Source organism: Vulcanisaeta distributa JCM 11217, from assembly GCF_001316005.1.
Taxonomy (GTDB): Archaea; Thermoproteota; Thermoprotei; order Thermoproteales; family Thermocladiaceae; genus Vulcanisaeta; species Vulcanisaeta distributa_B.
Window position 1 is genome coordinate 53,403 of sequence record NZ_BBBJ01000008.1, and the last position, 81,497, is coordinate 134,899.

Sequence of the window (81,497 nt, forward strand, 5' to 3'; positions counted from 1 at the left end):
GTAGTTCCTGGGCTATTGCTGGTAGGTAGAGTACGAGGGTTCTTATGCATTGTTGTGATGCCTTGGTTCCGTACTTTGTTTGGTGCCATGCGTGGAAGCATGCCATTGTTATCTTGTACTCATTGTCCCTCGTTATGTTCCTCCTACAGTTAATCAGTGCGTAGCTTATTAGGAATTCCCTGATATCACTTATTCCGCACCTATGCCTCTGCTCCTGGCTTTGCAGTAGTGCTTGTTTCACATTATTATTTTATCCACTTGATTTATAAGTTACTTTCAGTGTTGGGGGTTGAAATATTTCGTGAAATTGAAAATTAATCACGAGGCGGTTCCCTCAGGAGTAGTACTTCCACGTAGTCGCCCTCTCGAACGATTTGCCCCCCCTTCCTCGTGAACACGAGTCCATTAACCATCAGGAGTGTGTGCGTTAATGAACTACCCTGTCTCGGTAACTCTTCAATCACGTAATCATTACCGACCCTCCTAACCCTAACCCTATACTGCCTGGCGAACTCCTTATCACCCAGCGTACCCCCTACCTAGCCTAGCCATTACCCTGGGCTCTGCAATATCCACCTTAACACCCGCGAGCCTCTTAATGACCTCCTTAACGACCACAGTCATGGCATTCAAGGCCGATATTGGATGCCCCGACAGGTTAATAATGACCTTATTACCACCCAATACCGCAAGTCCCGTTGGCCTGCCAGGCCTCATCCTTAACCCCCTAATGTATATCCTTGGGTTTAGTGATTTCGTTACCTCATAAACGTAGTCAATACCACTCGGTCCTGTGCCGCCTGTGGTTATCACGATGTCAGCCATGTCCAGGGCCTTCATTACCGCATTTCTAATGGCTTCCTGGTCATCAGGTACTATGGACTTACCCACGACCTCGGCGTACGGTATGTACATCCTCACGTAATTCCCTATGAAGGATGCCGTGCTCTCAACGACCTTACCATTAATTATTGCATCTAATACCTCATTTGGTGCCTTGGCCTCGATTAATTCGGAGCCAGTAGCTACTATGAATATTCTGACCCTCCTCCTAACCCAAACCTCGCCAATACCAAGCTCCAACAGTGCTGGTATGTCCCAGGGCATTATAACCGTACCCTCCCTAAGAGCCACCTCACCCCCCCCTCCTGGCAAAGTCGCCCGCTGGGTCTACATTCTCCCAGGGCTTAACTGGCTTGTTAATGACAACCTCATTATCACTAACGACATCAACGAACTCCTCAGGAACAACTGCATCAGCGCCACTCGGCAAGTAGGCGCCGGTGGTTACGTATGCCGTCTCCATGGGGCCTACCTCAATACTTGACACCTCACCAATACGTACATAACCCACAAGCCTTAGCCTAATTGGTGCCTTGGAAACGTCCTGGCTTCTAACAGCATAACCATCATAGGCGGCCTTTGGGCGTGGTGGTACGTCTATGGGTACCACGACGTCCCTAGAAAGAACCCTACCCATTGACTCCCATACGGGCACCCTCTCCTCATCGATTAGCGATAACGTGCTTATCGCATTGGTTAATTCCTCAAGTTCATGGGGGGGTTCCACGAACTTATACTCGTGAGGTTTCACGTACTTTTAAGGGCAATGCGCTATTTAAAACCTATAGCCTTAATGATTAGTGTGGGTGAACCATTAAGTGTTGATGTGTTGGAGGGGGGGGTGTACCAACTGATTAATTATGATGATGAGGATGAGGAGGCGTTAATACAGGACTTCAGGCTTAGGTATGGGGGGGATAGGTACATGGAGATCCTCAAGAGATCTAGGGAGTTACTGGCTTCGCTTGGGGGGGAGGATGCTGGTGATAGGGTTAGGAGGTTTTACGAGTTATTGGCTGATCACTCAATGGGCAAGGTTAGGGGGGGTTTTGGCGATGCGGCTTACGCATTGGTTAAGTACATGGGGGGGGCTTGGGGGGGGTGATGAGGGTGTCCTTAAGGTTCAATTCAGGCTTATGGGCTTCAACGAGGATGTGCTTACCGAGTTGGTGAGGGCCGGCGTTTTAATGCATAGGAGGAGGGGGGTATACTCTTCGTGCCTGAGTACTTAATACCCAGGCTCCTCGAGATGTCAGGCGACGTACCAATACCCAGCATTAGGGAAATACTAAGCGGCTTAGATGCCCTTGGGCTAGTTGCTGTGGAATCGGCGGCCTTCGGTTCAAAACCCATTAATTGGTTGTTTAGGGCTATTTATGGGGTTGACTTTAAGGACTTCGTGCTTAGGGTGAGGATTGATAACGTGCTTGACGGTTCAATCGGCGAATTAATACTTAACCCATCCATTGACCTGAGGGAGCTTAGGTCCGTGATCCACGATATGAAGGACTCCAGTGCCAGGGCTATGAGGAGGGTATTAAGCCCTCACGGCCAATACACATATAGTAAAGTTGCTAGGTGTGGTATTGTTTATACGGTGTTTGGTGAGGGTGGTAGGGAATTGATAATGCTCTATCCATGGATTGTACCGAGTAGGAGAGTCCTGGATTACCACCCACGTGAGGATAGGGTCATAGTAATAATGCATAGGCCCAGCGAGGAATTTACGGATATAATGAGCGAGCACACTAATGATTTACCACCGCGCACCGGGTTCGTGTTCATAAGCGGTAATGAGGCCGTGGTTTACAAGCCGCAGTCCATGAATAGGTCCTTTGACTCATTCCTCGACTTCCTATACGGGTCAAACCTGAGAGTTACCTACCTTAACTAGCCCTTTATCAGGCCTATGACGAGGCCTATTATGAATGCCAGTGATGAGTATGGAATGGCGCCAATGAATTGCTGAGCCTTCACGTAGGCTACGCTCATTGCATAGCCTGCGTAATGCAGTAACGTGACTAGTGTTGATGGGCTTAGGTAGCCCAGGGCTATCGCGAGTATTACTATGGCTAGCAGTATTAGGCGACGCCTATCAACCTCCTTATTAGGATACCCACGAGTAGCCCAAGTATGAACAAGCCTATTATACTGACTATCTGCGTTAGTGTTAAACCAAATATCTCCATTTAGGAATAAATTATAGGAGCGGTAATATAAAAGTTAACCCATGCTACTAAGTACCTCCTTAACGGCCTTAGACAACAGCTCAGATACCTCACGACCCTCCTCCTCAGTCAGGTAATGCCTACCAACCACGTGACCAGCCATTGGTATTACGTGGAAGTGCAGGTGAAAAATTACCTGGCCGGCCTCGGCACCATTGTTTTGGACTATCCTAACGCCAGGCGCATTTAATGCTTTGATAACAGCCATGGCCACGGCTTTAGTAACCCTTATCACGCGGCATAGCTCGTCACTCGGGATCTCAGTTATATCCCTATAATGCCTCTTTGGCATTACGAGTGTGTGACCCCCTATTTATTGGGTACTTATCGAGTATTGCGATTACATGGTCATCCTCATAAACCACGTAGGCAGGTTCCTCACCCCCCCTGATTATTCTGCAGAATACGCAGTCCATAGTGATAAGACGCCAATAATAACCTGCTTTAAAGATTTAATTGCTCAGCACATGCCTCCGTACGATGAGATAGATAGTAGGTAAAAGCTGACGGTAAATATCACGAGAATAGCCACAAAGACCATAAGCAATAGGTCACTGGCACTACCCCCCCTACCGAGATAATTCATTAACAGGTAAATGCCCGCGACCGCCAGTATTAGGCTAGTATCTCCATCATCGTAAATGGGCCTGAGCATGTTGATGCAACGCCAGGCGTGTAAACCGCGTACCAGAACCCCCCCATTACGAATAGCACGAGTAGCAATGCAGCCACAATACCAAGGGCTGCAAGCCACTTACTCGGCGTTACTGAGCTCATCAATGTACGCCTGAAACAACCCCCCCTTTTAAAGATGACTTACCCACCGTAATTAATGAACACCGCGTATACCCGGTAAATTAGGAACTAAGCAATAGGGATATTATATTCATTATTAGGTTGATAAGGCCTGAGGGATTAATAATAGACCCTATATACCCAAGCCAATTGATTCAATTTATGAATAACGTCATGAGACTCACCGCATTTAGTGCGTTTAATGTGGATCCATGCTACGTGGGTTATTGGGAATACTCATTGGGGGCAAATCCTAGAACCATCAATTAGGAAGTACCTACTTACCAATCTTTACGTCTTTGTATGGACAGCACCCACATTCGTATCCCTACCAATCCTTGGAATTCCGGCTTATGCTGATGGCAATGGGACCTTTTACTGGGACACGTGCCTGGCGGTGGGCAATGTGGTTAATGTGGAGTGGTTAATGGGTCATAACCTGGTTTATTGGGTCCCCCCCGTGGGTGTGATTGGCTATGAGAATTACCTTGAGGACTCCACCATGTATTATAATAATGGTTTTGTGGTCTCCCAATTAGGGGCCATTGATTATTACTACGGATACGAACAGTACAGTGCCGGCATTACCAACACCTTAATTGGCAATCAGGGCGGTGCCGGTGTTTGGGGCCCAGCACCAATGAGTGGCGTTAATCAATATGGCGTGTTCCTACTCGGCGTTGTATCAGTAATCCCATTTATAGGCGTTAACATGACACTACCTCCAGGCGCCACTGAGGATATTGGCAACCTGCTTAGCCCCACCGAGACAATAAGCTTTAATGGCTGGACTGTGGAGGTGGCTAACATCACGTGGACCTTCAACATAGATTATGGGAGTAATCAAAAGATGTTTGCGAATGCCTTCGAGAATCTCTTAGCTAATTTATTCATACCAAGCCTAACCTCAGTAAGTGACGCCGAATTTAATGTGCATTTCGATAATTACGTAATCACATTGTATAGGCCATACGAGTACTTCACGACCGAGACCATTTGGGTCAATACGACGTGGATGACAATCTTCATACCTCAATCAAGCACCGTAGTGAGTATACCAATGTATCATCAACAATCATCGACCCCCCCATCAAACTCCTACGTGAGTGGCGTATCATCAAGTAGGTACTACTTATTATATGGTTTGTATGGTTATGGATAGGTCAATGGCATTAAGCACCTCTAGGCGATGAATCCTCTGGAATATGTTTTAAATACCGGGGTTAAGCCATGACCTATTAATGGATAATAATGACCTGAGCTTTCATGGTAAGGTGCTTTATACGGGGATTGAGAAGTGCCCCCCCGTATGTGGTAGGGATTCTCTTCATGTGATTGAGATACTATACAATGACCCTGCCTTTGGTGACTTAATACTATATAGCAATCAATGTGACTACTGCGGTTATAGGAGGGTTGATATTCATTACCTAAACTCCAGGGGGGGCCTGTCAGGATAATATACGAGATTAAGGATGATGTGGATGTCTATAGGACCTACATATTTAGGTCAAGGACCGCCAGGATAAGCAGTCCTGAGCTTGGCTTTGACATCGATCCAGGACCTGATGCGGAGGCCATGATAACCACGGTGGAGGGCCTATTGCTAAGGATGATTGATGTTGCGGAAAGGATGGAGGTTCTTAATGAGGATAATGAGGAGAGTATGCGTAGGCTGAGGGAGTTTAAGGATAAAGTACAGAGGGCTCTTCAGGGAGGTCTTAGGTTTAGGATAATCATTGAGGATCCATACGGTAATTCAGTAATCAAACCGCCACCAGGTCGTGATTCCGAGGTCCGTATAGAGCCACTCAACCCGATGGCGTGATAACCCCCCCCTTGAGTTAAGTTTTTAACTTCCTGATAATGCCGATAATCAATGCCTAGGCGTAGGCGTACATCGGGGGGGATGTCACCATTCATAGCCGCTGGGTTAGTTAAGTTTAATGAGGCTAAGGAAATTGAGAGGATTAAGATAAGCCCGCAGGCCGTTATATTCCTCGGTATTGCAATCTCGGTAATAATAATAATCCTGAAGTTCCTAGTTCCCCCCCTCTAAGCTCCTCCTCTTCGCGATTCCACCCTCATGAACAGCCCTTATAATGTCCTTAATTAACTCCGGTTTTTCCTCAACAATCGTACCCGTAACTATCGCGTCAGCGCCAGCCCGGGCTAATTCCGCCGCCTTCTCGGGATCTCTGATGCCACCACCAACGATTAATGGCTTACTCACCAACTGCTTTACCCTGGAGACCATTCTTGGCCTCACGGGTTCGCGAGCACCACTGCCGGCCTCGAGATATATCATGTCAAAACCCATTAACTGGGCTGCGTATGCGTAGGCTAGGGCGATGTCATCCCTATCGTAGGGTATTGGCCTTGCATTACTTACGTAGCCGACGGCGCCGCCATCGCCGATTATTATGTAAGCCAGTGATATTGGCTCCAGGTTCCTAAACCTCTTTATTAGTAGTACCGAGGCCTGTATTTGGGCGCCTACTATGAAGTACGGATCAGTGCTGTTAAGTACGCTGAGGAAGAACACGGCATCGGCATACCTACTCAGGTTTGCCACGCTGCCTGGGAATAGAATAACGGGTATCTTCATCGAACCCTTAACCGCGCTTAGGTACTCATCGAGCTGCCCCTCGGATATGCCTAGTGAACCACCAACCATAAGCGCATCACTGCCGTATTCCTGAACCATCAATGCCAATTCCTTGAATTCCTTAGCGGTTACCTTATCTGGGTCAAGCAATGTCATGTGTATTGTGCCGACCTCGGCAATACGCTTAAGTAGGTAATCCTTAACACCCATTAGGAATGAGGGAGTAATTATTGAATTTTAAGTATCACTCCTCGGTATAGCCTGTATCCTCAGAGTACTCGCTCTCCTCGCCGTAAACCTCCTCAGCGCTGCCCTCGCTGAATTCCTCACCACCCTCGGTGAAGGGCTCGGTTGATTCCTGCGTCTCCTGTTCCTGCTCCTCGCTTAGTAATGGATTTGTCTTGGTTGTTAATTGGGATAATGACACGGTTACCTCCTTCTTAGGCTTTATCTGACCCTGGTAATAAAGGTCAACGAATTTGTTGAAGTAATCCACGGGGGGGAGTAAACCTGGTATGTAATTGAACTCAGCCTCAAGGCCGCAATTACCGCAGTTAACCAGTACCTTCCCCCCCTCCTTCTTATCAATCTTCACATTAACCAATGGTGCGCCGCAGTGTGGGCATGTGAATATCTTTGGCAGTGTCTTCTTGGGCTTTAGTAGTAACTTCTTACGACTTTTCCTCCTACGACCCATCGAAGCCCCAACTAAACTTTAATATAAATATCTTTTTCTTCCTATTCCCACTAATTGCCTGTAAACCCAGTAATTCAGGTCAGCCGGGTATGTTATCGTCATTGATCCGCGTAACTCTGAATCATCATGAGCACCATATCGAGCATAATCAAGCACTCAATAGGTATTGAAATAATACTTAAAAAACCTTATCGAGCATTTAATTGATGCATGGATTAATCACGAGCATTGGCGATGCTGTAATTACGTATTTGGTAATCGTGGTTGTGGCATTAATAATATCATTAGTATTGACCTATGCCGCGTTAAGGATTAGGGTGATTACGAGGGATGCCGTCATACCATCGGTTCTCATAGGCTCTATGATACTCCTTGGTGGGCCATCATCAATACTGCCATTCGTGGTATTCCTAGGAAGCTCAAGCGCACTTACCAAGGTGGGTGTTGAGAGGAAGGAGGAGCTTGGCACTGCCGAGGATGTTAAGGGGGAGGAATTGGAAGCAGGTACTGGCTGTTGGCTTGGTACCAAGCACCCTTGCGTTGCTGGCTGGCGTGGCTTACTTCGCGCACGATATCGCCATGTATCAATTACTCTCCACGGCGGCCGTAACTAGCATCGCCTACTCAAACGCGGATACCTGGGCCTCTGAATTGGGTGTTCTCAGTAGGTCAAGGCCTAGGTTGATAACGAGGCCCTGGACCGCAGTCGACCCTGGTGTGTCGGGTGGCGTTACATTACTTGGTGAGCTCAGCTCATTCACTGGGTCAACCGTAATAGCACTAACTTACTTAGGCATTCAATACCTGCTCAGGTTCCTGGGGGGGTATATAAGCTCAGTGAATATTTGGCTTGTCATTGTTGTTTTAATCCTTGGTTACCTGGGTGAGGTCCTTGATAGTGTTTTTGGGGGGGCTTTGTTCCAACCTAAGTATGTATGCCCTAGGTGTGGCGTTATGACTGATAGGGAGATTCACGTGTGTGGTGAGAGGGCCGTGAGAGTCATGGGTAGTTATGACCTTGAGAATGAGGATGTAAACCTGCTCGTATCAGCCATAATAGCTGCGGCTTCAATAATTACCTTATTACTGTTAATAAGTCCTCGCGTGATTATACCCAATTTATAAGGCTAGCGGGTAGGTAATTATTCCTCATGGGCATTCATAAGTACAGGCATATTTATTGCATATTTATGCCTGGATATACAGGGCTATTACGTATACGTACCTAATCATGAACCCTTTAAATCTGGCTGTCTACGTCTACTTAATGACCCAGATAACGAATATTTACGCCGATTTCAAGAAAATCGAGGAATTAGTTGCGAGGGGGGGCTTGTGGGTGGCTGTTAAGTATGCGAGGGGGGGTACCTGCGTGAGTTTCACGCCAAAGAAGGTTCTTGAGTATGCGGAGTTCAATGACGCAATACCTGTGGTACTCACGCTGGTTAAGCATGTGCTTAAGCAGCTTAGTGATTCCGGTTATTTGCAGGTTGATAGTAGTAGGAGTGTCGTTAGGTACAGGCTGTGTAAGGACTCCAGGCTTTGGGGTTGATAAAGCAGAGTAGTGGTCCTGAGGATGTATTAAAATTCCTCGAGGAAGTGACCCAGTGAGTCGTTACTCTAAATCCAACACCTTATATATGAGGCATGCACATTCTCATTGAAATGAGTGGGGGGGAAGGCAGTACCAGGATGGGCGGTGTGTTAAGGGGGGTTTTGGAGAGACGAATTTAATAGGCATTATTAGGAACATCACTGGTTCGGCCGAGGATAATGACTTGGAATTTATCGAGGTTGATGGCACCGCATTGGCCATTAAGATTGATGGTATATCACTATCGACATCGAGAATGCCCTTCATGACCTACTTCGACATGGGTTGGAAGGTCATGATGGCAGTGGGTAGCGACTTCCTCGTAAAGCTAAGTAGGCCTCTTTATGCCGTGGTCTCAATAACCATGAGAGGCAGCTCGGGTATTGATGAGTTTAGGGAGTTGATTAGTGGGTTGAATGAGGGAGCAAACTACCTTAGCATGAGGTATTTAGGTGGTGATTTAAATGAGGGGGGGTTTGATGACATTATTGATGTTGCCGCAGTGGGTAAGCCATTGGCTGGTGTTATAGGTAGGAGGCCTAGGATTGGTGATGTTCTCGTGACCAAGCCTTACTTTGGTTATACGGGTCTCGTGTTTAAACTATACTATAGTAATGAGTTGGATAGGTGGGTTGATTTGAGGATTGTTAAGGAGGGGGGGATAGACATGATTAAACGACCCAAACTTGAGATGAATTTACTAAATGAATTATTGAAACGTAGAGACTGCATTTCGGCTAGTATGGACTCAAGTGATGGGCTTGGTAAGGTGCTTTGGACAATGGCCATGGACGGCAACGTTAAGATAGTGATTAATGATTTACCAGTTAATGAGGAGTTTCTTAACATGGTGAGTGAAATCAGCGGTATTAATATTGAGGAGGTCGTGTTTAATGGCGGTGAGGAGTTCCTGCCCGTGTTCTCAGTAAGGAGGGATTGCATACCCGAGTTTGAGGAGCTTGGTTTTAAGGCGTTTGCAACGGTTGAGGAGGGTAGCGGCGTTTACTTTAGGGACTCAATACTTAGGTATAGGGGGGGTTGGGACTACTTCATTGGCTGGGCCAGTACCTAAGCCTCAATAGCCCTTATTTCGCCCTTCACGAATATCTCACGCGTCAATGTTACGATAACTACTATAGCCATTACGTAAAGCGCCGTGGTTATTATAAACATTAATTGATAGGAGAACTTCGCAGGCAGCGTTATCCAGAACAGGGGGGCCTTAATGAAATGAGCACTGAGCTTGGTACATACTCATTAATGAACCAGCCACCGCGGGCCCCCCCACGCACCCCCTATGTTCCTAAAGACCGAGTTAAGACCTGTGGCAAGGCCCATGTTTCTCCTGCCCACGGAGAAGACTAGGATGTTTATCACCGCGACATTAACCATACTTATGCCGGCGGCTAGTACGGACATCGACCCTATCACATATGATAAGCCGAGGAATGACGTGTACGTGAGCATTAATAGGCCGATTATGGCTATTGAGGAGCCAATGACAGCCAACTTCCTGGCGCCGATGCTCGTGATTACCCTACCGGCTATTGGCGCAACTATCATCTGAACAACGGCCATGGGTATCATCATGATGCCTGCATCAAGTATTGATAGGTCATAACCAAGAGGCTTGGGCGACTCAAGTAGGTATGTTAAGGCTTGAGCCATTAGGAATAGGGCGAAGCCGGCCAGGGCAACGCCTATGTTGGCGGCCATGACATTCCTATTACCTAATAGGTTTATTGGAACCAGGGGGGGTAATCAACCGTTGTTTCGTAAAGCACAAATACTCCAAAGCCTAGCACAAAGAGTGTAAGTAGGGACATTATTAGTGGGTCAGTCCAGCCGTAGGTTGGTGCGTCTGTGACCGCTATTAAGCCGCTGGCCAGTGATGCTGAGAGTAGGAATAGGCCGACCCAATCAATTGGTTGTGGGTTCTTAATCCTACTCTCCCTGATGTATAGGTAAACCATTAAATCCTCGATTATGATGAAGGGATATACCGTGTGGTACGTGGCTTGCCAACCGAGGGTTTGGGATACGTAGGCACCTAGCGGTAGTGATACTGCCATTCCAACCCCGAACATGGCGCTTATTAGTCCCTGGACCTGCGGTATCATGCGCGGTGGAAACTCCTCCCTAACTAAGGCGAAGGCGAGGGGGGGCATCATTGCCATGCCAACGCCCTGCAATGCCCTACCCACCAGGAGCATTCCATAGCTCGTTGAGAACCCTGTGATGAGGGCGCCAATAGTGTACGTAATCATCGTTATCATGAGCATTCTCTTCTTACCATACATGTCGCCGAGCTTACCCATTATGGCTGAGGATAGTGTACCCATGAGGATGTATATCGATAATATCCAGGAGGCATCGGCAGTAGATATATTGAGGTCTCTCTGAATCGTTGGTAGTGATGGTACGAGCATCCCTCGGTATACATAACAACGAGTGTTAAAGTGACCAGTATCGCAGTTGCACGCCATGCATAGGCAACATCATACTCCCCCCCTCTAGACCAACTCCACCTCCACGCACCTATCATCACCGCCACAAAGCACTTCATAACTCACCAACCTACTTTGGTAATTACCCGGCCCCCCCTGGCCGGTATTGGAGATTTGTAATCCGCGGTTATTATTACCACCCAACCTACGTCTTCTAATTGCGGCGATTACCCCTATCACAATCACTATTATTATTAGTATTAGGACAATCCAGAGTAGTACGTTTGGCGCTGGCTTCACGGTTACGTAGGTTGTTACTGACTCGGTCAATGGGTATAGCGAACCCGTCTGATTCCATATAAACGTAAGCACCAGTGGGTAACTACCTGGCCTTGCGTTTGAGTCCACGTCAACTAGGAATGTGACGTTTATTTCCTGCCCAGGCTTTAGATCACCTATGAATGCTTGAGATGCCGTTAATGCCGAGAGTGGATTGCTCGATGATACGTGGGGCTGTATTACCTGGCCCGTGGATATAGTCACCATTATGTTCTTAGCCTCCACGGGCCCCTCATTCATTATCGTAATCGTTACTGGAACCTTGGATGCGCCAGGCGATAGCGTTGGTGAGGTGATTGTGCTGAGAAGCGCGCCTAGGTTTGATAGGCTTGGGTTCGGTGGTTGTGGATAACTAACACTCACGATTATTAGGTTTGCCCTAGGCCTCACATTTAATACGTAATACCTGGTTGTTAACCCGCCATCGTAGGTTACGGTTATGCTCATCGTGTAATTACCTGGATTGCTCGGTAGACTCACAGGTATTGTAAGCTGAATTGGCTGGCCAGGCGGTATTGCACCAAGTATTAACGGCATACTCACCAATGGCGAGGCGCCCGTTCCATTTATGAGGAGCTCAGCGTCGTAGGCGATCCCAGACCCTATGTTAACAATGCTTAGTATTAACTGGGCCATTGGGTAGCCCTGGAATACCTCAGGTGGGTTTGTGGCTATGGACTGAATATAGACAATGGGCTCCTGAGGAACCACCAGCGTTGCGTTGATCACATCGTCAACGCCCGTGAAGTAATCAACCCTAAGTTCCAGTGTATAATTACCCTGCGGTATGTAGTTGGGTACGTATGCGTAAAACGTCAATGGCACGGGTTGACCAGGTGGTAAAGCTGGAAGGTGTTGCGTTGTGTTTACTATATCGAGCTGCGGTGGTGCTGATAATAGGGTAACCGTGACATTGTAGACAGGAGTATTTCCGTAGTTGGTTAGGTATATCGTTATGGGTACGTAGGACTTAGGCAATGCCTGAACAACATTATCCGGCGTGCCTATCATGGCCGTCGCCTCAAAACCAACATAACCAAGTATGGGTATTGAAACATTGGTACTCACGCTCTCCGAGGATTGGGAGGTGGATATTGAGGGTATCGAACCCATCACAGTCGGTATCTGTATCGTAACCGGGACAGTCTTAACACCGGTTATGACAGGCTCGCCATTATATAATGTCGTGGTTACCAACGTGGTAACGGGTATTGATATGGTCTGATAGACAATCAGTGGTTTAACGCTAGTCGTTATATTAACCTCCGTGTAATTAACGGTTACCGGCACCTGGTAAATACCCATCGATACGCCTGGATCAACCTGCACATAAACAATGCATGAGCTATTACCCTCAGGCGGTACAACCGGTATTTGGCAGTAATTAGATGTGGAATTGACATAATAAATGGGCTTTATCAATGATGAGTTTATGGTTATGGTCATGTTAAACAGGTAAGCCTGCGTCGGATTAAACACAGTAAACACTAGGTATGAATCCTCGCCAGGCGCCACGGGCTGATTTAACAGCCAGTGCGCCAGCACTATTATAGATAGTGATATCGGATCCATCGAAACACACAAAACAAGCACCCTCTTTAAAAACCATTCTCAGTTATCGAATAGATATCGATGAAGTGTACGTACAAAAAATTAATAAACCAAGGACAATGAATAATGAGCTTGCGGGGGGGGTGCCCGAGCCAGGTCAAAGGGGGGGACGGGTTTAGGTCCCGTTGGCGAAGGCCTGCGTGGGTTCGAATCCCACCCCCCCCGCACCAGAAGTTGAATTATCTATGAATCAATTCGTTTTCATCTCAATCGGTGACTGTTTTTCATAGGACCTAAAACGCGCCCAGGTGATTAAACACTCAGTAAAGCATGGTTATTGCTCGTTAATGGCCATTGATGAATTAAGCAATGACCACGCCTACTAATCCTTAATTACTTAAAGTGGGGGCCGAAATCCAAAGTTTATTATTCTGTGAGTAGGGATTTTTAGCCCATGCATCTCGCGGTCTTCGTATGCTCATAAAGCATACGTATGAGGGTAATGATGATGTTAACCTGGCGATTGTAGCAGTCGTGGGTTTAGTATTTTCAATAGCGCTTTTACTCTTTGTTAGGCTTATTAGGCCCATAAGTCTGTCTGTGCATAGGGAATTGGCTGGTGTTGGTATATTTGTTGCATCAATACTCTTCTTCCTGTGGCTGTTAATATCGTCAGTGAAGGATAAACGCAAGGGTTAAACGGCTTATTAAGCCCCCCCTAATAATCCTCATTACGATAGCCTTATTACCATTAAATCGCTGTATATTGGTCCCTTTGGCGTTAGCACACTTCTCTTTAGCTTTATTGAGTCCACGGTTTGTGTTCCGAAGTCCATGTTCTCGTACTTCCTAACAACCTCCATGTACTTATCCCTATTCCTAACGTACTTAACCCTGGCAATGGTTAGGTGTGGTACGAAACCCCTCTCATCCCTCTCGCCGATGTCTCCCGTGAGCTTCATTATTAATTCATGCAGGTTCATCAAGTCCCTCGCGCCCTCCTCAATGCCGACCCAGATAACCCTTGGCCTCTCTATGTTTGGGAATGCCCCCAATCCCCCTAATGTGCATTGTGAATTGATTATACCTAACATTGCCGAGTCTCTTCTTCAACTCCTCAACAAGATCCTTGCTTACTTCGCCAATGAACCTTAGGGTTATGTGTAGGTTCTCGGGCTCCACGGGCTTCATGTCAACGCCAGCGCCCATGAACTCCCTCTGCATTTTAATTATTGGGTCCTTCAGCTGATCCGTCAGGTCCACGGCTATGAATACCTATATAACTCCCTGGACATTACCTATGCTAATGCAGCAATTAATTTAATTTTAACTATTGGGCTGTTCCCTTCCTAATCATCTCATAAATCCACTTATTAAGGTACTCACACCTCTCGGGTGTTATTTCATCGGTAGTCCCGCAGATGTCGATGTAGGGGCAGTAGAAGCAGGGTATCCTGGTTAGCAGGTCGTATGTGAGGACCTTCATTAATGACCCAGCTTCCGTCAACTCCCTGGCCACGGCCATGCCCAGCTCCGTCAACCTTACCTTATACATGACCCTCTTACCACTACCAACATTCTCCTTGGTGAGCAAGCCCCCCCTCTTCTCAAGCTTATTAATGAATGGCATACCAGCCTTACTCTTAATGCCCATGACCCTCCAAATATCCCTAAGCATGATCTCGCCACCAGCCTTGTAAATCTCCTCAAGAATCCTCGTCTCCTTATCACTCAACTCCTTAATTAATGAGGATACGTCACCACTCACGAACAAAGGCAGCAAAGTACATCCCTTTAAAAATTTCTAGCCACACCACAGCGACTTAAGCCGCGCCGTGCCAAGCCAGGGCCTAAAGAAATTAAAAAGAAATTAATTACTTTTAATAAATAGATTAATACATGGAGGGCTAGACCTCAATAATTATGTTTATCTTAGACACAACCTCCTTATAGCGATTCCTAATCGTTACATCAGTCACGCCGGATGCCTCAGCAACATCACGCTGTCTCTTCCTAACGCCCATTAGGGTTACGGCTATGTAGACCGCCGATGCAACTAACGCGTAGAATGTCCTACCGTTAGTTAGTCGTTTACGTTGACCCTCATTAATTATCTCCATGGCCAGCTTTGTCACGTGATACCTAATGTCCTCACTAAGCTTAAGCGCATTAATCACCCTTTGGAGGAATCTACCAAGCTCCTCCTGGCTCTTTACAATCACGTCGCCATTACCAATGACCCCCCCCTAACAAGGCCAAGCAACCTACTAATTCTCTTACTCCTCTCGACATTCAATGCGTTCCTCAGTTCGCGGAGTGGGCAGACGACTTTAGACCTCTTGCAGGCCACGTAGAGTAGGACCAGGGCTAGGTCCTTAGTCCTGACGCCCCCCCTGAGGTCATGCCTACTGGCTAACTGCCTGAAGAGGACCATGGCCTCGTCGATCACGTTATCGGGCAAATTCAACTCATACTTAACGGGCTTAATCACATCGAGAAGTTCGGCAATCCTCCTCTCAGTATATTGATACTGATTATACCTATTAAGCCTAATCAATGCCCTCAACTTATTGTGGAGCAGTAGGTTGTGCTTCACGCTAATAACGGAATTACCAAGGCCCTGACCAGGTAGTGCGGGGGGGCTTATTGGCTTGGCCCTCTCATGGACTAAGGCCTCATCACCACTAAACGCCCTCCACTCGGGTCCTAAATCCATCACGTGCTCCTCAATCACAAGGCCGCAATGCCTACAGACTAACTCACCCCTCTCTGGGTCGAAGACTATGTCCGTTGAGCCGCAATTAGGGCATACAAGCCTCTCCGTCTTAATTAACTTATTTGCCGTGACCATGGCCACCACCCCCCCTCCTTCTTCTCAGGTCTATATCCCTAACGTATGCGGACTTACCCACGAAATCCTCAGGTCTCGATAATTGAGGATCTAACTTAACTAGGCCGTAGGGTGAATTCACGGGACCAATAATGTCGTATAAAACCCCCCCAGCCTCTTCATTGCGTAGTCGTATATCGTAATACCAAGCGGGGGGGGCGTTAGTGATAGTTTAATTACGAACCTCCTGTCATGGGATAAATGCATGATATCGCCTATCTTCTTGAGCATCTAACGTATACGTCGTATACAATATTTAAAAGTAATACTTTTCGTCATGGAGAATACGGTTGTAATACAACAATATCAGGCGAGGAATAATAAGATATGTATATACTTAAGTATAGACATAATGTGTAGTATGTATAATAATACGAAATAAATTTAAATATGTATAATGGCTTTAGTGCGTGCTCGTTGTTATTGCGTTGGGTGGGAATGCCTTCGCGAGGGAGGGTGCTAGGTTGGTTCACCTGAGGAGCAGTGGGAGAGTGTTAGGTTGGCGGCGAGTGATGTGGCGACATGATTGAGGAGGGCTTTGACGTGGTTGTTACCCATGGTAATGGGCCACAGGCTGGTTTACTCGCCGAGAGGGTTGGTGATTACCTGAGCCTTGACATGATCGACGCTGCTACCGAGGGTTGGATGGGCTACTTAATAGCCAATGCCCTGACCAATGAGTTCCTGCGGCGGGGGGGTATTCGGCGGAGCCCCCGTCATTGTTGTTTCACGGTCAATCGTTAATAAAAACGATCCAGCCTTTCAAAATCCCACGAAGTACATAGGCCCAATATATGATAAGGAGACCGCGGATAGATTATCGAGGGAGAGGGGGGGTTGGGTTTTCAAGTGGGATGCTCGTGGTGGGTTTAGGAGGGTTGTACCATCACCGGAGCCCATGGGCATCATGGAGCTCGACCTAATTAGGCTATTGCTGAGGGAGGGCTACGTACCCATAGCCGTGGGTGGTGGTGGGATCCCCCCCGTTATCGTTAATGGCGAAGTTCAGGGTGTTGAGGCTGTCATTGATAAGGACCTAGCCAGCCAGGTGCTTGCCAACGCCATTAATGCCGATTACTTATTGATACTGACTGACGTGGATTACGTATACATTAATTACAAGAAGCCCAATCAGAAGAGGTTGACTGAGGTCACGGTTAGTGAACTCGAGAGGTACTATAATGAGGGTCAATTCCCACCGGGCAGTATGGGGCCGAAGGTCCTGGCATCCATCAGGTTCATAAGGAACGGCGGAAAAACAGCATACATAGGGCCACTAGGTAGGGCTAGGGACATCATTAGGGGGGGTAAGATTGGGACTAAGATAGTGAGATAGAAGGTAAATTTTAATTTTAATTTTGTAGGACTTAATCAGTCTATGATTCTTTGTTGAAAACCGTCATTACCTCATCGCTTACGTAACCTCCCCTGAATATTGAACCCTTCAGTTCAGGCTGATACTTAGGTATAACCCACTGTGTCATTAATGGTACGTATATCAGGCCCGAGAGTAGGAAGGATATTAGCCATGAGTTGCTGAATATTATGTTGTGGTATGGTATGAAGGGTGCGTAGATTATGAACTCCACAATTGCGAAGGTTATGAAGGCTGCGGGGGGGTTAATGCCCCTCCAGTACCTAAACCTACCCCTGCTCCAGAATACGTCGGTTAATTCAAACTTAAAGCGCCTTATTAATGCGTAGTCAAATATTATAATGCCCTCAACAGACCCCCAGCAATCCGCCATACGTCAGTAACCAATTATATAGGTAGCCGTATGCCGAGCCGTAGTAAGTCCATGCACCAAGTATTACCGAGACCGCGATCACTATTAATGCACCCCTGAACCAGGTTAGTTTTCTCGGGAATGTGTTTGCAAAGTCATATGCTGGACCAACGGTGTTTGCGAATACGTTGACGGAGAACGTGGCCAGTAGGAAAAGAGTGTTTAGTAGTATTGCGAGTGTTGGGCTTAGGTATAGTGTTGACGCCAGGATTGGGTCCCAAATAGCTACGTGGTACACCTGCTCTATGGCTCCCGTAGTCATGACACCGAGCAACGCGATAATGAGCATCATGAATGGCATTGGTACCTGACCAACTGCCTGCGCGAATTGGCTTTTAGCGAACCTTGTGTAGTCCGGCATTGATAATGCCATTGTGGCCCAATAGGCTATGTTTGCGTTCAGGAATGCAAACCACATAACCCAGTAATTAATTCCGGTCACCGTGGGCTTAATCGAGAATATCTGCCCAAAGTTCCAGTGGGATAGCTCATGAAGTTGTACCAAAGTATTACGAAGCCGAGTAGCACCAACGGTGCCGCGAGCCTTGCGAACCACTTAAGGGCCGGCTGCGCCTCAGGCACCGGCGAGAAGTAGAGCAATGCTATTTGCAGTAGTATTATTGCCGCAAAGGTTATCCAGAAGACCTGCGGGAAGGCTAGACTTAATGTGTATGGACTGGCGATGCCCTTGCTACGTAGCCCTCTATCACGCTTAACTTATGCGTCAATACTGCGTATATGCCACGCAGCCTCAGTCATTATGTAGGTCTCTATCCCCCCCCACCAACCAGCCCCCCCAATGACTGCCCTAATCCAGCTCGGGAATATGGCGCCGTAGACTCCCCCCCACCTAGTCCTCGTTAAGACGGGCTCTGGTATTCCGTACCTCGCACCACCGTGGCTCTGTATTATCATTGGTATCAGAACTATTGCGTTGCCCAGGAACACCAGGATTATCGAGTCCAGAGTTCCTAAGCCAAAGGACAAGCCAACACTTGCCAATGACCAGCTGGGCACTATGAACGCCATGCCGAACCAAATAGCTGCATAGGTATACCAGTCCCAGCTTCTCTTCCTTATTGGCGTTGGGTGGAAGTCAACATTCCATAGGAACTTCTCCTCTGGGTATCCCCCCCTGGTTAATTCAACTTGGCCTCTTTTCACGTCGTATTTAACGGCTTCTAACCTGTCCGTTGGGTAGACCAAGATGCCCTCACCACGTCTCAGGAAGTCCTTATAAGGGTTACTCATAATTTAAGAATTGGATAGGTTAAATTATTATTGAGCCAGTTCTGTAGTGAGTAGGGTCTTCTTTATGGGCGTTGTGGTTGCAAAACCAATGGATGGCTCATTGATTATTAAATTGAACAGGCCGGAGAAGAGGAATGCGTTCAGTCTAGAGTTGACCCTAAGTGTTAAAGATGCAGTAGCCCTGGGTTGTAGGGATTACAAAGGCGTCATAATTACTGGCGAGGGTAGGGTATTCTCCGCAGGTCTTGATCTAGCCGAGATCTATGGCTTTAAGACGATTGAGGATGCCAGGAAATACTTCTCCGCGATTAGGGATTTAGCCGTTACTATCGCAAATTGTGATAAGCCGGTGATAGCCCTCGTTAATGGATCGGCCTATGGATTTGCAACAGAGCTTCTGTACTTTGTTGATCAGGTGGTTGCCGTTAGGGGTTCCGAGTTCTCACTACCCGGTATTAGGTATGGGCTTGTGCCGGTAACACCGGCCTTCGCGCCATACCTCTTCGGCATGCTTAGGTCCAGGTTCTTCCTGGATAGGGACTTTAAATTAAGCACTGATGAGGCCGTTAGCTGGGGGGGTCTAGTCCATAGAATTGTCAATAACGTTGATGAGGGATTGAGTGCAGCCCTAGAACTCATTAATAAGATGAGTGCCGTGCCCCACGGCGTCTACAAAACAATTAAGAGGTTAATGATCTCCTCATTAATCAACGAGGTCAGTGATAGGTGGGATGAGCTTTTGAATACCCTGGCTGAGGAATCACTGAAACCCGAGGTTAAGGCGAGGCTTGAGGAATTCCTCAAGAAGTAATGTTATTAAGTATTGTATCCGTATTTCCCTTAATGATCGAGATATTCAATAGCGACGAATATCGAGTTTACGTTAATGATTACGCAATGATTTTCAAGCCAAAAAACATTAATGGCAATGTGCTACTACTACCACCGCCGGGTGTTAAGCCTCAATTCTACTCAGTACTGGCGATACTACTTGTTAAGTTCGGTATTGAGGTGGTAATGCCGAGGCGTCACCTACCGTGTAATAAGCCAGGGCTTGGGCGAATCATTAGTAAATTACTCGAGAGGGATAATTATGACTTAATCGTAATGATTGGCTTCGACTTAGACGTAGTTAGTAATCCTAAGTTGGTCATTGGGCTTGGCGGTGATAATTTCATTAAGCAATTGATTAGGTCAAACGTACCTGGGTCCGTCCATGAACTGCCAATTAATGAGTGTGAATGGGTTAAGGATAGTGTTAGGAACGCTAATTTAAGCATTAATGAGGAGTTGCCCTCACTTAACACGATCATTAGGATTAGGGACTTAATCCTCAACACCCTACACTTGGGAGGTGTAAGTAAAAATAATTAATTAACTAGCGATTAAGTCCTCTGTGAGGGTACCACTCTTCATAGAGTTTAGTGGTAGGAATGTGCTTGTGGTTGGAGGTGGCGGTGTTGGTACGAGGAGGGCTATTAAGTTCCTCCTGGCAGGGGGGGCCAATGTGAGGGTGTTAAGTCTCGAATTTAGTAGTGAGTTGCTTCGTTATGCTGAGCAGGGTAGGGTAGAGTTAATTAAGGGTGATGCTCATGATGAGGAATTACTTAGGAGGAACATTGAGTGGGCTGACTTGGTGGTCATTGCGACTAATGACCCTGCAATTAATGAGAGGGTTAGGGAGTTGGCCAGAAGTATGCGGAAGTTCTTCAATGACGCCACGAGCGCGGATGAGACTGAGGTCGTGGTTCCCTTTGAGGGTGAGATTAATGGCATTAGGATTGCTGTAACGACTGAGGGGGGGCTCAGCGGTATTATAGCTAGGAGAACCCTTGATAGGATAATGAATATGCTTAGGGAGGATGAGGAGTTAATGAATATGGCGAGGGTTTGGTATGCAGTTAAGAGTAGGCTTAAGGAGGTCGTGAGCGACGTAAGGGCCAGGCTAAGTCTATACATGGAGTTGGACAATGATGAGAAATTCAACGAGTTGGCTAGGAAGGGGTTGGTTAATGAGGCTTTGAATTATGTAATGAGCAAGATTTCAACTCGTAATTAGGAGACTTGCTTTAAGGACCACCAAAGGCCCTATCCCCCCCCGCATCACCCAGCCAGGCACTATGTAGCCCTTCTCATTAATCTCAGGGTCTATCGAAACCGTGTATATCTCGGCAAATGGGTATTCCCTAAGAACCCTCTCTATTCCGTACTTAGTGGCTATGACGCTGGCTATGATCGTCCTCTTCGGGCTCCCATACTTAAAGACATGCCTTAACACTGAGGTTATTGTAGAGCCAGTCGCGAGCATAGGATCAGCGACTATGAGTATGTCATCCTCAAATATCCTAGGAACCTTCACATACGTGATCTCAATGTCAAAGTCTAGCGAGCCAGGTTTATGGGATTCCTCAACCCTCCTTGCACTGACAACGCCCATCCTGGCATTCGCGAAAATCTTGACTAAACCCTCAACCAACGGCATGGCAGCCCTAAGAACCTGGATAATGACCACGTGATCGAGATCCCTAATCCTAACGCCCTTAGCCTTAACGCCCAGTGGAGTCTCCACCTCAATGGTCTCTATGTCCATGGACTTCACAATTTCATAACCCATTAACCTACCAAGCCTAACAAGGCCCTTCCTGAACTCGATTTGCTTGGTATTTCTATCCCTGAGAGTCGTTAAGATAGCCTGCGCCAGTGGGTGATCAATAACGACAACCCTACCCAAGGAAACCCGCCATAACCGTGAAAGCGCACATTTAAAGAACTTTCGCTGTTCAGTAACTAAGTACTACAGGTGATGACAATGGTAGCCACTGATGAGTGACGATGGTCCAAAGCGCTGACTGCTCAGTAAGTAACTGTCCTTATGGAATCCCTAGCCAACTCAAGGACCTCAAGCCTATCAACATTTAGGTAGGCCTTCAACGTATTTATAAAAGTCTCAACACCCTTACCTGGATTGAAGAACGGCGACTTATACTGAGCGCCTGAGGCGTACTTGTGACCACCACCACCGAGTTTCGTAGCCACCTGGGTACAGTCATAGGGGGGGCTATCCCTATCAGCCCCCCCGCAGTAATACCTAAAGGTCCTCCTACTTAGCCTAAGTAATATGTTTACCATCTTGGCACCCCCCCTATGCTGCAGCTCAATTGTTAATTGCCTATAGGATATCCCCCCCAGGTCAATGGGGGGGCTATATATATTGATCACATCCTTAATTGGTATTTTATCGGCAATCTTGAGCATAATCCTCTTAGCCCTGTAACCCCCCCTCTCAATCAACCTACCAATCCTGGAGTTACTCAACGACTGAAGACCATTAATTGCGAGATTCTTAACAATAAAGATCTTCTCAGGGTATGATGCAAACCTAACGGCTAGGTCAAGCTTCTCAGCCTCATCACTCGTTATGTTGGCGGTATCTGTCTCAATAGCCACCTTAACAAGGCTATTGGCTATTGGGTCATTCTCGAGATCTAGAGCCTTCATTGCCATGAGGGCTGAGCAGGGCGCCTCCGGGTCATAAAACTCAACCTTGGCGCAGGGCTTGTTGGTTCTGTGGTGGTCAGCCCTTATAAGGACCTTACCTGGCATGGTAGATCCGCCACGAAGGTCCAGAAGAAGTGCTTGATCCACCAGGATCTATTAACCTCGCTTGGCGCCGCAAGTACTACGACACCATTCGGGTACTTCCTTAGGAATAAGGCGGCGCTCGTTATACCATCAACATCACCACTATCACAAAGCGCCAATGGCCTATTACTCAGCTTAGCCCATAGCGCCGATAAAAACCTCCTCATGAGCATAAACCTGCTAATTAATTCCTTAAAATTATTTTTCCTTAAGATATCTTGAGCAGACAGGGCAATTCTCAACCCTACTAAGCTTTATCTCATCAATGACCCAATTCTTACCATCAATTATCAACAACTTATTAATGAGGGGCTCACCAATGCCCGTTATTAACTTAATTACCTCCGTAGCCTCTATCGACGCCACAACACCAACCACAGGACCAACGACAGGGCAGTAACCAACGCACTGGGGGGGTAATGACCTAACCTGGACCAACTCATAGAGGCAGGGAGTCTTACCTGGTATTATTGTCGATACTTGGCCGTACCAACCATTCACCGCGCCGTGGACCAGGGGGGGCTTCCTCAACTTAACAATGGCCTCATTCAACACCTGCCTACTCATCCAATTATCGAGTGCGTCAACCACGACATCGGCATCCTTAATGATCTCCTCAGCGTTCTCACTGGTTAACGCCTCATTCACCGGCCTTAACTTAACCGTTGAGTTAATGTCGTGAAGCCTCCTCGCCGCAACCTCAACCTTTGGCTTACCAACATCCTCCTCCCTATATAGTAACTGCCTGTGGAGGTCCGTGAGGTTTACCGTGTCATAATCAATTATTGTTAACTCACCAACACCGGCACCAACCAGGTACATCGAGACCAGGGTCCCAAGGCCACCTAGCCAACAACGGCCACGCGAGCCCTCGAAAGCTTTTCCTGGCCCTCCCTGCCAATGACAGCGACCTGCCTTGAGTACCTATCAATCAATTGTATTGTGCCCATACCAGGAACCATTACTTAAAATTAATATTAATAAGAATTAAGCACCACGTTAGCACTAATGAGGAGTGGTAGGGCATACATGCCGTACTTACCAATACTAATGATTAGGATTGGGTCGGGGGGGCGAACACGTTCCTAATATCCTACCTATCACCAGGTAGTAACATAATGATTGGTTTAATACTGGCCTCATACCCATTTGTTGAGGCCCTGAGCTCCTTCGTGGCTGGCTATATGGCCGATAAATTGGGGGGGAGAAGGCTAACACTGATACTTGGGTATACCTGGATATTAATATTCATGGCATTGATATACCTAGCAATAGCCCTACTGAGAAATCCCCTAGCCACCGCCGCATTTAATGGCGCAATGGGCTTTGGAGCCGCCCTGGTCCTCGTATCCACCCTGGCCATGATAACGGACCTAACGGAGAAGGGATATAGGGGGTTAGGCATGGGGGTCTTCGACTTCACGAACATATTCGGCTATGCACTTGGCTATATGATGGGCTCAGTACTATACCAAGTGATTAGGGGGCCGATGGCATTCATAATACTGCTAATGTTACTGGTCATACTCTATGCGATAGTCCTTAATTACATTATGGAGACTAGACCGACCATCGGCGCGGTTTACCTAAATCCATTAAGGGGGGGTGTTTCGAGAAGGGTTATACCGACGCTACCCATTTGGTTCTCAATAACCATGATACTGGGCGCCGCGATATACTCAGGCAGGGCCATAGGGAGTATTAAGGGTGTGATGCCTATACACGTCGGCGCTCTATTCCTAGGTGCAACGCTCGTTGTCGGCCTTGGCTCGGTATTCTTTGGCTACGTATCAGACAGGCTTGGCAGGTTAAGGACGATGAGTATTGGAGTTCTGGGCGTGAGCATTGGCCTCATAATACTAACCGTATTGCTCCTATTGGGTGTTAACCCGATAATCGCCGTCGCCGCCTCAGCCCCCTTCATATTTATGGCGTCTGCCGTGGTACCATCAATACTAGCATTGACGGGTGATGAGGCATTGATAAGTATGAGGGGGGGTTCGGCAATGGGCCTATACAGCCTAGTGCTCGGGTTCGGCATGGGGGGGTTAGGAAGCATCCTGGGTAGTTACTCATATGTGAAGCTGGGGCTCGGCGGAATAGCGCTATTGGCCCTTGTAATATTCATAGTCGCATTCATACTATACGCGGTGCTCAGGGTAATCCTCCTCAGGAAATAAGTTGATAGCGAATGATCAATTGGGCATTGCCGTTTTTACCCCCCCTGAACTCAATAATTGAGGCATTAACCTCCTCACGCAGTGTAATCACCAGTGGGAAACCAAGGGCCTTAAGCCTAGCCCTCACAGAACCAAGAACAGACCTAGGGAGCTTAAGCTCATCACCAAGTCTCTTAACGACGTCCTCAATAACGCAATCAGTATAATCATCACCGCATCCCTCAAGCTCAGCCTCAATAACATCACCGCCTATATGCTCAACATACCTAATAGTACTGTTGTCTAGTATCCACTCACCGTGATAATCACCAAGCCTAACATCAACAATCGAAGACACAGCATAATAAAAATACCGCAATTAAAAAGCTAAGGCAACATAAAACCTTAAAAGTACAAATAATTTAATGAAATACGGGCCCGTAGCTCAGCCAGGTAGAGCGGTGGGCTTTTAACCCATAGGTCGTGGGTTCGAATCCCACCGGGCCCGCCAGTTTCTCGCAATCAACTTTACTACCTTATTCTTATCCATCCGTCCTTCGTCTTTACGAAATCCCTGGTCACGTTAAGGACTTTATTTCTCAATTTATTGAACATCACTGCATCACCGCATAATAGCTTACCTTCGTAGAATGCGTCGAGGAATATTGTGTTGAAGTTCTCAATTTCCCTTTCAGCCGTTAGAACGTTGACGTAATGTACCTGGGCTAGGTCATTTGATGGTTCAGTGGGTGGTTCATTACCTATGATGAGCAAGTCCCAGTCGCTATCTATCCTAGCCTCACCACGTGCTCTCGAACCAAATAATATGACCGTGTAGCCTCATTACATAGTTCTCTTATCCACTCCTCAATTTCACGATGCATTCTTAGGAGGATTTCCCTAAACATAGTTCATCACCATCTCCATGCACCTGAGGCAATCCTCAGCATCATCCTTATCATAATCAATCATACGGGCATCAGGGTATCTAGACCCTATGTACTGCTTAGTAAGAAGTTTAGCGCACCTAATGAGGTCATTGTTAATGGGCTTACTAAGTATTGAGGCTACCTGATTTAACAATGTAACTATTGAATACGTATATAATCTCGAGCCCGTTAACTCTATAAGCTTACCCTTAAGGTAAAATTCGGCAGCTTGCTGCGCAAAAAGCATGCTTCTGGGGGGGTAGAACCCCCCTATTAAGCATGTCCCTACTCAATGTCCTGTACCGCTCAGCCCTTGCGTACCACCGAGATGCCATTTACTAGGCAAGGAATTCCATTGTTATTTTTAACCCTTAATATTATGAACCTTACTCGAACTTCTGAGGTGGTATTACGTCACCATACTTACTCCTGGCATCCAACAACCTTTGTCTCTGCTCCTCCAGTACCTCGAAGAACCTCCTCGGTGTCGTAGGTATTTCTGAGTATATCTTCCAAATCCTGTCTATCTTCTCGAGGAGCTTCGTAGCCCTTATCGCGAATTGCTTCGTGTAATCCTCAAGCCTATACTCCCTATTTAGAACCTCCCTGAATAGGCCCTCAAGTCCTCATACCTCGGTATATAGCCTATGGGCGTCTTTATTGCATCAAGCTCATTATGTACCTCCTCTCCATCCACTGAAGCCAAACCCTCTTATCCTCCTTACTATTCAGGAACCTGCCCTGCTCATCCCTAAGGAAGTAATTAACGCCAAATATCTTTGGAGGTTTCGTGAGGCCCTCGCCAAACTTCAGGTAATTCGCTATGTATATGCCCAGGTCCACGGATAGGAAGTCTAGGTTAGCCATTGGGTTGAACTCCCTCTCGCCGGGCTTACCGATTACGGCAGCCGTCCTCTCCGACTCGAGGGATGCAGCTATCGTGACCACACCATGCTCCCAATTAAAGGACTCAACAACGGGGGGGACCAGCGTGTCTGGGTCCCTACCACCAAATATTACTCCGCCAACGACAACGCCATTTGGATCGTCGTAGGCAGGGTCCAGGTTCTTAAATGCTTTCAATGACACTGTGAACCTGGCGTTAGGGTGGGACGGCGGTATTGGATTGCCTTTCTCATCGGTCTTCCCCCTTCCACCACCTACCCGTGTAATTAGTGCCCCTCTCAGGCTCTGGCTTACCCATTCCATTCCAGTACACCTCTCCATCCTCGGTAATTAACACGTTCGAGAATATTATCTCGTTGGGCTTCGTCAGCACCTCGTATATTAATGGATCATCGGTTGGGTTTATACCCTCAATTATCCCGAAGACGCCTACTTCTGGATTAACCGCCCTAACCTCACCATTGACATTCCTTAGGAATGCGAGGTCATCCCCGATCAACCTACCGAGCATTGCCGTTGATGTCTTGCCCGAGTATGATGGGAATGCGCCAGTGAAGTACGTGACCCTGCCATTAGGACCCTCAACGCCTATTAGGAACATGTGCTCACTTAACCATCCTTCCTCCATAGCCCTCTTAATCGTGAGCCTAAGAGCCAGCTTCTTCAGTCCAATGCTATTACCACCGTACTGCGTGTTTACCGAGTACACAGTCTCGCCAAGTAGGTCTATGTATATCCTCCTCTGCTTGATGTTCTTGCTCTGCTTCATCTCGTTCAACTCACCCTGAGAATGAATGAACTTGAGGAACCTAGCCCTCTCACCCTGCCTGACGAATTCGTCATAGGCAGTCCTATATAGTATGTTCTCATTATGCATTACGTAGTAGGAGTCCGTTATTTGAACAGCCAATATACTGAAGGGCGAGCCTTGGGCCCAAGCGAGTAAAAGCCAACGAGCATTTCCCTACCCTTCATTACACCGTTAAGCAACGAATACATTTCCTTCAATCCCTCATCGCGATCCTTAGTCCTTATGAAGGGTAATTTCTGACCTCCAGGTAATAATATGGCTGTGTCCTCACGGGCCCTGGCCTGGTCGTAGGGACTGTCAAAGTGAACGGTATGACCAGGTGTTTTAAGAGGAATCTCCTCGCCAGTCTCTATTGCCCTCCTCCTAATGTAATCAAGATCCTCGGAACTACCCGTGTTTATAAAGACGGAATCAGGCTTGCATAAATCCACGGCCCAGGCAATGAATCGGTGAAGCTCGGGGGGGTTATTAATGTTCATTAGTCTTCGGTACATCTCATCACTCATCTTACCTCGGAGAAGCCGTTCAACCTCATCTGAAGTACTCGGTACCATTAGACCTATTACTACTTATGTCCTTATAACTATTTCTCTATAAGTCACAATACCATAACTACTGGGTAAACCCATTTAACCCTCAGTAACTCATATAAGTTCGAAATCAATAACTAATTCAATATGGCGTGGAACACGAGGTACACCCTCGCACTCCTAATAGCAATCATCGCATTACTAGTAATATCAATAGCCATTTACCTAAACCCCATAATGACAAATACAGGTAACATCCTGGCCCAGGAAAGCGCAATACAACAGCAGTACCTTGGGCCGATAAATGCAACCGCATCATCAATACTTAATTACACGAGAAGCCTCTACCACAACATAGTTAATTACTTAAGCGCAATAACCACATACCTAGAAAATATTTACTACTATCAACGCGTCAATACAACGAGCATAATAAACGCAGTAAATGGAAGCAGTGCCAGGGTAATTAATAAGTTGGTTATGGTTAACTCATCGATAATAAACTCAATAAGTGCCGCGGAGAATAATATAGAGAGTAACGTAACATCAACAATAAATAATGCGGAGAACACTGTATACAATGCCGTAATTAACGTGAGCAATTACGTGGCTAATAACAATACAGAGATAATAAGATTACTCAATAAATTAATGAAGCATGCGGTCATGTACTATCAATTATATGGTGCACCCTATGCATATATACAGCAGTCATATACCCTGTTCACATTCAGTAACCTAACACTCGTTGATGTGCTGCTCATTAATGTGAGCGTGCCCTCGGGCGGCAACGTAACTGTTTACTGCTACACGGTACCTGGCACATCAATAAGCATCCCGGTTTACTCAACTTATACGACGACCACAGAGACCATAACCATAAACATCAGTAACTACCCATGCTGGCAGGTCGTTATTCAGGCACCAGGCTCAACACTTAACTGGTACTCCGGCGTGCTTCTTTACCAGGGATGATCATGCCAATGCGTAGAGAAGGATTAAGATGAGACCTGCTAAGACCAGCGATTCGATTAGTAATTCAACGCCTATTCTCCTAACCCTACGCCTTAAATCATTCATAGGCAGTTTATCCTCCCTAACCGCAATGAGCGCCCTAATCGTTGGTTCAATAAGCACTATTAAAGGCAGTAATCCACCCACGATATATATGCCGTAGGCCAGGGCCGGCAGGCCCATGAACCAGAGGAGTGATGAGTAGTGAGGTTTAATACCCTGCCTAAAGGGTAGTTTGCCCTCCACGTATAGGGCGGAGAATGCGTGGTAAATAATCCATGTTAATGACGCCATTATTACCTTAAAGACTAAATTACCGCCCATGAGCACGTACCAAGCTAAGTACGTTGATGCTATTAACGCGGTTCCAGAAACATTAGCCAACACTGACCTGCCCCTACCACGTACAATCTCAACTATGAACAACGCTAGTGGTACCAGGGGGGGTATTACTAACCAAATGCCTAGGTACGGAATGAGTGCCAGGTATGGTGCCGTGTTTATTAGGAATAGTGAGTAATCACGTAAGCCCCTCCTCGAAATCAAGCCAAGGTGCGCCTTCACCAGGCTTACAATATTTAGTGCTGCAAGGGCTGTGGTTAGTACCAACCTGGCAACATTAATACTGTGGCTATTAATCATTACTAGTGTTATTAGGGAGAATGCGTAATTCGTAATTAATAGCGATAATGCGCCGGTGTCTGTATGAACCCTCCTACTAACTAACTTACTACTCATCACCACCTAAATGAGACAGTGGGAATAAGTGCTTCATTCGTTACAAGCCTCGAGGAGTCTGCCCTGGTCTGTATCGAGGATTAATGTTAATACGCCCATGGCATGTTTTTGAATAATTGTGGGGGGAAACCTTTATTTATCTGGAGTTGAATTATTGAAATAGAATGATTAGAGAGACATTGGTAATAAGGAAAACACTGTGGTTAGCCCTAAGGAGACAGCTAACTGGTGATTATGGAAACCTGGACTTTGAGTGTGAGGTCCTGCTACTTAACGATCCCAAGATGCATATTGTGGCTTGCGCCGACGGAGATGTTGTTAATGTTACAATAACCTATAACCCACTGGACATAGCCCTGGACATTAGGAAGACTCGTGAGAGGGGTAGGCGTGAACGTCCATTACGAAGTAAAAAAGCTATAAATGTACCGCTGGCATAGGTTAGTAATTCCAATGGCTGTGGAATGATGGTGATGATCATGGTGGACTCTGACGGTAATTGATGATCTTCCAGGCTACTGATACTAATCTCATGATTAATAGCGATTTTAACCAGGAATGCCCTAACTAATGAGCTTTAGGGCTTGTGGATGAATTGATGAATTGACAATCTCATCAACATTCACCAACCTCCTAAACACCTTAGGTATATTCTCCAAAACATCGATGGGCGTTATGTGGTAGCCAAGCTCCTTAGCTGCTAAGTCACCCGCAAGCCCTGTTATGAAGGCACCAATCGCAGCCGCCTCAAGTGGGTCTTGGACCTTAACCATCAACGCCGAGACAACGCCGGTGAGCACATCCCCCCCGTACCCCCCCCAACAGTCATTCCTGGATTACCCGTGAAGTTAAGCTTATACCTCTCACCATCAGTTATTATATCAACATTGCCCTTAAGCAGCACAACACCGCCCCTCAGCGATGATTTAACCACGTCACGTACCATCAAGGCCCTCGACCAGGTGTTAACCTCCTTAGTAACATCCACACCTGTCAACCACTTAAATTCACCAGCGTGCGGCGTTACAATCACATTCTTCGTTATTAAGTCCTGCCTTTTCAATTCACCAATTGCCTTAATGGCGTCGGCATCAATGACCACCCTCTTACCAACATCAACAGCCCTAGAGACCAATTCAACTACTGCTTCATAGTCTCCTCCCTAAGCCCAAGCCCAGGCCCGATGGCTATTACGTGGGACTTACCAACCTGCTCCATTATTTGATCCACATGATTAAGCATTAGGTAATCACCGTCTAGGGGTATAGCTATTATGCTTGGGTCGTGAGCCCTTATGTCCCTGGCCACATCCCTGGGAGCCATAACCACTGATAGGTCGACCCCCCCAGTCCTAAGCGCCGCCTTAGCCGCCAAGTAAATGGCGCCGGTGAACTCCCTGGAACCACCAATGAATAGTACACGCCCATTATCACCCTTCTTCGAGTCAGGCCTTCTGGCATAGCCCATGTAGTATAGGTCGCCAGGCCCAACGACATGCTCCACCTCCTCGGGGGGGATGCCGATATCCGCAACCACCAGGTCACCAACGTACTGGGAAACACCCTCCTTAACCAGGCCAACCTTTGGTCTATGCATCGTCACTGTGACATGCGCCTTAACCGCGATGTCCCTAACCTCCCCCAGTATCTGGATCCAACCCGCTGGGTATGTCAACAGCCACCTTATACGCTGACGACTTATTGATCAACTCAATAGCCGTTGCCTGAGGTTCCCTGAGAATACCCCTAATCCCAGTTCCTATGATTGCGTCGATTATAACCTCAGCCCATGGGTGAAAGACCTCCTGGTGAGCGAGTAGGTCGTAGGGTGTTGGAGCCTCTATTATATCGACATTCAACCCCCCCCTAAGAATGCCCAGGTTATCCACAACCAATTCCTCCCTGGCATCGCTAATGCGTCCCAGTAGAACGACCTTAACATCCCTACCCCCCCATGAATGTAGGTATCTGGCAGCCACGATACCATCACCGCCATTATCACCAAGCCCAGCAACAACGAGTATCCTCCTCGCATTTGGGTACCTCTCAATGACTACCGTTGCCACGGACCTACCTGCATTCTCCATGAGTATGTGCCTATCAATACCCACGTAGGCGGCGTTCCTATCGATGACACGCATCTCAAGCGTCGTTATCGCACCTGAGGACCAATCCCTAAAGTCAATGGGCATACTCGGGAATGACGTATTATGCCTTTAAAAAACGCTTTTATGCAAGATTTAATGAGCAACATGGACATAGTGATTAGGGTTGGCTTTAGTAATTGGGAACCGCCTAAGTACGAGGGATACAGGGAACCTAAGCACGTAATAAGGATTGAGGGTGATCATGTGGTTGCTGAGGTTGAGGTTCCAGGCGTCGGTAAGGAGGGTATAACAGTGAAGCTCCTTAACGATGATAAGCTCTTCATTAGGGCTGAGGGCAATGAGAGGAAGTATCTACTCATTAAGGAATTACCTGCACCAGTCACTGTAGATGGTTCGCATGCCGAGTACAGGAATGGACTATTAATAATTAGGTTGCCAATTAAGGGCGTGAGTATTGGTGTTGCGTGATGATTAGGGCGGCCATCCTCGATGTTGATGGAGTCCTCACGTACTTCAGGTCAGCATGGCAGCACCTGCACAGGGTTCTTGGTACAGATGATTGGGCTTCGATAAATAGGGAGGCGTATAAGGCGGGTCTCATTAATTATAGGGATTGGGCACTCGTAGATGCCCTTCTCTGGATGGACGTGCCCAGGACCTGGATTGAGGTCCCCCCCGTAACCCTGAGGAGAGGCGCCCTAGAACTGCTGAAGTTCCTTAGGGATAATGACGTGTTGGTGATTGCGGTTAGCGGCGGCCTGAACTACACGGGCATCCCCCCCATTAGGGATTACGTGAATTACTTCGTGAGTAATGAATTAATATTCGATGAGGATGGCTCATTAATCTCGGTTAAGGTGAATGTTGAGAATAAGGATATTGTTCACGAGTTAATTAATGAGTTGGGACTTGATTGGGATTACGTCATGGCCGTTGGCGATAGTGACATGGATTTGCCGATGCTTAGGAGGGCTAGGTACTCCATAGCCTATAACCCTGTTAGTGAGGAGGTTGCTAATGTCGCGAGGATTGTCGTTAATTCCGACACGCTATACCCAATAATTGATATTGCAAGGGCTATACTAACCGGGTAATGGATTGATGCGTATACGTAAAGTAAACGTATACTTACCGCTAATAACACATTAATACTGGAATTCTTCACCTTACTAGGGTTTATGCCAGACACGACCATAGAGGATTTGGGTATCAGGAAAATCTTTAACTCAAGGGGGGGTGAGGAGACGGTCGAGGTTGAGGTATACCTGACAGATGGTTATGGAAGGGCAGCAGCACCAGCCGGCGCATCAAGGGGTTCTCACGAGGTCGTTTACTTCCCCCCCAATAACGACGTCGACCTAGCAATTAGTACCTTTGAGAAGAGCGTGGCACCTGACTTAATGGGTTTGGATGCGTCAATACAGGGCGAGGTTGATACAAGGCTTGAGGAGATTGATGGTACGGAGAACTTCTCGAGGATAGGCGGTGCGGTTGCCATAGCAACGTCAATGGCATCCGCTAGGGCAGCGGCGAATGCCTGGAGATACCGCTTTATCAGCACCTTGGCGGTGCTAATATCAGGGACTTGCCATACCCACTCGGTAATGTAATTGGCGGTGGTAAGCATAGCCGTGGGCTTGGCCCTGATATTCAGGAATTCCTGGTGCTACCGTATGGCGCACAGGACATTTACTCCGCCCTTAGGGCTAACATTGAGGTTCATAGGGCGGTCTTTAAGGAATTAGTTAAGGTGGATCCGACGTTCACTGGTGGTCGTAATGATGAGGGTGCCTGGTCAGCCAAGGTATCCACTAACGCGGCATTGGATATCCTGAGCAGGGCTGTTAAGGAGGTTAGTTCTAAGATGGGTTTTGAAATAGGGATTGGCGTTGATATGGCGGCATCAACGCTATGGAATGGTGAGAAGTACGTATACACCAATGAGGGTGTCTCAAGAACGCCAAAGGAACAGCTCGAGTTTGTTAAGGGGGGGTTGATTGAGAAGTACGGGCTTATTTACGTTGAGGATCCATTCCATGAGGAGGACTTCCAATCCTTCGCAGAGCTTACGGACTCTGTTGGTGATAAGTGCCTAATCGTTGGTGATGACCTATTCACGACGAATCCATCCAGGTTATCCAGGGGTATTAAGGAGGGTGCTGCAAACGCCATAATAATTAAACCCGACCAAATAGGCACCCTATCAAGGGCTTGGGAAGCCGTTAGGTTGGCGGTGTCTAACGGTTACGTGCCGGTGGTGTCCCATAGATCTGGCGATACCGAGTATGAGACCCTGGCTCACATAGCCGTTGGCTTTGGAGCACCAATAATAAAGAGTGGGGTCCTTGGTGGTGAGAGGATGGCTAAGCTTAATGAGTTGATTAGGATTCAGGACTACATGGGTAAGGCTGCCAGGATGAATCAATCACTAACGCAACGACTTAAGCATTGATGTTTAGTTATTAAATTCCTCATAGTGAAATACTTATTAATTAGATTCTTTACCGTAGTCCACAATGGGTGAGGAACGTAAGGAGACCCGCGAGGAAGGGCTTGCGCCGGTTCCACCGCAGGAGGAGTTGCTAATTGCCATTGAGCGCTACCTAGCGGCTGGCGTTAGGCTTGGTACTAGGGTGTCCAACGCATATCTGCAGAGGAGGGGGGCTTCGTGTTTTCCGTTAGGCCTGATGGTCTTAGGATTCTCAACCTTAGGAAGATTGATGAGAGGATTAGGATTGCAGCCAAGATGATTGCGATGTACGATCCTGAGAAGGTAGTTGCCTACTCAGCCAAGCCCTATGGCTTTAAGCCAGTGGAGATGTTCTGCAAATTCGTTAGGTGTAGGGCGATAACGGGTAGGTTCATACCAGGGACATTCACAAACCCAAACCTCAACCACTACATAGAGGCTGACCTACTGATATCCACCGACCCGAAGGCGGATGCGCAGGCAATTGAGGAGGCAGCCACAATGGGTATACCCGTCATCGCGCTCGTGGACACGGACACGCCGATATCCTACGTGGACTTGATAATACCATGCAACAACAAGGGAAGGAGGAGCCTGGCACTGATATACTGGCTACTGGCTAGGCAGGTGCTTAGGGTTAGGGGGGGTGAGTTGAAGGAGAATGAGGACCTACCCGTGCCACCTGAGGAATTCGAGGTTAAAGTATCACTTGAAGGAGCCACTCAATAAGGCATTGTTTAAGCCTAATCAACAAAAAGTAAAGCGTTTATTTTTCCCGGCCTAGACTAATCATTGTATGGCCAAGGTACGTAAACCAGCGGTTGCAGGAGCATTCTATGAGGCTGATAGGGATAAATTAATCAAGCAGATTGAGTGGTCAATAAGCCATCCACTAGGCCCCCCCGGTCAACTGGTTAAGCAGCCCCGTGAGGGATTTAAGGCCGTACCCATAGTCATAGTCCCACACGCAGGCTATATATACTCGGGTCCTGTGGCCGCCATGTCCTTCGCTGAGATTTACAGGTTTCACAACCCAAGGACATTCATCCTAATTGGGCCTAATCATTATGCATTGGCGCACCCGTAGCCATATACCCCCCCGAAGGTGCCTGGGAGACTCCGCTTGGTACTCTTGAGTTGATTCTGAGGTGGCTAAGGAACTAATGAGTAGGGTTAAGTACCTGGAACCCGATACGTATGCGTTTATCCAGGAGCACTCACTTGAGGTTCAACTACCCTTTATTCAGTACATGTTCGGTAATAACGTGAAGATCGTGCCAATAATAATTTGGAGACAAACGAAGGAGGTCGCTAGAGACCTGGGCAATGCGATAGCCGAGGTTATATCGAGTCATGAACCAGGCTCTGTAGTCTACGTGGCTTCCAGTGACTGGAATCATTACGAACCCCCCCATGAAATAACCACTGAGAAGGATATGAAGGCTATCGACCCGGTCCTAAGGCTTGATGAGGATTCCTTCTTTGACGTTATTGAGCGTTATGACGTGTCGGCCTGCGGTTATGGCGCCATAGCCACTGCGATAGTCGCCGCCAAGAGGCTTGGTGTTAAGAACGTGGTATTACTAAGACACGCAACATCTGGTGATACTAGTGGATATACGCTGGAGACCGTGGGTTACGCATCAATAGCCTTCTACCTATAATGAAAAACTCTGTGCCTAATCAAAATACTTAATTAATTTATTTCTCTTAGGTATTAAATACCGAGTTAGTATGAGTGCGGTTAGGATATTCTTCGAGATACTGCTCGTGATAGTTGCCTTAGCCCTAGTATACTCAATAGTCGCGCCATTTAAAGCCGAATTGAAGGCATACATATTTAGTATTGGTAATAGGCAGGTCAGTGAGTTGCTGTATATAGGGGGGGGTTACATTATTTATAAGTTGGGTTACTTGTCATACACATTACTAAAGATTATAGCGGAATACTCCTACCAGGCAATTCAATATTTACTAAGTAATTCAGGAATTAAATCAAGCCTGTCATTAAGTATTTAGGAATTTGTGATCAATTACCCCTTAAATGGAATATAGCAATAGTTCTGCCACTGATTACTCCAACAACATTACCAGAGACTGTTAGTAATGCGAAGTTCATTGATGCGCTGCATGATGCTGGTAATCCCTCGCTTGTGAGTGTTGGTGTTGATGTGTAGAGGCATATTTCATCACCAGTTGTAATTCCGAGTAATACCAATTACTCGCCACGCACTGCTGTGGTGTGGTTACCTGACCACTCCAGGAAACCCACACATACCTATAGGCATATTGGCTTGGGACAGTGAGGCCAGGAACCTGAGGCTGTAGATTTAACTCCTGCATGATTGAATTCCATGGAATAATCATAGCATGAGTTGGTACTGCTGTTACAAGCATAATGAGCAATAGGCCTAGCAATCCAATGGACAGCAAAGGCAGTGAATGCCTCATGTTAGTGAGGCTATTTTTAAAGAACAGGACTAATTAACATTAATGATTCAATGAGGGAAAAAGAACAAGAAAATTTAAGGATTACTTATGGGATTTTAATAATTAAGGCCTAAATCAAGGAGTGAAGGTGCATGTCCCAGGCATTGGATTGTATACTACAATGTAATTCACATTCATGTTAGTGTAAGCCTGGATTGTAATTGGGTTTGGAATACCAGTGAGTATGTAATACCCAGCCACATTCCTAAGTATTGATTGCCAGCAGTTGGGTGTTCCCTCATAACTGCCCCCCCTGGCAGTGTAATGCTTATTACACCACCAAATGGTACATTATTAAAGACTAGGGTAGCATTATTCCCATTGATCATTACTTGACTTGGGGGTTGGTGTAATGCTCATTGCCTTGAGGGTCTCCTCAACCATTGCCTGAGTGAATGGGCTAGTGACATTGTATAATTCCCAACTCCAACCAGTGTATGGATTAGTCCAATTATAGAATGATAGTGTTACTATAATCTTCTTTGGTGATTGAACCTCATTCATGAGGTTCTCGAATCCAAGGGTGTTGTTTGTGTATACTCTGAATATGAATGGGTTCTCCTTAAATGCAGTGAATATCCTAACCTCATAACCATTAATGTAATTAAGATCCTCTGGGAAGGCAAGCAACACTGTCCAACAGGCTGTCTGGGAAGTCCCACTAACCACACCATACTGCACTAATGGGGTGTTCAATGGTGGGTTGAATGTAATGCCCTGCAGTGTGGAGGTCATGACACCACTGTAGAGTAGGCTACCATTGAAGAATATCTCAAGCCAGTAGGTATCATTGAATAATAACTCACTCTTGTTAAATGGTGAATTGAAATAAACCTCATTCCACACAGTGAGGTTATTGAAGTTCAATGGAGTCCACTTGAGGGGGGGTACAAATACGAATGTCCAATTACCAACGCAGTTTGGATTCACCTCAACCACATTCCAGCCAGTCCATGAGGCTGGGTTTGAGGGGGGGTTTGTGAATATTGGGTGGCCACTGACAATCAGTGGCTCGAATGTGACCCCACCTGGGAATTCAATTTGTGAAATACCAACAGTCTCATTAATGTTTGGCAGTATGAAGAATTGGACAATATACACTGCATTTGGGTTGAATGGGTATGTGAAGATTGAGTTTGGCAATTCACTGGCTGGTATAGTCCATACTTCAATTATTGAGTCATTACCAGTTAGGAGCCCACCACCACTGTACTCAATAGTCCAATTACCACTCCTAACCATCAATGAGTGCAATGCCTCCTTTATCCACTCCAAAGTCCTAACCTGAGGCAGGTAGTAATACTCATAATAAACATAGTAAAAAACCAACCCAAGGACTATCACCACCCCCCCCAAGGGCAATGCCAAGCTTCTTCCTCCAACTCATATTAAACACCCCCCCATCTTCAACAAACCCTGCAGAGATTTTAAATAACTACTTCACGTGCTACTTGTCGTAGGTTGGTGCCAATATTATTATTAATCCATCAAGCATATTAACAAAGCTAATCCAAGGCATTAACATGAAGAATGCCACTCAACACTCCATTAACCAACTCCGGTCATAATTATAGTCCTTAAAGTCAAGCTAATGGCGTATAAGTTAAGCCCAACACCAAGTGGCGAGTAATAATGCTCATGCAAAGGAATAGAATGAACAATTCACGCTACCTTACGGTTAAGGAGAATGCCAACCTGGGCTATACATTGCTTATAAAGGCGAGTTCATTAATCATGCAGTAATGAATGAATTAAACTAAAACTTAGTAAGTTGAAGCGTTAAATTGACTAGCAAATTCACCAGTGAAAAATTATTAGGACAATGCTATGGGTTCTCTTTGCATGAAAAAGAGAAAGATTTAAATAGAAAGAGAAATATTAATTACTTTGATGAGCGTTATACAGCCTAAGGAGGTTAGGACATGGAAAGATGAGTTGAAGGATACGCTGACTAAGTATGTGAGGGATCCATTTAAGGATAAGATTGATGAGTACCTGGGCTTCCTCGACACCCTATATGATAAGTGGTGGAATGGTGATGTTAAGACAAGGGAGTACTACGCATACCACATGGCCCTCCTCATGGCGAAGTCCGACAAGCCTAACGTGATTAAGGCAAAGCTCAATAGCTACTATGCGTACCTCGTCTATAAGGGCTACGTATCAGCCTACAGGCTCATGAAGGATAAGTACGTGGCTGGTGGCGAATCAATCTACACCTGGCTTAGGATGTATCGAAAGGTTGTTGGATAAGCCCTGGAATTACGTTAATAACCTAAAATTTACCCTTACTATGTAATACATTATATACGTATTCATAGACAATATCAACAACCTTCTCGGCATTTACATACGTAGTATCAATGACTAAGTCGAAGATTGATGTATCATTAATGTCAATACCATAAATTGTTAGGTACCTCCTCCTGTTCGATTCTTCGCGGGCCCTAATCTCGTTCAGCGCCTCCTCAATCGATTTACCATCCCTAGCCGACAACCTCTGTGACCTGGCTCTGATATCTGCCTTGAGGTAAATACGCACGTCGGCAATATCCTTAAGTATCCAGGCGGCTAGGTGACCCTCAATAACAACATTACCCATCCTAGCCTCCTTGACAGCCTCCTCATCGACTGCCCTATCAATGCTGAAGTCCGTCTCGGCAATCCTATGAAGCTCAAGCAATGATACCCCCCCCTCTCAATGGCAATCCTCCTGAATAACTCACCAATGGACACAAACCTATAATTCAACCTATTAGCCAACTCCCTAGCCACTGTGGTCTTCCCACTCGCCGCCTGTCCTGAAATCGCCACAACACCCATTTAAATCACGTTGCTGATAATCGTACAGCCATCCTAAGGGCGAGGGCTAGGCATCTGTGGCAAATATAGCCGCCGTAGGGCCTCGAAACAGTTAAGCCAGCAACATGCCTAGTCTTAACCCTAGCCTCATCAATGCCCTGGAGTGGCCTACCGCAGATGGCACACCTGGGTTTGGAGGCGAATCTCTTCTCATAATGAACCACGCGCTTACCACCCGGCGTCCTGGTCTGCGTCCTCCTCATTTTCCTAGACCTTAATGCCGGCCTTGGCATAATCGTTCGTCAAAACACCTATGAGTTTTTATGCTTTACTTACGTACCTATACGTTAGGGGGGGCCCGGTCTCGCGATACCGAGGGATAAGTACTTACTCAATTCCTCATCGTCAATGACGCGGACGTGGGACTTCCTCAACACAAGCTCCAGCTCCTTATCGCTCGCATTAACCCAGTTAATTCTGCCTATCATGGATTTCGGCACCACAAGTATGGTGCTACCCTCCCTGCGCAATCTATACGCCGCCCTTTGAAATTCATAAAATAGTCTATTCACCCTATCCCTCTTAGACATAGCCTTGATTATTGCTTCCTCGATGTTTCCCGTTTCGAAAAGAGTCATTAATATTACCTCAATAACCTTATTAATCCTATCGGGCACACCAATGATTGAGCCCCCCCTAAGCTCAATCCTACACCTAGGCACATTAAGCCCTAACAACCTGTACAACCTAGCCGTCTCACCCTTAACCCTCCTCTCCTTATCAACAATACCCCCCCCAATAATGAATGTATGCACCTCCTTAATCAACTCCTCATTAAGAACACAATCACCCTCCGGATCAAGCATTACCGCATTACCGCGAGCAATGGGTTTATCACGCCTAATAGTTACACCGTGCCTAAACCCCCCCTAGCGAATCTATTAAATCTATCAAGGAAGTCTTCACTCACGCTTGTTAGTTCTATGTTTGAGTCCCAAAGATACCTCCTCACGGTATTTATCGACGCCAACACCTGCTCTACGAGTTCGTTCTTCTCGGAATCCGTATGATCACTCCAGAGGGATAGGTCAATTATGAAGTGCGGCTTCTCAGGAACATTAATTAAGAAACCCAGCGATACCAAGCAATCCTCGGGCCTGGTTAGGTATACATCGCATGGCAACGCACCCGTCGAGGATAATGCGAGCACCTCAAGCTCATTAACTCCCGTAACTACGTGACTACCAAAACCGCCTAAGCACAGTACGTACCTACCCAGTAATAAATTCACGGCTATGCACTGCGGCAGGTAATAATTACACCTGAGTCTACGTGGTATGCACAGCCTATGAATACCGAGACTCCTTAAGGCACTCAGTAATTGATTGCCAAGTATCACCTGAAGGGATTATTAATTAAGTCCTAATAAAAACATGAACCCACATGACCATGCAAGGCAGGGAATTACCACTCTGTGATAACCATGCACATACGAACCCTGTAATCGGCATAGGCCCAGGGAGTTGGCGAGGAGGTTTAGGAGGGAGGGTGGCAAGTTCATAGTGATAGTCGCCCTACTCACCTGGAGCCTAGGCTTAACGCCTGGGGATCTCGATAGTGTTAGGAGGATGTACGACATCACCGTGGAGTCCGCCAGGATTATTAATGAGGAGGGTGTTAAGTCCGTGGCCGTTGTTGGCTTACACCCAGCTGAGGGTTATGAGTTGCTTAGGAGGGGGGGTTGGTCCAGGGAGGAGGTTCTAAACTTCATGAGGAGGGGGGGTATTGACTTAGCCGCTGAGTATGTTAAGGAGGCAGGGCGGTGGGTATTGGTGAGGTTGGTAGGCCTCATTGGGAGGTGCCGGGCGACGTTATTAACCTCTTTAATGAATTGTTGGAGTATACCTTTGGTGTTGCCAGGGATGTTAATGCCGTTGTGCACCTGCACCTGGAGAGGAATGGAGTTAACACTGCATTATCCATAGTGGACATGGTCAGGAGGGTTGGTAATAGGCCCTACAGCGTTATAATGCATCATGCGGAACCATTACTATCGACGTGGCCATTAGCAATGGTGTAATGACGTCAATACCCATGGGGGGGAGGAAGGGCGAGTTTGAGGAGGCCGTTAGGCATGGCCCAAGGTTCGTTGTTGAGAGTGACTTCATTGATGATCCCAAGAGACCGGGCGCCGTGATACCACCGTGGACCCTGGTTAGGAAGTTAAGGAATTACCTAGTTAATGGTTTCATAAATGAGGATTTCCTGCATACGATTTGTGTTGATAATATTAATAGGATATATGGTGTGGATGTAATGGGTTAGTTCATTCGTGCATGAACAGGCACTAATGGCTTTTAAAGGCCTGGTATTTTGTTCCCCGGGATGAGTGAGGAGAGGGAGTTAATCGAGAAGATCTATAGGAAGATGATAATGACGCGCCTTAGGGAGTCGTCAGTAAGCAGGTCCATGTGCCCTAACGGCATTGTAATGCTTAATGGCAATAGCTTCACCGCATCGATTAGGGAGTGCTCGGCCTCCGTTATCGACTTCTACGCTGATTGGTGCATACCCTGCAAGATAATGGAGCCAATACTCAATAAGTTATCCCAGGTATTCGCGGGTAAGGTATTCTTTGGGCGTATCGATGTTGATGCATACCCAGAGATTGCTGCTGAGTATGGTGTTATGTCAATACCAACCACGATACTATTCAGTAATGGTGAAGAAATCTATAGAATAATTGGTGCCGTTGATTATAACACGATGAGGAGGTATATTGAGATTTACCTAGGGGTTAAGCCCTAGGTATTTACCTCACTAATTATTAATCGCCTACCGTCCTGGGCAGGTAATATGAATGTTAACTTATAACTATCGCCAAAGAATATCACACTAACGTCATTACCAAGGTGAAACTCCCCATCAACGCCAGCCAATACGCAGTTCTCGCAATTCTTCGCATCATCGATTATGTTCCTAAACACGTTTATTGCATCTTTACCATTCGTCATTACTGAGGCAACCACGCCCGCGTGGTCTCCATGCACGTGGTGGTCAATCTTTGCATTATACTTTGTCTTTAGCATGTCCATGAAATCATTCAATTCCTCGATGACCTCCTTAGGCAATTCCGTTATGTGATGGTGGTGATGATGCTCATGCTCCTCCTCAACCTCCTCTTCCTCATCCTCCTCACCCTCATTACCCTCAATGCCTGTAAACCCAAACGTCATACTAATAATTAACTCAAGCTCATCACTCTGGGCAATCCTCTCAATCTCCTTACCCAACTTACGCCACTCCTCAAAACCAAGCTTAATCTGCATCATATCAACGACAACTGAGGGAAACCCATTAATAAAACCTTTTGTTCAATCAACGCATACGGCCATAACACTACGGTTAAATGCTGCCCACGGATTATTAATTAACTATAACCTCTATAATTTATGTGTCAACATTATAAAAAATAATATATATTAATGACCCTAATCTATATATGATTACGAGAAAACTAAGTATAATAAGAATAAAGCTTAAAAACCTCCTTTTGCACATTATTCGTGCCCACAAAGAACTTAGAAATCGAACCAGCAGACCTATGGAGAATCCTAAAGGCCTCAGGCATAAAGTATGTTAAGTTCATAATAGTCGACATAAACGGCGCACCAAGGTCTGAAATAGTACCAATAGACATGGCCAAGGACCTCTTCATTGATGGAATGCCCTTCGACGCATCATCAATACCATCATACTCAACAGTGAATAGGAGCGACTTCGTGGCGTATGTTGATCCAAGGGCCGTATACGTTGAGTATTGGCAGGATGGTAAGGTTGCTGACGTATTCACGATGGTATCCGACATAGCCGATAAGCCATCACCCCCCCTTGACCCAAGGAGGGTGCTTAATGATGTGTTGGAGCAAGCCAAGTCAAAAGGTTACGAGTTCCTAATGGGCGTTGAAGTTGAGTTCTTCGTGGTTAAGGAGGATGGCGGTAAGCCCGTGTTTGCTGACCCAGGTATTTATTTCGATGGTTGGAACGTCACGGTGCAGTCACAGTTTATGAAGGAGTTGATAACGGCAATAGCGATGCGGGTATTAATTATACGAAGACTCATCACGAGGTTGCACCAAGTCAATATGAGATAAACATAGGCGCCGCAGACCCACTTAGGCTCGCTGACCAGATAATATACTTCAAGATAATGGCTAAGGACATCGCTAGGAAGTACGGCTTAGTAGCCACATTCATGCCAAAACCCTTCTGGGGGGGAGTCAACGGTAGCGGCGCGCATACGCACATCAGCGTCTGGAAGGACGGCAGGAACCTATTCCAGAGCAATACTGGAAAGATAACGGAGGAGTGCGGCTACGCAATAAGCGCGATATTAAGCAACGCGAGGGCATTAAGCAGCTTCGTCGCGCCACTCGTAAATTCATACAAGAGGTTGGTACCTCACTACGAGGCCCCCACGAGGATTGTCTGGGGGGCTATGCAAATAGGAGCGCCATGATTAGGATACCACAGTACAAGATGAGGATTAACAGGATTGAGTATAGGCACCCAGACCCAAGCATGAACCATACCTGGCCTTCGCGGCCATGGTGAAGACCATAATAAAGGGTCTCGAGGATAGGAAGGAACCACCACCACCAACCGAGGAGATAGCGTATGAGTTAGCCAATGCCCAGGAAACACCGGCCACGCTTGAAGACACGTTAAAGGAATTATCAAAGAGCTTCCTAGTCACCGAATTACCAAGCGAGTTAGTAAACGCCTACATTAAGATCAAGCAAAATGAGTGGGAGGACTACCTAACAAATGTTGGTCCCTGGGAGAAGACCTGGAATGTAATAACTCAGTGGGAGTACAGTAAGTACCTAGTCACCGCTTAAAACAATATAACCCATATATTTAAAATAAAAATACGTAGTAATTTATATTTATTCCTTAATCCAATATTTTTACGGCAATAATATAAATATCATAGAGAGAAAAACTTAAAAACTACTTAGTCTACATAGTTTGTGCCCGGTGACCCATTAAAACGGTAAATAGGATAAATAGGTTAGTAATACTGACCAGGGTAACGCCAGTGCTTTTAATCATGGCTTTAGCGACTGCGATGGTTGCTAAGGCTGATGCACCGCCGAACCTCTCCGGGTACCCACCAGCCTCTGTGCCACCATGGCTAGACACTGGCAGTAATGCGTGGATGCTCACGGCAGCAACCCTCGTAGGTCTTCAAAGCGTACCTGGCCTAATGCTCCTTTATGGAGGCATGACCAAGCGTAAGTACGTAATAAATACAATGATGATGGTGCTCTATGCCTTCGCCATAGTACTAATAATTTGGGTGTTAGCGGGCTACATGTTTGCGTTTGGACCTACGTTGGTGAAGATAGGAGGCCTTAACATACTGGGCACACCAATACCGGCGTTAACAAGCAATATTATTGCGTCGCAGGCCAGTGTACCTGCTGCGCAGCAGTACCCTAACATAACCATGTCGACGTTGATATTCTTTCAATTCGTTTTCGCCGCAATAACGCCGGCGCTGATGGTCGGCGCCCTAATAGAGAGGATGAACTTTAAGGCTTGGATGCTCTTCGTACCACTATGGTCCTTGCTCGTTTATAGTCCAGTGGCCTTTTGGCTTTGGGGGGGTGGTGGTTGGCTTATGCAGCTTGGTGTTGTGGATTTCTCAGGTGGTTACGTAATACATGTTGATGCGGGTATAGCGGCCTTCATAGCAGCTGCACTGGTTGGCGAGAGGTTGGTCGAGGAGAGGAAGTTACAACCGCATAACTTGACCCAGGTCGCGGCGGGCCTCGGCCTTGTCTGGCTTGGTTGGAATGGATTTAACGGCGGTGATCCGTATGGGTCAACAATAGACGCTGCAATAGCGGTGATAAACACTAACCTGGCCGCGGCAGTGGCTGTCGTGGTATGGATGATACTCGATATGGCCTATCTTGAGAAGCCCACGTTCACGGGCGCCGTATCCGGCGCGGTAGCCGGCCTCGTTGGTATAACGCCAGCCGCGGGCTATGTAAATGGCGTTGGCGCGATAATAATTGGCGCAGTGTCAAGTGCCGCCGCGTGGTATTCACTAAATATGTTCCAATTTAGGTCGAGGTTGACGAAGCACATTGACGATGCCTTGGGTGTGTTCTCAGACCACGCGGTTCCAGGTATAGTCGGTGGTATCCTCACCGGGGGGGTGTTTGCGGATCCAAGCATTACTAAGTATGTGGATCCAGGTCTCACTGGCGCGCTTTATGGTAATCCATTCCAGGTAATTTTACAATTATTAGGAGTCGCCGTGGTGATAGCCTATGATGCCTTAATGACGTACCTAATCCTTAAACTAATAAGTAAGATTGTGCCGTTAAGGGCGCCACCGCAGGCCCTGAGGATTGGTGATAGGGAGATGCATGGTGAGGTTGCCTACGACGAGTTTGCCTTTGCCACGCAGGGCGATGCGGAGAGATTGGCCGCAGGTGTTGTTGTTTCAGTGATTAATAATACAATAAATAACAATAAAGAGGGTTCATCTTAAAACAAGTCTTCTTTCCCTTAACTAAAAATTAAAGTCAAAGTCAGCTTCGAGTTTGCCTGCGCTGGCCCTTAAATAAATCGTTCTAACGCCCAAGCGCCTTAATTTATTTAGTAGTTTCATGTCGCAAGTCACGGCAATACAACCATACCTAGTGGATACCTCCACCACGGAATTGTCAGGTGAACCCACAGCGCTGGCTATTGAGAAATTATTAATAATGTAATTAAGCGCATTATTTGAAGCCCTAGATACGCCGGGCCTACCTAACTTACTTAATTTGATTAGTTCATTAAGTATTGGGTATGGGATCATGGGTATTATTGGTGAATTAACAAGTTCAATTACCTGATCAATGACGCGCAGGCCCTCGGTGAACATTAGCAGTATTGCGCTCGTATCGAAGACCACGCACTCTACTTTCATACCAATTACTTCACTCTAGAACTGCATTGCCGCCCTTTAGAATTCCATAACCAACAATCCTCCACCTATTACTAACCTGCTTAGTAATTACGGCCTTAGAACCCTCCTCCGCGGAGACGGCCTTCCTAAGTATCACGTCGAGCTTATCATCGTGGAACCCCTTTATAATCCCCATGACGGCTGCCGAGCCCACGTGAACCATGACCACATCCTTCGGCTTAAACGTAACCTCCTTCAATGATTGATCACCAGGCCTCTCGATCCTGTGAAACTCAAGGGTTAATTCACTCCACACAGGTGGTAATGTGCCTGCCTACCGACAACACTACCCACCAGGGAGTCGGCCTTCGTTAATGCCGGGTCAAGCTCCGTGCCAATACCCACCAAACCACCTGGTCTCGCCTCCTCAATATACTCATTCCCAATGGCTATACTGACTATCTTCGTAATAATCGGCTCATACTTATTACCCAACTTAAGGCCCGGCCTTATCTCAATCTCATCCCCCCCAACCTTTGCCGAACCCTTAACGACTGTGCCACCAAGCACGCCACCAACTAACTTATCCGGTGGTGTACCTGGCTTATTGACATTAAAGCTTCTCAGGACAAGCATCCTGAAATCACCACCCGCAGCCTCCTTAGGTGGCACTAGCTTATCGATTAGTGTTGATACTGCCTCGATATTGACCTTATGCAGTGATGATACGGGTATTATTGGTGAGTTCCTTGCCCAGGTATTGCTAAGAAACTGCTTGATCTGTTTATAATTCTCGAGGGCCTGCTCCTTACTAACCAGGTCAAGCTTATTCTGAACAACTATTAGCTTGTTCAGGCCCATAATCGTTAATGCCGTGAAGTGCTCCTCAGTCTGTGGCTGGGGGGGTACGGGCATCGACGCATCAATTACGAGTAATGCAGCGTCGATGTATGATATGCCAGATATCATCGTGCTTATTAGGACCTCATGACCTGGAACATCGAGTATTGAAACCTTCCTCTTCAAAACAGGCTCATCACCGCCTGGGCACTTACCATCCTTAAGTAGGCCATCGCTAACGATACTAAACTCATCCCCCCATGGATGGGCACTCGTATAGGCCAATGGTTATGTAACCGAGCTTAACAGTCATGGCCCTCTTAATCTCCTCACTATACCTGGCAACCCAAACACCACTAAGTGCGTGCACCAGCGTTGTTTTGCCGTGATCCACATGACCCGCAGTTGCGATGATGGCGTTTGGATATATGTATTTACTCATTCAAACCGAATTGACATTAAGGGTTTAATAAGATTTCAGCACATGAGCAAGTGAAACAATGATGGAATAAGCTTTATATCAAACCAATGAATTAATAACCCGCGGCTGTATGCCCAGCCACGGCAGGCAACCGGGCGAGCCCGGCAACGGCTCGCCTGAGGAAACTTCCCCCACAATACCGTGGGTCCCCCGCGGGGGGGTAACCCGCCGACCGAGAGGTCGCTGTGGGACAGTGGCCCAAATAGGGGGGGCCTGTGATCTCCACGGGTGAGGCCCGGGTAGGGCCTTAGACGAATGGTACAGAAGGGGGGGAGTTATGCCGTGGCTGGGCATACAGCCGGCCAGCAGTATCTGGCTGGGGGGGTTTGGGCATTAATATTAAAAATAGAAAATAAATCACGATTTTAATTTTAAATTAAAGGCTATTTATTCGCTGTGGATTATTAACTCACTTCTTCTTCTCTGTCTTCTCCTCCTTCTTCTCCTCAGTCTTCTTGGACTTCTTAGGCATACATTCGCTTTTATATTGCGGTTTCTTATAAAGGTTGTAATTTAATATGCAATGTAAAAGTTAGATTATGAAAAGTACTTGGTTACGTCACTTCATAACATACTTAATAAAGCATTTACCTACTTACTTCGTGAGTCTTCACGTAGATTTATATGCACCCAGAGCAATTAATCCGCACTTAATGATGCCTCTCTTCCAATGCTTCTCTCTCTTTTTATCCAATTAATTAATTAGATTTCTCGATTACTAAGTCCTTAAGGTAATCATGATTAGTGATTTTTTAAGGAGAAATTGGTATTGGGTTTTGGGCATTCTAGCTTCCTTCCTGCTGTTCATAATAAGCCCCCCCATACTATTCATAATAGTAATCATAGCGGTATTGATTATTTATTTCGTTTTCGTGAGACGTAAAAGGGATGAAGGGGGGGGTGCGGAGGGGGGGTCTGCGGTGGCTAAGGTCAGGTTGGTGAGGAGTGTGTCTTCCCAGGGGGGGGTTGGTGACTTGAGGATGAGTAGGGTTTGCCTTAGTATAGGTGTTGGTGATGGTATTGTGCGTATTGGCGATAGGTGGATTTCTGCGTTGCGAATTAATACCATGGACTTCTCGTTACTTCGTGATGTGATTGGTCTTGGGGGGGCATTTATTACCGATAGTAATAGTAACTACTTGGTTATTTATGGCGAGAGCCCTGATGAGGTCTCCATTAGGCTTAACACGGCGGTTGAATTGCTCAGGTCTCGTAATGTATTATTTAGGCAGTTATCATCGTCTGAGTTAATTAGTGAGGTGGTGCTGAGATGGATGAGCTAAGCGAGAGGGTAGGGAGTTGCTCAGGAGGATTTTGAGTAGGGGGTAGGATTGCCTATGACTCATTGAGTGAGGAGGAGAGGAAGGCAGTTGATGAGTTGGTGAGGCTTGGCTATGTCAGGCTTTACGTAGAGCCCAACAGCAGGAGGCTTGGCGATGCGTTAAGAGTTATTGGCTCAACCGGAGGTCTCCGCAGTATTCATCACATTATCATGAATTACGCATGCCTAGCCTTGGCGCTGTTGATACCATTATTATTCCTATACCTATCCATGAGGTCATTAATGATGGGCTACGCACTGGTGGGAGCATTCTTCCTAATTATTACCCTGGGGGCTCGCCTATGCATCTTTCCTAATTATTCGAAGGAGGCGTTGCCGCCTAGTTAGACCCTGATTATCCTTATGCTATAGTCATTGTACGTATCTATAACGCCATGGGTAAGTAGGACCAAGTCACCCTTAGCCACTAAACCACTCCTTATCAGCTGGTTCAGCGTCTCCCTCTCACCCTCATCATAATCCTTAACATCCCCCCCAATAAGTATTGGCTCCACACCCCAATAAAGCCTCAGCCTCTTAAGCACCCTCTCATCGCTAACGCCCACGTACGTAGGCACCTTAGGCCTATACCTGGATATGGCCTCGACGAATCTACCACCCCCCCTCGAGTAAATGACGATCTTGGCACCAATGTCCTCGGCGAGTTGAACAATGCCCAGGGCAAGCCTATCGGTTAGGTTAGCCATCACGCCCCCCCTATCGATACGCACATCATCCTCGTACTCCATGGCAACCCTCCTCAACCACTGCACAGCCTCCACAGGTACTTACCGACGGCAGTCTCCCCAGTCAGGAGTAGTGAGTCGACACCCTCCATAACCGCGTTCGTTATATCCACGACCTCAGCCCTAGTCGGCACCGGCTGCTCTATCATTGACTCCAGCAACTGCGTGGCGACCATGGTGGGCACACCACACCTCTGGGCCTCCCTAATTATTGAGCTTTGTATCCTAGGTATCTCCTCAAGATCAAAGTGCATGCCCAGATCGCCCCCCCTGGCAACCATCACATAATCACTGGCGCAGATAACGTCCCTCATGTTCCTCACGGCGTCGGGACCCTCAATCTTAGCCACGAGCTTAACCCAATCACCGCCAAGTCTCCTTAACTCGGCCCTGACCTCCTCAATATCGTCTGAGCTCCTAACGTGGCTAATACCCACGTAGTCCATACCAACCTCTACGGCGAACTTAAGGGCCTCCCTATCATAATCATCAAGTATTGGCAGTGGGTAATCCTTACCCTTAATAACCACGGCCTTCTCCTGGGAAATAGTCCCCGCGGTTAATGCCGTTAGTACGGCATTGTTAGCCGAAACCTTATCAACACGTAGTCTCAATCTGCCGTCGTTCATCACAATGACATCATCTATCGTTATGACCCTGAAAAACGATGGGCTGGGTATCGGTACGAAACCCCCCTCCGACTTATCAGCGAGCCTAAACTCCACGGAATCACCAACATTAAGCGTTATGGGCCTCATGATTCCAGTCCTAACCCCAGGACCCCCCCTCAAATCACCGAGTACCGCGATATCGCCCCCCCTAAAGCCCCCCCTGGCATTTGATATTCTAGACCTCCACTCCTCAGTGTTGCCATGGGAGAAGTTTATCCTTATCCCATCTACGTACTTAATTAATTCCTTCAACACCTCAGGCTTCTCCGAGGCCGGCCCTATGGTCGCTATGATCTTTACCTTACCCACAACAACGCCTTACCGCCGGGATTATAAACCTTAGGTGAATACGGGAATACCGGGTTTACTCAATTATAATGAGTAACTACATGGGTTTACTCAGTAATGCTTATAGGCGATCAAGGTCGATTAATGACATACCTTGGGTGACTCACTTGCCTAGGCTCGATATTGCACCTCGCATGGAGTTGCTTGGTGAATCGGCCGTGCTGTATTGGGGCGATGAGAAGGTTGTGATCCCCCCCAGGCTTAAGCATGGTGTTCTCTTCCTAATGAGTGGGTATATTGGTTCCCAGATTCATGGCTGTGAATACAGGATACACCTTGATTACCTGAGGGGGGGTAGGGTCGTTAATGAAGGCGTAATTGACGGGCTCCAGGAGCATTCAAGGCAGCTTGGCGTTGATGAGGACGGACTTGGGCTTGAGCTTGGTTGGAATCCCGTAATAGTTAATCGAGGTGATGAGGGTGTTTACTTCTTCAATTCCAAGATGAGAAATTGGATTGGTTACGCAGACTTCAGTAAGTCATTCATTCAGGAGGTCTCACTCGTAATGGTTAGGAGGGATGTGCCAATACTCGGTCTTCCGGACCTGGTCATAAACCTTGACAATAAGCCCGCTTACATAATTGAGTTAAAGACTACGGGTAATCCAGCCAACTTAAGAGTTGTGAGGGGGGGTAGGGAAGCACTGCAGGCGGAGTCTTACTTTCACATGATGAGTTACCTGGGGGGGCTTAATCCACGCGGTGTTGCGGTGGTAAAGGTCGTTAGAGGCTCTGAATTTAGGGTTATCAATAATGTAAATGAAATAGTAAGGCACTTGGAGGGTGGTGAGGATTTCGTGAGGCTCACGAAGCACGCCACACTTCATAGGATAGGCGTTAGGGGGGGTTTAACGAATTCCTTAGGGATGTGGATTACTCCCTTGATTACTGGCTTGGGCTTAGGAACCCGAGACCATCACCGAGCAGGGCTTATGCTCAGGCTGTGAGCATAGGAGGTATTGCCCATACAGTTTTGTTAGGTGATCCTCGGCAATGATAGCAGTAAGATAATTAGTACATACACCACAGGCGCGGCTATTAATAGTGTAAGTAGGGACGGTATAAATGCGTAAGCAAGGCTGAGGGCCGCCTCGATTATTGTTAGCCAGGCCCACGTCGTCCTAAATGCTTTGCCTAGACATGCAACGTGCCCAAATAGGTACGTACAATTAATCACCTTCCTTAGGTTAGTATCCACGGAACCCTCAACAACCCTAACCTCACCATTAACCTGAACCCCCCCCGCGTAAGCCAGCAACCTCAATAGTGATGTGGTGTATCTCGTGAGACCAACACCATCATAGAATGATATGTCTATCCTAATCCTCCTAACGATCTCCGCAAGGCTCATTGACTGAACAAGCCTCTCACCAAGTTCCGATGCCAGGGCTCTCTTAATACTGAGGAAATTAACCACGCCCGTGGGCTCGCCAGTCCTTATATCAAATGGCGATATTAAGCCACCAGGTAATTCAAGGGATGATGGGTATGGCAGCAATATATCCGTGATCCCTATACCGTCGGCACTCACGGTTAGGTTAAACAGCCTAATGCTTGGTGAGAAATCCATTACTCTCCAAGTATTGCTCAATGAGGGCACGTAACCCCCCCTAAAGAATTGTATTACGGAACCATCATCCCTAACAAAGTACATCGTCATGTACGCGTAAAAACCCCTCAGCAACACCGATGTTCGCCTTAAGGCGTTCATCACTGTTAAATCCATAGACAATGGACAAGAATCACCCGTGCGAGAATGCCTTATTAATTCATGGATAATCACGGTCTTACTCCTCAATCCAATTATTGATAGTATGATTAGGATTATGAAGATTACGATTCCAATTATGAATTGATTTATTAAATATGCCATTACTTAATAAGGATCGCATTCTCTTTTTAAATTATTTTATCATCCTACTTTCAGCCTCATTCATAATCTTTTATCATTATAAATAACGCACAAAGTTTATAAATTATCATATGCGGCAATTGCCGATGAGTATTACTGTTGACAAAGTAATAAAGAGGGAACCGCTCGTAATAAATGAGAATGCCACCGTTAAGGAGGCAGTTAATATAATGAGTAGGGAGAACGTGGGTTTGCTAGTGATAGTTAATAATTCGGGTAAGCCAATAGGAGTTATTTCGGAGAGGGATGTGATTAAGGCGTTGGCTCGCGGCAAGGACCTAAACGCCAAGGTCACTGAGGTCGGCACCGTTGGTAACCTTATAACGGTGAGCCCTAAGGATAATATCTACAGGGCTGCCCTGTTAATGAACGATCACAAAATAAGGCACCTAGTGGTTATGGATGGCGATAAATTACGCGGGGGGGTAATCTCCATTAGGGACATAATTAGTGAGGAGAGGGTGGTCTCAAGGCTAGCCGAGCTTGCTGAGGCTAAACCATCCGAAGCTGAGGTTGGTGGTGCTGATTAAAAAGCTTAAATACGGGCAGTAATTATTAAAAACGATGAGTTTTCTCAGGAAGTGAAATGGAATCGTTTAAATCAAAGGTTGAAGAGTTATATGGCGATTTTTTGAGGGAGATTAGGGAGATTGAGCAAAAATGGCAGAGGGAGTGGTATGGGAAGGGTATATTTAATGCAGATCCAAAGCCTGGTAAGCCTAAGTACTTCATTACGGTGCCCTACCCATACGTATCGGGTTCACCGCACATAGGTCATGGTAGGACATTCACGATAGGCGACATAATAGCTAGGTATAAGAGGGCTAGGGGGGGTTTAATGTTCTATTCCCAATCGCATGGCACATAACGGGGGGGACTCCAATACAGTCAGTGGCCGACAGGATAATGAAGGGGGGGGATCCAGAGGACATAAAGTTGTATTCCTGGTACGTGAGCCTGTACGTGAATGATCCCAACAAGGTTAAGGAGATATTAAGCACATTCACCAACCCCCCCTGGAACATAGCCCAATTCTTCGCCTCAGTATACACTAGGGACTTCATGTCCATGGGCTACTCAATGGACTTTAGGAGGCAGTTCACGACTGGCGACCCCGACTACAACGCATTCATTATCTGGCAGTACTACAGGTTGAGGGAGGCTGGTTACATAACGCAGGGTAGTCACGTAGTCCTATACTCACCGGATGAGAATCAGGCAGTGGGTGAGCATGACATTAAGGGTGGGGGGGATGAAATAACAATAGACATACTCGAGTTCAACCTAGTGAAGTTTAAGCTGGAGAATTCCAATGAGTACCTGGTTGCAGCCACATTAAGGCCTGAGACCATATATGGGGGGGTCACGAACGTGTGGGTTCACCCAAGCGTTGAGTATGTCATTGCAGATGTTAATGGCGAGAGATGGGTAATATCGAAGCCAGCCGCCTGGAAGTTGAGTTACCAGGGCTATGACGTTAAGGTTTTGGGGGGGTCGGTACGTGGTGAGGAATTGATAGGTAAGTACGTAATCGCACCACTAATTAATAGGAGAGTGCCGGTGCTACCCGCGAGCTTCGTTGATGAGAATACAGGCACGGGAATCGTCTATAGCGTACCCGCCCACGCACTACGACTACGTAGCCCTGATAGATCTTAAGAAGGATGAGAAGGCACTGAGTAGGTACGGGATTAAGGAGGTTGTTGAGTCGATAGAGCCCATAAGCATTATCAAACTTCCTAACTACGGTAAGTACCCAGCCAAGGACGTGGTCGAGAAACTCGGCGTTAAGGATCAGGGCGATAGGGAGAAGCTTGATGAGGCCACGAGGATCGTGTATAGGGAGGAGTTCTATAATGGCGTTATGAAGGAGAATACGTTATTCCCTGGATTGAGTGTCAATGAGGCTAGGGAGAGGACGATCAAGGCACTGAGTGAGCAGGTGCGTGGGGGTAGGATGTACGAGCTTGAGCCTAGGAATGTATACACGAGAAGTGGTAACCCCCCCGTAATTGCCGCGGTTATTAAGGATCAGTGGTTCCTTAATTATGGGAATCCTGAGTGGAAGGCGAAGGCGTTTAAGTGTCTCAACTCAATGAGGATAATACCCGAGAAGTACCGGAAGAACTTTGAAGATGTGTTTAATTGGTTATCCATGAGACCGTGCGCGAGGAAGAGGGGGGGTTAGGTACGAGACTTCCCTGGGACCCTGACTGGATAATCGAGTCCTTAAGCGACTCGACGATATACATGGCGTACTACACGATTGCTCATAAAGTAAGGTCAAGCGGTCTCGATAGGAAGCTTGGGGGGGAGTTCGCGGGGGGGAGGGTCATAAATAGTAGGGGGGGTAACGATAGGGACGCCCTCAATGCAATAATGGCATTCTTTAACTACGTGTTCTTAGGCGAGGGTGATCCAGGCCATGTTGCTGAGTTATTTGGTGTCAGTAGGGAGCTTGTTGAGGATTTGAGGAATGAGTTTGATTACTGGTACCCAGTGGATGAGAGGCATAGTGGACCTGACCTAATAAGTAGTCACCTGAGCTTCTTTGTGTTCCACCACGTCGCCATATTCCCAGAGAAGTATTGGCCCAGGGCAATAACGTTTAATGAGTACGTGATTAGGGAGGGCATGAAGATGAGCAGGTCATTGGGAAACGTGCTTCCACTACCCTACATACCGAGGAAGTATAGCACAGACCTCGCCAGGCTTTACCTGGCCTCAGCCACCGACCTCGACTCAACGCTCGATTGGAGGGAGGATGACGTAGCCAGCGTCGCGAGTAGGCTTGTTAGGTTCTGGAGTCTCGCCAATAATATCATTAAGGAGGGGAGACCATCAACTAGTGTTGATGTTAGAGGTGCATCATTAATTACGCAGTGGTTGATTTCAAAGGTCAATAAGGCGATACGTGACTCGACAATTGACATGGATAACGAGAACATTAGGGGGGGTACACACTTAAGGCGTTTTTTGACCTGCTCTCGTCAGTTGAGAAGTACCTGGAGATTGCGGGCCTGATTAATGTGGGTAAGGATGAGGTTAAGTGGGCGCTGTGGTACGTCCTTGAGCGCTGGGTTAAGTTGTTGCAGCCGGTGATGCCTCACATTGCTGAGGAGCTTTGGCATAGGATGGGTAATGAGACGTTCGTATCCCTGGAGCCCTGGCCTGAGTATAACGAGGAGTTGATAAACGACGAACTTGACATTGCGTTAGACTTAATTGAGAGGGCTATAGAGGATGTTCAGGAAATACTTAGGGTCACTAAGATAATGCCTAAGGCCGTGTACCTATACGTAGGGCCGCCAATTGAGTATTATCAAGTGGCTAGTGAGGCCATTAGGCTCATTAATGAGGGTAAGACCATGGGCGAGGCGATAAGGGCCATTGTTAATAAGCCCGAGTATAGGCGCATGGCCGATAAGGTGGCTAATCTCGTGTCTAAGGTTGTTGATGGTACAATACCAAGGAAGATAGTGGATAGAGAAATGGAGCTGAGGGTCTTTAGGGAATTAAGTAATTACATTAAGTCGAGGATTGGTACAGAGGTCTTCATTCAGGATGCTACAAACCCAACATACGACCCAGGTAATAGGGCGAGGAATTCATTACCTGGAAGGCCTGCCATATACATAGAGGCTGTGAAGGAAGGTCAATAATACTACGTTAAAATGAGGGTTCAGGGGGTGTCAGGCGAGTAGCGCCTTGGTGGCTCGCCATCATCCGCCCCCCCCGCATTAAATATACAATATATCACTTAAAAAGTAGTCTGTGATTGATCATTGTCATGGCCTAATTAGTAGTGATGGGTCTATGGGTATCTTCGTAATTCTCTTGCCCACGGCATTCTCCACAGCCCTGGTTAACGCAGGTAATACGCCAATTAATGGCCCCCCCTCCGCGATGCCCTTAGTAGGTAGTGGTGCATTTGACTTACCCTCTTCGAGGTAGTACCACTTAACATTGAAGGACTCGGCTATCGTAGGTATCCAGTACTCACTGAAGGTCTGCGTTAATGGGTTGCCATCGCCATCATACTTAACCTCCTCGAGTACAACCTCACCAAAGCCCTGAATAACACCACCAATTACCTGACCCTCTGCAAGCATTGGATTAACCACGAGGCCTATGTCGTCTATGGCCACGTAATCGAGAACCCTCACTAAACCCTCTTCGGTAATCTCGACCAAGGCTATGTGTGAGCCGTAGGGGGTACGTATAATCACTTAAACCGAAGTAGGCAGTGTCCTCAAGTGATGGCTCGACTCCATACGGCCATGTACCACCAACATTGGTGGTTAGTGCATTGGCGATATCCTTAATACTTAGGGATTTACCTGACTTAATGTCCTTAACATAGCCATTTTCATAAATAGTATCCTCATAATTAACCCCCCCATCAACGCCGCACCAACCCTCCTTAACCTATCCTTAAGCTTCCTAGCCGCGAGTAATGCCGCATTACCCGCCAGCGTCAGCTCCTACTTCCATACGTTCCAAAACCCTCACCAATCAATTCAGTGTCGCCCCCCCAGGAAACCTCAACCTGACCCATATCAATGCCCAATTCATCAGCTACTATCTGCGCTATAGCCGTAGCATCGCCCTGCCCATGAGGCGCCGCGCCAATTATAACGAGGATTTTGCCATCAGACTTAACCCTAATTGATGCCGACTCCCAAGGCCCAAAGTTATTCTGCTCAATGTAAAACGACAAACCAACGCCAACTCTCCTACCCTGTCTCCTCAACTCCTCAGCTCTCCTTTCAAAATCCCTATAATAACCCTCAGCAACACTTAATAGATGCAGGTAATCACCACTATCGTACTTATGACCGAAGGGGTTCGTGTAAGGTAACTGCGTTATTAGGTTCCTCCTCCTAATCTCCACTGGGTCCATCCTAAGTTCATCAGCCGCCATATCCATTATCCTCTCATACACGAAGCCGCCTCAGGCCTACCCGCACCCCCCCTATACTGATCGAGTGGTGTCTTGTTTGTTCTAACACCATAAACCTCAACTAGTATGTCCCTGACCTTATATGGACCGCTTATTAACGTGGCCGTTATGTCGGCTAGGTAATAACCGTGGGTCGCCGCGCCCAGGTCTATTATTAACTCATCAATTAGCGCCCTCCACTCGCCACTCCTCGTAAACCCAGCCCTAATCTTATGAATTTGGGCCCTGCTATGATATGTACTTAGGAGATCCTCACGCCTGGTGGCGACCCATTTAACGGGCCTTCTATAGATTATGCTTGCGTAGGTGACTATGTAGTCCTCAGGGTATGGGAACATCTTTGAACCAAACGCGCCACCTGTATCGGCTTGAATAACCCTTACATCGCTGACGTAGTCCCTGAATGCGTCGAGGAGGAACTTACGCATGTAATGCGGCGCCTGAGTTGATGCGTATACCGTTAACCTACCCTCCTGATACACGGCCAATAATCCTCTAGGCTCCATAGCCGCGGGATAAACCCTCCCAATCTCAAGCTTGGTCTCAATCACCACATCACTCCTCGAAAGCTCAGCCTCCGGATCACCGGCCCTATACGTCCTCCTATAACCAATGTTGCTCATCCCCCCCTCAACAGCCTTAACATCATCAGTTAATGCCCTCTCTGGATCAACAACGGCAGGTAAGGGCTCATAATCAACCTGTATATAATCGAGGGCATCATAAGCCTTATACCTATCCTCAGCGACGACTGCGGCTATTGGTTGGCCGACGTACAATATCTCGTCCCTAGCCATTGGGAAGTTCCTAGGCCTGTTCTCAACCTTTATGTTCAACCCCCCCGTTATAACGCCAACAACACCAGGAATTTTTAACGCATCTTCGTAATCAACCCTTAACAACCTCGCGTGCGGTACCGTACTCCTTAGTATTGCCATGTGAAGTGTACCTGGAACTGAAATGTCATCGACATACCTGGCGCTGCCGGTGATGAATTTAGGGTCCTCAATCCTCTTAATACGCGCACCTATGTAAGGCATTACTACGACTTATGAATTGCCGCTTTAAGTTATTACCTACTAAGTACTTTAAATGGACGCCTAAGTAATGCTTAATTAACATAGCCGTAACCGCATTACCGTGTATCCTCCAAAGTTTGGTTACGTAAGGGTCGCGTCATTGGAGGATGCCGTGAAGGTCCTTGAGGCTGATGAGAATGCGAAAATACTCGCAGGAGGGCAGAGCTTAATGCCAATGCTTAAGCTTAGGTTAATTAGGCCATCATACCTAATCGATATTAACAGGGTGCCTAACCTATCATACATAAACATTGAGGGTGATAAGATAAGAATTGGGGGGGCATTGGTTAGGCATCACCAGGTGGAGATCAACCGCGAACTCTGGAAGATATACCCAGCACTGCCCGAGACCGCGATACAAATTGGTGATCCCCAAATTAGGAACCTGGGGGGGACAATGGCGGGTTCACTGGCCCACGCAGACCCAGCGGCTGATTGGCCAGCAACGTTAATAGCGCTTAGGGCCTCGGTAAGGATCCTCGGGCCGTCAGGGACTAGGGAAGTACCTGTTGAGGACTTCATAACTGGCCCATTCACAACAGTGCTGGGGAGGGGCGAGGTCATTAGTGAAATCGTTATACCCAGGCTGGGTGGTACTGTTAAGTCCTCATACGTGAAGCTCGAACGCAAGGCTGGCGACTTCGCGGTGGTTGGTGTGGCAGTAATGCTTAAGCTGAGCCCCCCCGACGGCTCTGTGGAGGACGCAGGTATTGGAATCACGGCCGCGGGGGGGCCCAGGCCATTTAGAGCCCGTGAGGCCGAGAAGGCCTTAATTGGGCGTAAGCCAACGGATGACGTTATCGAGGACGCGGCTGAAAGGGCCATGAAGGAGTCAAGCCCGATAAGCGACATTAGGGGGGGTTCGGCTGAGTATAAGAGGGCCATGGTTAAGGTAATGACCAGGAGGGCCATTAAGAATGCGCTTTCGAGGTGATGGGGGCATGGCGGCGACGCTCAAGGTTGGGCCGGAGGAGAAGGTTAGGATTAGGGTCAAGGTCAACGGTGTCTGGTACGAGAGGGAGGTGGAGCCAAGGAAACTACTCGTTCACTTCCTAAGGGAGGATCTTGGGCTCACTAGTGTGCATGTTGGCTGTGATACTGGGCATTGCGGTGCATGTACGGTCATAATGAATGGAGTCAGTGTCAAATCCTGCCAGGTACTCGCGGTTCAGGCGGATGGTGCGGAAATACTTACGCTTGAGGGACTGGCTAAGGACGGTAAGCTACACCCGATACAGGAAGCCTTTTGGGAGAAGCACGCCCTTCAATGTGGCTACTGCACGCCTGGCTTCATAATGGAGACCTACTGGCTATTGAGTGAGAATCCCAACCCAACAGAGGAGGAGATTAGGAGGGGGGGTTTGTCGGGCAACCTATGCAGGTGTACTGGTTACCAGAACATTATCGAGCCGTTAAATTAGCCGTTCAGAAGCTAAGGGAGTTAAAAACGATGCAGTAAGTCGAAGCAAATTCACAACTTAAATTCAGTGGGTCTCCAGGAACACGATTGCTCCTGTATCCTACCCTCAAGGGCATCCTTTATGAACTTCCTCGGATCCTTAATCTCACGCATTGGTTTACCACTTCCGTTCCTCATGAACATCATAACCTCAGCGAGTATGCTAAGGGCTATTTCACCTGCAGTCTTAGCCCCCAATGTCAAGCCCAACGGGTGAGTGCAGCCTACTTAACACGTAGTCAAGGCTTAACCCTCTCCTAACCATGTCCGCAATCATAACCGCCGCCCTCCTCTGGCTTGCGAGTAGGCCTATGAACCTGGCATTGTGCTTAAGGGCTATGTAAAGGGCCTCGGCATCGTACGGCTTGCCACCTTCATTCGCTATTACTACTATGGAGTTCTCATCAACGAGCTTTTCAAGATCCCTGAGATCATTACTTATGAAGTACGCGTTGCCGAAGCGATCTTTATCTACGTCACCGTTCCCCCCCACAACGGCCACGTAATAACCAATGGCATTACCAACATCAACAAGGGCCTTGGCTATAAGCCTGAGCCAACCACAATAATCGTAGGCCTCGGTTCCATTGGTTCCAGGATAACCCTAATCCCACTCACCGTGGTCTCTATGATTTTACCCTCACTCAACGCCTTATTAGCCAACTCTAAAACCTCCCCCCCATTAGTTATGACACCAAGTAAGGACCTCCCATTAATCACTATGTCAGATAACACATTATCACCAATGAGCATTTTAACAATAACAATCCTACCACCCTCCGAGCTAGCCCTGGTCAAAGCCCTAAAGAACTCACACGATGACATTGACGTAATGGTTCGCCAAGCTAAATAAATTTTCTTACGCGATTAATGAATAATTAAACGTAAGTTGGATGAATTCCTTAAATACCGATTACAGAGCGTTCTTCCTAATGAGCATACCAAGGTCGATGCATAGGGAGGCTGGTCCTAAGACGGCGAGCTTCTTCGTAATAACGGTATCCACGTCCAGGTTTAATGCCAAAGTGAGTGGACAGCCCTATACGGATGAATCGGGGGATTTGGCCGAGTCAATGCTTAGGCAGGCTGGGCATAGGGTTGTTGGCAGGGAGTTGATTAAGGATGACTTGGTCATGATACGCTCGCTCGTCGACTCGCTGCTTCTTCGTGATGACGTAGACGTGATCGTACTCACAGGCGGTACGGGCCTCGCCAGAAGTGACGTGACGATAGAGGCCATTAGGCCGCTCTTTGAGAAGGAGCTTGAGGGCTTTGGGGAGTTGTTTAGGCAGGTTAGTTATCAGAAGATTGGTACTGGCGTGATAATGACGAGGGCCACCGCCGGGGGGGTTGCCAGGGGGGGCAAGTTGATAGTGGCTTTACCAGGCTCGCCGGATGGTGTTAAGACAGGGCTTGAAATAATACTTCAGGAACTGCCCCACATACTTTATATAATTAGGTCCTAGTGGGCATTCACTTAATTTAAAATGATTATTAATGCATATTTTGCACAAATCAATCCCAATTTTAATGCGTGTTTATTTAGGCATACCAATGACACCACTACTCGCCGTAATGCCACTGGTTGGTTCAGGACTAATGACCTACTATGCATATGAAAATATTAGGTACGTGAATGTATGCCTACCCGGCATCTTTCATTGTGATAGGTTTAACTTCATAGTGCCAAGGAGGATTAGGTTACTACTAGCCGTTGGTGCCGCTGTTGTTCTATTCCTAATAGGGCTCTTAATAATAATGAGCATGCTAATGATCGCATTGTTCCTATCAATGATGGGCTTACTCATTGGTGTTTACGGAGTATACCTACAAGTGAGCCACAGGGCTTATTGCATGTATTGCTTAACCACGGACATAATCCTACTACTAACCACGCTATTGATAATAATTAATTCGTGATGGGCTAATCCGCAATATTCAAGAGCCCAGATTTAGTATTAGGATTAAACGCATGAGGAATTTGGTGGTGGCATTATTCAGCGTGGTGGGCACGATATCCATGTGGTACAACTTCCTAGCCTACAATGTTATTGCATCAATAGTACTAACAAAATCAGCACTGCATTTAGGCATAGTACTATCCTTCACGACAATATTCGTAGCATTCATTGCAAGGCCCATTGGTGCTTACGTCTTTGGTCTAGTTGGCGATAAATTTTCTAGTAAGTCGTCGTTAGTTTCAACCCTCATAATCATGGGCATTTCCACACTCTTAATATCGATTATTAAAAGCACGTGGTATGCCACATACGAATTATTAATCCTAAGGATAGCCCAGGGAATGGCACTAGGCGGTGAGTGGGCATCCGCGTCGGTCCTTACGTATGAATCCGTGAGGGGTAATGTTGGTAGGTTTCTAACGAGCCTCGTGCAACTCGGTGTTCCACTGGGTATGTTATTAACGGCCTTCGCGGTTGTTCAATGGCGGTTGGCGCTACTAATGGGGTCGTTATTAAGCCTCTCATCGGCCACGGTGATCCTGGCACTTGCACAGCAGGGTGCTGGATCAATTAATTGGAGGCCAACACTCCGCGTTGAGGATGTTAGGAGGATTATAAGGGCGATTGGTGTTAAGCTTGGCGAGAGTTCGAGTTTTTACGTGTACACATCCGTATTGCTCCTATACTTTAACGTGCATGAGGTTTCAAGCTTAATAATCACAGCCACAATCTCCCTATTGATATTCACGTTAATAATGTCGGTAATCATGACTAGGATGAGCCCAGTTAAGGCATTACTACTTGGTTACATTTTCTTCTCCCTGGTGAACGCTTCATGTTTAGAATGGAGCCATTACTCCTCTTTATTCTCTTTGGCATGGCGACGCAATAACCTACACACCACAATTACTATACCTAGTATCGCTATTCAGGAGTGATGTTAAGCATGTTGGTGCCGGCGTTTCTTATCACGTGGCCAGCTCACTGGGTGGTCTAACCACGTACTTAGCGTCACTATTAATATCAATATACGGCATTAATGCGGGATTTATCACCATACCCACCCTATTACTGGTGTCCTGCATCATCTCAATAATCGCCCTATTAATTTAAGTACCGTTGGAATTATTTATAAACGAGTTTAGCATTGACCCACCGTATGGCGAGAGTTCACTATGACGGTTCCTTTGAGGTTGATAAGCTAGGGATGTGGTTTACAACTTCCTCGTTGACCCGAGGAACATAGCCTCGGTAATACCTGGTGTGGAGTCTGTGGATGTGATTGATCCCGACAACTTCAAGGTTAAGGCCAGTATGGGTGTTGGGGCTATTAAGGGTACGATAAACATAACCGCCAAATTCACCGAGAAGAAGCCACCGGAGAGTGCCAGGGTTGTTGGTAGGGGCACGGGTATGCAGAGCACAATGGACTTCGAGATTGGCTTCAGGCTTGAGGAGCCAAGCCCAGGCAGGACGAAGGTTAATTGGTACTTTGACGGTAATGTGGGTGGTTTAATAGGGTCAATGGGAGCCAGGGTACTAGACCCAGTGGCTCAGAAAATAGTCCAAGACAGTGTGGAAAAACTAAAGCAAAGGCTTTCATAATAGGCCCTGGCCCTCATGACTGGTGCAAACCTAAAAATTTATTAACTCATTCATAACTCCGTCTTGATAGGTATGAGCCTAATACTGAAGCCTAAGGAATCGGCTTTACAAAAGCCGCACCTAAACCTAGCTGTCATAGGGCATGTGGACCACGGAAAATCAACACTGGTAGGGCACCTACTCGTGGTCACTGGCTATGTTGATGAGAAGGGCTTCAAGGAGCTTGAGGAGCAGGCTAAGAAGATGGGTAAGGAGGACTTCGTCTATGCCTGGGTAACGGATAGCTGAAGGAGGAGAGGGAGAGGGGGTGTCACGATTGAGGCGATGCACGTAGGCTTCGAGACATCCAAGTACTTCTTCACGATCATAGACCTACCAGGTCATAGGGACTTCGTTAAGAACATGATAGTCGGTGCGAGCCAGGCAGATGCCGCATTACTCGTCGTCTCCGCAAGGCCTGGCGAGTTCGAGACAGGCATTGGACCACAGGGCCAGACTAGGGAGCACCTATTCCTAGCCGCCACGTTGGGTATTAGGCAGGTAATAGTGGCTGTTAATAAGATGGATGTTGTTAACTACGACCAGAAGAGGTATGAGCAGATTAAGGCTGAGGTCAGCAAGTTCATGAAGTTGCTCGGCTACGACCCATCGAAGGTACCCTTCATACCTGTCAGCGCCCTGAAGGGTGACAACATTAAGGAGAAAAGTAACAATACGCCCTGGTATAATGGACCAACGCTATTAGAGGCTCTTGACACGTTACAGCCACCACCAAGGCCCGTTGACAAGCCATTCAGGTTACCAATACAGGACGTCTACACAATAACTGGTGCGGGTACGGTGGTTGTCGGTAGGGTTGAGACTGGAGTGCTTAAGGTCGGTGATAGAGTAGTCGTGATGCCACCCGCCAAGGTCGGTGATGTAAGGAGCATTGAGACGCACCACATGAAGCTGGAGCAGGCCCAGCCTGGCGACAACATTGGCATTAACGTTAGGGGTATTGAGAAGGAGGATGTTAAGAGGGGTGACGTGATGGGTCACCTAGCCAACCCACCGACGGTTGCTGAGGAGATAGTGGCTAGAATCGCCGTTCTATGGCACCCAACGGCGATAGGCCCAGGCTACACGCCAGTGCTTCACGTGCACACCGCAACTGTGCCTGCGCAGATTGTTGAGTTAATCGCGAAGCTTGATCCAAGGACTGGACAGACTGTGGAGCAGAAGCCTCAGTTCATTAAGCAGGGTGATGTGGCCGTTGTTAGGCTTAAGCCACTCAAGGATGTGGTTGTTGAGAAGTACAGCGACTTCCCAGGGCTTGGTAGGTTCGCCCTAAGGGACATGGGCAGGACAATAGCCGCCGGCCAGATAATCGAGATTAAGCCGAAGAAGGTTGAAATTAAGGCGTGATGATTAATGCCGAGAAAGGCGCGAATACGCATTTGGGGAACAGACAGTAAGCAAGTTGATGACCTAGCCAATGAGATAGTTGGCATAGCCAAGAAACTCGGTGTTAAGGTCTCAGGGCCAATACCACTGCCCAGGAAGAGGCTGTTGGTCACTGTTAGGAGGGCGCCGAGTGGGCAGGGATACCACACATTTGATCATTGGGAGATGAGGATTTACAAGCGATTAATAGACATGGATGCTGACGAGAGGGCCATTAGGCAGTTAATGAGGTTGAGGGTTCCCGAAAACATAAAAATCGAGATAGAGCTTGTGGATTAGTTCCCTCCCCCCCCACATTTCTAAATTCTATAATGTAAAACCCTATTAAATTAACCATATACATTTCAATCATTTCATTTTCCTCTAATAAATACTCAATCAGCCTTCAGCCTATCGTCACAGCGAACGGCTAGGCGGGCTCTAAACTCATCACCAACTGACCGCGCAGTCACTACCAAGGTAAAAAGCCTTTCCCGATAATGAATGGCTTAGTGGGCTGTGCCGTGGAAGGCAATGATGCTGTTTAAAAACCCTCAGCATAGAACCGACTCATCACCACTCCGCGAACTCGGCACTCATCACTCGCAATCCTTTTATGGCCACCGCCTTATTACCCTTTTGTATGGTGCGTATCTCCAGGTTAGGTAATGGACTAACGGTAATTACTCACTACATGCCCGTTGATGTCGTTGCGATCTACGTGTTCTACAACGTGGGCGCCAAGAATGAGTACCCAGGCATATTCGGGGGGGCTCGCACTTAGTTGAGCACATGCTCTTTAGGAGGATTGAGGGGGGGTTAAGGGGGGGTAGTGTGGACGAGCTTGTTGAGGGGTTGGCGGCTACTTTAATGGTTTTACGAACTACGACTACACAGCCTACGTCGAGGTGTTACCCACGGAATACGCTGAGTTGGGTTTTGAAATTGAGAGTAAGAGGATGGTAAATGCGGTTTTTGACCCGAGCGAATTCGAGCTTGAGAGGAAGATTGTGCTTAGTGAATTTGATATGAATGAGAATGACCCAGACTTCAGGCTCATGTATAGGGCCTCGATGATTGCCTGGGACACACACCCGTATAGGTACGCAGTCATTGGTTTGAGAAGTGACTTAAACAGGGTGTCCAGGGATGAGTTGTTTAGGTATTATAGGCGTTATTATAACCCTGGTAATGCCGTGCTGGTCATAGTTGGTGGGTTAGGTGAGGGTGAGGCTATGAAGCTGGCTGATAGGTACTTTGGCAGTATAGGGTCTGGCGGTGAGTCGGGCATCATCAAGCCTGGGATGATGGTCCACAGGGCAGGGTTAGGGTTGAGTTGAAGGCATTGAGTGGTGAGACGCCCAGGCTGTTAATCACGTTCAAGGTCCCTGGGGGGCTTATGACGTTAATGGTTTAAGAAGGCTTATTCTCATGGACTTCATAGTCTCGGGTGATAGGGCATTTGCCTACGGCCTAACGAGTAGGGAACCCATGGCAGTCCCAAGGTCATCTAGGCTCTACAGAATCGTTGAGGAGGGCCTTGGTGATGCATCTATAGTTATTACGAGATGACTTACATGAACAGCCTGTACTCAGTGGTGATATACAATGTTAAGGATCCTGACAAGGTAATTGCGAGGGTTAACGAATTAATTACCGAGAGACCGAGTGAGGACGAACTTAGCTTCGCCAGAGAAAGGATAAGAGCTAGGCTCGCCTTCTCCATGGACTCACCAAGCAAGTTGGCCCAAATATATGGTCTATCGCAGCTGTTCATGAATGATCCAGGCAGGTTGATATCCGTGATTGAGGACTCAACTAGGTTGGGCGCCAATGAGTATGTTGAATTCGTGGATGGATTAATAGATAGGTTGATCTCCATAATTTACGGGTGATGATTATGGCTAATAAATTATTCATTAAGTCTCCCGTTAGTGACGTTGCCGTGCTCGATATCAAGCTAAACCTGGGCTCATTACAGGAGGCTTACCCTGGCGTTGCCAATGTCCTAATACCGCTATGGAGGATGAGCAATTACGCAAGGGAGTTGGAGAGGGTTGGTGTTTCATTCTCCTTTGAGAAGGGGTTTGACGCACTCACGCTTAGGGTTAAGGCCAGGTACTCGGTCGTTGGTAAGGCTGTGAAACTCATCGAGGGCATGCTCCTAAACCCAGTCATTGATAGGCTTGGTGATGCCATTAGGGAGGCGAGGACGAGTATAAGCATTAATAGGGAGGATACCGCGGTAAGATCGGTAGCTGAGGCGTTAAAGGTATTATTTAATGACCACCCATACTCCAGGCACCCCATCGCCTATGACTATAGGCTTGACGGCATAACCAGGGATCACATTAGGGAGGCCATTGAGTCACTGAGGGTTTTATCATTAACCATCGTGGCTCCTGAGAATACAGTAGATATTGACCTGCCATACACGAACTACGAGGGGGTCCCGGTTAATAGATTTAGGAGTGGTGATGTTGATGTTAAGCTTGAGGGTAAGGTGCAGACCACAATAACAATTGCATACCCAAGCTACGGCATTAAAGACCTGGAGGGTTCCTTCAGGGTTACGGTCATGAACACAGTACTCGGAGGCATGGGCTTAGTATCGAGACTTTACAGGGAGGTTAGGGTGAGGAGGGGGGGCTTGGCGTACTACGCCTACTCCATGTACTGGCCACTGGGTAGTTCGGGAATACTAATCGCAATGGCTGGTGTACGTAGGGAGGTCCTCAAGGAAGCCCTTGAGGTCATGCTAAGCACCATAGGTGAGCAAACAATTTCTGAGGAGGAGCTGAGGATGGCCATTAGGAATAGGGTTGGTAGGCTCAAGGTCAATGCAGAATCACCCGAGGGTATGGCAATGTTATACTCAGTAATACCGACATACGGCCTACCAACAGATTACTACGAGAGATTCATCAACTACATAAGTGGGTTAAGGCCTGAGGACATATCGAGGGAATTAAGAAACCTACCAAGGCCCGCCATAGCGGTGGTTGGTTAATTAAGTGATGGCAAGCCCACCTTAAACATTAAAGAGACCTCCTAACTTAGTGTTGGATGGACCTTCATCGTCACTGTGCAAAACAATTTGAGGAACACAATTGCTAGGAAGCTCAGGAAGCACTGCTTATTGCTATGCCACCAAACCCTGGCTTACTCCTCCCAAACAATGAAGAACCCAAGGAAAGCTTAAAATTGCCTCATGAAATGACATTACCGGGGGGGCCGTAGTCTAGCCTGGCTAGGATGCTCGGCTCGGGATCTATAGAAGGACGCGAGCCCGAGTGATCCCGGGTTCAAATCCCGGCGGCCCCCCCACCACGTTTGTTGGGGGGGTTAGTCTTATCGCTTATGAATTGAGGGGAACTGACATTCATGACTTCATTTACGGTTTCGTTCAGCCCATGGGTCCTAGGCGAGGCAGTTTAGGCTCTTCGCCTTTACCTTCCTCGCCCTTTCAAACTACTTAGACGCATTTTCCTCTTTCAATAATTGAGTCTTTGTGTACGTTCGACTACGGTGATTCAAGGTTAAAATACTCCCAGCGAGGGTTAATTGAAATGGCTATTTCCGATCTGCATAGGTGGCATGTGTCGTTGATGGATGAGGCGAGGAATGAGAGGGAGGCATTTTATATTCATTCATTGATTGAGTTCTATGGTGGGAAATTGAATGAGAAGTACAGGGTAATTCTCGACATGCCCTGCGGGCATGGTAGGCTGCACAGGTACTTGAGGGTTATGGCTATGATGTGTATGGTGTGGATATTTCGGAGGAGTTGATTAGGATTGCCAGGGATAGCCATAGGGGGCTTCGAGGATCACTACTTCATCGGTGATATGAGGAATTTCAAATTAGGGAGGGAGGTTGATGTCCTGTTGAATTGGTTCACGTCGTTTGGTTACTTCGATGATGAGGGTAACATGGAGACTCTGAGGAATTTCCACGAAAACCTAAGGAATGGTGGATTGCTAATAATTGATTTCCCAAACTTCCACCTACTTTCTATTGATAATAGGGCTGTTGTTTATGACTATGGAGATATCATCGGCATAGTTAGGGAGTACCTGGAGGACAACTCAAGATACAGTGTTTTGCACGAGAGGTTTTACAGGAGGGATGGCGATAACCTGGTATTCATTGGTGAGTCTAGGACGAGGGTCAGGAGATACTTTATTGAGGATTTCATGGACATGCTACCCAAGGCCGGGTTCGCAGTACTTGGAGTTCATAGTACGTTATCATTCAGTGACTTCAATAGGCTTAGGGACCAGCGATTCACCGTAGTAGCCATTAAGAGGTGATTATAAACGCCATTTTTACGTGATTATCAACGCCCAATTAGCACCGGCTTAACCAATGCTTCATACTCAATCGCATTTCTCTTAATATTACGTTTGATTATTATGCATGCTTAGGCATGCCTACCTACGTCAATAAAGGTATAAGGATATCTACCCGGTACCGGGAATTTCCCAGTACCGGTATGAAATTCGCATTTGGCAGGGAAAAGAATGACGAAGCCTGGTGTTTAGCAGGACAGTCACAATAACTATTTTTACTGGGTTCATAACTTATTAAGATTCTTGGCCTAGAAAAATTGAAATTACCATTAATTAATCATTGACTAAATGGGCTAAGATCTATGAGGGCTTTAGGATAATACTCGTGGCTGGTTTACGAGACTTCATCCAGCTTCCTTAACTCGATGCCCGTGTTATCGCGGGTTATTGCAGTGCCTATTATCGCTATTACAAACCCAACAATGAGCATTACCGAGTAGCCAACCACGAGGCCTAGCCTAAGCCAGAACGGCGCGGTGAGTAGGGCTGCCGTGGCGCCTATCGAGGCCATGTTCCACAGGAAGCCTATTGCCGAGCCCCCCCTAAATCGTGTCGGGAATAACTCGGCTAAGTACGCCAACATAACACCACCAGTACCGACGACGCTGGTTAGGATGCCAGCCGAGACCACGAGGCTAGGAAGGAACTCCTCAAAATCGCCGTTAGTGGGTAGGCGAGTACAATACCTATTAATGAGTAGTATAGGAATGCGTACTTCCTCCTCGTGACATTACTCAATACCCCACCAATTATCGTTATCACACCGCCAATGAGTGATGCGTAGGTCAATCCCCAAAACACCGTGGATAGGGGGGGTATCCTTAGGAAGGTTCCTAGGTAGGTTGGTAGGAAGCCGAGGGTCGCGTAGGCAACCCAGAAGATTCCGGCGAGTAGTAGTAAGGCTATTAACGCGTCGCGGTAGCCCTTACTAAAGAACTCAATGACGGGTGCCCTGGAAACCCTACCTGCACTCTTCAACTCCCTGTATATGCTCGGCTCATCAACCGTGAGTCTCAGTAGGACGCCTATCACGGCGACCGCGAGGCCAACTAGGAAGGCATACCTCCAGCCGTAGGCCACGAAGGCCCTCGTGCCGAAGTAATCCCTTAGCGAGGCGAAGGTGAACGCCGCGAGTGCATACCCCCCCCAGTAGTAACCGCTCTCGATTACACCACTGACTAAGCCCCTATACCTAGGCGACGAACTCTCGATAGCCACCAGGTGTGAGCCGCTCACCTCGCCGCCAACGAATACGCCAACCAGGAGCCTAAGTAGTACGAAGAGCGCGGTGGCTAGTAAGCCAATCTCCTGGTACGTGGGTAATGCGCCGGTTAGGCTGAGGATATGCCTAATCCAATTAACGTTACCATCATCGTTAGTCTCCTACCAATTCTATCGGCTACGTGGCCAAATATTACACCGCCCAGGGGGCCTGGCGAGCAGGGTCAGTGAGTAGGAGGCGAATACGAAGAGGAGCCTGGCGATTAAGCTTGTTGGTGGGAAGAAGTACATGCCGAGGACCGAGGCTATGAATAGGACCAGGGTTAGGTCGAAGACATCAACCATCCAACCAAGCATACCACCAACCATGGCCCTAACATTAACCCCCCTCGGTAATTGCCCTCCCAGTCACGTTATTAAATCACCAGCGCATTATATAAGCATTACCGTAGCCACAATAGGCTATTTAGACAGTAATGCCCTAATCCTTATCCAGAGTCACGAACTCCCTAACCAACTCGCCATGTCTCCTAAGGTCCTGGACAAGCCCCCCCCTAAGCTCATCAAGCAGTATTACCTTAACCCTCCTCCTAAGCTCATGGAACGAGCCCCCCCTCAACACCCTCTCCAGCGCCTTCCTGGCATTCTCATCCCTAACCACGGCATATAACCTAACACCCCCCCTCCACCTATCCCTCGCATGCTTAAGCCTAGCCAACGCCTGCTCAGGGTTATCAACAACCTCAAACACAGCCAGCGGCGCCAACCCATCCCTATACTCATCCTCATTACCCCCCCACCAGGCAAGCCCCCCCAGCCTATACCCACCAACATCCACATTACCGACAGGGTAATAACCAAACAATTGAGCCGCCTCCATCAACAACGCCACCGCCTCATTAACGCCCTGAGTAGTTGATTCAGCCTCAACACCTGCCCCCCCACCAACCACCCTCTCAACACCACCCTTTGGCGTTCCCCCAAAACCTCAATCACGGGCTTGGGTATTGATTGACTCCTCAACTCATTAATTATCAACTCCGCATCCTCAATGGGCATGGGCATTGCCTTCGGATTAGACGGATCCACGGAGTGCAGGGCCTCGGTAATGCTTCTCCTACCCCCCCTAATGAATGATAGTTTATTGGCGATTCTTCCAAGCTCAACTCTACCCAGGGTTATTGGCTTGACCTCAATAACGTGGGACCAATCACTCAACTTCTTACTAGCCTTAGTCCAATCACCAACAACCTCGAAAACCCCCACGAAGGACTTACAGTAGGACTTACAACCGAAGCCACTTACGAAGAGTACCAAGCGTGTGCCGGGCCTAACCCTAGTCATTAATAAGCCACACTCTGGATCGCGGCAACCAAATAGGCCCGTCTCGACAATGCTCATGAAGACCCCCCCCTCCCTCACAATGACAAGCCAGTAATTCACGGGTAATACATAGCTAGGTAGAGAAAAACTTTTGCTGGGGGGGTCGCGGCGCGTCATAATTCAATTGAGTGCATTTGAATAGTAAATAAACCCATGCCTCAACGCCAGTGAATTTAACTGGAAACCACTAATTACAATGATCAAACGATACTTAAGCATTTTTAATTAAGGGGGCTTGGTATTACCTCGACCCAAAATGGGCTATTCAGCCCTGGGCGCGCTTAATGAGCTCTACGTGCATAGCGCTAACGTTAATAACGCGATGGTCATGACGATAATCGGCATATACCTACACGCGGTCTTCGTATCATTCACGCTAGGCTTCCCACTGGCCATACTCGCCTGGCTCATTAAGTGGTATAGGACTGGCGACGCATTATTCCTCAACTACTCCAAGACCCTGACCATGGTCTGGGCTGTGAACTTCGCCCTTGGCGCCGTCACGGGCACCATAGTGGAGTTCGGCTTACTGGACATTTGGCCAACGAGCATACTACTCTTCTCCTCCTCAGCCTTCATCCCACTCCTCTATGAAGCCACCATAGCCTTCATAGGCGAGGCCGTCCTCCTAGTCCTCTTCATAATCGCCATAGGCAGGTGGAGGGCGAGGTACACATTCAGCATATTAATTGCGACCTGGCTCCTCGGCTCACTCTCCGGCTACTTCATACTAACGGCGAATGCCTGGATGAACGTTCCCTGGGGGGGAATGGGCGATATACCACACGCGTTATACCCGTTCCTACCGAGCTATGGTCCAGACGCCGCAAACCTAACCGCGACACTAAACCTAGCCGCACTCCTCCTGCACTACACGGTAGATGGCTCTGGCTCAGTCGCCCTAACAAGCACAAACTTCACTTCACTAGTTGGTACATACCTCACAAACCCATGGCTACCCATGGTTAACCCAGACGCCGTAGTGACCACGCTACACACATTATTCGCGGCCTACGCAATCGGCGTCGGGGGGGCAGTGGCGCTGGCTATATCGATAAGGTTCTTCAGGACCCACGACAGTAAGTACGCCAAGCTACTAAAGCCCCTCCTCTGGATACTCGCTGTGGTACTCCTCATCGAGCCAATCGTGCTGGGGGGGCACTTCATGGGCGATGATGTGGTGGCATATCAACCACTCAAGTTCACAGCACTAACCACACTGACGGGAGGCCCAGGGGGGGTCTATGGGTATGAGTACTACGACCCTGTGGAGGCGCTATTCGCCTACGGCAACCCATACCACCCACTCTACGGTTTCAAGTATTACCTAAGCCAATGCAGGATGCTGGGCAACACTACCTTCGGCGAGCTCTATAGCGAGCTTGACCCAGGGATGCTGAGTTACCTCGGGCCCCCCCTGACCAACGTGACGCTGGCCCAGAACTGCGAGGCCGCGGTTCTCTCCCTGGAGCCACTGGCGCCGTTAGTAAGTGCGTTTTACTACACAATGATTGGCGCTGGAATACTACTCGCCATAGCCGCAGTGCTCGCCCTATTCACATACCTCGTGAGAGTGCCCATTCTATCGGCAATAACGGACTTCATAAATAACGAAATACTGGGCGTATTGATAGGCACCGACAATGTGATGCCCTTCCTGGCCTCGGCAATGGCTGTGTTATCGGCCATAGCAGCCACGGCTGGGTGGGCCGCGAGGGAGATTGGTAGGCAGCCGTGGACTGTCTATGGGTTAATAACCACGAATGAGGTCGTAACGAGTGATGCAATAACGCCGGGCTTCGTGGCCTTCGTGGTCGCCATACTACTTGCGATAGCTGTTGTGGGGGGGCCCTGGCCATGTACTACGTAGCCACGAGACCAAGCCTACTGGATAGGGTTAGGGAGTTGGCTGGGGGGGTGGGTGGTCATGAGTAGTTACCTCGCCCTACTCTCCTTCGCCGTGCTTGGCTTCGCCCTGGAGATGCACCTGGTCTTCGTTAACGTGATAATAGGGGGGCCACGGTGCTCACGGTAATAACCAGGTACCTAGCCTACCTACGCAGGGACCCGGGTCTCGAGTCTGTGGCCAGGGACATGTTCAGGCTCATGGTGGTGACGGAGCTCTTCGGCGGTGTTTGGGGCACGATACTGACCGTGTTCATGGCGGGGGGGCTCTTCCCATCAATGACTGCGATATTCACTAGGGTTTACTTCTACCCAATAGCCATAGCCCTCGTCGGCATACTGCTGAGCATACCGCTCATAGCCATCTACTGGCACCTATGGGGGGGTAGGGTCAGCCCAAGGACCCACAGCCTAATTGGCGTACCGCTCGCCATATCCGTACTCCTCGTACCAGTGGGCTTCAGGTACCTCTTCGCGGGCCTCGACTACCCACAGTACGCCACGGCAAACCCACTAACCGCCCTCTCAAACCCAGTATACCCACCACTCATTGCGCATACGCTCATTGGTGCCATGGACATTGGGGCCTTCGTAACAGCCTCCGTATTGGCGACTAGGAGGAACATGAACCCGGAGCGTGAGGATAGCCCTTGGGACCGGACTGGCTTTACTCGTGCCGCAAGCCATCGCGGGGGGCTTACTACTTCACGGTGCTCGAGAGGTACGACCCATACATAGTGAGCAACATAGCAGGCCCACTGCTGGGTTATGACCCAGGCACCGCCCTATTCTACCCAGCCTTCTACACGGCCATAGCCCTAACCATAGCCCTGGGCGCCACGGCCCTATACGCCTTCTACGCCGCGATGAGGGGCAGGGTCGTCAGGCCAGCCGTAATTAGCACGGGCATACTGGCGGAGGTAATACTCGTACTCATGGAGTACGTGAACGACGGCTCCAGGTACCCATACCTATTCATAAGCGGTGGCTCAGGCGTACCAATAACCCAATTACTAAACACACTCATACCGCTACCCCTAATCGCCATATACACAATGCTCCTCTCAACACTCATATTCACCGCAATATTCACGTTGACGCTATACTACGCCATAATAAGGAGATTCCTACCAGAGGAGTGAGTTCATGATTAATCCCCCCCAAATACCCACCGCACTGGGATAATTCCTCATCCTTTACATTTGCATTCAAATCCTTAAATTAAAGCTAATTATCCAATGCGAACAACGCCAATAAGAGGACTTTCTAGGATCCCCCCCTAGCGCTCCCTGGTTCAGGCGCCTCTAAGCGGCACAATTGTTAACGCTTTAACCGCTAGACCTGCCGTTAAACCCATTGAGACTTCAAACAAGCCTTTCCACCTCATTACCCGGTAATTGTTTATTTTCCCAGGCCTATTCACGAAATAGAGTAACTTTATTAAATAACCATGAACCTATTGCCTTAAATGCGTAGGAGTCTCCTAATAGCAATAGTGGCTATGATCTCCTTAGTAATAGCTCTCATTCTAATACCCCCCCATGGCCACCCAACCAGGGTTTCCTCGCCACCACCTGAGGTAAGTACTGTTAATTCAACGGCAACCCCCTATTAAGCACGTAATCATAATAATCCTTGAGAATCACTCCTTCGACAACATATACGGGGGGGTTTATCCCTTCGGAATGCCGCCAATAGTGAATAACATCACATTATTATTAATGAGACCACTGGGCCTGGCACATATTTAAGCGAGGTATCCTACGCCAATTCGGTAATACTTGAGGATCCCTGGGAGGGCTACAGGAATTACCACATTGATTGGAACTTTGGCGCAATGAATGGGTTCATTAATGGGTCTGGCCCCCCCAATCAATGGTCTACCTATCCTATGAGCAAGTCCCCCCCTTACTATGGGACTACGCCGAGGAGTACGTGTTGGCCGATAACTACTTCTCACCCGACCTAGCCACCACGACGCCCAATAGAATATCCTATCTAGTGGGTTACCCAGTACCCATGTTTGGCACATCTGGTGTAAAATATCATTCAAACAAACCATACTATACCAATTAACTGAGTATAATATATCATGGGCCTACTTCGACTACGGCTATAGGCAGGGCCAGCCACTGCCACCATACCCACTATCACTAATACCATGTTCATCAAGATACAGCAACCATTACTTCAATACCTCGGTATTCCTGGAGGATTTAAAAAACGGTAACCTACCCAGCGTCTCCTTCTTAATGTTCACCGGCGGTGATGGTCATGATGACCACTCTGCCCTCGACATGCACCCACCGTTCAATTTAACCCAGGGCCAGGTAAACCTGGCATACTTCATAGATGCCATTGAGGATAGCCGATACTGGAATAGCACGGTAATCTTCATAACCTTTGATGAGGGTGGTGGATTCTTCGACCAAGTCCCGCCGCCAATAATCTACAACTACGGGCTAAACCCAGGATGTGAGGACGGCTACTTAAGTAAGCTAGGCCTACCGTACTATAACGTGTTGGGTGAGAGGGTTCCCCTACTAATCATTTCGCCGTATGCCAAGGAGGGTTGGGTTGATAACTATAGCCTATCAGGCTACACACTGCTTGCGTTCATAGACTATAACTGGCATTTACCATACCTAACACCCATAGTGGCCAACTCAGACCTCAATGGGTTACTCGCCGCCTTTAACTTCAGCCAAGGGCCAAGGCCACCGATAATACTAACACCACTCAACTGGACATACCCAATACCACTCCAGTACCCAGTGCATTATGGCTATGTAGCGTTAATCAAGGGTAACTACACAGGCTACACACTACTTTATAGGCTAGGTATTATTAACGACACGGTGTACCAATACGTGATGCAGTTTAACGATACAAACACCTGAATCCACCCTTCGCCATCACCGATCCTAAGGCTAAGATAATAGCATCACCTGTTGAATCTACGAATACCAAGACCTCCTTACTCCTTGGGGTGGGGGGGTTCCTTAGGCATCACTTATTCGTTTTTATCACATTCATCCTCATCACTTCAGCGGTGGTCTCAACACATCCAGCGAAGTCTCAACGTCGGTGCGGGGCGCATGAAACGCGCGTTTTAAACATACTCCGCCCCCCCGAAGGATGGGCCTTCCCTTTCAGCTTAAATTCCATAATAGCCGAGGGCATAGCGCCAGGCGGGTTTAACAACGTTAATGAGGTTAAGATATTATTCCGCCATAATAAAATACAGGTTACACCTACGATAATCGGTAAAACAACCACAGAAAATAACAGGTCTGAATACATAATAATAATGATGTACTTTTAATTATAGGCAAAAGCACGTGTAAAGTCAAGATGCCGTTACGGTGAGGGACTCGGCCAAGGAACCGCTGGTGCCGTTCAGCGTGACGATGATCGTATACGCGACGCCAGACTCAACACCACCGCATTGACCGACAATACCATAACTACTACCTGCTGCCACGGTAGCGCCAATGCCACTCCATGAGCAGGTAAGCACAGAGCCATTGGGTCCATAAACCTTAACACCACTAATTGTTAATTGCGTTGTGCCGGCGTTGTAGATGTTTATCGTCACCACGCCCGTAGACGCCGACATGCTCCCCGAAACCTCAACCTCAGGAGTATTAATGGCGTGTTGACCCACCGCCTTAGCACCGTGGTAGAAAATCATCACTAACGCCACACCAACGACTATGAGTACAGCGGCGATTATGACGGAGACCAAGGGCGACAACTCACCCCTACTACGCATAATTAACTCATGGGGGGGATACACCTTTTAAGTATTGCCCATACATACACACATGGGCCTAGGCTTAGTCAAGCCCTGGTTTAGGACCAGGCTCGAGGAGGCGCTGCTCATGACGCTAGCAACGCCGCTATTCCTGGCACAGCCCGTGAGTAGGGTGCTTGATGTGCTCATTAATGAGGCCCAAAGGCTGGGCCTTAACCGCCTGCTAATTAAGCGATTGTTAATGGCTAGGGCTGTTATTTCCATGAATGAGCCGATCACGAAGTACGTCAGTGGTCTCGGTAACATTCTCGAGGCGATGACCAATGCCGAGAGGCTGGGCATTGAGCCGGGCACCGCGGTTCTTTACATACTCAGGGAACTCGATGATTACCTAGGTAGATTGAGGAGTGATTATAGGGACCTAGTAATACTCCTCGACACGCTCACCGTGATTACGCTAGCCATGATGCCCATGACGATAGTCCTCGTAAGCAGGGCCCTAAACATGAGCCCAACCACATACCTAGTGATGACCTACGCCTCAGCAGCACCAATAACGGCATTACTCGGTTGGAGCTTGGACCCAGGCTTGGTGGTTGTTGATAATGAATTACTTATGTACATGGGGGGGATTGCGGTGATGCCTGCGTTGCCTACTTACGTGGTTACTAAGTCAATTGCGCTTGCCTGGTTAGTCTTCTCCGCGGTCTTCCTAGGCATAAGCCTTAATTGGTATCTTGGTAGGGTTAGGGCAATTAATGAGTTGAGGCATACCGCGGTTAATAGGGTGATGAGGGCTGCGGTCACCCTCAGGCTTGAACAGGCTCGGTCTAGGAACTGGCTTGAGGGCTTCATTAACGAGTATGCGAGGGTTGTGGCCGTCACAGGCATGGGGAGGCCCGACGTAATTAATGTGGCCGTTACATCAATGACCCACGTTATAAACACCGTAATGGAGTCCAGGAGGGTTGGGTATGCCTCGGTCATTGTGTCGGTGGCTCTGATGGAGGTTATGCTCGTGATAACGAGGTTAATAGCGGCCCAAGCGTCTGGGGGGCGTTGTCATGCTCCAGTTTATGCTTCCCACGGTCATAATTGGGGGTTTCATGAGTGGTTACGTGCTTGACTCAGTGACCACGGGCATATACGCCACGATACCCCCCCTGGTCATCACGTACATAGTCCTGACAATGACGTAACGGGTAAAGCCTTAATAATGCCATGCTTATTTACAACCTATGTTAACTGTATTGTTCCTAAGCCAGAAGGGTGGTGTTGGCAAGACATTGATAATCACGAGCCTAGCCACGGCACTGGCTATGAGGGGGGGCTACAGGACCTGGCTCATTGACCTAGACCCAAACGCAACCGCGTCCAAGGTCCTTGGCGTTAATAACCCAGGAAGCGTCAACGGCGCTTTGACGTACATAATGGGGGGGGTTACGGGGGGGACCGTTAAGGTTTCGACCGCGCTCATTGAGGATGGAGTCGTGGGGGGGAACATAAAGGTCATACCACCAGGCACCTCACCCGTCACCAACCCATACACCGCACTACCGAGCACCGCAGTCCTGAGCTCTAGAATATCATCATTAATTAAGGGGGGGATAGCAATTACAGGGTTAAGCCCAACTTCATATTAATAGACACGCCAGCCCTATCACCAGCCCTAAACCCAGGGCTCACGACGGCGTTGATAGGCAATGCCGACGTAATAACCCTGGTGGCGACCGACGAGCCCGGCGGCATGGGGTGGCTCGGAAACATGCTTGAGTACGCCTCGCAATAGGCCCGGGTAAGGAGGGGGTTGTGGTGTTGAATAAGTTATCGAGTATAAGGGGGGGTAACCTGGACATTGGGGGGGTTAAGAATGTGGTGAAGATACTCAGGAATCCGGCCATTGAGGCTGCATGGCGACTGGGCTCAATACCCTACGTAATCAAGGACCCGGGGCTGGGCCAGTTCAGGAGGGCTATTGACGAGTTGGCGGCGTTGCTGGAGAGGTTGAATGCGGAGAGGGCTTGGGTGAGTCCATGAGGCTCCTGCGTAGGAGGGTCGTTAATGAGTATGAGGATGAGGAGATCACGAGGCTCATGAGGAGGATTAGTAATAGGCCGAGGCTTAGGGTTGAGGGTGGTAGCCGAGTAGGGATGCCGTGGAGTTATACGTGAGTGGCGGATTGAGGCTCCTGGAGAGGGCTTTGAGGGATTTGGGCGCGGTTGATGATGAGGTTAGGAGGGCGCTTAAGATTGGTAGGGATGCCCTAGTTAGTAATTACCCGAACCAACTCGACATTAATGAGTTGGCTAAGCAATTATTGGCTAGGGTCAGGACTCCTCAAAGACAACGTCGCTCTTGAATTCCCTCGGCATGACCAAGTCCCTAGCCCTATGGAAGAGGGCTATTAACCTAACCCACTCGGTCTCGTCAACGTCAAAGTTGGAGTAATGCCTAAGGAACGCCTCCCTATCATTGACTTCCCTAACCACGAAGTCCTCACCAACACGCCCACCCAGGAACTTAATCAACACGTCCTCACGCAGAGCCCCCCCCATCCCCCAAGCAACCACGGGCTTGCCGCCATCCACAACCCACACACCCACGACCCTCCTAACGACCTTACTACCCATCTCGAACCTACCCATGAGCACAACCAACAGCCTAACCAGGTCAATGGGCACCTCATACTCCCTAAGCCTGACGATAGCCTCCTCAACACCGCCAGCATGCATGGTGGTTGCACCACCCACCTGCCCACTCATGATCGCGTGTAGCCAAGCCCTAGTGTCCTCAGGACCCCCCCTAACCTCATTAACAAATATGTAATCAGCACCAACCCTAAGCGCATGGACAAGCCTCTGAAAGAGTGGTATGGCTTAACGCCGGCCCCCCCATGACCCTCACGGCTAAGCAGTGGAATAACGCTACTGGCGTAATCACTAACCAACTCCTGGGGCAGTAATACCTCGTCTATGTCCTCGACCTTGGCGATCACCGTGCTGGGCGGCAAAGCCGACATTAGGGCTGCGGACATGCTCGTCTTCCCAGAGCCCGCGGGCCCAATAACAAGTATTGGAAAACCAATCTCAAGCGCAAGCCAAAGATAGGCCGCGAGCCTCGCATCGACCGAGCCAAGCCTAACCATGTCAATCAACTTCCAAGCCCTCATGGGAAAGACCCTGATACTCACCCTGGTCCTATCCGTAACATCGAAGGAATCAACGCTAACCCTAAGCATCGGCCTATGAACCCTATCATAAGCTCAATCGACGGGTTATAATAAGTTGGGTAAACCCCCCCCACCCTATCACCGATGACGCTTACCAAAAGCTCAACCTCCCTGGGACTCGGCACAATGCTTGACTGGCAATCACCCAGGCTACTCAACTTAAAGTGAACCCTGGCGTTAGGCGTCACGTAGATATCCGTGAGGCCAACCTCATCACCAACCATCATCACGGGCTCAAGAG

General features: G+C 47.8%; 108 protein-coding genes, 3 tRNA genes and 17 pseudogenes (1 of these 128 only partly in view). 66 read left to right on the top strand and 62 right to left on the bottom strand.

The window, feature by feature from the left end; translation table 11 throughout:
* From JCM11217_RS09280 to JCM11217_RS15770, 4 genes are all read right to left on the bottom strand, one after another.
* Nucleotides 1-241, bottom strand: the 5' portion of a protein-coding gene (locus JCM11217_RS09280) for a hypothetical protein (protein ID WP_054842753.1). It extends 62 nt beyond the left edge of the window; the window shows 241 of its 303 coding nt (coding positions 1-241); the start codon lies at nucleotides 239-241; the stop codon falls past the left edge of the window.
* A gap of 73 nt (nucleotides 242-314) precedes the next feature.
* Nucleotides 315-464: a hypothetical protein gene (locus tag JCM11217_RS15760; RefSeq protein ID WP_243679028.1), complete on the bottom strand. Its 150-nt coding sequence runs from the start codon at nucleotides 462-464 to the stop codon at nucleotides 315-317.
* Nucleotides 465-519: 55 nt separating this feature from the next.
* On the bottom strand, nucleotides 520-1,134 hold the full coding sequence (locus JCM11217_RS15765) for a molybdopterin-binding protein (RefSeq protein WP_243679029.1): 615 nt from the start codon (nucleotides 1,132-1,134) through the stop codon (nucleotides 520-522).
* A gap of 1 nt (nucleotide 1,135) precedes the next feature.
* Nucleotides 1,136-1,594 (bottom strand): hypothetical protein, encoded by a 459-nt coding sequence (locus tag JCM11217_RS15770; RefSeq protein WP_243679030.1) that lies wholly within the window; start codon nucleotides 1,592-1,594, stop codon nucleotides 1,136-1,138.
* A 51-nt stretch (nucleotides 1,595-1,645) separates the two neighbouring features.
* Between JCM11217_RS15770 and JCM11217_RS09290 the strand changes: the two genes are divergently transcribed.
* From JCM11217_RS09290 to JCM11217_RS09295, 3 genes are read left to right on the top strand one after another with little or no spacing between them, the layout of a single operon-like run.
* Nucleotides 1,646-1,948 (top strand): hypothetical protein, encoded by a 303-nt coding sequence (locus tag JCM11217_RS09290; protein WP_243679031.1) that lies wholly within the window; start codon nucleotides 1,646-1,648, stop codon nucleotides 1,946-1,948.
* Nucleotides 1,899-2,075, top strand: a complete 177-nt coding sequence (locus JCM11217_RS15775) for a hypothetical protein (protein ID WP_243679032.1) — start codon at nucleotides 1,899-1,901, stop codon at nucleotides 2,073-2,075. The genes JCM11217_RS09290 and JCM11217_RS15775 overlap by 50 nt, the downstream gene beginning before the upstream one ends.
* Complete coding sequence (locus JCM11217_RS09295) at nucleotides 2,060-2,737, top strand: hypothetical protein (RefSeq protein WP_054842755.1); 678 nt, start codon at nucleotides 2,060-2,062, stop codon at nucleotides 2,735-2,737. Before JCM11217_RS15775 ends, JCM11217_RS09295 begins: the two co-directional genes overlap by 16 nt.
* Before the next feature lie 329 nt (nucleotides 2,738-3,066).
* Here the strand turns inward: JCM11217_RS09295 and JCM11217_RS09305 are convergent, their stop codons facing one another.
* Genes JCM11217_RS09305 through JCM11217_RS15790 form a run of 4 tightly spaced genes read right to left on the bottom strand, consistent with a single transcriptional unit; the run spans nucleotide 3,067 to nucleotide 3,848 of the window.
* On the bottom strand, nucleotides 3,067-3,363 hold the full coding sequence (locus JCM11217_RS09305) for an HIT domain-containing protein (RefSeq protein ID WP_243679033.1): 297 nt from the start codon (nucleotides 3,361-3,363) through the stop codon (nucleotides 3,067-3,069).
* Entirely contained in the window at nucleotides 3,344-3,487 is a 144-nt protein-coding gene (locus tag JCM11217_RS15780) for a hypothetical protein (protein WP_243679034.1), read from the bottom strand. The genes JCM11217_RS09305 and JCM11217_RS15780 overlap by 20 nt, the downstream gene beginning before the upstream one ends.
* A gap of 44 nt (nucleotides 3,488-3,531) precedes the next feature.
* Nucleotides 3,532-3,726, bottom strand: a complete 195-nt coding sequence (locus tag JCM11217_RS15785; RefSeq protein ID WP_243679035.1) for a hypothetical protein — start codon at nucleotides 3,724-3,726, stop codon at nucleotides 3,532-3,534.
* On the bottom strand, nucleotides 3,687-3,848 hold the full coding sequence (locus JCM11217_RS15790; RefSeq protein WP_243679036.1) for a hypothetical protein: 162 nt from the start codon (nucleotides 3,846-3,848) through the stop codon (nucleotides 3,687-3,689). Before JCM11217_RS15790 ends, JCM11217_RS15785 begins: the two co-directional genes overlap by 40 nt.
* Nucleotides 3,849-4,059: 211 nt before the next feature.
* Between JCM11217_RS15790 and JCM11217_RS09315 the strand changes: the two genes are divergently transcribed.
* The 3 genes and pseudogenes from JCM11217_RS09315 (at nucleotide 4,060) to JCM11217_RS09325 (ending at nucleotide 5,925) form a co-directional block, all read left to right on the top strand.
* Nucleotides 4,060-5,028 carry a hypothetical protein gene (locus JCM11217_RS09315; RefSeq protein WP_243679037.1) on the top strand — a complete coding sequence of 323 codons (969 nt, stop codon included), beginning with the start codon at nucleotides 4,060-4,062 and terminating at the stop codon, nucleotides 5,026-5,028.
* A 79-nt stretch (nucleotides 5,029-5,107) separates the two neighbouring features.
* Nucleotides 5,108-5,694: pseudogene (locus tag JCM11217_RS09320) on the top strand (ZPR1 zinc finger domain-containing protein).
* Between the two features lie 51 nt (nucleotides 5,695-5,745).
* Nucleotides 5,746-5,925, top strand: a complete 180-nt coding sequence (locus tag JCM11217_RS09325; protein ID WP_054842757.1) for a preprotein translocase subunit Sec61beta — start codon at nucleotides 5,746-5,748, stop codon at nucleotides 5,923-5,925.
* On the opposite strand, the gene JCM11217_RS09330 is transcribed toward JCM11217_RS09325, so the two are convergent.
* Both JCM11217_RS09330 and JCM11217_RS09335 read right to left on the bottom strand, forming a co-directional pair.
* Nucleotides 5,908-6,684, bottom strand: a complete 777-nt coding sequence (locus tag JCM11217_RS09330; protein ID WP_054842758.1) for a geranylgeranylglyceryl/heptaprenylglyceryl phosphate synthase — start codon at nucleotides 6,682-6,684, stop codon at nucleotides 5,908-5,910. The genes JCM11217_RS09325 and JCM11217_RS09330 overlap by 18 nt on opposite strands.
* A gap of 34 nt (nucleotides 6,685-6,718) precedes the next feature.
* A complete protein-coding gene (locus JCM11217_RS09335) occupies nucleotides 6,719-7,171 on the bottom strand; it encodes a hypothetical protein (RefSeq protein ID WP_054842759.1) in 453 nt (150 codons plus the stop codon).
* Nucleotides 7,172-7,377: 206 nt separating this feature from the next.
* On the opposite strand from JCM11217_RS09335, the pseudogene JCM11217_RS09340 reads away from it, so the two are divergent.
* From JCM11217_RS09340 to JCM11217_RS09350, 3 genes and pseudogenes are all read left to right on the top strand, one after another.
* Nucleotides 7,378-8,296, top strand: a pseudogene (locus JCM11217_RS09340) (DUF92 domain-containing protein).
* Between the two features lie 142 nt (nucleotides 8,297-8,438).
* Complete coding sequence (locus tag JCM11217_RS09345) at nucleotides 8,439-8,723, top strand: hypothetical protein (protein WP_054842760.1); 285 nt, start codon at nucleotides 8,439-8,441, stop codon at nucleotides 8,721-8,723.
* 226 nt (nucleotides 8,724-8,949) lie between these two features.
* Entirely contained in the window at nucleotides 8,950-9,837 is an 888-nt protein-coding gene (locus JCM11217_RS09350; protein WP_243679038.1) for an AIR synthase related protein, read from the top strand.
* Nucleotides 9,838-10,022: 185 nt separating this feature from the next.
* Here the strand turns inward: JCM11217_RS09350 and JCM11217_RS15795 are convergent, their stop codons facing one another.
* The 3 genes from JCM11217_RS15795 to JCM11217_RS09360 all read right to left on the bottom strand — a co-directional run bounded on the left by JCM11217_RS15795 (nucleotide 10,023) and on the right by JCM11217_RS09360 (nucleotide 13,123).
* Complete coding sequence (locus JCM11217_RS15795; RefSeq protein ID WP_243679039.1) at nucleotides 10,023-10,481, bottom strand: MFS transporter; 459 nt, start codon at nucleotides 10,479-10,481, stop codon at nucleotides 10,023-10,025.
* A gap of 23 nt (nucleotides 10,482-10,504) precedes the next feature.
* Nucleotides 10,505-11,194 carry an MFS transporter gene (locus tag JCM11217_RS15800; protein WP_243679040.1) on the bottom strand — a complete coding sequence of 230 codons (690 nt, stop codon included), beginning with the start codon at nucleotides 11,192-11,194 and terminating at the stop codon, nucleotides 10,505-10,507.
* An 84-nt stretch (nucleotides 11,195-11,278) separates the two neighbouring features.
* A complete protein-coding gene (locus JCM11217_RS09360) occupies nucleotides 11,279-13,123 on the bottom strand; it encodes a hypothetical protein (protein ID WP_054842761.1) in 1,845 nt (614 codons plus the stop codon).
* A gap of 116 nt (nucleotides 13,124-13,239) precedes the next feature.
* Here JCM11217_RS09360 and JCM11217_RS09365 point away from each other — a divergent pair.
* Nucleotides 13,240-13,327: transfer RNA gene (locus JCM11217_RS09365), tRNA-Leu, on the top strand.
* Nucleotides 13,328-13,576: 249 nt separating this feature from the next.
* On the top strand, nucleotides 13,577-13,801 hold the full coding sequence (locus JCM11217_RS09370; RefSeq protein ID WP_054842762.1) for a hypothetical protein: 225 nt from the start codon (nucleotides 13,577-13,579) through the stop codon (nucleotides 13,799-13,801).
* A 32-nt stretch (nucleotides 13,802-13,833) separates the two neighbouring features.
* On the opposite strand, the gene thpR is transcribed toward JCM11217_RS09370, so the two are convergent.
* The 7 genes from thpR to JCM11217_RS15825 form a co-directional block, all read right to left on the bottom strand.
* Nucleotides 13,834-14,157 carry an RNA 2',3'-cyclic phosphodiesterase gene (gene thpR, locus JCM11217_RS15805; RefSeq protein ID WP_243679041.1) on the bottom strand — a complete coding sequence of 108 codons (324 nt, stop codon included), beginning with the start codon at nucleotides 14,155-14,157 and terminating at the stop codon, nucleotides 13,834-13,836.
* The gene (locus JCM11217_RS15810) at nucleotides 14,105-14,365 is read right to left on the bottom strand and encodes a 2'-5' RNA ligase family protein (RefSeq protein ID WP_243679042.1); all 261 of its coding nucleotides are present in this window, start codon (nucleotides 14,363-14,365) and stop codon (nucleotides 14,105-14,107) included. The genes thpR and JCM11217_RS15810 overlap by 53 nt, the downstream gene beginning before the upstream one ends.
* Before the next feature lie 67 nt (nucleotides 14,366-14,432).
* Nucleotides 14,433-14,870, bottom strand: coding sequence for a hypothetical protein (locus JCM11217_RS09380; protein ID WP_054842763.1), 438 nt, complete (start codon nucleotides 14,868-14,870; stop codon nucleotides 14,433-14,435).
* A 139-nt stretch (nucleotides 14,871-15,009) separates the two neighbouring features.
* Nucleotides 15,010-15,324: a hypothetical protein gene (locus JCM11217_RS15815; protein ID WP_243679043.1), complete on the bottom strand. Its 315-nt coding sequence runs from the start codon at nucleotides 15,322-15,324 to the stop codon at nucleotides 15,010-15,012.
* Nucleotides 15,321-15,953 carry a transcription initiation factor IIB family protein gene (locus JCM11217_RS09385; RefSeq protein WP_243679104.1) on the bottom strand — a complete coding sequence of 211 codons (633 nt, stop codon included), beginning with the start codon at nucleotides 15,951-15,953 and terminating at the stop codon, nucleotides 15,321-15,323. The genes JCM11217_RS15815 and JCM11217_RS09385 overlap by 4 nt, the downstream gene beginning before the upstream one ends.
* Nucleotides 15,937-16,074, bottom strand: a complete 138-nt coding sequence (locus tag JCM11217_RS15820; protein WP_243679044.1) for a hypothetical protein — start codon at nucleotides 16,072-16,074, stop codon at nucleotides 15,937-15,939. Before JCM11217_RS15820 ends, JCM11217_RS09385 begins: the two co-directional genes overlap by 17 nt.
* Nucleotides 16,071-16,223, bottom strand: coding sequence for a hypothetical protein (locus JCM11217_RS15825; RefSeq protein WP_243679045.1), 153 nt, complete (start codon nucleotides 16,221-16,223; stop codon nucleotides 16,071-16,073). The genes JCM11217_RS15820 and JCM11217_RS15825 overlap by 4 nt, the downstream gene beginning before the upstream one ends.
* Nucleotides 16,224-16,514: 291 nt before the next feature.
* On the opposite strand from JCM11217_RS15825, the gene JCM11217_RS15830 reads away from it, so the two are divergent.
* Complete coding sequence (locus JCM11217_RS15830) at nucleotides 16,515-16,736, top strand: hypothetical protein (RefSeq protein ID WP_243679046.1); 222 nt, start codon at nucleotides 16,515-16,517, stop codon at nucleotides 16,734-16,736.
* Nucleotides 16,669-17,328 carry a carbamate kinase gene (locus tag JCM11217_RS09395; protein ID WP_243679047.1) on the top strand — a complete coding sequence of 220 codons (660 nt, stop codon included), beginning with the start codon at nucleotides 16,669-16,671 and terminating at the stop codon, nucleotides 17,326-17,328. The genes JCM11217_RS15830 and JCM11217_RS09395 overlap by 68 nt, the downstream gene beginning before the upstream one ends.
* A gap of 40 nt (nucleotides 17,329-17,368) precedes the next feature.
* Here JCM11217_RS09395 and JCM11217_RS15835 read toward each other — a convergent pair whose 3' ends face one another.
* The 3 genes from JCM11217_RS15835 to JCM11217_RS15845 form a co-directional block, all read right to left on the bottom strand.
* The gene (locus tag JCM11217_RS15835; protein WP_243679048.1) at nucleotides 17,369-17,740 is read right to left on the bottom strand and encodes a hypothetical protein; all 372 of its coding nucleotides are present in this window, start codon (nucleotides 17,738-17,740) and stop codon (nucleotides 17,369-17,371) included.
* A complete protein-coding gene (locus JCM11217_RS15840) occupies nucleotides 17,715-18,284 on the bottom strand; it encodes a cytosine permease (RefSeq protein ID WP_243679049.1) in 570 nt (189 codons plus the stop codon). Before JCM11217_RS15840 ends, JCM11217_RS15835 begins: the two co-directional genes overlap by 26 nt.
* A 212-nt stretch (nucleotides 18,285-18,496) precedes the next feature.
* Nucleotides 18,497-19,030, bottom strand: a complete 534-nt coding sequence (locus tag JCM11217_RS15845) for a cytosine permease (RefSeq protein WP_243679050.1) — start codon at nucleotides 19,028-19,030, stop codon at nucleotides 18,497-18,499.
* 46 nt (nucleotides 19,031-19,076) lie between these two features.
* On the opposite strand from JCM11217_RS15845, the gene JCM11217_RS09405 reads away from it, so the two are divergent.
* Genes JCM11217_RS09405 through JCM11217_RS09415 form a run of 3 tightly spaced genes read left to right on the top strand, consistent with a single transcriptional unit; the run spans nucleotide 19,077 to nucleotide 21,089 of the window.
* On the top strand, nucleotides 19,077-19,841 hold the full coding sequence (locus JCM11217_RS09405; RefSeq protein WP_243679051.1) for an enoyl-CoA hydratase/isomerase family protein: 765 nt from the start codon (nucleotides 19,077-19,079) through the stop codon (nucleotides 19,839-19,841).
* Nucleotides 19,842-19,873: 32 nt separating this feature from the next.
* Entirely contained in the window at nucleotides 19,874-20,404 is a 531-nt protein-coding gene (locus JCM11217_RS09410; RefSeq protein WP_054842809.1) for a hypothetical protein, read from the top strand.
* A gap of 22 nt (nucleotides 20,405-20,426) precedes the next feature.
* Nucleotides 20,427-21,089: a bifunctional precorrin-2 dehydrogenase/sirohydrochlorin ferrochelatase gene (locus JCM11217_RS09415; RefSeq protein WP_054842764.1), complete on the top strand. Its 663-nt coding sequence runs from the start codon at nucleotides 20,427-20,429 to the stop codon at nucleotides 21,087-21,089.
* Between the two features lie 10 nt (nucleotides 21,090-21,099).
* On the opposite strand, the pseudogene upp reads toward JCM11217_RS09415, so the two are convergent.
* The 4 genes and pseudogenes from upp to JCM11217_RS09430 all read right to left on the bottom strand — a co-directional run bounded on the left by upp (nucleotide 21,100) and on the right by JCM11217_RS09430 (nucleotide 23,622).
* Nucleotides 21,100-21,761: pseudogene (upp, locus tag JCM11217_RS09420) on the bottom strand (uracil phosphoribosyltransferase).
* A 122-nt stretch (nucleotides 21,762-21,883) separates the two neighbouring features.
* The gene (locus tag JCM11217_RS09425; protein ID WP_243679052.1) at nucleotides 21,884-22,633 is read right to left on the bottom strand and encodes a Fis family transcriptional regulator; all 750 of its coding nucleotides are present in this window, start codon (nucleotides 22,631-22,633) and stop codon (nucleotides 21,884-21,886) included.
* The gene (locus JCM11217_RS15850) at nucleotides 22,612-22,839 is read right to left on the bottom strand and encodes a hypothetical protein (RefSeq protein ID WP_243679053.1); all 228 of its coding nucleotides are present in this window, start codon (nucleotides 22,837-22,839) and stop codon (nucleotides 22,612-22,614) included. Before JCM11217_RS15850 ends, JCM11217_RS09425 begins: the two co-directional genes overlap by 22 nt.
* Nucleotides 22,840-22,870: 31 nt before the next feature.
* Nucleotides 22,871-23,622, bottom strand: a pseudogene (locus JCM11217_RS09430) (HesA/MoeB/ThiF family protein).
* 168 nt (nucleotides 23,623-23,790) lie between these two features.
* On the opposite strand from JCM11217_RS09430, the gene JCM11217_RS09435 reads away from it, so the two are divergent.
* Nucleotides 23,791-24,852 carry an MFS transporter gene (locus JCM11217_RS09435; protein WP_243679054.1) on the top strand — a complete coding sequence of 354 codons (1,062 nt, stop codon included), beginning with the start codon at nucleotides 23,791-23,793 and terminating at the stop codon, nucleotides 24,850-24,852.
* On the opposite strand, the gene JCM11217_RS09440 is transcribed toward JCM11217_RS09435, so the two are convergent.
* Nucleotides 24,842-25,189: a hypothetical protein gene (locus tag JCM11217_RS09440; protein ID WP_054842765.1), complete on the bottom strand. Its 348-nt coding sequence runs from the start codon at nucleotides 25,187-25,189 to the stop codon at nucleotides 24,842-24,844. The two genes, JCM11217_RS09435 and JCM11217_RS09440, sit on opposite strands and share 11 nt — an antisense overlap.
* Nucleotides 25,190-25,265: 76 nt before the next feature.
* Between JCM11217_RS09440 and JCM11217_RS09445 the strand changes: the two genes are divergently transcribed.
* Nucleotides 25,266-25,342: transfer RNA gene (locus tag JCM11217_RS09445), tRNA-Lys, on the top strand.
* Nucleotides 25,343-25,362: 20 nt separating this feature from the next.
* Here the strand turns inward: JCM11217_RS09445 and JCM11217_RS09450 are convergent.
* The 5 genes and pseudogenes from JCM11217_RS09450 to JCM11217_RS15865 form a co-directional block, all read right to left on the bottom strand.
* Nucleotides 25,363-25,739 (bottom strand): annotated as a pseudogene (locus JCM11217_RS09450) (nucleotidyltransferase domain-containing protein).
* On the bottom strand, nucleotides 25,732-26,007 hold the full coding sequence (locus JCM11217_RS09455) for a HEPN domain-containing protein (RefSeq protein WP_243679055.1): 276 nt from the start codon (nucleotides 26,005-26,007) through the stop codon (nucleotides 25,732-25,734). Before JCM11217_RS09455 ends, JCM11217_RS09450 begins: the two are co-directional and overlap by 8 nt.
* 410 nt (nucleotides 26,008-26,417) lie before the next feature.
* Complete coding sequence (locus JCM11217_RS15855) at nucleotides 26,418-26,849, bottom strand: phosphoenolpyruvate carboxykinase domain-containing protein (RefSeq protein ID WP_243679056.1); 432 nt, start codon at nucleotides 26,847-26,849, stop codon at nucleotides 26,418-26,420.
* Nucleotides 26,850-26,895: 46 nt separating this feature from the next.
* Nucleotides 26,896-27,576: a phosphoenolpyruvate carboxykinase domain-containing protein gene (locus tag JCM11217_RS15860; protein WP_243679057.1), complete on the bottom strand. Its 681-nt coding sequence runs from the start codon at nucleotides 27,574-27,576 to the stop codon at nucleotides 26,896-26,898.
* Nucleotides 27,561-28,031, bottom strand: a complete 471-nt coding sequence (locus JCM11217_RS15865) for a hypothetical protein (RefSeq protein WP_243679058.1) — start codon at nucleotides 28,029-28,031, stop codon at nucleotides 27,561-27,563. The genes JCM11217_RS15860 and JCM11217_RS15865 overlap by 16 nt, the downstream gene beginning before the upstream one ends.
* A gap of 123 nt (nucleotides 28,032-28,154) precedes the next feature.
* Here JCM11217_RS15865 and JCM11217_RS09465 point away from each other — a divergent pair, with 123 nt between their 5' ends.
* On the top strand, nucleotides 28,155-28,982 hold the full coding sequence (locus JCM11217_RS09465; RefSeq protein WP_054842766.1) for a hypothetical protein: 828 nt from the start codon (nucleotides 28,155-28,157) through the stop codon (nucleotides 28,980-28,982).
* On the opposite strand, the gene JCM11217_RS09470 is transcribed toward JCM11217_RS09465, so the two are convergent.
* Nucleotides 28,983-29,759 carry a hypothetical protein gene (locus JCM11217_RS09470; protein WP_054842767.1) on the bottom strand — a complete coding sequence of 259 codons (777 nt, stop codon included), beginning with the start codon at nucleotides 29,757-29,759 and terminating at the stop codon, nucleotides 28,983-28,985. It abuts the gene before it with no gap.
* A gap of 164 nt (nucleotides 29,760-29,923) precedes the next feature.
* On the opposite strand from JCM11217_RS09470, the gene JCM11217_RS09475 reads away from it, so the two are divergent.
* Complete coding sequence (locus tag JCM11217_RS09475) at nucleotides 29,924-30,199, top strand: hypothetical protein (protein ID WP_054842768.1); 276 nt, start codon at nucleotides 29,924-29,926, stop codon at nucleotides 30,197-30,199.
* Nucleotides 30,200-30,322: 123 nt separating this feature from the next.
* Here the strand turns inward: JCM11217_RS09475 and JCM11217_RS09480 are convergent.
* Nucleotides 30,323-31,950: pseudogene (locus JCM11217_RS09480) on the bottom strand (NAD(P)H-hydrate dehydratase).
* Nucleotides 31,951-32,001: 51 nt separating this feature from the next.
* Between JCM11217_RS09480 and JCM11217_RS09485 the strand changes: the two are divergent.
* The 6 genes and pseudogenes from JCM11217_RS09485 (at nucleotide 32,002) to JCM11217_RS09510 (ending at nucleotide 36,355) form a co-directional block, all read left to right on the top strand.
* A complete protein-coding gene (locus JCM11217_RS09485; RefSeq protein ID WP_243679059.1) occupies nucleotides 32,002-32,334 on the top strand; it encodes a hypothetical protein in 333 nt (110 codons plus the stop codon).
* On the top strand, nucleotides 32,334-32,960 hold the full coding sequence (locus tag JCM11217_RS09490; RefSeq protein ID WP_054842769.1) for an HAD-IB family phosphatase: 627 nt from the start codon (nucleotides 32,334-32,336) through the stop codon (nucleotides 32,958-32,960). The genes JCM11217_RS09485 and JCM11217_RS09490 overlap by 1 nt, the downstream gene beginning before the upstream one ends.
* Nucleotides 32,961-33,044: 84 nt before the next feature.
* Nucleotides 33,045-34,318: pseudogene (locus tag JCM11217_RS09495) on the top strand (enolase).
* A 64-nt stretch (nucleotides 34,319-34,382) separates the two neighbouring features.
* A pseudogene (gene rpsB / locus JCM11217_RS09500) lies at nucleotides 34,383-35,065 on the top strand (30S ribosomal protein S2).
* 67 nt (nucleotides 35,066-35,132) lie between these two features.
* A pseudogene (gene amrB, locus JCM11217_RS09505) lies at nucleotides 35,133-36,000 on the top strand (AmmeMemoRadiSam system protein B).
* 70 nt (nucleotides 36,001-36,070) lie between these two features.
* Nucleotides 36,071-36,355 (top strand): hypothetical protein, encoded by a 285-nt coding sequence (locus tag JCM11217_RS09510; RefSeq protein WP_054842771.1) that lies wholly within the window; start codon nucleotides 36,071-36,073, stop codon nucleotides 36,353-36,355.
* Nucleotides 36,356-36,451: 96 nt separating this feature from the next.
* On the opposite strand, the gene JCM11217_RS09515 is transcribed toward JCM11217_RS09510, so the two are convergent.
* Both JCM11217_RS09515 and JCM11217_RS09525 read right to left on the bottom strand, forming a co-directional pair.
* Nucleotides 36,452-36,733 (bottom strand): hypothetical protein, encoded by a 282-nt coding sequence (locus JCM11217_RS09515; protein WP_243679060.1) that lies wholly within the window; start codon nucleotides 36,731-36,733, stop codon nucleotides 36,452-36,454.
* Between the two features lie 405 nt (nucleotides 36,734-37,138).
* Nucleotides 37,139-38,188 carry a hypothetical protein gene (locus JCM11217_RS09525; RefSeq protein ID WP_054842774.1) on the bottom strand — a complete coding sequence of 350 codons (1,050 nt, stop codon included), beginning with the start codon at nucleotides 38,186-38,188 and terminating at the stop codon, nucleotides 37,139-37,141.
* A 528-nt stretch (nucleotides 38,189-38,716) separates the two neighbouring features.
* Here JCM11217_RS09525 and JCM11217_RS09530 point away from each other — a divergent pair.
* Nucleotides 38,717-39,079, top strand: a complete 363-nt coding sequence (locus JCM11217_RS09530) for a hypothetical protein (protein WP_054842775.1) — start codon at nucleotides 38,717-38,719, stop codon at nucleotides 39,077-39,079.
* A 22-nt stretch (nucleotides 39,080-39,101) separates the two neighbouring features.
* Here the strand turns inward: JCM11217_RS09530 and JCM11217_RS09535 are convergent.
* The 4 genes and pseudogenes from JCM11217_RS09535 to JCM11217_RS15875 form a co-directional block, all read right to left on the bottom strand.
* Nucleotides 39,102-39,649, bottom strand: a pseudogene (locus tag JCM11217_RS09535) (AAA family ATPase).
* 5 nt (nucleotides 39,650-39,654) lie between these two features.
* Nucleotides 39,655-39,921: a 50S ribosomal protein L34 gene (locus JCM11217_RS09540; RefSeq protein WP_054842776.1), complete on the bottom strand. Its 267-nt coding sequence runs from the start codon at nucleotides 39,919-39,921 to the stop codon at nucleotides 39,655-39,657.
* A 54-nt stretch (nucleotides 39,922-39,975) separates the two neighbouring features.
* Entirely contained in the window at nucleotides 39,976-40,494 is a 519-nt protein-coding gene (locus JCM11217_RS15870; protein ID WP_243679061.1) for a hypothetical protein, read from the bottom strand.
* 41 nt (nucleotides 40,495-40,535) lie between these two features.
* Nucleotides 40,536-41,027 carry a hypothetical protein gene (locus JCM11217_RS15875; RefSeq protein ID WP_243679062.1) on the bottom strand — a complete coding sequence of 164 codons (492 nt, stop codon included), beginning with the start codon at nucleotides 41,025-41,027 and terminating at the stop codon, nucleotides 40,536-40,538.
* A gap of 44 nt (nucleotides 41,028-41,071) precedes the next feature.
* Between JCM11217_RS15875 and JCM11217_RS09550 the strand changes: the two are divergent.
* Nucleotides 41,072-41,953 (top strand): annotated as a pseudogene (locus JCM11217_RS09550) (TatD family hydrolase).
* 60 nt (nucleotides 41,954-42,013) lie between these two features.
* Entirely contained in the window at nucleotides 42,014-42,436 is a 423-nt protein-coding gene (locus JCM11217_RS09555; RefSeq protein WP_054842777.1) for a thioredoxin domain-containing protein, read from the top strand.
* Here the strand turns inward: JCM11217_RS09555 and JCM11217_RS09560 are convergent.
* Nucleotides 42,433-42,960, bottom strand: coding sequence for a hypothetical protein (locus JCM11217_RS09560; protein ID WP_054842778.1), 528 nt, complete (start codon nucleotides 42,958-42,960; stop codon nucleotides 42,433-42,435). The genes JCM11217_RS09555 and JCM11217_RS09560 overlap by 4 nt on opposite strands.
* A gap of 234 nt (nucleotides 42,961-43,194) precedes the next feature.
* On the opposite strand from JCM11217_RS09560, the pseudogene JCM11217_RS09565 reads away from it, so the two are divergent.
* Together JCM11217_RS09565 and JCM11217_RS09570 are read left to right on the top strand one after the other, a co-directional pair.
* A pseudogene (locus JCM11217_RS09565) lies at nucleotides 43,195-44,529 on the top strand (glutamine synthetase family protein).
* Between the two features lie 212 nt (nucleotides 44,530-44,741).
* Nucleotides 44,742-46,196 carry an ammonium transporter gene (locus JCM11217_RS09570; RefSeq protein WP_054842779.1) on the top strand — a complete coding sequence of 485 codons (1,455 nt, stop codon included), beginning with the start codon at nucleotides 44,742-44,744 and terminating at the stop codon, nucleotides 46,194-46,196.
* Between the two features lie 21 nt (nucleotides 46,197-46,217).
* On the opposite strand, the gene JCM11217_RS09575 is transcribed toward JCM11217_RS09570, so the two are convergent.
* Together JCM11217_RS09575 and JCM11217_RS09580 are read right to left on the bottom strand one after the other, a co-directional pair.
* On the bottom strand, nucleotides 46,218-46,619 hold the full coding sequence (locus JCM11217_RS09575; RefSeq protein ID WP_243679063.1) for a nucleotide-binding protein: 402 nt from the start codon (nucleotides 46,617-46,619) through the stop codon (nucleotides 46,218-46,220).
* Between the two features lie 10 nt (nucleotides 46,620-46,629).
* Nucleotides 46,630-47,880: pseudogene (locus JCM11217_RS09580) on the bottom strand (translation initiation factor IF-2 subunit gamma).
* A gap of 815 nt (nucleotides 47,881-48,695) precedes the next feature.
* On the opposite strand from JCM11217_RS09580, the gene JCM11217_RS09585 reads away from it, so the two are divergent.
* On the top strand, nucleotides 48,696-49,202 hold the full coding sequence (locus tag JCM11217_RS09585; protein ID WP_243679064.1) for a hypothetical protein: 507 nt from the start codon (nucleotides 48,696-48,698) through the stop codon (nucleotides 49,200-49,202).
* Nucleotides 49,203-49,264: 62 nt separating this feature from the next.
* Nucleotides 49,265-49,588, top strand: a complete 324-nt coding sequence (locus JCM11217_RS09590; protein ID WP_243679065.1) for a hypothetical protein — start codon at nucleotides 49,265-49,267, stop codon at nucleotides 49,586-49,588.
* Here the strand turns inward: JCM11217_RS09590 and JCM11217_RS15880 are convergent.
* Both JCM11217_RS15880 and pyk read right to left on the bottom strand, forming a co-directional pair.
* Entirely contained in the window at nucleotides 49,585-50,022 is a 438-nt protein-coding gene (locus tag JCM11217_RS15880; protein ID WP_243679066.1) for a pyruvate kinase alpha/beta domain-containing protein, read from the bottom strand. The two genes, JCM11217_RS09590 and JCM11217_RS15880, sit on opposite strands and share 4 nt — an antisense overlap.
* A complete protein-coding gene (pyk, locus tag JCM11217_RS09595; RefSeq protein WP_243679067.1) occupies nucleotides 50,001-50,966 on the bottom strand; it encodes a pyruvate kinase in 966 nt (321 codons plus the stop codon). Before pyk ends, JCM11217_RS15880 begins: the two co-directional genes overlap by 22 nt.
* Nucleotides 50,967-51,034: 68 nt before the next feature.
* Here pyk and JCM11217_RS09600 point away from each other — a divergent pair, with 68 nt between their 5' ends.
* The gene (locus tag JCM11217_RS09600) at nucleotides 51,035-51,952 is read left to right on the top strand and encodes a hypothetical protein (RefSeq protein ID WP_243679068.1); all 918 of its coding nucleotides are present in this window, start codon (nucleotides 51,035-51,037) and stop codon (nucleotides 51,950-51,952) included.
* A 29-nt stretch (nucleotides 51,953-51,981) separates the two neighbouring features.
* Here JCM11217_RS09600 and JCM11217_RS09605 read toward each other — a convergent pair whose 3' ends face one another.
* A complete protein-coding gene (locus JCM11217_RS09605) occupies nucleotides 51,982-52,878 on the bottom strand; it encodes a hypothetical protein (RefSeq protein WP_054842781.1) in 897 nt (298 codons plus the stop codon).
* Between the two features lie 125 nt (nucleotides 52,879-53,003).
* Here JCM11217_RS09605 and JCM11217_RS09610 point away from each other — a divergent pair, with 125 nt between their 5' ends.
* The 6 genes from JCM11217_RS09610 to JCM11217_RS15905 are packed head-to-tail and all read left to right on the top strand — an operon-like array spanning nucleotide 53,004 to nucleotide 56,579.
* Complete coding sequence (locus JCM11217_RS09610; protein WP_054842782.1) at nucleotides 53,004-53,447, top strand: CBS domain-containing protein; 444 nt, start codon at nucleotides 53,004-53,006, stop codon at nucleotides 53,445-53,447.
* A gap of 56 nt (nucleotides 53,448-53,503) precedes the next feature.
* On the top strand, nucleotides 53,504-53,785 hold the full coding sequence (locus tag JCM11217_RS15885; RefSeq protein ID WP_243679069.1) for a class I tRNA ligase family protein: 282 nt from the start codon (nucleotides 53,504-53,506) through the stop codon (nucleotides 53,783-53,785).
* Between the two features lie 23 nt (nucleotides 53,786-53,808).
* The gene (locus JCM11217_RS15890; protein ID WP_243679070.1) at nucleotides 53,809-54,576 is read left to right on the top strand and encodes a class I tRNA ligase family protein; all 768 of its coding nucleotides are present in this window, start codon (nucleotides 53,809-53,811) and stop codon (nucleotides 54,574-54,576) included.
* A complete protein-coding gene (locus tag JCM11217_RS15895; protein ID WP_243679071.1) occupies nucleotides 54,500-55,105 on the top strand; it encodes a hypothetical protein in 606 nt (201 codons plus the stop codon). Before JCM11217_RS15890 ends, JCM11217_RS15895 begins: the two co-directional genes overlap by 77 nt.
* Nucleotides 55,081-55,941, top strand: coding sequence for a class I tRNA ligase family protein (locus tag JCM11217_RS15900; RefSeq protein ID WP_243679072.1), 861 nt, complete (start codon nucleotides 55,081-55,083; stop codon nucleotides 55,939-55,941). Before JCM11217_RS15895 ends, JCM11217_RS15900 begins: the two co-directional genes overlap by 25 nt.
* Nucleotides 55,942-55,946: 5 nt before the next feature.
* Nucleotides 55,947-56,579 (top strand): class I tRNA ligase family protein, encoded by a 633-nt coding sequence (locus tag JCM11217_RS15905; RefSeq protein WP_243679073.1) that lies wholly within the window; start codon nucleotides 55,947-55,949, stop codon nucleotides 56,577-56,579.
* Nucleotides 56,580-56,705: 126 nt separating this feature from the next.
* Here JCM11217_RS15905 and JCM11217_RS15910 read toward each other — a convergent pair whose 3' ends face one another.
* The 3 genes from JCM11217_RS15910 to JCM11217_RS15920 form a co-directional block, all read right to left on the bottom strand.
* Nucleotides 56,706-57,110, bottom strand: coding sequence for a molybdopterin-dependent oxidoreductase (locus tag JCM11217_RS15910; RefSeq protein WP_243679074.1), 405 nt, complete (start codon nucleotides 57,108-57,110; stop codon nucleotides 56,706-56,708).
* A gap of 284 nt (nucleotides 57,111-57,394) precedes the next feature.
* Complete coding sequence (locus tag JCM11217_RS15915; RefSeq protein WP_243679075.1) at nucleotides 57,395-57,862, bottom strand: molybdopterin-dependent oxidoreductase; 468 nt, start codon at nucleotides 57,860-57,862, stop codon at nucleotides 57,395-57,397.
* Nucleotides 57,847-58,920, bottom strand: coding sequence for a molybdopterin-dependent oxidoreductase (locus JCM11217_RS15920; RefSeq protein WP_243679076.1), 1,074 nt, complete (start codon nucleotides 58,918-58,920; stop codon nucleotides 57,847-57,849). The genes JCM11217_RS15915 and JCM11217_RS15920 overlap by 16 nt, the downstream gene beginning before the upstream one ends.
* Nucleotides 58,921-59,020: 100 nt before the next feature.
* Between JCM11217_RS15920 and JCM11217_RS09625 the strand changes: the two genes are divergently transcribed.
* A complete protein-coding gene (locus JCM11217_RS09625; RefSeq protein WP_054842783.1) occupies nucleotides 59,021-59,893 on the top strand; it encodes a glyceraldehyde dehydrogenase subunit beta in 873 nt (290 codons plus the stop codon).
* 7 nt (nucleotides 59,894-59,900) lie between these two features.
* Nucleotides 59,901-60,380 carry a glyceraldehyde dehydrogenase subunit gamma gene (locus JCM11217_RS09630; RefSeq protein ID WP_243679077.1) on the top strand — a complete coding sequence of 160 codons (480 nt, stop codon included), beginning with the start codon at nucleotides 59,901-59,903 and terminating at the stop codon, nucleotides 60,378-60,380.
* A gap of 50 nt (nucleotides 60,381-60,430) precedes the next feature.
* Here the strand turns inward: JCM11217_RS09630 and JCM11217_RS15925 are convergent, their stop codons facing one another.
* From JCM11217_RS15925 to JCM11217_RS15935, 3 genes are read right to left on the bottom strand one after another with little or no spacing between them, the layout of a single operon-like run.
* Complete coding sequence (locus JCM11217_RS15925) at nucleotides 60,431-60,622, bottom strand: hypothetical protein (RefSeq protein ID WP_243679078.1); 192 nt, start codon at nucleotides 60,620-60,622, stop codon at nucleotides 60,431-60,433.
* Nucleotides 60,606-60,911: an XdhC family protein gene (locus tag JCM11217_RS15930; RefSeq protein WP_243679079.1), complete on the bottom strand. Its 306-nt coding sequence runs from the start codon at nucleotides 60,909-60,911 to the stop codon at nucleotides 60,606-60,608. The genes JCM11217_RS15925 and JCM11217_RS15930 overlap by 17 nt, the downstream gene beginning before the upstream one ends.
* A 50-nt stretch (nucleotides 60,912-60,961) precedes the next feature.
* Nucleotides 60,962-61,243, bottom strand: coding sequence for a hypothetical protein (locus JCM11217_RS15935; protein ID WP_243679080.1), 282 nt, complete (start codon nucleotides 61,241-61,243; stop codon nucleotides 60,962-60,964).
* A 107-nt stretch (nucleotides 61,244-61,350) separates the two neighbouring features.
* Here JCM11217_RS15935 and JCM11217_RS09640 point away from each other — a divergent pair, with 107 nt between their 5' ends.
* The 14 genes and pseudogenes from JCM11217_RS09640 to JCM11217_RS09695 all read left to right on the top strand — a co-directional run bounded on the left by JCM11217_RS09640 (nucleotide 61,351) and on the right by JCM11217_RS09695 (nucleotide 69,722).
* Nucleotides 61,351-61,884, top strand: a complete 534-nt coding sequence (locus tag JCM11217_RS09640; RefSeq protein WP_054842812.1) for a molybdopterin-binding protein — start codon at nucleotides 61,351-61,353, stop codon at nucleotides 61,882-61,884.
* Nucleotides 61,885-61,948: 64 nt separating this feature from the next.
* Entirely contained in the window at nucleotides 61,949-62,338 is a 390-nt protein-coding gene (locus JCM11217_RS09645) for a hypothetical protein (protein WP_243679081.1), read from the top strand.
* Between the two features lie 52 nt (nucleotides 62,339-62,390).
* Nucleotides 62,391-63,317, top strand: coding sequence for an MFS transporter (locus JCM11217_RS09650; RefSeq protein WP_054842784.1), 927 nt, complete (start codon nucleotides 62,391-62,393; stop codon nucleotides 63,315-63,317).
* A 271-nt stretch (nucleotides 63,318-63,588) separates the two neighbouring features.
* Nucleotides 63,589-63,984: a carbon monoxide dehydrogenase subunit G gene (locus JCM11217_RS09655; protein ID WP_243679082.1), complete on the top strand. Its 396-nt coding sequence runs from the start codon at nucleotides 63,589-63,591 to the stop codon at nucleotides 63,982-63,984.
* A 72-nt stretch (nucleotides 63,985-64,056) separates the two neighbouring features.
* Nucleotides 64,057-65,391, top strand: a pseudogene (gene tuf / locus JCM11217_RS09660) (translation elongation factor EF-1 subunit alpha).
* 6 nt (nucleotides 65,392-65,397) lie between these two features.
* A complete protein-coding gene (gene rpsJ, locus JCM11217_RS09665) occupies nucleotides 65,398-65,709 on the top strand; it encodes a 30S ribosomal protein S10 (protein ID WP_054842785.1) in 312 nt (103 codons plus the stop codon).
* 343 nt (nucleotides 65,710-66,052) lie between these two features.
* On the top strand, nucleotides 66,053-66,193 hold the full coding sequence (locus tag JCM11217_RS15940; RefSeq protein ID WP_243679083.1) for a hypothetical protein: 141 nt from the start codon (nucleotides 66,053-66,055) through the stop codon (nucleotides 66,191-66,193).
* Nucleotides 66,194-66,317: 124 nt separating this feature from the next.
* Nucleotides 66,318-66,749: an insulinase family protein gene (locus JCM11217_RS09670; protein WP_054842786.1), complete on the top strand. Its 432-nt coding sequence runs from the start codon at nucleotides 66,318-66,320 to the stop codon at nucleotides 66,747-66,749.
* A gap of 91 nt (nucleotides 66,750-66,840) precedes the next feature.
* Nucleotides 66,841-66,981, top strand: coding sequence for a hypothetical protein (locus JCM11217_RS15945; RefSeq protein WP_243679084.1), 141 nt, complete (start codon nucleotides 66,841-66,843; stop codon nucleotides 66,979-66,981).
* A 5-nt stretch (nucleotides 66,982-66,986) separates the two neighbouring features.
* On the top strand, nucleotides 66,987-67,304 hold the full coding sequence (locus JCM11217_RS09675; RefSeq protein WP_243679085.1) for a hypothetical protein: 318 nt from the start codon (nucleotides 66,987-66,989) through the stop codon (nucleotides 67,302-67,304).
* A 5-nt stretch (nucleotides 67,305-67,309) separates the two neighbouring features.
* Entirely contained in the window at nucleotides 67,310-68,419 is a 1,110-nt protein-coding gene (locus tag JCM11217_RS09680) for an insulinase family protein (protein ID WP_243679086.1), read from the top strand.
* Nucleotides 68,420-68,639: 220 nt separating this feature from the next.
* Nucleotides 68,640-68,736, top strand: a tRNA-Pro gene (locus JCM11217_RS09685).
* 242 nt (nucleotides 68,737-68,978) lie between these two features.
* Nucleotides 68,979-69,200, top strand: a complete 222-nt coding sequence (locus JCM11217_RS09690; RefSeq protein ID WP_243679087.1) for a hypothetical protein — start codon at nucleotides 68,979-68,981, stop codon at nucleotides 69,198-69,200.
* A gap of 6 nt (nucleotides 69,201-69,206) precedes the next feature.
* On the top strand, nucleotides 69,207-69,722 hold the full coding sequence (locus JCM11217_RS09695) for a hypothetical protein (RefSeq protein ID WP_054842790.1): 516 nt from the start codon (nucleotides 69,207-69,209) through the stop codon (nucleotides 69,720-69,722).
* 373 nt (nucleotides 69,723-70,095) lie between these two features.
* Here JCM11217_RS09695 and JCM11217_RS15950 read toward each other — a convergent pair whose 3' ends face one another.
* The 5 genes from JCM11217_RS15950 to JCM11217_RS09710 all read right to left on the bottom strand — a co-directional run bounded on the left by JCM11217_RS15950 (nucleotide 70,096) and on the right by JCM11217_RS09710 (nucleotide 72,425).
* A complete protein-coding gene (locus JCM11217_RS15950; protein ID WP_243679088.1) occupies nucleotides 70,096-70,392 on the bottom strand; it encodes a hypothetical protein in 297 nt (98 codons plus the stop codon).
* On the bottom strand, nucleotides 70,371-70,997 hold the full coding sequence (locus JCM11217_RS15955) for an MFS transporter (RefSeq protein ID WP_243679089.1): 627 nt from the start codon (nucleotides 70,995-70,997) through the stop codon (nucleotides 70,371-70,373). Before JCM11217_RS15955 ends, JCM11217_RS15950 begins: the two co-directional genes overlap by 22 nt.
* Nucleotides 70,998-71,153: 156 nt before the next feature.
* Nucleotides 71,154-71,351 carry a hypothetical protein gene (locus JCM11217_RS15960; protein WP_243679090.1) on the bottom strand — a complete coding sequence of 66 codons (198 nt, stop codon included), beginning with the start codon at nucleotides 71,349-71,351 and terminating at the stop codon, nucleotides 71,154-71,156.
* A gap of 112 nt (nucleotides 71,352-71,463) precedes the next feature.
* A complete protein-coding gene (locus tag JCM11217_RS09705) occupies nucleotides 71,464-71,934 on the bottom strand; it encodes a hypothetical protein (protein WP_243679091.1) in 471 nt (156 codons plus the stop codon).
* A complete protein-coding gene (locus JCM11217_RS09710; RefSeq protein ID WP_054842792.1) occupies nucleotides 71,862-72,425 on the bottom strand; it encodes an EVE domain-containing protein in 564 nt (187 codons plus the stop codon). Before JCM11217_RS09710 ends, JCM11217_RS09705 begins: the two co-directional genes overlap by 73 nt.
* Before the next feature lie 196 nt (nucleotides 72,426-72,621).
* On the opposite strand from JCM11217_RS09710, the gene JCM11217_RS09715 reads away from it, so the two are divergent.
* The 5 genes and pseudogenes from JCM11217_RS09715 (at nucleotide 72,622) to JCM11217_RS15980 (ending at nucleotide 77,170) form a co-directional block, all read left to right on the top strand.
* Nucleotides 72,622-74,235: a cytochrome ubiquinol oxidase subunit I gene (locus JCM11217_RS09715; RefSeq protein WP_243679092.1), complete on the top strand. Its 1,614-nt coding sequence runs from the start codon at nucleotides 72,622-72,624 to the stop codon at nucleotides 74,233-74,235.
* 152 nt (nucleotides 74,236-74,387) lie between these two features.
* Nucleotides 74,388-75,008 carry a hypothetical protein gene (locus JCM11217_RS15965; protein WP_243679093.1) on the top strand — a complete coding sequence of 207 codons (621 nt, stop codon included), beginning with the start codon at nucleotides 74,388-74,390 and terminating at the stop codon, nucleotides 75,006-75,008.
* Complete coding sequence (locus tag JCM11217_RS15970) at nucleotides 74,981-75,412, top strand: hypothetical protein (RefSeq protein ID WP_243679094.1); 432 nt, start codon at nucleotides 74,981-74,983, stop codon at nucleotides 75,410-75,412. The genes JCM11217_RS15965 and JCM11217_RS15970 overlap by 28 nt, the downstream gene beginning before the upstream one ends.
* A 326-nt stretch (nucleotides 75,413-75,738) precedes the next feature.
* Entirely contained in the window at nucleotides 75,739-75,885 is a 147-nt protein-coding gene (locus JCM11217_RS15975; protein ID WP_243679095.1) for a hypothetical protein, read from the top strand.
* Between the two features lie 260 nt (nucleotides 75,886-76,145).
* Nucleotides 76,146-77,170 (top strand): annotated as a pseudogene (locus JCM11217_RS15980) (hypothetical protein).
* 449 nt (nucleotides 77,171-77,619) lie between these two features.
* On the opposite strand, the gene JCM11217_RS09740 reads toward JCM11217_RS15980, so the two are convergent.
* Nucleotides 77,620-78,045, bottom strand: coding sequence for a hypothetical protein (locus tag JCM11217_RS09740; RefSeq protein ID WP_054842814.1), 426 nt, complete (start codon nucleotides 78,043-78,045; stop codon nucleotides 77,620-77,622).
* A 34-nt stretch (nucleotides 78,046-78,079) separates the two neighbouring features.
* Between JCM11217_RS09740 and JCM11217_RS09745 the strand changes: the two genes are divergently transcribed.
* Together JCM11217_RS09745 and JCM11217_RS15985 are read left to right on the top strand one after the other, a co-directional pair.
* Nucleotides 78,080-79,153, top strand: a complete 1,074-nt coding sequence (locus tag JCM11217_RS09745) for a hypothetical protein (RefSeq protein ID WP_243679096.1) — start codon at nucleotides 78,080-78,082, stop codon at nucleotides 79,151-79,153.
* Between the two features lie 112 nt (nucleotides 79,154-79,265).
* Complete coding sequence (locus tag JCM11217_RS15985) at nucleotides 79,266-79,670, top strand: AAA family ATPase (RefSeq protein WP_243679097.1); 405 nt, start codon at nucleotides 79,266-79,268, stop codon at nucleotides 79,668-79,670.
* Here JCM11217_RS15985 and JCM11217_RS15990 read toward each other — a convergent pair.
* Nucleotides 79,642-79,794, bottom strand: a complete 153-nt coding sequence (locus tag JCM11217_RS15990; protein WP_243679098.1) for a hypothetical protein — start codon at nucleotides 79,792-79,794, stop codon at nucleotides 79,642-79,644. The two genes, JCM11217_RS15985 and JCM11217_RS15990, sit on opposite strands and share 29 nt — an antisense overlap.
* A 42-nt stretch (nucleotides 79,795-79,836) precedes the next feature.
* Between JCM11217_RS15990 and JCM11217_RS15995 the strand changes: the two genes are divergently transcribed.
* From JCM11217_RS15995 to JCM11217_RS09755, 3 genes are read left to right on the top strand one after another with little or no spacing between them, the layout of a single operon-like run.
* Nucleotides 79,837-80,064 (top strand): hypothetical protein, encoded by a 228-nt coding sequence (locus JCM11217_RS15995; RefSeq protein WP_243679099.1) that lies wholly within the window; start codon nucleotides 79,837-79,839, stop codon nucleotides 80,062-80,064.
* Nucleotides 80,061-80,198: a hypothetical protein gene (locus JCM11217_RS16000; protein WP_243679100.1), complete on the top strand. Its 138-nt coding sequence runs from the start codon at nucleotides 80,061-80,063 to the stop codon at nucleotides 80,196-80,198. The genes JCM11217_RS15995 and JCM11217_RS16000 overlap by 4 nt, the downstream gene beginning before the upstream one ends.
* Nucleotides 80,195-80,386, top strand: coding sequence for a hypothetical protein (locus tag JCM11217_RS09755; RefSeq protein WP_243679101.1), 192 nt, complete (start codon nucleotides 80,195-80,197; stop codon nucleotides 80,384-80,386). Before JCM11217_RS16000 ends, JCM11217_RS09755 begins: the two co-directional genes overlap by 4 nt.
* On the opposite strand, the pseudogene JCM11217_RS16005 reads toward JCM11217_RS09755, so the two are convergent.
* Together JCM11217_RS16005 and JCM11217_RS09770 are read right to left on the bottom strand one after the other, a co-directional pair.
* Nucleotides 80,355-81,172, bottom strand: a pseudogene (locus tag JCM11217_RS16005) (CpaF/VirB11 family protein). The gene JCM11217_RS09755 and the pseudogene JCM11217_RS16005 sit on opposite strands and share 32 nt — an antisense overlap.
* A 41-nt stretch (nucleotides 81,173-81,213) precedes the next feature.
* Nucleotides 81,214-81,497, bottom strand: a pseudogene (locus tag JCM11217_RS09770) (hypothetical protein); the annotation flags it as partial.

Coding starts and splice junctions, on each gene's coding strand:
- JCM11217_RS15775 (WP_243679032.1), top strand. CDS start 1,899: ATGCGGCTTACGCATTGGTTAAGTACATGGGGGGGGCTTGGGGGGGGT.
- JCM11217_RS09305 (WP_243679033.1), bottom strand. CDS start 3,363: ATGCCAAAGAGGCATTATAGGGATATAACTGAGATCCCGAGTGACGAG.
- JCM11217_RS15780 (WP_243679034.1), bottom strand. CDS start 3,487: ATGGACTGCGTATTCTGCAGAATAATCAGGGGGGGTGAGGAACCTGCC.
- JCM11217_RS15785 (WP_243679035.1), bottom strand. CDS start 3,726: ATGCTCAGGCCCATTTACGATGATGGAGATACTAGCCTAATACTGGCG.
- JCM11217_RS15790 (WP_243679036.1), bottom strand. CDS start 3,848: ATGAGCTCAGTAACGCCGAGTAAGTGGCTTGCAGCCCTTGGTATTGTG.
- JCM11217_RS09325 (WP_054842757.1), top strand. CDS start 5,746: ATGCCTAGGCGTAGGCGTACATCGGGGGGGATGTCACCATTCATAGCC.
- JCM11217_RS09330 (WP_054842758.1), bottom strand. CDS start 6,684: ATGGGTGTTAAGGATTACCTACTTAAGCGTATTGCCGAGGTCGGCACA.
- JCM11217_RS09335 (WP_054842759.1), bottom strand. CDS start 7,171: ATGGGTCGTAGGAGGAAAAGTCGTAAGAAGTTACTACTAAAGCCCAAG.
- JCM11217_RS09345 (WP_054842760.1), top strand. CDS start 8,439: ATGACCCAGATAACGAATATTTACGCCGATTTCAAGAAAATCGAGGAA.
- JCM11217_RS15795 (WP_243679039.1), bottom strand. CDS start 10,481: ATGGCCGCCAACATAGGCGTTGCCCTGGCCGGCTTCGCCCTATTCCTA.
- JCM11217_RS15800 (WP_243679040.1), bottom strand. CDS start 11,194: ATGCTCGTACCATCACTACCAACGATTCAGAGAGACCTCAATATATCT.
- JCM11217_RS09360 (WP_054842761.1), bottom strand. CDS start 13,123: ATGGATCCGATATCACTATCTATAATAGTGCTGGCGCACTGGCTGTTA.
- JCM11217_RS09370 (WP_054842762.1), top strand. CDS start 13,577: ATGCTCATAAAGCATACGTATGAGGGTAATGATGATGTTAACCTGGCG.
- JCM11217_RS09385 (WP_243679104.1), bottom strand. CDS start 15,953: ATGGTCACGGCAAATAAGTTAATTAAGACGGAGAGGCTTGTATGCCCT.
- JCM11217_RS15825 (WP_243679045.1), bottom strand. CDS start 16,223: ATGCTCAAGAAGATAGGCGATATCATGCATTTATCCCATGACAGGAGG.
- JCM11217_RS15830 (WP_243679046.1), top strand. CDS start 16,515: ATGATTGAGGAGGGCTTTGACGTGGTTGTTACCCATGGTAATGGGCCA.
- JCM11217_RS09395 (WP_243679047.1), top strand. CDS start 16,669: ATGAGTTCCTGCGGCGGGGGGGTATTCGGCGGAGCCCCCGTCATTGTT.
- JCM11217_RS15835 (WP_243679048.1), bottom strand. CDS start 17,740: ATGGCGGATTGCTGGGGGTCTGTTGAGGGCATTATAATATTTGACTAC.
- JCM11217_RS15845 (WP_243679050.1), bottom strand. CDS start 19,030: ATGAGTAACCCTTATAAGGACTTCCTGAGACGTGGTGAGGGCATCTTG.
- JCM11217_RS09410 (WP_054842809.1), top strand. CDS start 19,874: ATGATCGAGATATTCAATAGCGACGAATATCGAGTTTACGTTAATGAT.
- JCM11217_RS09425 (WP_243679052.1), bottom strand. CDS start 22,633: ATGCCAGGTAAGGTCCTTATAAGGGCTGACCACCACAGAACCAACAAG.
- JCM11217_RS15850 (WP_243679053.1), bottom strand. CDS start 22,839: ATGAGGAGGTTTTTATCGGCGCTATGGGCTAAGCTGAGTAATAGGCCA.
- JCM11217_RS09435 (WP_243679054.1), top strand. CDS start 23,791: ATGATTGGTTTAATACTGGCCTCATACCCATTTGTTGAGGCCCTGAGC.
- JCM11217_RS09455 (WP_243679055.1), bottom strand. CDS start 26,007: ATGCTTTTTGCGCAGCAAGCTGCCGAATTTTACCTTAAGGGTAAGCTT.
- JCM11217_RS15865 (WP_243679058.1), bottom strand. CDS start 28,031: ATGGTACCGAGTACTTCAGATGAGGTTGAACGGCTTCTCCGAGGTAAG.
- JCM11217_RS09465 (WP_054842766.1), top strand. CDS start 28,155: ATGGCGTGGAACACGAGGTACACCCTCGCACTCCTAATAGCAATCATC.
- JCM11217_RS09470 (WP_054842767.1), bottom strand. CDS start 29,759: ATGAGTAGTAAGTTAGTTAGTAGGAGGGTTCATACAGACACCGGCGCA.
- JCM11217_RS09475 (WP_054842768.1), top strand. CDS start 29,924: ATGATTAGAGAGACATTGGTAATAAGGAAAACACTGTGGTTAGCCCTA.
- JCM11217_RS09485 (WP_243679059.1), top strand. CDS start 32,002: ATGAGCAACATGGACATAGTGATTAGGGTTGGCTTTAGTAATTGGGAA.
- JCM11217_RS09490 (WP_054842769.1), top strand. CDS start 32,334: ATGATTAGGGCGGCCATCCTCGATGTTGATGGAGTCCTCACGTACTTC.
- JCM11217_RS09510 (WP_054842771.1), top strand. CDS start 36,071: ATGAGTGCGGTTAGGATATTCTTCGAGATACTGCTCGTGATAGTTGCC.
- JCM11217_RS09515 (WP_243679060.1), bottom strand. CDS start 36,733: ATGCTTGTAACAGCAGTACCAACTCATGCTATGATTATTCCATGGAAT.
- JCM11217_RS09530 (WP_054842775.1), top strand. CDS start 38,717: ATGAGCGTTATACAGCCTAAGGAGGTTAGGACATGGAAAGATGAGTTG.
- JCM11217_RS09540 (WP_054842776.1), bottom strand. CDS start 39,921: ATGCCAAGGCCGGCATTAAGGTCTAGGAAAATGAGGAGGACGCAGACC.
- JCM11217_RS15870 (WP_243679061.1), bottom strand. CDS start 40,494: ATGCTTGATCCGGAGGGTGATTGTGTTCTTAATGAGGAGTTGATTAAG.
- JCM11217_RS09555 (WP_054842777.1), top strand. CDS start 42,014: ATGAGTGAGGAGAGGGAGTTAATCGAGAAGATCTATAGGAAGATGATA.
- JCM11217_RS09560 (WP_054842778.1), bottom strand. CDS start 42,960: ATGATGCAGATTAAGCTTGGTTTTGAGGAGTGGCGTAAGTTGGGTAAG.
- JCM11217_RS09570 (WP_054842779.1), top strand. CDS start 44,742: ATGGCTTTAGCGACTGCGATGGTTGCTAAGGCTGATGCACCGCCGAAC.
- JCM11217_RS09575 (WP_243679063.1), bottom strand. CDS start 46,619: ATGAAAGTAGAGTGCGTGGTCTTCGATACGAGCGCAATACTGCTAATG.
- JCM11217_RS09600 (WP_243679068.1), top strand. CDS start 51,035: ATGAGTAACTACATGGGTTTACTCAGTAATGCTTATAGGCGATCAAGG.
- JCM11217_RS09605 (WP_054842781.1), bottom strand. CDS start 52,878: ATGGCATATTTAATAAATCAATTCATAATTGGAATCGTAATCTTCATA.
- JCM11217_RS09610 (WP_054842782.1), top strand. CDS start 53,004: ATGAGTATTACTGTTGACAAAGTAATAAAGAGGGAACCGCTCGTAATA.
- JCM11217_RS15885 (WP_243679069.1), top strand. CDS start 53,504: ATGGAATCGTTTAAATCAAAGGTTGAAGAGTTATATGGCGATTTTTTG.
- JCM11217_RS15895 (WP_243679071.1), top strand. CDS start 54,500: ATGAGAATACAGGCACGGGAATCGTCTATAGCGTACCCGCCCACGCAC.
- JCM11217_RS15920 (WP_243679076.1), bottom strand. CDS start 58,920: ATGCCTTACATAGGTGCGCGTATTAAGAGGATTGAGGACCCTAAATTC.
- JCM11217_RS09630 (WP_243679077.1), top strand. CDS start 59,901: ATGGCGGCGACGCTCAAGGTTGGGCCGGAGGAGAAGGTTAGGATTAGG.
- JCM11217_RS15935 (WP_243679080.1), bottom strand. CDS start 61,243: ATGTCATCGTGTGAGTTCTTTAGGGCTTTGACCAGGGCTAGCTCGGAG.
- JCM11217_RS09640 (WP_054842812.1), top strand. CDS start 61,351: ATGAGCATACCAAGGTCGATGCATAGGGAGGCTGGTCCTAAGACGGCG.
- JCM11217_RS09645 (WP_243679081.1), top strand. CDS start 61,949: ATGCGTGTTTATTTAGGCATACCAATGACACCACTACTCGCCGTAATG.
- JCM11217_RS09650 (WP_054842784.1), top strand. CDS start 62,391: ATGAGGAATTTGGTGGTGGCATTATTCAGCGTGGTGGGCACGATATCC.
- rpsJ (WP_054842785.1), top strand. CDS start 65,398: ATGCCGAGAAAGGCGCGAATACGCATTTGGGGAACAGACAGTAAGCAA.
- JCM11217_RS15940 (WP_243679083.1), top strand. CDS start 66,053: ATGGTGCGTATCTCCAGGTTAGGTAATGGACTAACGGTAATTACTCAC.
- JCM11217_RS15945 (WP_243679084.1), top strand. CDS start 66,841: ATGGACTTCATAGTCTCGGGTGATAGGGCATTTGCCTACGGCCTAACG.
- JCM11217_RS09675 (WP_243679085.1), top strand. CDS start 66,987: ATGAACAGCCTGTACTCAGTGGTGATATACAATGTTAAGGATCCTGAC.
- JCM11217_RS09680 (WP_243679086.1), top strand. CDS start 67,310: ATGGCTAATAAATTATTCATTAAGTCTCCCGTTAGTGACGTTGCCGTG.
- JCM11217_RS09690 (WP_243679087.1), top strand. CDS start 68,979: ATGGCTATTTCCGATCTGCATAGGTGGCATGTGTCGTTGATGGATGAG.
- JCM11217_RS15960 (WP_243679090.1), bottom strand. CDS start 71,351: ATGGTTGGTGGTATGCTTGGTTGGATGGTTGATGTCTTCGACCTAACC.
- JCM11217_RS09715 (WP_243679092.1), top strand. CDS start 72,622: ATGGGCTATTCAGCCCTGGGCGCGCTTAATGAGCTCTACGTGCATAGC.
- JCM11217_RS15975 (WP_243679095.1), top strand. CDS start 75,739: ATGCGTAGGAGTCTCCTAATAGCAATAGTGGCTATGATCTCCTTAGTA.
- JCM11217_RS09740 (WP_054842814.1), bottom strand. CDS start 78,045: ATGCGTAGTAGGGGTGAGTTGTCGCCCTTGGTCTCCGTCATAATCGCC.
- JCM11217_RS15985 (WP_243679097.1), top strand. CDS start 79,266: ATGTTAACTGTATTGTTCCTAAGCCAGAAGGGTGGTGTTGGCAAGACA.
- JCM11217_RS15990 (WP_243679098.1), bottom strand. CDS start 79,794: ATGTTTCCGAGCCACCCCATGCCGCCGGGCTCGTCGGTCGCCACCAGG.
- JCM11217_RS16000 (WP_243679100.1), top strand. CDS start 80,061: ATGAGGCTCCTGCGTAGGAGGGTCGTTAATGAGTATGAGGATGAGGAG.